General features: G+C 72.5%; 88 protein-coding genes, 3 tRNA genes, 2 pseudogenes and 1 riboswitch (2 of these 94 only partly in view). Of the genes and pseudogenes, 39 read left to right on the forward strand and 54 right to left on the reverse strand.

Annotated elements, in window-relative coordinates; genetic code table 11:
* Positions 1-346, reverse strand: partial view of a hypothetical protein gene (locus tag MXD61_RS02760; RefSeq protein WP_248811284.1) — the 5' portion only. 101 nt of this gene lie to the left of the window's left edge; the window shows 346 of its 447 coding nt (coding positions 1-346); its start codon is at positions 344-346; its stop codon lies off the left edge, out of view.
* 17 nt (positions 347-363) lie between these two features.
* Positions 364-1,917, reverse strand: a complete 1,554-nt coding sequence (locus MXD61_RS02765) for an MFS transporter (RefSeq protein ID WP_248811387.1) — start codon at positions 1,915-1,917, stop codon at positions 364-366.
* Positions 1,918-2,409: 492 nt separating this feature from the next.
* Between MXD61_RS02765 and MXD61_RS02770 the strand changes: the two genes are divergently transcribed.
* Together MXD61_RS02770 and MXD61_RS02775 are read left to right on the forward strand one after the other, a co-directional pair.
* Positions 2,410-2,847: a MarR family transcriptional regulator gene (locus MXD61_RS02770; protein ID WP_248811388.1), complete on the forward strand. Its 438-nt coding sequence runs from the start codon at positions 2,410-2,412 to the stop codon at positions 2,845-2,847.
* A gap of 59 nt (positions 2,848-2,906) precedes the next feature.
* Positions 2,907-2,995, forward strand: a tRNA-Ser gene (locus MXD61_RS02775).
* A 133-nt stretch (positions 2,996-3,128) separates the two neighbouring features.
* Here MXD61_RS02775 and MXD61_RS02780 read toward each other — a convergent pair.
* On the reverse strand, positions 3,129-4,076 hold the full coding sequence (locus tag MXD61_RS02780; RefSeq protein ID WP_248811285.1) for a helix-turn-helix transcriptional regulator: 948 nt from the start codon (positions 4,074-4,076) through the stop codon (positions 3,129-3,131).
* 814 nt (positions 4,077-4,890) lie between these two features.
* On the opposite strand from MXD61_RS02780, the gene MXD61_RS02785 reads away from it, so the two are divergent.
* Positions 4,891-5,493 (forward strand): hypothetical protein, encoded by a 603-nt coding sequence (locus MXD61_RS02785; protein WP_248811286.1) that lies wholly within the window; start codon positions 4,891-4,893, stop codon positions 5,491-5,493.
* 37 nt (positions 5,494-5,530) lie between these two features.
* Here MXD61_RS02785 and MXD61_RS02790 read toward each other — a convergent pair whose 3' ends face one another.
* The 4 genes from MXD61_RS02790 to MXD61_RS02805 all read right to left on the reverse strand — a co-directional run bounded on the left by MXD61_RS02790 (position 5,531) and on the right by MXD61_RS02805 (position 9,038).
* A complete protein-coding gene (locus tag MXD61_RS02790) occupies positions 5,531-5,902 on the reverse strand; it encodes a DUF3817 domain-containing protein (protein WP_248811287.1) in 372 nt (123 codons plus the stop codon).
* Entirely contained in the window at positions 5,899-6,423 is a 525-nt protein-coding gene (locus MXD61_RS02795) for a hypothetical protein (RefSeq protein ID WP_248811288.1), read from the reverse strand. The genes MXD61_RS02790 and MXD61_RS02795 overlap by 4 nt, the downstream gene beginning before the upstream one ends.
* Before the next feature lie 305 nt (positions 6,424-6,728).
* Complete coding sequence (locus tag MXD61_RS02800) at positions 6,729-8,051, reverse strand: hypothetical protein (protein ID WP_248811289.1); 1,323 nt, start codon at positions 8,049-8,051, stop codon at positions 6,729-6,731.
* Positions 8,052-9,038: a SigE family RNA polymerase sigma factor gene (locus MXD61_RS02805; RefSeq protein ID WP_248811290.1), complete on the reverse strand. Its 987-nt coding sequence runs from the start codon at positions 9,036-9,038 to the stop codon at positions 8,052-8,054.
* An 836-nt stretch (positions 9,039-9,874) separates the two neighbouring features.
* On the opposite strand from MXD61_RS02805, the gene MXD61_RS02810 reads away from it, so the two are divergent.
* The 3 genes from MXD61_RS02810 to MXD61_RS02820 all read left to right on the forward strand — a co-directional run bounded on the left by MXD61_RS02810 (position 9,875) and on the right by MXD61_RS02820 (position 12,321).
* Entirely contained in the window at positions 9,875-10,516 is a 642-nt protein-coding gene (locus MXD61_RS02810; protein WP_248811291.1) for a nitroreductase family protein, read from the forward strand.
* A gap of 85 nt (positions 10,517-10,601) precedes the next feature.
* On the forward strand, positions 10,602-11,597 hold the full coding sequence (locus MXD61_RS02815; RefSeq protein WP_248811292.1) for an NAD(P)H-quinone oxidoreductase: 996 nt from the start codon (positions 10,602-10,604) through the stop codon (positions 11,595-11,597).
* Positions 11,598-11,733: 136 nt separating this feature from the next.
* The gene (locus MXD61_RS02820) at positions 11,734-12,321 is read left to right on the forward strand and encodes a bacterial proteasome activator family protein (RefSeq protein ID WP_248811293.1); all 588 of its coding nucleotides are present in this window, start codon (positions 11,734-11,736) and stop codon (positions 12,319-12,321) included.
* 28 nt (positions 12,322-12,349) lie between these two features.
* Here the strand turns inward: MXD61_RS02820 and MXD61_RS02825 are convergent, their stop codons facing one another.
* The 3 genes from MXD61_RS02825 to MXD61_RS02835 form a co-directional block, all read right to left on the reverse strand.
* Complete coding sequence (locus tag MXD61_RS02825) at positions 12,350-13,762, reverse strand: metallopeptidase TldD-related protein (protein ID WP_248811294.1); 1,413 nt, start codon at positions 13,760-13,762, stop codon at positions 12,350-12,352.
* Complete coding sequence (locus tag MXD61_RS02830; RefSeq protein WP_248811295.1) at positions 13,759-15,333, reverse strand: TldD/PmbA family protein; 1,575 nt, start codon at positions 15,331-15,333, stop codon at positions 13,759-13,761. Before MXD61_RS02830 ends, MXD61_RS02825 begins: the two co-directional genes overlap by 4 nt.
* 355 nt (positions 15,334-15,688) lie before the next feature.
* On the reverse strand, positions 15,689-16,495 hold the full coding sequence (locus MXD61_RS02835; RefSeq protein ID WP_248811296.1) for a Cof-type HAD-IIB family hydrolase: 807 nt from the start codon (positions 16,493-16,495) through the stop codon (positions 15,689-15,691).
* A gap of 77 nt (positions 16,496-16,572) precedes the next feature.
* Between MXD61_RS02835 and MXD61_RS02840 the strand changes: the two genes are divergently transcribed.
* Positions 16,573-16,947, forward strand: coding sequence for a phosphoribosyl-ATP diphosphatase (locus MXD61_RS02840; RefSeq protein ID WP_248811297.1), 375 nt, complete (start codon positions 16,573-16,575; stop codon positions 16,945-16,947).
* A gap of 40 nt (positions 16,948-16,987) precedes the next feature.
* Positions 16,988-17,836 carry an ATP phosphoribosyltransferase gene (hisG, locus tag MXD61_RS02845; protein ID WP_248811298.1) on the forward strand — a complete coding sequence of 283 codons (849 nt, stop codon included), beginning with the start codon at positions 16,988-16,990 and terminating at the stop codon, positions 17,834-17,836.
* A gap of 89 nt (positions 17,837-17,925) precedes the next feature.
* Here the strand turns inward: hisG and folE are convergent, their stop codons facing one another.
* From folE to dacB, 5 genes are all read right to left on the reverse strand, one after another.
* Positions 17,926-18,657, reverse strand: coding sequence for a GTP cyclohydrolase I FolE (folE, locus tag MXD61_RS02850; RefSeq protein ID WP_248811299.1), 732 nt, complete (start codon positions 18,655-18,657; stop codon positions 17,926-17,928).
* A complete protein-coding gene (ftsH, locus tag MXD61_RS02855) occupies positions 18,657-20,843 on the reverse strand; it encodes an ATP-dependent zinc metalloprotease FtsH (protein WP_248811300.1) in 2,187 nt (728 codons plus the stop codon). The genes folE and ftsH overlap by 1 nt, the downstream gene beginning before the upstream one ends.
* Before the next feature lie 216 nt (positions 20,844-21,059).
* The gene (hpt, locus tag MXD61_RS02860) at positions 21,060-23,006 is read right to left on the reverse strand and encodes a hypoxanthine phosphoribosyltransferase (RefSeq protein ID WP_374628361.1); all 1,947 of its coding nucleotides are present in this window, start codon (positions 23,004-23,006) and stop codon (positions 21,060-21,062) included.
* A gap of 94 nt (positions 23,007-23,100) precedes the next feature.
* Complete coding sequence (locus MXD61_RS02865; RefSeq protein ID WP_248811301.1) at positions 23,101-24,219, reverse strand: zinc-dependent metalloprotease; 1,119 nt, start codon at positions 24,217-24,219, stop codon at positions 23,101-23,103.
* 104 nt (positions 24,220-24,323) lie between these two features.
* Complete coding sequence (gene dacB, locus MXD61_RS02870) at positions 24,324-25,745, reverse strand: D-alanyl-D-alanine carboxypeptidase/D-alanyl-D-alanine-endopeptidase (protein ID WP_248811302.1); 1,422 nt, start codon at positions 25,743-25,745, stop codon at positions 24,324-24,326.
* A 555-nt stretch (positions 25,746-26,300) separates the two neighbouring features.
* Between dacB and MXD61_RS02875 the strand changes: the two genes are divergently transcribed.
* The gene (locus MXD61_RS02875; RefSeq protein ID WP_248811303.1) at positions 26,301-26,855 is read left to right on the forward strand and encodes an inorganic diphosphatase; all 555 of its coding nucleotides are present in this window, start codon (positions 26,301-26,303) and stop codon (positions 26,853-26,855) included.
* Positions 26,856-27,096: 241 nt separating this feature from the next.
* Here MXD61_RS02875 and MXD61_RS02880 read toward each other — a convergent pair.
* A tRNA-Thr gene (locus tag MXD61_RS02880) sits at positions 27,097-27,168 on the reverse strand.
* 300 nt (positions 27,169-27,468) lie between these two features.
* On the opposite strand from MXD61_RS02880, the gene MXD61_RS02885 reads away from it, so the two are divergent.
* The gene (locus MXD61_RS02885) at positions 27,469-28,203 is read left to right on the forward strand and encodes a response regulator transcription factor (protein ID WP_163548077.1); all 735 of its coding nucleotides are present in this window, start codon (positions 27,469-27,471) and stop codon (positions 28,201-28,203) included.
* Between the two features lie 33 nt (positions 28,204-28,236).
* On the opposite strand, the gene MXD61_RS02890 is transcribed toward MXD61_RS02885, so the two are convergent.
* The 7 genes from MXD61_RS02890 to MXD61_RS02920 form a co-directional block, all read right to left on the reverse strand.
* A complete protein-coding gene (locus MXD61_RS02890) occupies positions 28,237-29,094 on the reverse strand; it encodes a stage 0 sporulation family protein (RefSeq protein ID WP_374628363.1) in 858 nt (285 codons plus the stop codon).
* Between the two features lie 142 nt (positions 29,095-29,236).
* On the reverse strand, positions 29,237-30,574 hold the full coding sequence (locus MXD61_RS02895) for a DNA polymerase III subunit delta' (RefSeq protein WP_248811305.1): 1,338 nt from the start codon (positions 30,572-30,574) through the stop codon (positions 29,237-29,239).
* Between the two features lie 67 nt (positions 30,575-30,641).
* Complete coding sequence (tmk, locus tag MXD61_RS02900; protein WP_248811306.1) at positions 30,642-32,996, reverse strand: dTMP kinase; 2,355 nt, start codon at positions 32,994-32,996, stop codon at positions 30,642-30,644.
* Positions 32,996-36,178, reverse strand: coding sequence for a type I DNA topoisomerase (gene topA, locus MXD61_RS02905; protein WP_248811307.1), 3,183 nt, complete (start codon positions 36,176-36,178; stop codon positions 32,996-32,998). Before topA ends, tmk begins: the two co-directional genes overlap by 1 nt.
* Before the next feature lie 544 nt (positions 36,179-36,722).
* Positions 36,723-38,999 carry a sodium-translocating pyrophosphatase gene (locus tag MXD61_RS02910; RefSeq protein WP_248811390.1) on the reverse strand — a complete coding sequence of 759 codons (2,277 nt, stop codon included), beginning with the start codon at positions 38,997-38,999 and terminating at the stop codon, positions 36,723-36,725.
* Positions 39,000-40,262: 1,263 nt separating this feature from the next.
* Positions 40,263-40,790: an ATP-binding protein gene (locus MXD61_RS02915; protein WP_248811308.1), complete on the reverse strand. Its 528-nt coding sequence runs from the start codon at positions 40,788-40,790 to the stop codon at positions 40,263-40,265.
* 42 nt (positions 40,791-40,832) lie between these two features.
* On the reverse strand, positions 40,833-41,174 hold the full coding sequence (locus MXD61_RS02920) for an STAS domain-containing protein (RefSeq protein ID WP_163548083.1): 342 nt from the start codon (positions 41,172-41,174) through the stop codon (positions 40,833-40,835).
* Between the two features lie 436 nt (positions 41,175-41,610).
* Here MXD61_RS02920 and MXD61_RS02925 point away from each other — a divergent pair, with 436 nt between their 5' ends.
* A complete protein-coding gene (locus MXD61_RS02925) occupies positions 41,611-44,055 on the forward strand; it encodes a DEAD/DEAH box helicase (protein ID WP_374628330.1) in 2,445 nt (814 codons plus the stop codon).
* Between the two features lie 148 nt (positions 44,056-44,203).
* Positions 44,204-44,983, forward strand: a complete 780-nt coding sequence (locus MXD61_RS02930) for a hypothetical protein (protein WP_248811309.1) — start codon at positions 44,204-44,206, stop codon at positions 44,981-44,983.
* A 71-nt stretch (positions 44,984-45,054) separates the two neighbouring features.
* On the opposite strand, the pseudogene MXD61_RS27860 reads toward MXD61_RS02930, so the two are convergent.
* The 7 genes and pseudogenes from MXD61_RS27860 to MXD61_RS02965 all read right to left on the reverse strand — a co-directional run.
* Positions 45,055-45,450 (reverse strand): annotated as a pseudogene (locus MXD61_RS27860) (Rv3654c family TadE-like protein); the annotation flags it as partial.
* Entirely contained in the window at positions 45,447-45,908 is a 462-nt protein-coding gene (locus tag MXD61_RS02940; protein WP_248811310.1) for a TadE family protein, read from the reverse strand. The pseudogene MXD61_RS27860 and the gene MXD61_RS02940, both read right to left, overlap by 4 nt.
* A gap of 17 nt (positions 45,909-45,925) precedes the next feature.
* On the reverse strand, positions 45,926-46,285 hold the full coding sequence (locus tag MXD61_RS28630; protein ID WP_374628333.1) for a DUF4244 domain-containing protein: 360 nt from the start codon (positions 46,283-46,285) through the stop codon (positions 45,926-45,928).
* A 47-nt stretch (positions 46,286-46,332) separates the two neighbouring features.
* On the reverse strand, positions 46,333-47,694 hold the full coding sequence (locus MXD61_RS02950) for a type II secretion system F family protein (protein WP_248811311.1): 1,362 nt from the start codon (positions 47,692-47,694) through the stop codon (positions 46,333-46,335).
* The gene (locus MXD61_RS02955; protein ID WP_248811312.1) at positions 47,691-48,983 is read right to left on the reverse strand and encodes a TadA family conjugal transfer-associated ATPase; all 1,293 of its coding nucleotides are present in this window, start codon (positions 48,981-48,983) and stop codon (positions 47,691-47,693) included. Before MXD61_RS02955 ends, MXD61_RS02950 begins: the two co-directional genes overlap by 4 nt.
* Positions 48,980-50,113: a septum site-determining protein Ssd gene (gene ssd / locus MXD61_RS02960; RefSeq protein WP_248811313.1), complete on the reverse strand. Its 1,134-nt coding sequence runs from the start codon at positions 50,111-50,113 to the stop codon at positions 48,980-48,982. The genes MXD61_RS02955 and ssd overlap by 4 nt, the downstream gene beginning before the upstream one ends.
* Before the next feature lie 236 nt (positions 50,114-50,349).
* On the reverse strand, positions 50,350-51,312 hold the full coding sequence (locus tag MXD61_RS02965) for a hypothetical protein (RefSeq protein WP_248811314.1): 963 nt from the start codon (positions 51,310-51,312) through the stop codon (positions 50,350-50,352).
* Positions 51,313-51,595: 283 nt separating this feature from the next.
* Here MXD61_RS02965 and MXD61_RS02970 point away from each other — a divergent pair, with 283 nt between their 5' ends.
* Positions 51,596-52,135: a phage holin family protein gene (locus tag MXD61_RS02970; RefSeq protein ID WP_248811315.1), complete on the forward strand. Its 540-nt coding sequence runs from the start codon at positions 51,596-51,598 to the stop codon at positions 52,133-52,135.
* 39 nt (positions 52,136-52,174) lie between these two features.
* Positions 52,175-53,089, forward strand: a complete 915-nt coding sequence (locus MXD61_RS02975) for an alpha/beta fold hydrolase (RefSeq protein WP_248811316.1) — start codon at positions 52,175-52,177, stop codon at positions 53,087-53,089.
* A gap of 18 nt (positions 53,090-53,107) precedes the next feature.
* Here the strand turns inward: MXD61_RS02975 and MXD61_RS02980 are convergent, their stop codons facing one another.
* A complete protein-coding gene (locus MXD61_RS02980; protein ID WP_248811317.1) occupies positions 53,108-54,292 on the reverse strand; it encodes a MarP family serine protease in 1,185 nt (394 codons plus the stop codon).
* Positions 54,293-54,311: 19 nt separating this feature from the next.
* Positions 54,312-54,566: a cupredoxin domain-containing protein gene (locus tag MXD61_RS02985; protein ID WP_308222668.1), complete on the reverse strand. Its 255-nt coding sequence runs from the start codon at positions 54,564-54,566 to the stop codon at positions 54,312-54,314.
* Between the two features lie 89 nt (positions 54,567-54,655).
* Between MXD61_RS02985 and MXD61_RS02990 the strand changes: the two are divergent.
* The 7 genes and pseudogenes from MXD61_RS02990 to MXD61_RS03020 form a co-directional block, all read left to right on the forward strand.
* Positions 54,656-55,600 (forward strand): annotated as a pseudogene (locus tag MXD61_RS02990) (nicotinate phosphoribosyltransferase); the annotation flags it as partial.
* A 27-nt stretch (positions 55,601-55,627) separates the two neighbouring features.
* Positions 55,628-56,317, forward strand: coding sequence for an NUDIX domain-containing protein (locus MXD61_RS02995; RefSeq protein WP_248811319.1), 690 nt, complete (start codon positions 55,628-55,630; stop codon positions 56,315-56,317).
* A 96-nt stretch (positions 56,318-56,413) separates the two neighbouring features.
* Entirely contained in the window at positions 56,414-56,704 is a 291-nt protein-coding gene (gene clpS / locus MXD61_RS27465) for an ATP-dependent Clp protease adapter ClpS (protein ID WP_163547318.1), read from the forward strand.
* A 511-nt stretch (positions 56,705-57,215) separates the two neighbouring features.
* On the forward strand, positions 57,216-57,755 hold the full coding sequence (locus tag MXD61_RS03005; RefSeq protein ID WP_248811320.1) for a DUF2017 domain-containing protein: 540 nt from the start codon (positions 57,216-57,218) through the stop codon (positions 57,753-57,755).
* 77 nt (positions 57,756-57,832) lie between these two features.
* Positions 57,833-58,237, forward strand: coding sequence for a Mov34/MPN/PAD-1 family protein (locus tag MXD61_RS03010; protein WP_163547291.1), 405 nt, complete (start codon positions 57,833-57,835; stop codon positions 58,235-58,237).
* Between the two features lie 263 nt (positions 58,238-58,500).
* A complete protein-coding gene (locus MXD61_RS03015; RefSeq protein ID WP_163547292.1) occupies positions 58,501-58,815 on the forward strand; it encodes a MoaD family protein in 315 nt (104 codons plus the stop codon).
* Between the two features lie 31 nt (positions 58,816-58,846).
* Positions 58,847-59,794, forward strand: a complete 948-nt coding sequence (locus MXD61_RS03020) for a PLP-dependent cysteine synthase family protein (RefSeq protein WP_163547293.1) — start codon at positions 58,847-58,849, stop codon at positions 59,792-59,794.
* Between the two features lie 99 nt (positions 59,795-59,893).
* On the opposite strand, the gene rdgB is transcribed toward MXD61_RS03020, so the two are convergent.
* The 4 genes from rdgB to murI are packed head-to-tail and all read right to left on the reverse strand — an operon-like array spanning position 59,894 to position 63,012.
* Positions 59,894-60,520, reverse strand: coding sequence for an RdgB/HAM1 family non-canonical purine NTP pyrophosphatase (gene rdgB, locus MXD61_RS03025; RefSeq protein ID WP_248811321.1), 627 nt, complete (start codon positions 60,518-60,520; stop codon positions 59,894-59,896).
* On the reverse strand, positions 60,517-61,299 hold the full coding sequence (gene rph / locus MXD61_RS03030; RefSeq protein ID WP_248811322.1) for a ribonuclease PH: 783 nt from the start codon (positions 61,297-61,299) through the stop codon (positions 60,517-60,519). The genes rdgB and rph overlap by 4 nt, the downstream gene beginning before the upstream one ends.
* A gap of 34 nt (positions 61,300-61,333) precedes the next feature.
* Positions 61,334-62,080, reverse strand: coding sequence for an MBL fold metallo-hydrolase (locus tag MXD61_RS03035; protein ID WP_248811323.1), 747 nt, complete (start codon positions 62,078-62,080; stop codon positions 61,334-61,336).
* Entirely contained in the window at positions 62,077-63,012 is a 936-nt protein-coding gene (gene murI / locus MXD61_RS03040; protein WP_248811324.1) for a glutamate racemase, read from the reverse strand. Before murI ends, MXD61_RS03035 begins: the two co-directional genes overlap by 4 nt.
* Positions 63,013-63,655: 643 nt before the next feature.
* Between murI and MXD61_RS03045 the strand changes: the two genes are divergently transcribed.
* Positions 63,656-64,018 (forward strand): hypothetical protein, encoded by a 363-nt coding sequence (locus MXD61_RS03045; RefSeq protein WP_248811325.1) that lies wholly within the window; start codon positions 63,656-63,658, stop codon positions 64,016-64,018.
* Here the strand turns inward: MXD61_RS03045 and MXD61_RS03050 are convergent.
* From MXD61_RS03050 to MXD61_RS03060, 3 genes are all read right to left on the reverse strand, one after another.
* Entirely contained in the window at positions 63,981-64,853 is an 873-nt protein-coding gene (locus tag MXD61_RS03050) for an NAD(P)-dependent oxidoreductase (protein WP_248811326.1), read from the reverse strand. The genes MXD61_RS03045 and MXD61_RS03050 overlap by 38 nt on opposite strands.
* A gap of 32 nt (positions 64,854-64,885) precedes the next feature.
* A complete protein-coding gene (locus MXD61_RS03055; RefSeq protein ID WP_248811327.1) occupies positions 64,886-65,458 on the reverse strand; it encodes an NUDIX hydrolase in 573 nt (190 codons plus the stop codon).
* A gap of 179 nt (positions 65,459-65,637) precedes the next feature.
* Positions 65,638-66,750 carry an epoxyqueuosine reductase gene (locus tag MXD61_RS03060; protein WP_248811328.1) on the reverse strand — a complete coding sequence of 371 codons (1,113 nt, stop codon included), beginning with the start codon at positions 66,748-66,750 and terminating at the stop codon, positions 65,638-65,640.
* A gap of 154 nt (positions 66,751-66,904) precedes the next feature.
* Between MXD61_RS03060 and MXD61_RS03065 the strand changes: the two genes are divergently transcribed.
* Positions 66,905-67,339, forward strand: a complete 435-nt coding sequence (locus MXD61_RS03065; protein WP_248811329.1) for a helix-turn-helix domain-containing protein — start codon at positions 66,905-66,907, stop codon at positions 67,337-67,339.
* A 128-nt stretch (positions 67,340-67,467) separates the two neighbouring features.
* Complete coding sequence (locus MXD61_RS03070) at positions 67,468-68,856, forward strand: esterase-like activity of phytase family protein (protein WP_248811330.1); 1,389 nt, start codon at positions 67,468-67,470, stop codon at positions 68,854-68,856.
* Positions 68,857-68,896: 40 nt separating this feature from the next.
* Here the strand turns inward: MXD61_RS03070 and MXD61_RS03075 are convergent, their stop codons facing one another.
* Together MXD61_RS03075 and MXD61_RS03080 are read right to left on the reverse strand one after the other, a co-directional pair.
* Complete coding sequence (locus MXD61_RS03075) at positions 68,897-69,499, reverse strand: histidine phosphatase family protein (RefSeq protein ID WP_163547299.1); 603 nt, start codon at positions 69,497-69,499, stop codon at positions 68,897-68,899.
* Positions 69,496-69,864: a DUF3618 domain-containing protein gene (locus tag MXD61_RS03080; protein ID WP_248811331.1), complete on the reverse strand. Its 369-nt coding sequence runs from the start codon at positions 69,862-69,864 to the stop codon at positions 69,496-69,498. Before MXD61_RS03080 ends, MXD61_RS03075 begins: the two co-directional genes overlap by 4 nt.
* Positions 69,865-70,348: 484 nt before the next feature.
* Between MXD61_RS03080 and MXD61_RS03085 the strand changes: the two genes are divergently transcribed.
* The 3 genes from MXD61_RS03085 (at position 70,349) to bcp (ending at position 72,360) form a co-directional block, all read left to right on the forward strand.
* Entirely contained in the window at positions 70,349-71,023 is a 675-nt protein-coding gene (locus tag MXD61_RS03085; protein ID WP_248811332.1) for a MauE/DoxX family redox-associated membrane protein, read from the forward strand.
* A complete protein-coding gene (locus tag MXD61_RS03090) occupies positions 70,998-71,741 on the forward strand; it encodes a thioredoxin domain-containing protein (protein ID WP_248811333.1) in 744 nt (247 codons plus the stop codon). Before MXD61_RS03085 ends, MXD61_RS03090 begins: the two co-directional genes overlap by 26 nt.
* A 124-nt stretch (positions 71,742-71,865) precedes the next feature.
* Positions 71,866-72,360, forward strand: coding sequence for a thioredoxin-dependent thiol peroxidase (bcp, locus tag MXD61_RS03095; protein WP_248811334.1), 495 nt, complete (start codon positions 71,866-71,868; stop codon positions 72,358-72,360).
* A 7-nt stretch (positions 72,361-72,367) separates the two neighbouring features.
* Here bcp and MXD61_RS03100 read toward each other — a convergent pair whose 3' ends face one another.
* The gene (locus MXD61_RS03100) at positions 72,368-72,832 is read right to left on the reverse strand and encodes a hypothetical protein (protein WP_248811335.1); all 465 of its coding nucleotides are present in this window, start codon (positions 72,830-72,832) and stop codon (positions 72,368-72,370) included.
* A 313-nt stretch (positions 72,833-73,145) separates the two neighbouring features.
* Between MXD61_RS03100 and MXD61_RS03105 the strand changes: the two genes are divergently transcribed.
* Positions 73,146-73,227: transfer RNA gene (locus MXD61_RS03105), tRNA-Leu, on the forward strand.
* 70 nt (positions 73,228-73,297) lie between these two features.
* Here the strand turns inward: MXD61_RS03105 and MXD61_RS03110 are convergent.
* From MXD61_RS03110 to MXD61_RS03125, 4 genes are all read right to left on the reverse strand, one after another.
* Positions 73,298-74,371, reverse strand: a complete 1,074-nt coding sequence (locus MXD61_RS03110) for a lysylphosphatidylglycerol synthase transmembrane domain-containing protein (RefSeq protein WP_248811336.1) — start codon at positions 74,369-74,371, stop codon at positions 73,298-73,300.
* 401 nt (positions 74,372-74,772) lie between these two features.
* Complete coding sequence (locus MXD61_RS03115) at positions 74,773-75,219, reverse strand: ATP-binding protein (RefSeq protein WP_248811337.1); 447 nt, start codon at positions 75,217-75,219, stop codon at positions 74,773-74,775.
* 229 nt (positions 75,220-75,448) lie between these two features.
* Entirely contained in the window at positions 75,449-77,239 is a 1,791-nt protein-coding gene (locus MXD61_RS03120; protein ID WP_248811338.1) for a hypothetical protein, read from the reverse strand.
* A gap of 232 nt (positions 77,240-77,471) precedes the next feature.
* Positions 77,472-78,140: a hypothetical protein gene (locus MXD61_RS03125; RefSeq protein ID WP_248811339.1), complete on the reverse strand. Its 669-nt coding sequence runs from the start codon at positions 78,138-78,140 to the stop codon at positions 77,472-77,474.
* A gap of 255 nt (positions 78,141-78,395) precedes the next feature.
* Here MXD61_RS03125 and MXD61_RS03130 point away from each other — a divergent pair, with 255 nt between their 5' ends.
* The 3 genes from MXD61_RS03130 (at position 78,396) to MXD61_RS28300 (ending at position 83,039) form a co-directional block, all read left to right on the forward strand.
* Entirely contained in the window at positions 78,396-78,788 is a 393-nt protein-coding gene (locus MXD61_RS03130; protein WP_248811340.1) for a co-chaperone GroES, read from the forward strand.
* 476 nt (positions 78,789-79,264) lie between these two features.
* Entirely contained in the window at positions 79,265-79,564 is a 300-nt protein-coding gene (locus MXD61_RS03135; protein WP_248811341.1) for a DUF4193 family protein, read from the forward strand.
* Positions 79,565-79,724: 160 nt separating this feature from the next.
* Positions 79,725-83,039, forward strand: coding sequence for a LuxR C-terminal-related transcriptional regulator (locus MXD61_RS28300; RefSeq protein WP_248811342.1), 3,315 nt, complete (start codon positions 79,725-79,727; stop codon positions 83,037-83,039).
* Positions 83,040-83,138: 99 nt separating this feature from the next.
* Here MXD61_RS28300 and MXD61_RS03145 read toward each other — a convergent pair whose 3' ends face one another.
* A complete protein-coding gene (locus MXD61_RS03145) occupies positions 83,139-83,705 on the reverse strand; it encodes a hypothetical protein (protein ID WP_248811343.1) in 567 nt (188 codons plus the stop codon).
* 1,078 nt (positions 83,706-84,783) lie between these two features.
* Here MXD61_RS03145 and MXD61_RS03150 point away from each other — a divergent pair.
* From MXD61_RS03150 to MXD61_RS03185, 8 genes are all read left to right on the forward strand, one after another.
* Positions 84,784-85,569, forward strand: a complete 786-nt coding sequence (locus MXD61_RS03150) for a LuxR C-terminal-related transcriptional regulator (protein ID WP_248811344.1) — start codon at positions 84,784-84,786, stop codon at positions 85,567-85,569.
* A 146-nt stretch (positions 85,570-85,715) separates the two neighbouring features.
* Positions 85,716-85,937 carry a hypothetical protein gene (locus MXD61_RS03155; protein WP_248811345.1) on the forward strand — a complete coding sequence of 74 codons (222 nt, stop codon included), beginning with the start codon at positions 85,716-85,718 and terminating at the stop codon, positions 85,935-85,937.
* A 1,271-nt stretch (positions 85,938-87,208) separates the two neighbouring features.
* Positions 87,209-95,185 carry a type I polyketide synthase gene (locus MXD61_RS03160; protein ID WP_248811346.1) on the forward strand — a complete coding sequence of 2,659 codons (7,977 nt, stop codon included), beginning with the start codon at positions 87,209-87,211 and terminating at the stop codon, positions 95,183-95,185.
* On the forward strand, positions 95,178-100,520 hold the full coding sequence (locus tag MXD61_RS03165; protein ID WP_248811347.1) for a type I polyketide synthase: 5,343 nt from the start codon (positions 95,178-95,180) through the stop codon (positions 100,518-100,520). Before MXD61_RS03160 ends, MXD61_RS03165 begins: the two co-directional genes overlap by 8 nt.
* 59 nt (positions 100,521-100,579) lie before the next feature.
* Positions 100,580-100,891 (forward strand): acyl carrier protein, encoded by a 312-nt coding sequence (locus MXD61_RS03170; protein WP_163547691.1) that lies wholly within the window; start codon positions 100,580-100,582, stop codon positions 100,889-100,891.
* 97 nt (positions 100,892-100,988) lie between these two features.
* On the forward strand, positions 100,989-101,909 hold the full coding sequence (locus tag MXD61_RS03175; protein ID WP_248811348.1) for an alpha/beta fold hydrolase: 921 nt from the start codon (positions 100,989-100,991) through the stop codon (positions 101,907-101,909).
* On the forward strand, positions 101,906-103,111 hold the full coding sequence (locus MXD61_RS03180; protein ID WP_248811349.1) for a glycosyltransferase: 1,206 nt from the start codon (positions 101,906-101,908) through the stop codon (positions 103,109-103,111). Before MXD61_RS03175 ends, MXD61_RS03180 begins: the two co-directional genes overlap by 4 nt.
* A 10-nt stretch (positions 103,112-103,121) precedes the next feature.
* The gene (locus tag MXD61_RS03185) at positions 103,122-104,984 is read left to right on the forward strand and encodes a class I SAM-dependent methyltransferase (RefSeq protein WP_251079363.1); all 1,863 of its coding nucleotides are present in this window, start codon (positions 103,122-103,124) and stop codon (positions 104,982-104,984) included.
* A 54-nt stretch (positions 104,985-105,038) separates the two neighbouring features.
* Here MXD61_RS03185 and tenA read toward each other — a convergent pair whose 3' ends face one another.
* The 7 genes from tenA to MXD61_RS03220 all read right to left on the reverse strand — a co-directional run.
* Positions 105,039-105,713, reverse strand: a complete 675-nt coding sequence (tenA, locus tag MXD61_RS03190; RefSeq protein ID WP_251079364.1) for a thiaminase II — start codon at positions 105,711-105,713, stop codon at positions 105,039-105,041.
* Positions 105,714-105,817: 104 nt separating this feature from the next.
* Positions 105,818-106,834 (reverse strand): ABC transporter substrate-binding protein, encoded by a 1,017-nt coding sequence (locus tag MXD61_RS03195; RefSeq protein ID WP_248811352.1) that lies wholly within the window; start codon positions 106,832-106,834, stop codon positions 105,818-105,820.
* Positions 106,831-107,799, reverse strand: coding sequence for an ABC transporter permease (locus MXD61_RS03200; protein ID WP_248811353.1), 969 nt, complete (start codon positions 107,797-107,799; stop codon positions 106,831-106,833). The genes MXD61_RS03195 and MXD61_RS03200 overlap by 4 nt, the downstream gene beginning before the upstream one ends.
* The gene (locus MXD61_RS03205; RefSeq protein ID WP_248811354.1) at positions 107,796-108,776 is read right to left on the reverse strand and encodes an ABC transporter ATP-binding protein; all 981 of its coding nucleotides are present in this window, start codon (positions 108,774-108,776) and stop codon (positions 107,796-107,798) included. The genes MXD61_RS03200 and MXD61_RS03205 overlap by 4 nt, the downstream gene beginning before the upstream one ends.
* A riboswitch (TPP riboswitch) is annotated at positions 108,766-108,888 on the reverse strand. Its footprint overlaps the gene before it by 11 nt.
* A 169-nt stretch (positions 108,889-109,057) precedes the next feature.
* On the reverse strand, positions 109,058-109,981 hold the full coding sequence (locus MXD61_RS03210) for a type IV toxin-antitoxin system AbiEi family antitoxin domain-containing protein (RefSeq protein ID WP_248811355.1): 924 nt from the start codon (positions 109,979-109,981) through the stop codon (positions 109,058-109,060).
* A 130-nt stretch (positions 109,982-110,111) separates the two neighbouring features.
* Positions 110,112-112,547: a hypothetical protein gene (locus MXD61_RS03215; RefSeq protein ID WP_248811356.1), complete on the reverse strand. Its 2,436-nt coding sequence runs from the start codon at positions 112,545-112,547 to the stop codon at positions 110,112-110,114.
* A 311-nt stretch (positions 112,548-112,858) separates the two neighbouring features.
* Positions 112,859-115,343, reverse strand: the 3' portion of a protein-coding gene (locus tag MXD61_RS03220; RefSeq protein ID WP_248811357.1) for an ATP-binding protein. 782 nt of this gene lie beyond the right edge of the window; the window shows 2,485 of its 3,267 coding nt (coding positions 783-3,267); the start codon falls outside the window, past its right edge; the stop codon is at positions 112,859-112,861.

The following is a 115,343-nucleotide window of genomic DNA, read 5'->3' on the forward strand; positions in this document are numbered from 1 at the left end:
GCACGTCCGCGTCCGCCTCGACGAAGGGCCGGTAGTAGAGGTCGTCGTACTCCTCGACGATCTGGAAGGTCCAGCGTCCGTCCAGGACGTTGCGGCCGAGGAGCTCCTCGCGCAGCTGGGCCGCGATCCGGCGGTGCCCCGCCTCGGCCAGCTGTTCGAGAGCCTCGCCGAGCAGGAGATCTGCGTGCCCGGACAGCTGGTGGAACTCGTACAGCGCGCCCCGGGCCCGCTCGACGCATTCCAGTGCCTCACTGAGCCGTCCGACCGCCGCCACGGTGGCGTCGTCGAGGTCCTCCCGGGTGTGGTGGGCCTGGCCACCAGTGCTGGCCTGCGCGGATCTGCTCACCCAGGCGGGATTCCCGGTCACCGCCCGTCCGACACCGCCTGTACGTGCGGACCACTGACGTGCACCGCGTCGTCCGGCAGGGGCCGTGGGAGGGGGAGGTCGACCGCGGGGCGGCGGCCGGGGATGAGCGCGGCGACCCCGAGCGCCAGCACCGCCGCGACGGTCGCGATGACGAAGGTGATCCGGAACCCGGACAGGGTCGGTACCTGGGCACCCTGGTAGGACGTGGTCATGTGGGACAGCACGACCCCGATCAGCGCCGCGGCGGTCGAGGTACCGAGCGCGCGCATCAGGGTGTTCAGACCGTTGGCCGCGGCCGTCTCGGTCGGCGGCACCGCTGCCATGATCAGCGTCGGCATGGCCGCGTAGGCGAAGGCGACCCCGAGGCCGACGATCGCGCAGACGATGAGGATCTGCCAGATCGCGTTGAGGAACGCCACACCGATCGCATAGCCGATCGCGATGATCAGCACGCCGAGCATCAGGCTGGCCTTCGCGCCGAACGCGGCGATGATCCGGGCCGTGACGGGCGAGGCCAGCACCATCACCACGCCGAACGGGGCGAAGCACAGCCCGGCGACCACCATCGACTTCCCGAACCCGAAGCCGGTTCCGCTCGGAATCTGCATCAGCTGCGGGACGACCAGCGACAACGCGTACATCGCGACGCCGACGATGATCGAGGTGATGTTGGTCATCAGGACCTGACGACCGGCGGTGATCCGCAGATCGACCACCGGGTTCGGTACCCGCAGTTCCCAGAAACCCCAGACCAGCAGGGTCAGCACCCCGCCGATGGCCAGACCGACGGTGGCGGGAGCGCCCCAGCCCCAGTCGCTGCCCTTGGAGATCACCAGCAGCACGGCGAGCAGACCGACGAACAGCCCACCCGCCCCGACGACGTCGAAGCGGCTGCGCCCCGCCCTGACCCCGACGCCGGCCCTGGCGTTGTCTCCAGCCCCGTCTCCGTCCGCGTCGCTGGCGAGCGGCGGCGCCGGTATCACCCGCCACAACACCACGAGCATGATCGTGCCCAGGCCGGCCGCTCCCCAGAACAGCACATGCCAGTCGGCGTGCTGCGCGACCAGCGCGGACAGCGGGATGCCCAGCGCGCCACCGATGCCGAGCGAGGAGCTCATCAGGCCAAGGGCGGCGCCGAGCCGCGCCGGCGGCAGGACGTCGCGCATCATGCTGATCCCCAGCGGCACCACACCGGACGCCATGCCCTGCATCGCCCGTCCCGAGACGACCGGCAGCAGGCTGCTCGTCATCGCGCACAGCAGCGAACCGGCGATCAGCAGCACCTGGCTCGCGATCAGCAGACGCTTCTTGCCGTACATGTCGCCGAGCCGCCCGGCGATCGGTGGTGCGACCGCCGAACCAAGCAGGGTGGCGGTCACCGTCCACGCCGTGTTCGACGCGGACGAGTGCAACAGCCTCGGCAGATCCGGGATCAGCGGGATCATGAGCGTGTACATCAGGGAAGCCACCGTGCCGGTGCAGGCCAGCGTGGCGATGATCGGACCGACGGCCGGCTCGCCCGAGCGAGGACCGCTGTGGTGGATCGACACCTGTGTCAAGGAAGCCTCCCTGTCATGGCGAGGCGCGAGGCGCCGCGTACCACGAATGTCGGAGTCGAAAGTGATCGAAAGTGATCGAGAAGTGGCGAAAGCGGCGCGAACCGTGCGGACAGGTCGACCTGGCCTGTGTCCAGGCGAGCGCGCGCGGCATCCACGACGACACCGGACGACTCCCCGCCTGGTAGGCCGGGCCATGGCGGGCTGGCGCCGAGACGACGCCCGCCCGCCGGATGTGCATGCTACACGTAATATGCATCATGCACAGCCATGGATCTGGTCGATAATGAGACCGGACCGGAATCATCCGGACGACCGGGCGTACCGCCCACCGACCTGGCGGAGGCGATCATGAAGGACGACCTGTCGACCGACCTCCGCCGCGTCGACGCGCGCGATCAGCCCGACACCTCGCCGCGCGAGCGCGCCCAGCGCTGGGAGGGCCAGGTCCGCGACACGCAGCTGCGTGAGATCGAGCGGGAACTGATGCTGCTCACGCGCCACCACATCCTGCCGGCCTCCAACCACCGCCCCGGCCAGCGCACCCTGGAACGCTCCGCCTACCTGCTCCTGAGCCGCATCGAGGTCGAGGGCCCGATGACCCTCGCCCAGCTCGCCGAGGCCTTCTCCCTGGACGTCTCCACCGTCAACCGCCAGACGGCGGCCATGGTGCAGGCCGGCCTCGTCGACCGCATCCCCGACCCGGACGGCGGCATAGCCCGCAAGCTGGCCATCACTCCCGAGGGTGGGCAGCGCCTGCACGCCGATCGCGACTTCGTCCTCGGCGCCCTCGCGAAGATCCTCACCGAATGGCCCGGCGGCGACCTGCGTCTGCTCGCGGACGTCCTCAGCCGCTTCAACCTGACCTGCGAGCGCGAGTACGACTACGTCTGGCCCCGCCCCACCCCCGTCCCCGAGCGCTGATCGGGGACCTGCCCCGGGAATGATCGCTGACATCGCGGCGACATAAGATGGGACGGCCAGGAGGGCTCGCCTAGTGGCCGATGGCGGCGGTCTTGAAAACCGCTAAGGGGAGTGATCCTCTTCGTGGGTTCGAATCCCACGCCCTCCGCTCCACCGGTCCTCACCGGCTGTCCGCGGACAGGGCGCGGACACGATCGCGCGTGATGCCGAGGGTTATGCGGCCCCATGCCGAGGGTTGGTAGGCGTGCGGAGGTCGATATCTCCGAACAACCCTCGGCATCTCATGATCTTGGCTGTGATCCGTGGGTGCTGGCGTCGGCGCGGGCGACGAGCTCGGTGATCGTCCGGGTGGTGGTCGCGTCCGCGGGCAGGAAGAGTTCGATCGCCAGTTCCGAGACGGTGACGTCGGTCGGGGCGTTGAAGGTCGTCATCGTCGACAGGAACGTGAGGACCTGGTCGCCGACGCGGAGACACAGCGGCAGCGCCAGCGCCGGCGCGGAGTGGCTGCCCGGCGGAGCCGGCGGGCCTGTTCCGTTCGCTCTGGTCCCGGCCTCGCGCCATGAGTCGGGGTCAGGACCGGGAGAGGCGACGGCGACGGGGACGGGGACCGGATAGCCGGACACCTCCTCGTACAGCGCGTGCAGGGCGGACGGGCCACCCGCGATCATGCTGCGGCGGAGCGTGTCCAGCAGATGCTCGCGCCACCGCGGGAGGTTGACGATCCGCGGAGCGAGGCCCCGGGGGTGCAGGGCCAGGCGCATCAGGTTGACGGGCGGGCGGAGCAGGTCGGGCGCCACGCCGGTGAGCAGGGCCTGGGTGGGGCGGTTGGTCATCACGATGTCGAAGGGGCCGTGCAGGACGAGGGCGGGGTTCGGTTCGCAGGCGGCGAGGAACTCGACCAGGCCGGCGCGCACGGCGGCCATGGCCGGGTCGGTCAGGGGGGTTTCGGTGAACGCCGGGGCGTAGCCGGCCGCGAGCAACAGGGCGTTGCGGTCGCGCACCGGCACCTCGAGGTGGTCGGCCAGGCGCAGGATCATCGCCCGGCTCGGCAGGGCCTTGCCGGTTTCGACGAAACTGATGTGTCGGGCCGAGCTGTCCGCCCGAAGTGCTAGCTCGAGCTGACTAAGCCGACGCTGCTGGCGCCACCGCCGCAGCAGTGCGCCCACCCCCGCCGCGGTACCCCCGCGCGGTGCCGCCCGCGGCCGGTCGTCGCCGACGGTGCTCGTCATGTGGACAACGGTAGCCAGTTCTGCCGCTTATGGTCGTTCGCTCGTTCGGCATCGGGTGTCATCGTGTTCGCTGGTTGTGGGAATGGTGTTCTGCGTGGTCTGTGGTGGGCGGAGCAAGGGTTGCACCACAAAGGTTGCGCACAATGCCCGGAGTGGGGGGATTGGCCCCGGCATGGCGGCCCCCGAGCCCGATGCGCTGGCCAAACACCCCGAAGACTCGACACCCGGTTGCGTGACGCTTGTGCTGGTCTGCGACAGGATGACCGGGTGCCTCCCCGTCGGTCGTCGTCCCCTCGCGCGATCCCGGCCGCCGTCGCCTCGCCCCGGCGCCCTCGCGCGGTTTCCGTGACCCTTCACTCTGATCTGGATCCGGCCAGCCGGCCGCCGGCGCTGCCGATCCAGATACCCCGTCGTCGCCAGCCCGAGGCCGGTCTGCGCGCACCCGTCACGGCCAGTTGTGCGGGATGCGATGCGCGGTGGACCGACTCGGCCACGACGCACTGTGGTTCGTGCCATCAGTCCTGGCCGACGGTGGAGGGCTTCGACGACCATCTCGTCGACTGTCCGGCCCATCCGGTCATCGCGGCGCGGCGGACCCGGCGCGTCGACGAGCCCGACCGGGTGGCCATCGGCTGACGGTCGCACCGCCCGGACCTGGCCAGGTCAGTGCAATGCGCGCTTGTGCCGGGCCGTCTGGTCGCAGACCTGTTACGTTCCGGCGCGGAAGCAACCGGTGACCGTCGATGCTCGGTGCGTCCGGCCGCGCTGCCGGATGACGCCGGCACCGCGGCCGGGCACAGCGACGGAGGGCTCGATGACGGTCTGCGGGTTGGTCCGGCTGGACGGGGTGAACGTGCGGCGGGCGGCCCTGACGGCGATGCTCGCCAGCTCGGCTCGGGGCTTGCCAGCCGCCCGCGGAGTGCATCTGGACGGGGTCTTCGGTGCGGTCACGGCCGCCGAGCCGGATGCCGACCCGACGCCGCCGTTGGCCGTCGACGACGCGGGCCTGCTCCTGATCGCCGACCGCGCGCCGCGGTCCCCCGCCCTGCGCGTCCTGCGCCGGAGCGGACCGCGTGACACAGGCGGTCAGCGGACGGCGTTGCGGGGCACGGCGAACCCCCCGGTCACGGTCGCATGGGAAACGTCCAGGTCACGGCTGGTCCTGGCGCGCCCGGCCGGCGCGAGGTCCCAGATGATCATTTGGACGGACGGCCGGGTCTACGCCTTCGGGACAGAGCTGGAGCAGGTGCGGGCGGCGGTGCGACCCCGCGATGGTCTTCGGCGGCCGCGGTGGCTCGGTCAGGGCGAGGTGCTCACGATCGCGGTGCCGGTGTTGCGCCGACCGGTGCCCCCGACAGCCCGCGGGCAGGCGTCCGGACCGGCCCGACCGGTGCGCGACTCCGTGCCCTGCCGCTGAGATCCCTGCCGCTGAGCGGGGATGGTCGCGGCTGTGGTCAGGTTCGGTCGGTCGCCAGGTGCTGCCGGCGGACGAACGTGGTGACCTTGCGTTCGGCGACGAAGGACAGGAACGGAATCGTCCCGGCGAGCATGACGAGGACCGCGCGCCCCAGCGGGAGCCGGCAGCGGGTGGCCAGGTCGTAGGTGCAGGCGAGGTAGACGACGTACAGGATGCCGTGCACCGGCCCGACGATCGCCACGACCGTGCTGATGTCGGCACCGTACTTCAGGGGCATACCGACGCAGACCAGCAGGATCAGGCCCACACCGACCACATAGGCGATCACCCGATAGCGCAGCAGGGCGCCACGGATGGCGGCCGGCGTCGAACTCGCGGCGGGTCGGGAGGGGGAGAGGCTGGTCGTCATCCGCGGGCTCCGTTGATCTGCGGGGGGGTGGTGGTTCGCGCCGCGGGGTCGAGCTGCTTCGTGGGCTGGCTCGCGGTGATCGCCCGCAGCGCGTCCTGCTGCGCATCCCGGTTGTACAGGGCAGCGAGGTAGCGATTGTAGGCGGCGACCTCCTCGTCCTCGTCATCCGCGACGAGCGACCCGCCCGCGGTCAGCATCCGGGGGCCGCCCGCGCCGAGCTGGTGTGGTGTCTCCGGGGCGATCCGGCCGCCGACGCCCCACTGCGGACCCTCGAGGTCCGGCGGCGACAACGCCTCTTTGATCATCCGAAACCACCAGTAGACGACGAAGACGGCGAAGACCGGCCACTCGACGCCGTAGAAGAGGTTCTGCATCGTTCCCTGGGCGGACTCGCCCTTGGTGAACTGCCAGATTCCCATCCGGATGAACAAGGCGACCAGAGCCAGCGCGAGCAGATGCCGCGCGATCCATGAGGGTGCAAAAAACAGCCGACGCACGGACTCGACGCTACCCCTCGACATCGCCACACCGTCGCGATCGTGGTGGTGCCCACCCGCGGGTGCCTGTGCACTGGGACGTTCGGGCGGGGCCGCGCGGTGGCGCGGTGAGCGGGCTGGCCGATCCTGGCCAGACCGGCCAGCCCAGGTGTCGTGCTACGGCCTGCCGCCCGGCTGGGGGGGGTTAGTCGGACGAGGCGGCCGGAACGCCGGCCGGGCCTCCTGGCGCGGGGACCGGATGGACGTTCACCTACTCTGTCGTCCGAACGGGGTCGGAAGGTTGTCGCTCCGGGCCGGATATTTTTAGATTTTTCAAGCTTCGGGTGGCCTCAGCGCAGGACGGCGGCGGCGAGGGTCCAGGCCGCGCCGTCCACGCCGGTGATGGTGATCGTGGTCGTGCCGATGGCGCCCGGCAGCGTCAATGTGATCATCGCGTCGGATGAGCCGTCCACCTGTCGTGAGGGCAGGTCCACGGTGAAGGTGTGGGTTCCCGCCAGCGAGGTGATCGTGATCTGCACCGCGCCGGTGGACGCGCCCAGGTAGATCTGCAGCTGGCGGGGCTGCAGGACGACGGTGCTCAGCGTCGCCCTGCCCTGGACGGCGAGGCGCTCGTTGTCGTCGCTGCCGATCAGGTTCGGGAAGCCACCGAACCAGGTGAACCCGGAGGTCGACTCCTGGGTCGCGCTTCCCGAGGCGAACGCGAGCAGTCGGGGGACGGGCAGCGCCGCACGGGTGCGAACACCGTTCCAGCCGTCGCCGAAAAGCACCCAGTCCGTGGCGTCGGTGGGCAGCCGCACCTGGCTGCCGGCCGGGAAGGGCACGGTCTGGCTCGTGTAACGCCCCTGCGTGACGGGAGTCGTGTCCGCCGCGGGGAGATCGGACGAGCCACTCGCTGCGCTGCCCGCCGGGCCGTTCTGGCCGGTCCGCGGTGCGGTCTGGGCTGGTGGCGGGGCACTGGCCGGGGGCGGTGTCCGGCCGCCCTGGCCCTGCGGGGTCGTCGCGCTGGTCGGCTCGGTGGTGGCGGTCGTCGCCCACGGCGATCCGATGGGATGCGGTGCGCCGGTCACCGTCGTCACCGGCGGATTCGGCGAGCCGGTACCCGGAACACCGCTGACGACGGCGAGCAGCGCGACCAGACCCATGCTGATGCCGGCGACGGCGGCGCCGACCAGAATCCGGCCGTGACGTCGGCCCGGCCGGCGTGGCCCGCCGCGGCCGGTCCGGATGCGGGACCCGTGCGTCCCACGGATCGGACGTCCCCCCGGACCCGGCACCGCGCTCGTGCCCGGCGCCGCCTCCATACCTGACCCCGTGCCCGTGCCTGACCCCGTGCCCGCGGCGGCGGTCGCCGGCAGCGCGCTCGTGGTCGCCGCCGTGCCCGCCACTGGTGCGGTGGTCTCGACGGGTGGGTCGTGCTCCAGCTCGCCGTAGGGCGTGAAGGGCGAGGTGGGGCCGTCCACGAGGGCCAGGGGCGCGGCGGTGGGGGCCGGACCGGGCGGGAAGGCGGCTCCGAGTGAGGCCGCGATCCGCGCCCGGATGCGCTCGGAGTCCGGCTGATGCCTCTCCATCTCGGCGTTCAGCAGGGTGCCGAGATCAGTCCGCCAGGGGCTGTCTGGCTCGCCGCGCGTGCCGCGCTCACCATCCATGGCCATTTACGCCTCGCCCACCCGCCAGCCGGGCCAGTTACGGGCCTCGGGGCGCAGCCGTCGACGAATGCGTTCGGTGGGGTGGTCGTCCTTGTCCGGCAGGTCGACCCGAAGGAGTTGTCCGTTCGGTGGTGGATCATTGGTCCGCGTGGCCGCTCCGGACCGGGCGGGCGGGTGTGGCGCGGCGTGCGACACCGGCTCGAGGCGAACCGGGCGCGCGGGGCCGGCATGCCGGTCCGGCATCGGATCCCCTCGATCATCGGCGCAGGCTGACGGGCCGGAGCCGGATCCGGGGCCGGAGTGGGAACCGGACGATCCCGGGCGACGGCGACCGGGACGCAGCGACCCGCCGCGCCCGCCGCCCGCCCGCGGCGGGACGTGATCACCGGATCCGCGCGGCGCCGAGCCGCGCCCGGAGGCCCGGCTGGGCGCGTCCGCCGACCTGATCTCCAGGCCGGGCGACGGGGCCGGTCCGACGGGGCTGCCCCGAAGCAGCCGCTCCAGGTCGGCGACTCCGCGGGCGGTCTGGCTCTTCACCGTCCCGACAGAGACGCCCAGCGTCCGGGCGGTCTCGGCCTCGGACAGGTCGAAGGCATAGCGCAGCACCACGCACGCCCGCTTACCGGGCGGCAACGACATCAGAGCGCTGCGCAGGTCCACGACTGCGGGTACGTCCGGCTCGGGGGTGTAACCCTCGGTCTGTTCACCAAGAGCGAGCAGGCCTCGGCGTTCGCGCACGACCCTACGGACCCGGTCCGCCGCCAGGTTCGCGACGATCCGCCGGACGTAGGCCAGTGGAAGCTCGGCCGCGCGGACCCGGTCCCAACGGGTCCAGGCGGCGGTGAGGGCGTCGGCGGTGATGTCGTCGGCCGCGTCGTGGTCGCCGCTGAGCAGATACGCGAACCGGCTCAGTTCACGGTGGTGGCGCTCGAAGAAGGCCCGGAACTCCGCCTGGTCTCCAGGGTCGTCGTCGTCGGCCGCGACCGCTTCCACTGGCACGCTCCCCGGGCTGGGCCTGGCCGGCGCATCCCAAGCCGGTCAGTCAGCCGATGCTGTGGTCGTCCGTTGCAGGTTGCAGAGGGACCTTCGTCGACGGTGATGCGGGTCTGACGCTAGCGGTCCGACCCACTCGTAGGTGTGGTGCTCCGGGATGCTTCGGGACTTCTTTCGTTAATACGGCGATACGAGCAGAACACCTCACGCGGGATGCAACCTGGATGCCGTCCGTCCCGTTGCGGGCGGTGGACGGAAAAGCGCAGGTCGGAAGGCATGTGAGCGCGGCGAAGCTGCGGTCGGCGGGGGAGGGGGGTCGGTATCGGGCCGACTTCTCGCCGAAACACCGCGAATTGTTGTGAATGCATGGTTGTCATTGTTCTGGGGTAGCCCGTTGGGTGTGTCGTACCGGTTTGTCGCTACCCGGACGGGTGGGCGCCGTGGCGCCATCCGTGACGGGACCGTTCGGTAAGGGTGATGAACCGGCGACGCCATGCGATGCTGGGTCGATGTTTCCGCTGCCAGGCACCCCGGGTACAGCGGGTGCTATGTCCAGCCTGCTTCTGCCGACCTGTCCGCCGGCCACGCGCCGAACGGTGGTGGCCGGTGTCCACCCCCACCGGCCGGACTCCCCGCCGCCGCCACTCGATCCGGATCTGCCGATTCCCGATGATCCGGGCCCGCTGTTGCCGGATACTCCTGACCTGCCGCCAGCGCCCCATGAGCCCTCGCCGTTCACCGAACCGGCACCGGACGCGCCCGCGGAGCCCGAGCCCGAACCCGTCTAGGAGCCGCCCGGATCCGCCGGGGGCTCCGCATCCCATCGAGGACCGGTAGTGACCTCTGCACTGACCCCGGACGAGCTGCTGACGACCACGCGCAGTGTGCGCAAACGGCTGGACTTCGACCGTCCGGTGGACCCGGAGATCATCCGCGACTGCCTGCGGATCGCCCTCCAGGCGCCGTCCGGCTCGAACGCCCAGGGCTGGCACTGGATCGTCGTGACCGACCCGGAGCTTCGCGCGGGGATCGGGGAGCTGTATCGGCGATCGGCCCTCCCGTATCTCGATGGGGGCGGCGCGTACGACGATGCCCACAGCCCGCAGCGCCGGGCGGTGCAGGACCGGGTCGACGACTCCGCGCGTTACCTCGCCGAGAACATGCACCGGGTGCCTGTCCTCGTACTGGGCTGCCTGGCCGGTGACGCGGCCCAGGTACCGGCGGCGTCGCAGTCGGCGTTCTGGGGGTCGCTGCTGCCGGCCGCGTGGAGCTTCGCGCTGGCTCTGCGCGCACGTGGCCTTGGCAGTGCCTGGACGACCCTGCACCTCGCCTACGCCGACGAGGTGGCACGGCTGCTGGGCATCCCGGCGGGCATCAGCCAGGGTGTGCTGCTGCCCGTCGCCCACACCCTCGGCACCGACTTCCGGCCCGCCGCCCGCGAACCGCTCGAGTCCGTCCTGCACTGGGACCGCTGGTAGGACGGACGGGCGCCGCTGGTGGGCGAGCTGGCGCCGCGAGGTCGGGATGGGCGCGTGCGGCCGGGTGGCGTCGTAGCGTGGGCGCATGCGTGCGGTGACGATGTCCACCTTCGGCGGCCCCGAGGTCATGTCCGTCCAGACGGTGGCCGATCCGCCACCGCCGGGGCCGGGCGAGGTCACCCTCGACGTCGTCGCCACCGCCGTCAACCGGGCTGATCTGCTGCAGCGGCAGGGGTTCTACGCGCCGCCGCCCGGAGCGTCGGAGATCCTCGGGCTGGAGTGCTCGGGGCGTGTCGCGGCCGTGGGACCGGAGGTGGTCGGTCTCGAGGTCGGCGACGAGGTCTGCGCGCTGCTCAGCGGTGGCGGGTACGCCACCCGGGTCACCGTGTCGGCCGGCCAGGTGCTGCCGGTGCCCGCCGGGGTGAGCCTGGTGGAGGCGGCCGGCCTGCCCGAGGTCGCCGCCACCGTGCACTCGACGGTGTTCGGCGTCGCCGGGCTGCGCGACGGTGAGGTGTTCTGCGTGCACGGTGGGGCGTCCGGCATCGGCACGTTCGCCATTCAGGCCGTGCGCGCGCTGCGTCCCGCCTGCGTGGTCGCCACGACCGCCGGAAGTCCCGCGAAGCTCGAGCGGGTCCGTGCCCTCGGGGCGCACCTCGCGGTGTCCTACCGGGACGAGGACTTCGTCGAGGTCATCCGCGCGGCCACCGACGGGCATGGCGCGGACGTGATCCTCGACAACATGGGCGCCGCCTACCTGCCCCGCAACGTGGCGCTGCTGGCGACCGGCGGGCGTCTGGTCGTCATCGGCCTCCAGGGCGGGGTGAAGGGGGAGCTCAACCTGTCGGTGCTGCTCGGCAAGCGGGCCGCGGTGCACGCCGCCTCCCTGCGGGCCCGGCCGGCAGGGGAGAAGGCGGCCATCGTCGCCGCGGTGCGCGCCGAGGTCTGGCCGGCGGTGGAGAGCGGCGGGATCCGGCCGGTGATCGACCGGGTGCTGCCGCTGGCCGAGGTGGTCGAGGCCCATCAGCTCCTTGCCGACCTTGGCCACGTCGGCAAGGTCGTCCTGACGATGCCGTCGTCCTGACGATGCCGTCGTCCTGAGGATGCCGTCGTTCTGACGAGGTTGTCGTTCTGACGGTGCCGCCGTCGCGTGGCGGGGCTGTCACCTCCGGCGTGGGACCGCTGCTCGATGGTGCGCCGCAGCGGGCAGGATAGGTGCCATGACGGATCAACCGGAACCCCGCGTCGTGGTGGTCGGGCCCGACGGAGCGTTGCACGAGGCCGTGCCGTCGGCGGCAGGCCACCGCGGCGAACCCGCGACCACCGCGCAGGAACTGGCCGAGGCGGGTGCGGCGGCGGACACCAACGTCGCGTCCGAGCTGGTCTCGCAGCCCGACAAGGTGATGCGCATCGGGACGATGATCAAGCAGTTGTTGGAGGAGGTGCGGGTCGCTCCGCTCGACGACGCCAGCCGGGTGCGGCTGCGCGAGATCCACCGCAGCTCGATCCGTGAGCTGTCCGAGGCACTGGCCCCGGCGCCGCGGGCCGAACTCGAACGGCTGCTGTCGCCGTTCGAGGATGACGTCGTCCCGTCCGACGCGGAACTGCGGATCGCGCAGGCACAGCTGGTCGGCTGGTTGGAGGGCCTGTTCCACGGGATGCTTGTGGTCCAGCAGGTGGCCGACCGGGCCCAGCTGGCGGAACTGCGGCGCCGGGCGCTGCCCAGCGGGGCCGGACTCCCGGACGGAGCCCAGCCCCAGCAGGAGCAGGGCGGCGGCGAGTCGTTCGGCCGCGGCGCCTACCTCTGAGCGGCCCGCGGCGCCGTGCGGAGTCAGGTCAGCTGGCCGGGCTGACCGAGCTCATGTTGAAGTCCGACACCCGCACCGGCGGCATCCGGGTCAGGGTGAACCAGTCCGCCCATTCCCGGGGCAGGGTGCGGGTGGTCGCACCGATCTCGGCGGTGCGACCCAGCAGGTCCACCGGTGACTCGTTGAACCGGAAGTTGTTCACCGCCCCGGTGACCTCGCCGTTCTCCACCAGGTAGACGCCGTCGCGGGTGAGACCGGTCTGCAGCAGCAGCTCGGGGTCGACCTCGCGGATGTACCACAGGCTGGTCAGCAACAGGCCGCGGCGGGTCGAGGCGATCATCTCCTCGAGTGACGCGGTGCCCCCGCCGTCCAGGGTCAGGTTCTCGATCAGTGGCGTGGCCGGGCCGTCGGCGAGCCGGGCGGAGGCCCGGGTCTGGACGAGCGCGGCGAGCGCGCCATCGCGAATCCAGTCGGTGGCGCCGAGGGCGAGCCCGTTGTCGAACACACTCGACATCGCCGACGACGAGGTGGCGGTCACGAACGGGGTGGTGGCAAGCTCCGGGTCCGCCGGATCGCTGGACAGCCGCAGCCCGGCCGGCCCGATCGACTCGCCGAGCCTCGTCCCGCCGCCGGCCCGGCTGAACACGGTGCGACCCTCGGCCGCGTCCCGTCCAGCCGCCGCCCAGTACAGCCCGACCATCAGGTCGCCCACCGCCGACGGCGGCAGCAACGTCTCGTAGCGTCCGGCGGGCAGCTCCACCGGACGTTCGCACCAGGCCAGTCGGGACGTGAGCTGGGCGTGGGTGGCGGCGACGTCCACGTCGGTGAAGTCGCGGGTCGACTGGCCGTGCCAGACCGATCCACCGGCCACCGCGCTCTTGGCGTTCCACTCGACGCTGCCGGTCGGCTCGCTGTGACGCAGCCGCAGACCGGTGGACGTGCCGAGCCAGGTGGTCGTGATCCGGTGCTCGGCGAAACCGAACAGGCGCTGGCCGGCCGCGCGGGTGCGGCCGAACGCCTCGGCCAGGTCGCGGGCGAAGGTGGCGAACACGGCGGTGTCGGTGCGGGTGGCGGGCTCGGTGAACATGTCCGCGGCCGGGGCCGCGGCGGTGCTCGCGGGGGAGAGCAGGTCGGCGTAGTCCTCGGCGTCGGCGGCCGCGTGGGCGGCCTGCTCGGCGGCCCGGACCAGGTCGGCGAGCCCGTCCGGATCACTGGGGGTCGAGGCGGAACGGACACCGAAGGAACGCCCGACGACGCTGATCACCGTGATCGACCGGTCGCGGCTCGCCCCGTTGGTGGTCAGCGTGTTGTTCGCCCAGCGCAGGTTCACCGCGCTCGACTCGGTGGCGATCACCACGCAGGCATCGGCCCGGGACAGCGCCAGCGCCTGTTCGACGACCTCATGGGCCGCCCGCGCCGCCAGGATGGGTGGGTGACTCATCGGCCGGCCTCCCGCCGGGTGTTGAGGACGTTGACCCCGCGAAACAGCGCGGACGGGCAGCCGTGGCTGACCGCCGCGACCTGACCCGGCTGGCCCTTGCCGCAGTTGAACGCCCCACCGAGCAGGTAGGTCTGCGGGCCACCGACAGCCTCGAGCGACCCCCAGAAGTCGGTCGTCGTCGCCTGGTAGGCCACATCGCGCAGCTGGCCGACGATCCGCCCGTCCCGGATCTCGTAGAAGCGCTGGCCGGTGAACTGGAAGTTGTACCGCTGCATGTCGATCGACCAGCTCTTGTCGCCGACGACGTAGATGCCGCGCTGGACCTGACCGATCAGTTCCTCGGTGCTCGGCCCGCCGGGCGCCGGCAGCAGCGACACGTTCGCCATCCGCTGCAGCGGCACATGCCCGGCGGAGTCGGCGAAGGAGCAGCCGTTGGACGCCGCGGTGCCCAGCGCCGCGGCGTTACGGGCGGCCATCGCCCGGTCGAGCTGGTAGCCGACCAGCGTGCCGGCGCGGACGATGTCGAAACGCCGGGTCGCCACCCCCTCGTCGTCGTAGCCGATGGTGGCCAGACCATGCGGGGTGGTGCGGTCACCGGTGACGGTCATCGCCGGCGAACCGTAGCGCAGCGTCCCGAGCTGGTCGAGGGTGGCGAAGGAGGTGCCGGCGTAGGCCGCCTCGTAGCCCAGCGCCCGGTCGAGTTCGGTGGCATGGCCGACCGACTCGTGGATCGTCAGCCACAGGTTCGACGGATCGATCACCAGGTCGTAGCGCCCCGGCTCCACCGAGGACGCCTTCGCCTTCTCGGCGAGCAGCCCCGGGATGATCTCGACCTCGCCGTCCCAGTCCCAGCAGCCGGCCGCGGGCCCCGAGACCATCCACTCCCAGCCTCGACCGACCGGCGGGGCGATGGTGCGCATCGACTCGAATCCGCCCCCCGGATCGACCCGGATGGCCTCGATCTGGCACAGCACCCGCACCCGCTGCTGGGTCGTGTCGGTACCGGCGAGATCGGCGTAGTACTTGTTCTCCAGCACCGCCTCGAACTGGCCCTCGACATGGTCCACGTCGGACGCGCCGTACAGCGTGCGGCACAGCCCGCCGACCCGCTCCACCCGCTCGCCCGGGTCGATGGCGAACGGGTCCGCCACGTAGGCCGACACCCAGCTCGCCCGCTGGTGCACCGGCTCCTCGGCGAGTTCCACCGGCTCGGAGTTCAACGGCGCCGCGACCTTCGCCATGGCGACGGCCTCGCGGGCCAGCCGCACCGCCTCGTCGGTGGTGAGGTCGACCCCGGCGGCGAAGCCCCAGGCGCCCTCGTGCACGACCCGTACGGCGAGCCCGACGGTGGCGCCCTCGTGTCGGCTTTCCAGGGAGGCGTCGCGGAAGGACAACGCCGACTCCCGCAGCCGTTCGATGCGGATGTCCGCGTGCGTGACGCCCAGATCCCGCGCGGTCTGCAGGGCCGCATCGGTGAGCGCGGCCCGCGGGAGCGCGAGGAACTCGGCGTCGATCTCGTGCGCCGGTGCTCCACCGGGCGGGTGCGGATCGGGGTGGACGGGTGTCGCCATACGCCTATCCTGGCCCCCGCCGGACGCCGCCGTGCCGCCACCCGCCGCCGCGGCTCCGCCGCCGTGTCGCCGCGGCTCCGCCGCCGTGTCGCGGTAGCTCCGCCGCCGTGACGCCGCTGTGTCGTCGCGACACCACCGTGATGTCGCGACGGTGCCGGCCGCAGGGTCGTCCGGGGTCCGCCGGCTGGTGATGGCGACATTTCCTCGTGCTTTCCGGCGGGCGTCCGGTGGGTCGGTCGTGAATTCTTTTGAAAAGCAGGATATTCCAGCTGTTCTGGCGACCTGGTTGATGCAGTGGAAACAGGCCTCGACTTCTCGTTCCCGGACTTCCGGCGGCCGGTGAGAAGGCGCGGGTTCACCCGTCGGCCGGATACAGCCGTTCCAGGACGAGCGCCACGCCGTCCTCGTCGTTGGACGCGGTGATCTCGTCGGCGGCGGCCAGGACGTCCGGATGGGCGTTGGCGACCGCCACCGCGTGCCCGGCCCAGGCGAACATCGGCAGATCGTTGGGCATGTCACCGAAAGCGATCACGTCCGCGGCGGACAGTCCATGTCGGGCCGCCAGCTCCGCCAGCGCCACCGCTTTGGACACCCCGGCTCCGGCGATCTCCAGCAGGTCCGTGCAGGACGTGGTGACCACCGCCTCCGTGCCGGCCAGAGCGAGAATCGCCTCGTAGACCTCGGTGAAGGGCAGCCCGCCGGCCCTGCGGACCAGCAGCTTCGTCGCCGGCAGCGCGGTCAGCAGCTCGGGGTAGGCGCTGACCAGCTCCTCGGGATCGGGCCACATCGTCTCGAAGGCCGCCTCCCGGCCGAACCTCCCGCCGCTTTCCACCGCGAAGGACGCGTCGGGCACCGCGGCCCGGATGCCGTGCGCGAGCCGCAGCGCGGTGGCGACGGCCAGCTGGCGCTGACTGACGGTGACACCCGCATCAAGATCGAAAACCAGGGCGCCGTTGGCGCAGATCGCCAGGCCGCCGACCGCGGCCTGGGTGGCGATGTTCGCCATCACGCGGCTCGGACGCCCGGTCACGAACACGACGGTGGCGCCGTGGTGACGCACCCGCCGCAGCGCCGCGCGGGTGCGCGCCGAGACGGACCCGTCGCTGTGAATCAGGGTTCCGTCGAGGTCGGTGGCGACAAGGGCGGGCGGGGACACAGTCATCCAGTCAACAGCATTCGCGCCGGCCGCGGGCCCGACGAGACGGATTGACGCGGGCGGGCGCAGGTAGCATGCCGGTCATGGTTCCTGCCGATCGGCCCGGCTCGTCGCCGTCCGCGTCCGTCGACCGGTCCGCGGTGGGCGACAGCGCCCCCGCCGCGGCGACCGCCGGAACATCGCACGCATCACGCGGAAAAACATTTGACGAACTCTTTGTCGAGGTCACCGGTAAATGGCAGCGACGGGAGTCCGGTTCGAGCACGGTCGCGGCGCTCGACCGGGGCGTTCACCATCTGGGTAAGAAACTGGTCGAGGAGGCCGCGGAAGCCTGGATGGCGGCCGAGCACGAAGGCCGGGAGCGAGCCGCCGAGGAGATCTCCCAGCTGCTCTACTGGAGTCAGCTGATGATGATTTCCCTGGGTCTTTCCCTCGACGACGTATACTCCCACCTGTGAACATCTCCCGGTGCATTCCTACAGACACTGAGTAGTGGCCATGCTTCGTATCGCGGTGCCCAACAAGGGGTCGCTGTCCGCGGCCTCCAGCCAGCTCCTGGCTGACGCCGGCTATGAGGCCCGGCGCGAGGCCGCGGAGCTCGTGGTCCTCGACGCCGAGAACGACATCGAGTTCTTCTTTCTGCGCCCGCGTGACATCGCTGTGTACGTCGGGTCCGGGCGGCTCGATCTCGGCATCACCGGCCGCGACCTCCTGCTGGACAGCAACGCCGCCGCGGAGGAGCTGCTCCCGCTCGGCTACGCGCACGCGACCTTCCACTACGCCGCCCCCGAGGGCGAGTATCCGGACGCGGACCATCTGCAGGGCAAGCGGATCGCCACGTCTTTCCCGGCGCTCGTACGGGCCGATCTCGCCGGTCGGGGCATCACCCCGGCGGCCATCGTCACGTTGGACGGCGCGGTGGAGACCGCCGTGCGCCTCGGGGTGGCCGACGCGGTGGCCGATGTGGTGGAGACCGGGCGCACGCTGCGGGCCGCCGGGCTGGAGCTGCTGGGCGAGCCGGTGCTGCGCTCAGAGGCGATCGTCATCGTCAAGCGCGGGTCGACGCTCTCGGCGGCCCATGAGCGGCTGCTGCGTCGGGTGCAGGGTGTGCTCGTCGCCCGCCGGTACGTGATGATGGACTACGACGTGCCGACCGCGGTGCTGGAGAAGGCCTGTGAGATCACTCCGGGCTACGAGTCGCCGACGATCTCCCCGTTGCAGCGGGAGGAGTGGGTCGCCGTCCGGGCGATGGTGCTGCGCGCCGATGTGAACCGCACGATGGACAACCTGTGGGACCTGGGCGCCCGCGGCATCCTGGTCTCCGGCATCCAGGCCTGCCGCCTGTGACACACGGCTGCCAGCCCGCGCTCCGCGGGCGGTGAGCCGGCGGCGGGGAAGGTGTCTTCTCGCCCGCGCCGCCGGCTCGCCTGGTGTGCCTAGTGCCGGCCGCCGCGCAGGATGAGGGACATGCCCTCGCTGCGGGTGGCGGTGCTGAGGAACTGACCGCGCACGGCCGAGGTGACCGTGGTCGCGCCGGGCTTGCGTACACCGCGCATCGACATGCACAGATGCTCCGCCTCGACGACGACCATCACCCCGCGGGGTTCGAGGACGTCGACCAGGGCGTCGGCGATCTGCGAGGTCAGCCGCTCCTGTACCTGCGGGCGCCGGGCGTAGAGATCGACCAGGCGGGCCAGCTTCGACAGGCCGGTGATCTGGCCCCGGTTGTTCGGGATGTAGGCGACGTGCGCCTTCCCGGAGAAGACGACCAGGTGGTGCTCGCACAGCGACGAGAAGTCGATGTCACGCACGAGCACCATCTCGTCATGGCCCTCGTCGAAGACGGTCGTGAGCACCTCGGCCGGTTCGCGACCGAGGCCCTCCACCGCCTCCCGGTAGGCCCTGGCCACGCGGTCCGGCGTCTTGCGCAGGCCCTCACGGTCCGGGTCCTCACCGATGCCGATGAGCAGCTCGCGCACCGCTCGGGCCACCCGGTCATGGTCGAAGGGGCGGACCTGGCGGGGCCGGCCCCGATCCCGCACCTGCGCGGCGGTGAGCTCGCCCGCCACGATGCTCCCGGGCGTCACCGCGCTCCCGGCGGCCGTCGGGAGCGGGTCGAGCACTTCGGCGTCGACCGAGGCCAGCCCGTTGGTGGAGTCGGACGTCATCAGCGACGTCTCCTCTCATCGTCGCTCGGCCAACTCGGCGGAGCCCAGGGGTTCGCGATCCGCGGCTGCCCCTCCGGAGCGGAACCGTCACCGGCGGGGGGCGGACCGAGGGGACCCTGGGGATAACCGTGACCCCCGGCCCCGCCATTCCCACCATTGCCACCGTAACCCGGACCGCCGTTACCGCCACCGTTGCCGCCGTAACCCGGACCACCGTGCTCGGCACCACCGGGACCGGGGCCACCGGTAGCAGGACTCGGGTCCTTGACCAGATCCGCCACGCTGCTGGGAACGAGACCCAGCTCGGCCGGGGTCTGCACCGGCGGCCGGTCGGACGGAATTCGCCGACCGACACCGGTGTAGATGCCGCGCACAGGGCGCTTCTGCACCGTGGCGAAGATCTCTTCGACCTGGTCCTTGCTCAGGGTCTCGATGTCCATCAGGCGCAGCACCAGGTTGTCCAGAACATCCCGGTAGGTGACCAGGACCTCCCAGGCCTCGTCGTGGGCGGCCTCGATGAGCCGGCGCACCTCGACGTCGATCTCGCTGGCGACATCCTCGGAGTAGTCGCGCTGATGCCCGACCTCCTTGCCGAGGAACACCTCGCTGTTCTCGGTGCCGAACTTGATCGCCCCGAGCCGGTCGCTCATCCCGTACTGGGTGATCATCGCCCGGGAGATCTGGGTGGCCTTCTCGATGTCGTCGCTGGCCCCGGTGGTCGGGTCGTGGAAGACGAGTTCCTCGGCCGTGCGCCCGCCGAGCAGGACGGCGAGCCGGTCGAGCATCTCCGACCGGGTCGAGAGGTACTTGTCCTCCAGCGGCAGCTGCATGGTGTAACCCAGCGCCCGACCGCGCGGCAGGATCGTGACCTTGTGAACCGGGTCGGAGTTCGGCAGCGCGTGCGCGACGAGGGCATGCCCGCCCTCGTGGTAGGCGATGCGCTTCTTCTCCTTGTCGCTCATCGCGCGGGTCTTGCGCTCCGGCCCGGCCATCACCCGGTCGATCGACTCCTCGAGCAGCGCCGAGGAGATGAACTTCAGGTTGGACCGGGCGGCGAGCAGCGCCGCCTCGTTCAGCACGTTGGCGAGATCCGCACCGGTGAAGCCGGGCGTGCGCCGGGCGATGACGGTCATGTCGGCGTCCGGCCCGATCGGCTTGCCCTTGGCGTGCACCCGCAGGATCGCGGTGCGCCCGAGCAGGTCCGGCCGGTCAACGACGATCTGGCGGTCGAACCGGCCAGGCCGCAGCAACGCGGGGTCGAGGATGTCCGGGCGGTTCGTCGCCGCGATGAGGATGACCCCACCCTTGACGTCGAACCCGTCCATCTCGACGAGCAGCTGGTTGAGGGTCTGCTCGCGCTCGTCGTGCCCACCGCCAAGACCCGCCCCGCGGTGGCGGCCGACGGCGTCGATCTCGTCGACGAAGATGATCGCCGGGGCGTTGGCCTTGGCCTGTTCGAAAAGGTCACGGACCCGGCTCGCGCCGACACCGACGAACATCTCGACGAAGTCGGACCCGGAGATCGAGTAGAACGGCACCCCGGCCTCACCGGCGACCGCTCGGGCGAGCAGCGTCTTACCGGTGCCGGGCGGGCCGTAGAGCAGAACACCCTTGGGGATCTTCGCGCCGATGGCCTGGAACTTGCCCGGGTTCTCCAGGAACTCCTTGATCTCCTGCAGCTCCTCGATGGCCTCGTCCGCGCCGGCGACGTCGGAGAAGGTCGTCTTCGGCGTGTCCTTGCTGACCAGCTTGGCCTTGGACTTGCCGAAGTTCATGACCCGGTTGCCGCCGCCCTGCATCTGGTTCATGAAGAAGAACAGCAGCAGGACCACGAGCAGGACAGGCAGGAGGTTGAGCAGCAGCGAGACCAAGATGTTCCCGCGGTCGACCGACACGTCGTAGTTGACCCGCTTGTTGCGCAGTTCGTTGGCGAGGTTGACGCCCTGCTCACTGACGTAGGACGACTCGTACTTCTTGCCGTCCTTCGTGGTGATCTGGATGAGCTGTTTGGAGTCCTGGAGCTTGGCCTTCGTGACCTGGCCGTCGTCGATCTGCTGCTGGACGAAGTTCAGGTCGCGCTTGCCGTACTCACTGGGGCCCGACAGGACACCGGTCGTGAGGATGATCACGAACAGCACCAGGAGCAGCAGTGGTACCCAGCCGCGGAAGATTCTTCTTGGAGTCATCTGTCTGGAGCACCGGACACGAGCGCTCCGCCCTCCTGACGTGTGTACTGCCCTCGATCGGGATTCCCTTGTGCCGAGGGTACCGCCGGTGCGCGTGTCTCACCGCGCGCACATCCGACCAACGGATCGGCGGCCGGCGCTGTTCCGAGTGACGGGATGGTCGTTGTGAGTGACGCCACGGTGGTTTCGGGGTGGCGTCGCGGTCGGGTGGTCCGCTCAGCCCGGCGCGCCGCGTTCGATGGCGGCGGGAGTCAGGGTGCCCACAAACGGCAGGGTCCGATAGTACTCGGAGTAATCGAGTCCATACCCGACGACAAAGGCGCTGGGAATGTCGAAACCGACGTAGCGCACGTCCACGTCGACGGTGATCGCCTCGGGCTTGCGGAACAGCGCCAGCACCTCCAACGAGGCCGGCCCCCGCGACCGCAGGTTCTTCAGCAGCCAGGACAGGGTCAGCCCGGAGTCGATGATGTCCTCGACGACGAGAACGTCCCGGCCCTCGATCGAGCGGTCCAGATCCTTGAGGATGCGCACCACGCCGGAGGACGACGTCGAGGACCCGTAGGACGAGACCGCCATGAACTCCATCGTCAACGGGACGTGCAGCGCCCGGGACAGGTCGGCCATGACCATCACGGCGCCCTTGAGCACCCCGACGAGCAGGATCTCCCGTCCGGCGTAGTCGGCGTCGACCCGCGCCGCCAGTTCCGCGATCTTCACCGCTATCTCGGACGAGGACACCAGCACCTCGTCGATATCGGGATGTCCGCTCCCGGGATGTCCGCTCCCGGGATGTCCGTTCTCGGGATGTCCGTTCTCGGGATGTTCGCCCTCGGCGGTTGTTGTCGCGACCTGACTCACAGGATCGTCCTCCTCCGGGTACGCCGGCTCCTGGTCTGCTGACAGGTCCGGGTCTCCTGACAGGTCCGGGGTGCCCGGCAGGTGCTGGTTCCCCGGCGGGTGCGGGTCCGCCGCCGGGAGCCATCCCGCCGCCGAGGGCCATCCCGCCGCCGCCGAGTTCCACCCCGTCGGCGCGGTGGTGGGAACCCGCGGGCCGGTCAGGGTGATCCGGTCGTCCCAGCGGCGGGCGAGCACACCGGTGGGCAGCGGCACCGGCTTCTGGCCACGCCAGCGGGTGACGAGATCCTCCACCGCCCAGACGTGTTCGGCGCGCAGCGCCGACGCCGACGTCCCGACCTCGAGCGCGGCCCGGCGCAGCAATCGACCACGGATCGCCGTGGGCAGCGCGGCCAGCGCCGCGACCGTGAAGGTGACCTGACCACGCCCGGTCCCGCCGACCTGACCGGCCTGGTCCGGATGGGGCCGGTCATGACGGGCCTGGTTCTCGTCGGCGCCGTGGCTGGCGAGCGTGGCGTAGACCGCCGCGGCGGCGGAGTCCAACGCGTCCGCGTCGGCCCGGAGCAGCTCGGCGCCGCGGGCCAGGGATTCGGTGATGCCAGGGCCGAGTTCGGCCTCCAGCAGCGGCAGCACACTGTGGCGGACCCGGGCCCGGGCGAAAGCGCGCTCGGCGTTGCTCGGATCATCCCAGAAGGCCAGGTCGAGTGCCTGACAGGCGGCGCGGGTGTCGGCCCGGCGCAGCTCGAGCAGCGGGCGCCGCAGAAGCCCCAGCCGCGGCCGCATCCCCCCGAGCGAGCGGGCACCGGCGCCCCGGGCCAGCCGCAGCAGGACCGTCTCGGCCTGGTCGTCGAGGGTGTGCCCGAGCAGGACGGCACCGGCGCCGAGCCGGGCCGCCGCGTCGAGCAGTGCCACGCGGCGGGCGTCCCGGGCCAGCCCCTCGGAGCGCGCGGTGTGCGCGACCAGCACCTCGGCCGGACGAAGGCCCAGGTCACGCCCGCGGGCGGCGACCTGTTCGGCCCGGGTCGCGGACCCGGCGTCCCAACCATGGTCGACGATCAGCAGACCGGCCCGCAGCGCCCGGCGTGGTGCGACGAACGCGAGTGCGGCCGCCAGCGCCCAGGAGTCGGGCCCGCCGGAGCAGGCGGCGAGCACCAGCGCGCCAGGTTCAAGATCATCGATGGCTGTCCGTACCGCGAGGCGCACCGCGGCGACCGCCGGATCGGGCCCTCGCGTGGTGCGACCGCCCGGACCCGGGTGTCGCGGGTCGGTCGTCCACTCACCGGGTACCGGTGCCGAGAAGGGCACCGGCTCTGGCGGGTCGCCGTCGGCGAGGGCAGCGGTCACCGACACCGCCGGTTGGCACTGCCACCGGCACCCAGGTGCACGCGGACCGACCGGCTCACGCCGAGATGGACGGGCGACTGCCCAGGACGCGTTGCATCCACGCGGTCGGAGCGGTGAGCTCCGCCCGGGTCGGCAGGGTCGTCGGGGACTCCCAGACGACGTTGAAGCCACCCACCCCGGCCTCCGAGACGACGGCCCGCACGAAGGCGCCACCCTGGCGGTACTGCTGCATCTTGAGGTCCAGGCCGAGCAGGCGGCGGACGAAGCGGTCGATCGGTGAACCGCCGTCACGACGGCCCTCGAACCGCGAGCGGATGTCGGCCACGGTCGGCACGACCCGCGGCCCCACCGCGTCCATCACCTGGTCGGCGTGCCCCTCGAGCAGGGTCATCAGGGCCTGGAGCCGATCGAGCACGGCGCGCTGCGCGGGGGTCTGCAACGCCTCGACGACGCTGGGGCTGTCGGGCCCACGGTCGAACACGGCGCCGCGCACGGCCGTCACGGCCGAGCGCACCCGGTCGGCCAGGACATCCGGGTCCAGGTCGGTGGCCTGGATGAACGCCGAGATCTCGGACTCCAGGTGGCCGCGCAGCCAGGGGACCGCGGTGAACTGGGTGCGATGGGTCTGTTCGTGCAGGCAGACCCACATCCGGAAGTCCCGCGGGACGACGCCCATCGTCGCCTCGGCGTGCGCGATGTTCGGCGCGACCAGGCTGAGTCGACCGGTGGCCATGGACACCCCGTCGGCACCGACGAGCCCGTCGGCCAGGTACTCCTGCGGGGGGAGGAACACCTCGAACTGCCCGAGCACCTTGCCGGCCAGGTAGGCCAGGGCCGTGCCCAGCTGGACGCCGGTGACCCGGCGCCCGACGGCGGCGGAGAACCGGCCCCGCTCCTGCTCGGAGAGCTTCGCCAGCAGCGGGGTGGTGAGCACCCGCAGGCCGGCGACGTTGGACCGCACCCATTCGGGCCGGTCGACGACGTTGATCGGGGTGACCGCGCCCACCGGCGACAGATGGGTGTAGTCCTCCACATGGCGCTCGGCCTCGACGGCGAGGCGCCGCAGTTCGGCGACCACGTCGGCGGCCTGCTCCCGGGTGATCTGCGGGCCGGGGCGGACCAGCTTCTTCGCCGTCGTCACGGCGAGTTCCCAGTCGACCAGCTCGGCGTCCACGAAAACGAGCGTACCGGGCCCGCCCATGGTCTGCCGCCGCGTCGGGTCAGCCCGTCCCAGGAAGCCCGCCTCATGGGCGGTTCCGGCCGCCCCGTGGGGCGCGGCTAGCGCACCGGTGGGTTGCTGACGGTGGCCGGAGCCGGGCGGCAGCCGCAGCCGGCCAGGGCCGAGGTGACCCGGTCGAGCGCGGCCTTGGTCGTACTGGCCTCCTCGGCCGGCGACAGGAACGCGAACAGCAGCAGGCGACCATCGGCGTCGACGACGTCACCGGCGATACCGGTGACATTGCGCAGAGTGCCGGTCTTGGCCCGGATCTGGCCCGCCCCGGCGGCGCTGTCAGGGGTGGCGTACCGGTCGGCCAGGGTGCCGGAGAAACCGGCGACGGGCAGCCCGGTCAGCAACGAGCGCAACGCCGGACGATCGGTGCTGCGCGCGCCCAGGCGCAGCAGGGTCACCAGGGTGGCCGGTGGAACCCGGTCGTTGGTCGACAGACCACTCACGTCCGAGATGGCCGTGCCGGTGCCGGGGATGCCCAGGTCTGCGAGGGTGGTCGTGACGGCCCGCGTCGCGCCGTCGAACGACGCCGGCAGACCCCGGTGGCGGGCGAGCAGCCGGCCGAGGCTTTCGGCCAGGTCGTTGTCCGATTCGGCGAGCATCTTCTCGACGAGCAGCCGCACCGGGGGACTGTCCACCGTGGCGATCCGACGGGCCGTCGGATCGGCGGTACCCAGACCCATCGAGGCGACCTGGATGCCCGCGGCGGCCAGCGCCCCCGCGAACACCGTCGTCGCCGTGGCGGCGGGCTGCGGGGAACGCGGCCCGGTCGCGCCGGGCGCGGCCCGGCCGGCGTCGACGGTGAGGGCGGACACCGGCTCGACGTCGCCGTCGGTCACGTAGTTGTCGCGCCAGCCGGGCGCCCGGTCCGGGCCGGTGAACAGCGACGCGTCCCCGAGGAGCCGGGCGACGGACGTGATGCCCGCCGCCCGGACCTGGGTGACCAGATCGGCGAGCCGGGCGGGCGCCGGATAGACGCCGGGATCGATCGTCGGTGCCGCCGTCAGCGTCGGATCGCCGCCGCCGACGAGCCACAACGTGCCGCCCGGGGCCGTCGGCGCGCCGCCGGCCGGCGGGCTGTAGAGCACCGTGGTGCGCAGCCGGGTGTCGGGGAAGGTCGCGAGCGCGGCGGTGGCCACCGCCGTCTTGAGGGTGGACGCCGGCATGGCCGGTTCCTGGCCGCGCACGTCGAGCAGCACCCGGCCGGTCAGCGCGTCGACGACGTAGGCGGCCGGCCCGGCCAGCAGTGGATCGCTCAGGCTCGGACCGAGCCGGGCGGCGACGGCCGCGGGATCGGCACCGGGCGCGGCCGGGTCGAGCCCGGTGAGCGCGGCGACACCGGGGCGCCCCGGCCCGGCTCCCGGTGGCGCGGCGGAGCCTGCGGTGGGGGCGGCGCTCAGCGAGCCCGCGAGCAGGGCTCCAGCGATCGCGGTGAGCCCCCCGACCCGAGCGGCGGACGCGGCTGACGTCACAGCTGAACACTACGCAATCGGCCCGGGCCCGACCCGCCGACTGCCCGGGAGGGTGAGCGATGGGTCGCCTGCCCGGACACGTCCGGGTGCACGCGGGTGCACGCGGACGCGGGCCGGTGGGCGGGGGCGCGTCCGGCTCGGTCGGGGGCGTGCGGAGTGCGCCGTGACGTCCGCAGTGGCGGATGCCCGGTCGCTGTGTCACCGTATGGCGCGAGGTCACCGTATGGGGTGAGGTGGTAGTCCGCCCCCCGGGAGCGGGCCGTCGGCGGGTGCCCGATGCACCGGCCTGTGGTCCGGGTCCAACCGCCGTCCTCACCGTCGTTGGTGTCGGCGTGTCGCCGCATCATGACAGTGGACCGAGGAACGACCGGTGCAGCTGTGGTGATGCTGACCGTGTGGTTCGGGTGGGCGGTGGCTTCCGGGACACTGGGTGGGCTGCGGTCATCGCCCGCGATGCCCGACCGGTGTCGACCGGCTGCCCGGCAAGCCGCCGTGGGCCGGCGCAAGGCAGTGCACACGCGTGCGCCGTCCGGAAGGGTCCGGACGTGCCCGATCATGAAGGAGACAGGGAGCGGAGTGGACCTCGAGTTCGATGTGACCATCGAGATCCCCAAGGGGCAGCGCAACAAGTACGAGATGGATCACCACACCGGGCGCATCCGGCTGGACCGGATGTTGTTCACCTCCACCCACTACCCCTCGGACTACGGCTTCATCGAGGGGACACTCGGGCGGGACGGCGACCCGTTGGACGCGCTCGTCCTGCTGGAGGAGCCGACCTTCCCGGGGTGCCTGGTGCGGTGCCGGACCATCGGCATGTTCGAGATGACCGACGAGAAGGGCCCGGACGACAAGGTCCTGTGCGTGCCGGTCGGTGATGTCCGGCAGGAGCACCTGCGCGATCTGCGCGACCTGCCGGAGTTCGACCGGCTGGAGATCCAGCACTTCTTCGAGGTCTACAAGGACCTGGAGCCCGGCAAGTCGGTCGAAGGCGCGTCCTGGGTGGACCGCGGCGACGCCGAGAAGGAGATCCTGCTCTCGATCACGCGGTTGCGTGAGTCCGAGGAGGCCGGATCGCACGACCAGGGAGCCGAACCGAAGTCCGCCTGAGCGGTCCCGGCGCGGCGGCGCCTCCTCACACGCTGGTCCTTGTCCGGTCAGCCGTCTGGGGAGGCGTCCCATCGTCGTCGGACGGGTGGCCCCGATCCGGCTCTGGCCTGGACTGTGCGCGGTGGGTCGCCTTCGTGCGCGGTCGCATCGAAGCGGCGGATCGAGGGTTGTCGGCCGTGCCAGCGGCGCGAGCGCACCATCTCGCGAATGCCCGGCGAAACCGCTGGTACTACGGGGTGTGAGCCGGAGGCGGGGATTGAACCCGCGACCTATCGCTTACGAGGCGATTGCTCTGCCACTGAGCTACTCCGGCGAACGGTCAGGAACTGCTGACCGTGCTCGAGTATGCCAGACGCCGCGGCCGACCGGCGCCGACGGTGCTCGACGGCCCGCGGTCGGGATGAGGGCGGTGGCATGGTCGGTGCGGTGCGCGGGTGGTGCGAAGTTGTCGTTCACGTAACGTCATGACCATGGCCGATGGTGGCCGGCATGTTGCGAAGCGTCTCGGTCGCATTAGCTTAATGTTACAAATTCGCACTCTTCGCCTGTCGAACGGTGCAAATCTCCACCCCGGTCGAAGTGGTTCCGGTGAGGATGCGTAGGGTTTCGCTCCATGACCGGGGCTGGGGACGCTGCGCCTGCAGCGACGACGCGAGGAGCTTCTCTCCTCGTCGCCGAGGATGATGAGGCATCGCGGGTGGCGCTCGCGCGCAGCCTGGAGAGATTCGGCTATCGCGTGCTGGAGGCCGCGGACGGGGAGGCCGCCCTCCGACTGTTCCAGACCACGGAGATCGATCTTGTGGTGCTGGACGTCGCAATGCCACGTATGGATGGCTTCGCGGTGCTCAGCCGCCTGCGCCAGACCAGCGAGGTTCCGGTGATCATGCTCACCGGGCGGGCCGAGGAGGTCGACCGGGTGGTCGGCCTCGAGCTTGGCGCCGACGACTACGTGGTGAAGCCGTACTCGCTGCGGGAGCTGGTCGCCCGGGTGCGGGCGCGGCTGCGCCGCCGGCCGGCCGAGCCACCGCCGCAGCGGGCCGGCGATGGCAACGATCCGCTGGTCTACGGCGACGTGTCGATCGATCTGCGGGCCCGTGAGGTCGCCGTCGCCGGCGAGCGCATCGATCTCACCGCCCGCGAGTACGAACTGCTGGCCTTCCTCGCCCGCCATCCGCGGCGGGTGTTCAGCCGGGAGGAACTGCTCGAACAGGTGTGGGGAACCCGGTTCCAGGATCCGGCGACCGTCACCGAGCATGTCCGCCGGGTGCGCACCAAGGTGGAGGGACGGCCACCGCAGCGTCGACTGGTCACCACCCTGCGTGGAATGGGCTACCGCTTCGACCCGTGATCCGGGAGCTGCCGGGGCCGCGGGGATGAGCCGTCACGGGTGCCGCGGCCCGGTGGGTGGACGGGCGTCCGCCCGTCCCGTGGGTGGGTGGGCGGCGTCGTGTGCCTGCCGGGAGGGGCAGACCGCGGCCCGATCGCAGGCGACCCGACCGCCCTCGTCCAGGGCGACCACCACCTGCTGACGGGGCACGTCGTGCCGCACGACCTGGCCCTCACCCGTCGGGGTGCAGGCCCGCTCGCCGACGGCGGGCACCGCCCGGGTGAACTCCTCGTACAGCGGATGCTCGTAGCGCAGACAGCACATCAGCCGGCCGCACGCACCGGTGATCCGCATCGGGTTGAGCGCGAGGTTCTGCGTGCGGGCCATGCGCAGGCTGACCGGTTCGAAATCGGTCAGGAACGTCGCGCAGCACAGGTCGCGCCCGCACGAGCCGATACCACCCTGGACGCGGGCGCTGTCGCGGGCGGAGAGCTGTTCCAGCCGCACCCGGGCGGCGAGCGTCCGGTTGAGGTCACGGACCAGTGCGCGGAAGTCCACGCGGCCCTCCGCGGTGAAGTAGATCGTGTAACCGTCGGTCGCCGACACGTGATCGACACCGACGATCTTCATGTGCAGGTCGTGGTCGCGGGCGAGACGCCGGGCGGCCACCCGGGCCCGCGCCCGCCGACGCCGGGACGTGTCCGCCTGGTGCAGGTCGTCCGGACCGGCGAGCCCGCGCAGCACCGGCAGTTCGCCGATGTCCTGCGACACCCACTGGGCGGCCCACACGCAGGTGGCGACCTCGTCGCCGGCCTCGGTGGGTACCAGGACCCGGTCGCCGACGCGAGGCGAGAGGCTGCCCGGGTCGGCGTAGTACAGCCTGCCCCGGGGTGAGAACGCCACCGCGCACATCATCGGCATCCGCCGTCACCTGACCTGCGATAAGGATGTTGGGCCGGCCATCCGATCACAATAGGCCGGATTCGCCGGCCCGGCGCTGGTTCGCCCCGCTCGCCCGAGGCCCGATGGCCAGCGGGTCAGGCGTGCCAGTGGGTCAGGCGTCGCGCAGGGCGAGGGTGAGGGACTCGACGGCCAGCAGCGGGACGAGCCCGGGGTTGTCGGCCAGCGCCGTGCGGGTGGCCAGGACCGCCTCGAGGCGGCGCAGGGTCTGCTCGGCTGTGGCGGCGGCGGCCAGACCCGCCGTCTCGGCGGCGTGATCGGGATGGATCGCCTCGACGGACGCGCCGAGCTGCTCGGCGAGGACGTCGCGGTAGAGCCCGGCGAGGTCGACCAGGGCCCGGTCCAGGGTGTCGAGCACGGTGCGGCGCCCGCGGCTCTTCTGGTTGCGCTCGAGCTCCTTGAGCGCCCCCGCGGCGCCGCGCACGACCATCGTGCGGCTCTTCGCCCCGGCCTTCGACGCCTTCGCCGAGCGGGATTTCCCGCCGACCGCCGTCGCGCCGACCCCCAGCGCCGTCTTCAGTGACTCCGTCTCCGCCTCGTCCCGCACCGAGTTGGCGGCCTCGGCGTCCGCGTTCGCGACGTCGACCAGGTCCGCGGCCGCCGCCAGACACGCCCCGACCCGGCCGAGCCGGGTGGGAATGCGCAGCACCGCCGCGCGGTGCGTCCGGGTGGCCTCGTCGCCGGCCAGCCGCCGGGCGAGGTCCAGATGCCCCTGGGACGCCTGGGCCGCGACCTGCGCGGATCGTTCGTCGGCACCCTCGCGGATCAGCATCGCCCGGACGTCGGCGGCGGCGGGCAGCCGCAGCGAGACCGTCCGGCAGCGGGACCGGATCGTGGGCAGCACATCCTCCACCGAGGGCGCGCACAGCAGGAACACCGCCCGCTCCGCCGGCTCCTCCAACGCCTTGAGCAGCGCGTTCGCCGCCGCCTCGGTGAGCCGATCAGCGTCGGTGAGCAGCAGGATGCGCCACCGCCCGGCGCTCGGCGCGCTCGCGGCGTCGCGGACCAGCGCCCGGATGTCCTTCACCCCGAGGGAAAGCCCCTCCGGGGTGACGGTTCGCAGGTCGGTGGCGGTGTCGGTGAGAACGGTGTGGCAACCGGCGCACTCGCCGCACCCCGGTGGCTCGCGCTCGCAGGTCAGGCTTGCCGCGAACGCCCGCGCGGCCTGCTCCCGCCCGACCCCGGGCGGCCCGGTGAACAACCACGAGTGCGTCATCCCCGACCGGGACGACCTACCCGCACCCGGTGGTGCGGTGTCGGTGGAGGACTCGGTGCCAGGCCCCGGACCGGTGGGGTCCGGCACCGCGTCCGCCTCGGCGGCGCTGTCGTACGGAGAGGACGCCGGACGTAGCGCGATGGTTGCGGCGCCCGCGGCCGCGCGCAGGGTGGCGACGACGGAATCCTGGCCCACCAGGGCATCCCAGACGCTCACCAGACCATCATCCCCCGTCAGCCGCCGTCGGGTGAACGCGCCATCGCCGCCGGCTGTTCCCGCCCGCTCAGGCCGGGACGGACGCCGTCTCGCGGACGAACCGTCGGGAGACCGCTGCCCGGATCTCGGCCTGGATCTCCTCGGCCGGTCGATTCGCGTTCACGACCAGGTACCGCGAGGACGCCTGCTGGGCCCGTTGGCGCAGAACCGCCCGAATCCGCTGATGCTGCGCCAGGTCGACACGGTCGGCGTCGGCGCGGCCGGCCTCGGCCTCGGCGGGGGTGCCCTGGCGGGGAACGCTGGGATGGGCGGCGGTGTGGGTGGCCGGGGTGGCGTCGCGGGCGACGGCGACGTCGGCGGGCAGGTCGAGCAGGACGGTCAGGTCGGGGATGAGGGCCCGGGTCGCCCACTGGGCGAGCAGGGCCAGTTCCGCGGCCTCGACACCGCGGTCCGGGTCGGCGAAGGCGATCGAGGCGTCGACGTACTGGTCGGTGAGGACCACCGCGCCCCGGGCCAGTGCCGGCTCGATGACCCGGGCGACCTGCTCGGCGCGGTCAGCGGCGGCCAGCAGCGCCTCGGTGCGGGCGTGCAGGCGATGGGCCGGGTCGAACAGCAGGGCGCGCAGGCCCGCGCCGGTCTCGGTCGCGCCGGTGCCGGTGGTCGCGACGACCTCGCGGCCGTGCTCGCCCAGCCATGAGCGCAGCAGCGCGATCTGGGTGGTCCGCCCGGCGCCCTCGATGCCCTCGACGGAGATGAACAGCCCACTGTGCCGGGGCCGGACGGGCACGGGTCGCCGTCCCCGTAGCGCGTCCCACAGTTCGGGCCAGACGGCGACGCCGGCTCGGTCGTCCATCTGCCGGTAGGCGAACAGGCCGACAGTCACGGCGAGCAGACCCCCGCCGAGCAGAACGACGGTGACACCATCCGCACGCACGGTGACCTTGCCGAACAGGTGGATGCCGTGCGAGCCGATCAGCCCGACCAGCCCGGGGGCGGCGGCGAGCACCAGCAGCAGGTCGATCCGTACCAGGGACTGGACCAGGGCGAACGTCCGTCCACGCAGTTCGTCGGAGACCTCGGCCTGCAACAGCGTGTAGCCGGTGACCCAGGCGACCCCGGCGAACGCGCCGACCGCGACCACCAGGATGCAGGCGATCACCAGGTTGGGAATGACCGCGACGACGATCAGGGTGATCCCGGCGCCGGTCACGCAGACGCCGAACAGCCTGGTCCGGCTGTAGTCACCGAGAAGTTTCGGACCGGCCGCCATCCCACCGGCGAGGCCGATGAACACCGCGCCGAACAGCACGCCGTACGCCGAGTCGCCGCCACCGAGGATCTCGACGTACAGGCGGCCCAGCGCGATCACACAGCCGGCGCCGGCGAAGCCGCCGAGGATGCCGACGACCAGGCCGCGGACCAGCCGGTCATGGCCGACGAAGCGCCAGCCCTCGGTGATCGAGGCGAGGAAGCCGACCTCGGTGCCGGGGGTCTCGGGGCGCTCGGCCCGGCCGATCCCGGGCAGCCCCCAGATCACGATGGCCGAACCGAGGAAGGTCGCGGCGTTGAAGTACAGCGCGAGATCGACGGACGAGTCGCGGAAGAACGACACGCTCGGGCCGAGGGTGCGTGAGATCGTCGCCAGCAGTGTGAAGATCGCGGCCGCCAGCGGTGCCGTGCCATACGTCATGATCAGACTGAGCGTGTTCGCGGCGGCGAGCCGTTCACGTGGCACCAGGTGCGGCACGCTCGCGTCCTTGGCCGGCGCCCAGACCAGCGTCACCGCCTCGACCAGGAACGAGGCGATGAGCAGCCATTGGAGGGTGCCGATGATCGGGATGGACGCGAACAGGCCGAAGCGGATCACATCGGTGACGACCATGGTCAGTCGCCGGTCCAGCCGGTCGGCGAGCGCGCCGGCGAGCGGACCGAGAACCATCGCCGGCATCAGCCGGACGATCAGCAGCGAGCCGACCGCGTAGGCCTGCCCGGAGAAGCTCTGCTGGAGCTGGGTGACCAGCGCCGTGGTGGCGAGCAGACCCATCCAGTCGCCGAGACTGGACAGGCTGAGCTGAATCCACATCCGACGAAACGCCGGGATGCGCAGCACCGCGCGAATGTCACTGTCGTCGCCACCCTGCAGCGGCGGTGGACTCGGCACCGTGGTGACCGGATGCCGGTTGGGTGTGCGCCCCGTCCACAGCCGCCACCGTCCCCACCGAGGGCCCCGGCCCCGGCCGCTGTCGTCGCTGTCGCCACCGTCGTCGCTGTCGCTGTCGTCGCTGTCGTCGCTGTCGTCGTCACGGCTGCTGTCGCTGGCGTTGCTGGCGACGGCCGGGCCGGGGTCGGCTGGTTCGGGGTCAGACGGCTCGGCGTCCGCCGTGTCGGCCGGTTCCCGGAACCGGCCGAGCGGCGGGACCATCAGCGGTCCTGGCCGGTGTCACCGGCGGCCGCCGCCGGTGCGCCACCCCCATCATCACCGCTGGCGGGGGGCTGGGCGGCAGGTGTCGCGTCGCTGCTGGCCCTGCGGGAGCGCGACGCCGCCGTCTTCGCCGTGGTGGACTTCGCGGCGGTCGACTTCGTCGCCCGGGGCCTGGTGACCTTGGCCGCCGACGCCGACGCCGACGATGTGGCCTCGGTTTCGGCCTCGGCGCTGGCGGCCGGGTCGCTCTTCGCCGTGCTGGCCTTCGTGGTTCTGGTGGTCTTGGCCGTCGTCGACTTCGTGGTCTTCGCCTTGGCGGTCGTGCTCTTCGCCGTGGCCGTGGCCGTGGACTTGGTGGTGCGGGTGGTGCGGGTGGTGCGCTTGGGGGTGGCCGGACCGCGGGCCCGCCGGTCCGCGAGCAGTTCGGCGGCCCGGGCATCGGTGATCGTCTCGACCGCGTCGCCCTTGCGCAGGCTCGCGTTGGTCTCACCGTCGGTGACGTACGGGCCGAACCGCCCCTCGCGGACGACCATCGGCTTGCCGCTGGCCGGGTCGGCGCCCAGCTCCCGCAACGGCGGTGTGGTCGCGGCCTGACGCCGTCCACGGGCCTTGGGCTGCGCGATCAGCGCCAGCGCCTCCGCCAGGGTGACGGTGAACATCTGCTCCTCGGACTCGAGCGAGCGGCTCTCCGCGCCCTTCTTGACGTACGGCCCGTACCGGCCGTTCTGCGCGGTGACCTCCTCGCCGTCCTCGGCGTTGCCGAGACTGCGGGGCAGGGAGAGCAGCCGGATCGCGTCCTCGAGGGTCAGCGTCTCCAACGACATGGAGCGCAGCAGACTGGACGTGCGCGGCGGGTCGGTGTCAGTGGTGACGTAGGGGCCGAACCGGCCGGCCTTGGCGGTGATGGTCGCGCCGGTGGCCGCGTCGACACCGAGTACCCGGTCGCCGCTGGGCGCGGCCAGCAGTTCGAGTGCGTGCTCGACGGTGAGCTCGTCGGGAGCGAGATCCTCCGGGACGCTGGCGCGGCCCTCCCCGTGCTGCACGTAGGGGCCGTAGCGCCCGACCCGGACGACGACGGTCGCACCGTCCTCGGCCTGCCCGAGCGGGATCGAGTTCACCTCACGGGCGTCGATCTCGCCGAGTCGCTCGCTGACCAGCGTCTTGAGGCCCGCGTCCGAGACGGGGGTGGCACCCTTGGCGCTGTTGGCGCTGGGGGCGGCGCCGTTGGTGCTGGTGCCGGTGCCGAAGTAGAACCGGGTGAGCCAGTCGGTGGACGCGGCGGTGCCGGCGGCGATCTCGTCGAGGTCGTCCTCCATCGTCGCGGTGAAGCGGTAGTCGACCAGCCCGCCGAAGTGATCCTCCAGCAGGCCGACGACGGCGAACGCGACGAAGCTCGGGACGAGCGCCGAGCCCTTCTTCCACACGTAGCCGCGGTCCTGGATGGTGCCGATGATCGAGGCGTAGGTGGAGGGCCGGCCGATGCCGAGTTCCTCGAGCGTCTTGACCAGGCTCGCCTCGGTGAACCGGGCCGGCGGGCTGGTGGCGTGCCCGCGCGGGGTCAGCGACCGGACGGTGAGCGCGTCCCCCTGCCGGACGTCGGGCAGTCGCCGCTCGCGGTCCTCGAGTTCGGCGTCCGGGTCGTCCGCGCCCTCGACGTAGGCACGCAGGAAACCGGGGAAGGTGATGACCTTGCCGGACGCGGAGAACTCGGCGTTCTCCCCGGTCGACGAGGTCGCGCCGAGGCGGATGGTGGCGGAGGTGCCGCGGGCGTCGGCCATCTGGCTGGCGACCGTGCGCTGCCAGATCAGCTCGTACAACCGGTAGGAGTCGGTGTCCAGTTCACCCCGCACCTCCCCGGGTGTCCGGAAGTGATCTCCGGCGGGGCGGATCGCCTCGTGCGCCTCCTGGGCGTTCTTGACCTTCTTGGTGTAGGTCCTGGGCTGGGCCGGGACGTACTCGGCGCCGTAGAGCGACTCGGCCTGCGCGCGGGCGGCGGTCAGCGCCGTCTCCGACAGGTTCGTCGAGTCGGTACGCATGTAGGTGATGTAGCCGTTCTCGTACAGCCGCTGCGCGATCTGCATCGTGCGCTGGCTGGAGTAGCGCAGCTTGCGCCCTGCCTCCTGCTGCAGCGTCGAGGTCATGAACGGCGGGTACGGCGAGCGGCGGTACGGCTTGGTCTCCACCGAGCGGACGGCGAACGCGGCGTCCGCCAGACGCTCGGCGAGCGCCTGCGCGCCCTGCTCGTCCAGCCGGGTGACGTTGGACGTGGTCAGCTCGCCGGTGGGGGCGAAGTCGCGGCCGGTCGCGACCCGGGCGCCGTCCAGGGCGACCAGGGTCGCCGGCAGCGGCGTGCGTTCCGGTTCCGCGCCGGGGGCGCGGGCCACGCTCGCGGCGAAGACGCCCTCGATGTTCCAGTACTCGGCCGAACGGAACCGCATCCGGGCCCGCTCCCGCTCCACCAGCACCCGGGTGGCCACGCTCTGCACCCGGCCGGCCGAGAGCTTCGGCATGACCTTCTTCCACAGCACGGGGGAGACCTCGTAGCCGTAGAGCCGGTCCAGGATGCGCCGGGTCTCCTGCGCGTTGACCAGGTTCTCGTTGATCTCCCGCGGGTTGTCGACCGCGCGGCGGATCGCCTGCGGGGTGATCTCGTGGAAGACCATCCGCTTCACCGGCACCGTCGGCTTCAAGGTCTGCAGCAGGTGCCAGGCGATGGCCTCGCCCTCGCGGTCCTCGTCTGTCGCGAGGTAGAGCTCGCTCGCCTCCTTCACCAGCGCCTTGAGCTTGCTGACCTGGAGCTTCTTATCCGGGGAGACGACGTACAGCGGTTCGAAGTCGTTGTCGACGTCGACGCCGAGGCGGGCCCAGGGCTTGCCCCGGTGCGCGGCCGGGACATCGGCGGCGCTACGTGGAAGGTCCCGGATGTGCCCGATGCTCGACTCGACCTGCCAACCCGGCCCGAGGTAACCGGCGATCGTCTTCGCCTTCGCCGGCGACTCCACGATCACCAGCCGGGTGCCGGTGCCGGGCGTGGGCGCGCCAGCACCCGCGCTGCCGGCCGCGCCGCTCGTCCCGGTGTCGGAACGGTCGTTCGCTGCGGGCTCGCTGGGCTCGGGGACAGAGGCGGAGGACCGGGTGGTCGTCCGGGGCGTCCGTGTCGTCGTGTTCGTGCGCGGTGGCACTTCTCTCCTCGGTGCGGCGTACGCATGCTCATGCGGCGTGCTCGTCTGACGTGCTCGTCCGGCGAGCTGGTCGGCTGGCAACGGGCTCGGCTGGCAAACGGAGCGTAGGTCGCCCCAGTGGACTGTAGGTCCCGGATATGGCGGATGTTGCTCGTGCGGCGCGCGGTGCTGGGTCGGGCCTGGGTTGCGGGCGGGCGTCCGGCGGCTGCTGATCGAGCGCGACCCCGCCGGAGTGAAAGCGGTGCCACGCTGCACCGTACGCCGCTGCAAGGGTCCACGGAGCTTCCTGTCCGGGTATGGGCCTCGTGGTTCGACGCCCTACCCATCGCAGTCACGCTCACGCCTCGACAGCCCGTCAGGGCCCGCACGACGGTGTAACACGTCGGCGTCGGAGGGCCGGCACTCGGGGCAGCTTGATTACTCCATGTAGCCACATCTGGCCAATGGTTGGTGGTCTCGGTGCGGCGTGTCGGGGCGAACATCCATCAGCGCAGCGCCCCGTCCCCAGGTCGGTAACCGACCCGGTGGACGGGGCGCGCGCCGCTCAGGCGTTGACCGCGGCGGGATCGCGCGGCGTCGGGTGCTCGACCGGCGGGTCGTCGTCGTCCACCATCCGGCCGCGTCGCCGGGACAGGACGATCGCGGCCGCGATCACGGCCACCGCGGCCAGGGCCAGGCTGACCCGTAGCGCGGTGTTGCGGTCGTCGCCCACGGAGTACTTCACCACCGCGGGTGCGATCAGCAGGCTGACCAGGTTCATGACCTTGAGCAACGGGTTGATCGACGGGCCCGCGGTGTCCTTGAAGGGATCACCGACTGTGTCTCCGATCACAGTCGCGGCGTGGACCTGGGAACCCTTGCCGCCGTAGTTTCCGTCCTCGACCAGCTTCTTCGCGTTGTCCCAGGCACCACCGGAGTTCGCCAGGAACACGGCCATCAGCACACCGCCGGCGATCGCACCACCAAGGAACGCCCCCAACGGGGGGTATCCGAGGCCGAAACCGACCGCGATCGGGGCCAGTACCGCCAGGGTGCCGGGAGTGATCAGCTCCCGTAGCGAGTCGCGGGTGCAGATGTCGACGACCGCGCCGTAGTCCGGTCGCTCGGTGCCGTTCATGATCCCGGGCCTGGTCCGGAACTGGTTGCGTACCTCCAGGACGACCCGCCCCGCCGCCCGCCCGACCGCGTTGATCGCAAGACCGGAGAACAGGAAGACCACACTCGCACCGATGATCATCCCGACCAGGGCGTCGGGATAGGCGATGTTCAACCCGCCGACCAGGCCACGGCCGTCCTCGGCCCGCGCCCCCGCATCGACCAGGGCGGACGAGACGGTGTCGGTGAACGAGCCGAACAGGGCCGTCGCGGCCAGCACCGCCGTCGCGATCGCGATGCCCTTGGTGATGGCCTTGGTGGTGTTACCGACCGCGTCCAGCGAGGTCAGGATCGCCGCACCGGCGGCGTCCAGGTCTCCGGACATCTCCGCGATGCCCTGGGCGTTGTCGCTGACCGGGCCGAACGTGTCCATCGAGATGATCACCCCGACCGTGGTGAGCAGCCCCGTACCGGCCAGCGCCACGGCGAACAGCGCCATCGTCACGCTGCCCGAACCCAGCAGATAGGCCCCGAACACGGCCGCGCTGATGAGCAGGGCCGAGTACACCGCGGACTCCAGGCCCACCCCGATGCCCGCCAGGATGTTCGTCGCCGGGCCCGTGGTGGACGCCCTGGCGATGTCGCGCACCGGCCGCCGGTTCGTCGCGGTGAAGTAACCCGTCAGTATCTGGATGGCGGCCGCGAGCGCGATACCGATCAGAACCGCGCTGGCGGCGATGACCCGGGGATCACCCGACTGGGTGCTGCCCGCCATCCCCGGCAGTTCGGCGACACTGCCCGGCAGATAGGTCACCGCCACGACGACCGAACCGACCGCCGACACCACGGCCGACACGAAGAACCCCCGGTTGATCGCGGCCATGCCGTCGCGGTCCCGTGGCCGTGGCGACACCGCGAAGATCCCGATGACCGCGGTCACCACACCGACGGCGGGAATCAGCAGCGGGAACACCAGCCCGCGCTCCCCGAAGGCGCTCACCCCGAGGATCAACGCGGCCACCAGGGTCACCGCATAGGACTCGAACAGGTCCGCCGCCATACCCGCGCAGTCGCCGACGTTGTCACCGACATTGTCCGCGATCGTCGCGGCGTTACGCGGATCGTCCTCGGGGATACCCTGCTCCACCTTGCCGACCAGGTCGGCACCGACATCGGCGGCCTTCGTGAAGATTCCCCCGCCCACCCGCATGAACATCGCCAGCAGAGCCGCACCGAACCCGAAACCCTCGAGGACCTGCGGCGCGGCGTCCCGGAACACCAGTACCACCACGGCCGCGCCGAGCAGCCCCAGCCCGACCGTGAACATACCGACGACACCACCCGTGCGAAACGCGATCCGCACCGCCGCCCGTTCACCATGGGTCATCGCCGCCGCCGCCGTCCGGGTGTTGGCCCGGGTCGCCAGCGACATACCGACGAATCCCACCAGCGCCGAGAAAACCGCGCCGATCACGAAGAAGACCGAACGCCCGACACGGGCTCCGGTATCTTCGGCCGGAAGCAGAAGAAGGACGAAGGGGATGACGACGACAAAGCCGGCGAGGGTGCGAAACTGCCGGCGCAGGTAGGCCGCCGCACCCTCCTGCACCGCGCGGCCGACCTCCCTCATCCGCGGCGTGCCGGCATCGGCCTTCAGCACCTCGCGGACCAGATAGCCAGCCACGACCAGAGCCAGCACCCCGACGATCGCCACACCACTGACCAGGCCGACCGATTCACCACCGAAATCTGTGCCCGTACTCTCGGCCGCAATCACCTTCGCCGCACTCCTGACGGCCTGACCAGGCACGAAATCGCCAGTCGTCAGCCCGTTCACGCCGCTCAGCCCGTTCACTGTCGCCTCGGTGGCCTGGCCGTGTGCCGAGACCTCGGCCGCCAGGCTGTGGATCGGGGACATGGCTCCTCCCGGTCTGCTCTGTGCGCCCTCCGCCGGTTTGAAAAGCCCGCCAATGGCCGCTGTCAACGGCCTCGGTGGGACGGGATGCCGGCGGCCGGGCATCGCATCCGGCGACGTCCGGGTAAAGCCGTCAGAACTACCCTGCTTCGGGAAGTTTCGGCGGGTTGATCGGGGAGCACAACGGCATCTCGCGGCGGTTCGGATCAACCGCCGTCGGATGCGGGAAGTCTAGCCACCCAGTGTGATGTGCGCTGCATTTTCGCCGATCGCACTGCGCGTCGACCTTCGATTTCGCACCGTCCGGTATCCGGCTTTGCACCATCCGGTATCCATGGCCGGCGCCTTGGGCGTCGTATCGCGGGCAGCCGGCCGCGCGACCCGGACAATTCACTCTTTTCGCACAAATGATGCCCGATGTCTGCTTCCGTTCGCCACCTTGAGGGGCAGGGCGGCGAGATGCCGAGGGTTGTTCGGGGATTGCTGCCCCGATTTTCCAAACAACCCTCGGCGTGCCATCGAATATCCCTCGGCATCGTGCCGATTCGCTCCTGTGTTCCACCGCACCGCACTGCTGCGCCAGCGCATTGTTACCATTTGCGTGTGGACAGGCACGAACATCGTGGCGATGGGGTCGGACGGCCATGGCGCCGAGGTGATCCGCTGATCCGGCATCCTGTCGAGGTCCGAGGACGGACTCGGATCTCGTTTTCTGGCCAGGTCTCGACATGATTCGACCAGGGCCTTCGTTCACCCGATATATACAGAAATAGGCGACTGCCGACTGCCGGAGTGCGGTGGCCGGCGGGTGGGGCGCCAAGCGCTCCGGCCCGCCGGATTCACAGCCACGCTCATGGCATGCCGAGACAGGCTCGGCCTCGGCACACCGAACCCCCTCCGCATGTGGCCTCAGCCGGGTGCCGGGTGCCGGGTGCCGGGTGCCACCGGGGCGCCAGGCGCACCGGGGCACCGGTACGCCGAGGTGCTGAGCGAGGCCCGGAGGGCCAGGCGAGGCATCGGTATGCCGGGCGCGGCGTCTGGCCGTGCGGCCGTCGCGCGGTGCGGCGTGGGGGGTTAGAGGATGGGGTCGGACGGGGCGACGGCGGGGCCGGTGTGCCAGGTCATGGCGACGATGGTGCCGACCCCGTCGGCTCCGCGGCTGATCTGTACCTCGTCGACCAGACCCTCGATCAGGGCGAGTCCGAGGCCGGGGGGGAATCCGCCGTCGGCCGCGGATTCCTCTTCGGCTGGTTCGGACCACCAGGGCGGTGCGGCCGAATCCGGCTCGAGGTCGAGCAGGGTGGAGGCGGTGACAAGGCCGCCGTCCGGGCCGGGGGCCACCTCGTCCCCGCTCTGACCGCGATCGGCGACGGTGATGGTGAAGGCGTCCGGTGTCTCGGTCAGTGCGACGTGCACTGGGGACTGCGGCGCGTGCCGGCGGTTGACCCGCACCGCCCGGGCGCATGCCTCCGTGACTGCCAGCTTGATCTCGTCGGCAGCGCCAGCAGGTACTCCGGCGCGCCGACTGACCGCCGTGGCGATCATTCGAGCGGTGCGGACGTGCCCGTTCAGGGCGGCGAACCGCAGCTCAACGGTGGGCATACGGTATGCCTGCCTTTCCGAAGGCGTGATGTCCGAGTGGAGTCACTCGTGCGCGGCGAGAGCGTCCTCGACGGACGAGTGGATCGGGAACACCTTCGTCAGGCCGGTGATCCGGAAGATCTTGAGGATGCGCTCCTGGGTGCAGACCAGGTGCAGCGAACCGTCGTGCGCGCGGACTCGCTTGAGCCCGCCGACGAGAACTCCGAGACCCGTCGAGTCGAGGAACTCCACGCCCTCCATGTCCACGACGAGGTGGTATGACCCGCCGGAAACCAGGTCGATCAGCTGCTCACGCAGCTTCGGGGCGGTGTAGACGTCGATCTCGCCGCCCACCACCACGACCGTGTGGTTGCCTTCCTGGCGAGTCGTGAGGGACAGGTCCACGGATCCTCCTCGGTGCCTCAGTGGTTCTACTGTGATCAGTGGTTCTACTGTGATCGGTGGTTCTACTGTGATCAGTGTCTCAACGGTGGTCACCGTTTTGGTGGTGCCTCGGTGTTGCGGTGGTGTCGCGATGCTGCGGTAGCTCGGTGTGACGGTGTCTCCCGGGCATCGGGAGACCGACATCACGGCGCCATTACCCTCCCATGAGGAGGATCAATCCGGTGGCCCACGACTCGGGTCGCAGATCTCCGCGCCGCCGTGGTCTCACCGGTGCCGTCTGCTCGAAATCTATCCCCGATCTTGGCTGTCAGGGGGGCGGTCCGCTGTCCTGACTCCTCGCGGGGGTCGGATTGTCCCGCGGATGATGTTCTGTCGTCCATTACCGCCGTGCCGGTGGTGGCGACGGCGCATATTCTTGGCCATCGTGGATTCTCCGGTGGCCGTGGAGGGCGGAAACGGTCGCCCGGCGGGTGGTGCGTCCGGCGGTGCGGTGGCGCTCGGTGCCGCAGTGGCGATCGGCGAGTCGGCGGTGCTCGCCGATCTGCGGGCGGATGTGCGCCGGGCCCGGTGCGTGACCCATGTGGAGCCGGTCGCCGCCCGCGTGGGGCAGCGTTCACCCTGGCCGGACTGGGTTGACCCGGTGTTGCGTGGGCGGTGGGTGGCCGCGGGTATCGACGAGCCGTGGACGCATCAGGCGGCCGCGGCCGAGGCCGCGCACGCGGGGCACAGCGTCGTGTTGGCGACGGGCACCGCGTCGGGTAAGTCGTTGGGGTACCTGATGCCGGTGCTGTCGCGGTTGCTCGCGGAGCCGTCCGCCCGGGCGATCTATCTGGCGCCGACGAAGGCACTCGCGCATGACCAGCTGCGCGCGGTGCGGGCCCTGCGGCTGTCCGTGCGGGCGGCGACCTTCGACGGGGACACGCCGCCCGCCGAACGCGACTGGGTGCGCGCGCACGCCGGTCTCGTCCTGACGAACCCCGACATGCTGCACCGCGGGATTCTGCCGAGGCACCGGCAGTGGGCCCAGTTCCTGCGCGGCCTACGGTTCGTGGTCATCGATGAGTGCCACGGGTACCGAGGGGTCTTCGGCGCGCATGTGGCGGCCGTGATCCGGCGGTTGCGGCGGATCTGTGCTCGTTACGGTGCGAAGCCGGTGTTCCTGCTCGCGTCGGCGACCGTGTCGGACCCGGGTACCTCGGCCGGTCGGCTCACCGGGCTTGACGTCCAGGTCGTGGATGTCGACGGTGCCCCACGTGGCCCGATGGACTTCGTGCTCTACGAACCTCCGCTGCTGTGGACGGGACCACCTCGAACGAACACCCCCACCTCGGACGACGACACCCACCGCGGTGACGGCGGTACCCAGGGTGACGGCGGTACCCAGGGGGAGGGGGAGAACGGTGCGCCGGTGCGGCGATCGGCCACCGCGGAGGCAGCCGATCTGCTGGCGGATCTTGTCGCCCAGGGCGTGCGCACGCTGGTGTTCGTGCGCTCGCGCCGGTCGGCCGAGGTGGTGGCGGTGGGGGCTCGCCGGGCGCTCGGCCTGGTCGAGGCCGATCTCGCCGATCGGATCGCCGCCTACCGGGCCGGCTACCTGCCGGAGGAGCGCCGCGAGCTGGAGCGGGCGCTGCGCGCGGGGGAGCTGCTGGGGGTCGCGGCCACCTCGGCGCTCGAGCTCGGGGTGGACATCAGCGGCCTGGACGCGACGGTCACCGCGGGGTTCCCCGGGACACTCGCCTCGCTGTGGCAGCAGGCGGGCCGCGCGGGCCGCGATGGACGGCGATCGCTGGCGGTGCTCGTCGCCCGGGACGATCCGCTGGACACCTACCTCGTCCACCATCCGGAGGCCGTGTTCGGTCGGCCGGTGGAGGCCAGCGTGTTCGACCCGGACAATCCCTACGTCCTGGGTCCGCACCTGGAGTGTGCGGCTGCTGAGCTGCCGTTGGCCGATGACGATCTTGAACTGTTCGGTCCGGCGGCGCCGCGGGTCGTGGACGACCTGGTCCGCCGCGGCCGGCTGCGACGGCGTCCCACCGGCTGGTACTGGACGCAGCGCACCCGCCCGGACGTCGACATCCGCGGCACCGGCGGCCCACCGGTACGGATCGTGGAGGCGTCCACGGGCCGGCTGCTTGGCACCGTGGACGCCGCCGCCTCGCACAGCTCCGTGCATCACGGCGCGGTCTACCTGCATCAGGGGTCGAGCTACGTGGTGGACGAGCTCGACCTCGACGAGTCGGTCGCGTTCGTGCACGAGGAGTCGCCGGCCTGGACGACGGTTGCCCGCGAGCACACCGACATCCGCATCGTGGCGTCCACCCGGGAGCGGATTCTGCCGGCGGTGGCCGTGCACCTGGGTGTGGTCGAGGTGACCAGCCAGGTCGTCGGCTTCCAGCGGCGGATCGTCGCGACCGGCGAGGTCCTCGGCCAGGAGCCGTTGGACCTGCCGCCGCGCCAGCTGCGGACCCGCGGTGTCTGGTACACCGTCACGGACGAACTGCTCGCCGACGCCGCGGTGACCCCCACCGAGGTGCCGGGGGCGGTGCACGCCGCCGAACACGCGGCGATCGGGCTGCTGCCGTTGTTCGCGACCTGCGACCGCTGGGACATCGGCGGTGTCTCGACCGACCTGCATCCCGACACCGGACGCACCAGCGTGTTCGTGTACGACGGCCATGCCGGCGGCGCGGGATTCGCCGAACGGGGATTCCTGCGTTTCGGGGAGTGGCTGGCCGCGACCCGGGACGCGGTGCGTGCGTGTGAATGCCCGGCGGGCTGCCCGTCCTGCGTGCAGTCGCCCAAATGCGGTAACGGAAACGAGCCATTGGACAAGGCAGCGGCGGGCCGGCTGCTCACGGCGATCACCGGCCTGATCAGCTGAAACGCGGATCACCCTGAGCCTTCGGCGGTTGCCGTGGCTCTTCGTGGTTGCGCGGTGGGGTGACCGGGGTACGCCGAGATCGTCGGCTTGGCGCAGCGGGACCCCTCCCGCGGACGGTCTGGAGGTCTCGGTGGTAACCATCGGTGTTGTGGTGTTGCTGGTGGCAGGCGTCTTCACCGCGGATCTCGTGTTGGAGAACAGTGGCCACACCGAAGTCATGATCATGGGTCAGGCGTTGTCGTTCGATATCTGGGGGCTGTTCGTGCTCGGCCTCTGCGCCGGCGTACTCGTGATCGCCGGCGTGCAGCTGCTGCTGCACGGCATGGCCCGCGACCGCGACCGTCGGCGGGTCCAGCGCCAGCGGGAGCGCGACCTCGCCGCGCTGACCCGCGCGGTACCTCCCCCCGCCACCACCCCGAGCCCGGCTCCCACCACCCCGCGCTCGACGACCCCCGCCGAGCCGCGTCCGGCTGCCACCGCGCCGCGTCCGGCCCCTGCCGAGCCGCGTCCGGCCACCGCTGTCGTGTCGCGGCCCGCGACGGCCGCCGCGTCCCGACCCGACCCGGTGGCCGCGTCCACCAGCGGTCCCGTCTCCTCCTCCCCGCGTCCCGCTGGACGTACCGAACAGGCTGTCGCCGGGGGTGCGGCGTCGGCCGCCGGTGGTCGTCGCGACGGCGCGTCGGTGGACGGCCAGCCAGCCGCCAGCCGGGCCGCGGAGCGGATGCCCACCCCGTCGCGGTCCACGGCTTCGCCGGTGCCCAGGGACTCGGGCGAGGCGGCCCCGGCGGCTCAGCCGCAGCCGGTCACGCCTGCGCGTCGTGGTGACCGCATCGTCGCCCGGGTCGCCGACCTGGCTCGTGGCAATCGCACGTCGTCCGCTGAGTCCACCGCACGCGACACGGCCACCCCTGCCAACGTCCGGTCCTGAGCGGGCCGTCCGTCGCCGGGGTGGCTCACCGGCTGGTACACCCCGGGGGCACGGGCCCATGGTCCGGCGCGGGCTGTGCTGGTGACGCTGGTCCGAAGGCCGAAGATCAGGGGCAGCGGCACGCGGACGGTGACCTCCACCGCGTCGGCGACGATGCGACATCCAACCAGGTGGGCCCCGTCCAGCTCGCTGACCCGCGCGGCCTGGGCACAGGCGGTCTCGGCGTCGGCCGGTGGCAGACCGGCCGCGGCCAGCGCCGCGAGATCGGCCGCGGTGGCCGCCCGGGTGCGCACCGTACCGATCGTGGTCAGTGTGAAGGCGACCCCAGCCAGCCACATCAGAAGGAAGAGCACCGCGAGCAGCCAGACCGTCGCCGAGCCGTCATCGGAACGGCCGGAGGTGCCGCGGCCCGCGCCTGGACCGTGCGCGGGAAACCCGGCCCGGGTGGGCGACGGAAATCCGCTCATGTGCCGCCGCCGTCACCGCGGTGGATCTCCTCGCCGCCAGGGCTGTCCCCATCGGGGTCGGCCACCGGGGGCGGGTTCGACTCGGCCGGGATGACGGCGTGGGCGGACACGACCTGCCGCAGCCCGTTCTGCCCCAGGGCCGCCATCCCGATGCTCGCCGACACCTCGACGTCGATGAGACCGTCGTGGCGGGACAGCCGCACGGTGGCGTGCGGGGGCGCCGCCGCGGCGGCCGCGGCGGTGACGATCGCGTCCGATTCGCCGCGGGCTGCGAGTCGGGCACCGATACCGGCCGCGTTGCCGCAGCGTCCCTGGCCGAACAGGACGGCGAGCATCCATACGGCGAGCAGGAACACCGCTACCAGGGATGGGAGCCCGACCGCGAGCTCCGCGGTGGCCTGACCACGATCGTCGTCATCGCGGTCGGCGGGCCGTGGCTGTCGGCCGAGTTCGCCCACGCCACGGTCACCGCCGCTCAGAACGTCCCCGCCAGGGCGCGCTGCACCAGACCGGCGACCGCGGCCTTGGCCGCCGAGCTGGTCACGGCCGCGTAGAGCACGCCGGCGAACGCGACGGCGGCGAGGGTTCCCACCGCGTATTCGGCCGTGGACATGCCCCGGTCGCGCCAGTCGCGAGGACGGCGGCACCAGGCGACCAGCGCGCGCCCGAGCACCCGGCCAGCGGAGCTGGAACGGCCAACCGGAACAGGACGACCAGCTTGCATGCGGCGACCAGCTTGCATGCGGCGACCACCTGGGGTGCGGCGGCGGGCCGGGGCCGAGCGCCGCCCCAAGAAGGTGATGCGGCGGGACGTTCTGGGCGAAGGCGACGACATGGGAGTCCTCCGGGCAGGGGCAGGGCGGGACGACGAGTGGGTGCAGGTCAGGTGCCAGCCAGGGCCTGGGCCGGTAGCAGCGCCGGCAGGGTGCCGAGCACCAGGGGAACGACGCTGATCAGAAGAAAGGCGGGGAGGAAGCACAGCCCGAGAGGCGCCACGGCGAGCACCCCGGCTCGCCGGGCCGCGGCGATGGTCTCCGCGTGGCTCTCGGCGCGGGCTCGTTCGGCCAGGCGGGTCAGGGCCGCCGCCGGCCGAGCCCCGGAACGGTGCGCCCGGTCGAAGGCGGTGACCGCCGTCTGGGCCAGCGCCGGCCATCGGGAGCTCGGCGAGCCCCGCGGGCCACGCCACTTCCACCGGCCGAACAGGTCGAGCCTGTGCCGCGGCTGGGTGGCGGCGACCAGGTCGGCGCAGGCCGAGGGCACGTCCGCGCCCGCGGCCAACGCACGCGCCGCGGCCCGCAGTTGTTCCCCCAGCTCCCCGCCGGTGGCGGAACCGACCGCCACGAAGGCCGCGCCGAGTGTCGCGCCGCTGCGCAGCGCCGCCGCGATCAGGTCGAGGGCAAGCGGAAGATCAGCGAGCAGGCGCGCGCGCCGAGCCCCGGCGTCGGGCCGTGCTCTGGCCCGACGCTGATCGTCACCGCCTGTGACATCCAGGCGGTGGGCATCGACGGCCACCGGGCCGGCGCGCCGTTGCACCCCGTCCGCGAAGGCCCGTAACCAGCGCAGGCCGACGAGATCGGCGAGCCCGCCGATCAGCAGACAGGCGACACCGGCCGGGGTGGCCAGCAGGGTGTGCAGCACCGCGGTGCCGGTGAGCGAGCCCAAGGCGATCCCGGCGATCGGCAGGGCGGCGACCAGCCGGCCGGAGGCCCGCGGCCCGGCCAGCGCCGCGGACAGTTCCGCGGCGCGCACGGCATCGGAGCGGGCGAGCGCGGCGAGCATCTCGGCGACGGGTGCCAGCCGGGCGCCGGCCCGGGTGCAGACCCGGTAGGCGATGCCGAGCTGACGGACCGACCCTGCCTCGGACACGCACAGCACATCGCCTGGGTCGTCCGCCGCCGCGAGCGCGGCCGCCAGCCGGTCGAGCGGAATCCACCCTGATCCGGTTCGGCCGCCGCCCGGGATGGCCGCGGCGCGCCGCGCGGTCGCCAGCACACCGCTCGCCGCGGCGTGGAGTGCGACCGCGGGTGGTCCGCCGGCGTCGAGCTCGGCGGCGACGGCGGCGAGGAGATCCTCGGCCCGCGCCCGCACCCGCGCCTGATGGTGGCGGCGCCGGGCGTGGCCGCCGGCGCGATACAGACAGCCGGCGGTGACGGCCATCACCACCGCCGCCACCGGGCCGGCGAACAGCCAGGCCAGGACGCCGCTGGCCGCCAGCGCGACGGCGGCCGGCGCCCGGCCGGTCACGCTGGCCCCCGGATCAGACCGGGGAGCTCGGCCAGCGCCGGCAGAGCGACCCCTCGGGCACTCAGCAGGCCACGCAGCAGCGGAAGGCCGGGCGCGGCCACCGGACCGGCGCCCCGCCGCTCGCCCGCCGCGGGCGGGGTGGCCAGCGCCGGCACGACCCGGACCAGGCCGTCCGCGGTGCGGTGGAACACCCCGATCGCGTGGACCCGCCGGTGCCCCTGGGCATCACGGCGCAGGTGCACGGCCGCGTGCAGGGCCGCCGCGACGTGACTGTGCACGGCCGCTCGCGACAGCCCGGCGAGGGCGGCGAGCGCCTCCAGTCGGGTGGGCAGCGAGGCGGTGTCGTTCGCGTGCACCGTGCTCAACCCGCCCTCGTGCCCGGTGTTCAGGGCGACCAGCAGGTCAAGGACCTCCGGCCCGCGAACCTCACCGACGACAAGCCGGTCCGGGCGCATCCGCAGCGCCTGCCGGACCAGATCACGCTGGGTGATCTCACCCGCGCCCTCGATGTTGGGTGGTCGCGCCTCCAACCGCACCAGGCCGGGTCTTTGCACGACGAGTTCGGCCGTGTCCTCCACCAGGACGATGCGTTCGCCCGGGCGCACCGCGCCCAGCAGCGTGGCGAGCAGAGTGCTCTTGCCGGTACCGGTGCCGCCGGTCACGACGATCGCGAGCCGGGCGGTCAGGACCGCGTGCAGGACGGCGGCCACCGCCGGGCTGATCGTCCCGGCGAGCAGCAGCTCGTCAAAGGTGAACGGATGCCGCCGTGGCCGCCGCAGCGACAGGCAGGTGCCGCGCAGGGCGGTCGGCGCGAGCACGGCGTGCATGCGGGTGCCGTCCCGAAGCAGGACATCGGCGAAGGGCATGGCCAGGTCCAGCCGCCGGCCCGCCGCGGCCGCCAGTCGGATGGCCAGGCGCCGCACGGCTTCCTCATCGGTGAATCTGACCGACGTTCGGGTCAGCCGGCCGCGCCGCTCCACCCAGACCTCATCGGGGCTGTTGACCAGGACATCGGTGACGTGCGGGTCGGTGAGGAACTCCTCGAGCGGACCGGCCCCGACCCCACCCACGCCCCCGTCCCCGCCGCGGAGCCCGTCCCCATCCCGCGGGCCGTCCCCGAGCCTTCGCCGGTTTCCAGGCCCCGCCCCGCCGCCGAACCCGGCGCTGGCGGTGCGCGCCTCCTCGGTGCCGCGGGCCGTCGTCCTGCGGGCCGCGGGGGTGGGCGCCGGCCGGGCGGCCGGCCCGGATGGCCGGCGAGGCTGCGATGTTCGGGCCGACTGGAGCGTCATGGCCGGGCTCCCGAGCCGCTGCCACCGGCGGACCGGACGTCGAGCAGCCCCAGAGCGGTCAGCAACTGGTCGTCGAACGCGGACGGCACGCCGGCCAGCACCCCGGCGACGGGCACGCCCAGGGCGCGGCCGACCTGCTCCGGGATCTGCGGCTGCGCGGGTGGACGGCCCGACGCCGAAGCGTGCGACCCGGCCTCCGACGGCGCGGCCTCCGACGGCCCGGCGGCGGGTGGCGGGGTGCCGTTAAGACGGATCACCGCGCGCACGTCGGCGCAGTGCCGGGAGATGGCCGTGGCGACCCGTCGCGCCGTCATCACCGACTGCGGGTTCGCCCGCACCAGAAGCAGGACAGTGCGGCAGGCGGCGACGGCGACGGCGGCCGCGTCATCCGGCTGCCACGGCAGGTCCACCACGGCCAGATCGGACGTGGCGTGGGCGGTGGCCAGCAGATCGGTCATGGCCAGGGACGAGAGTTCGGGCCCGGCCTGCTCGTCCCAGGTGATCACCGAGAGTTCGCCCCGGCGCTCCCCGCCCGCGGGGAGCCCGACCCCGGGACCAACGCCGAGCTTCCCACCGCCATCCCTGACCGCGGGAATCAGACAGGTGAAACCGGGCTCGAGCCCACCGCCCCGCGGATCGGCGTCGATGAGCATGGTGCGCAGGTCGTTGCGCAGCGCGGCGAGGGCAAGCGCCACGGACAGCGTCGAGGAGCCGCTGCCCCGCCGGCCGGCGACCACCCCGATCGTGGCGCAGGGGGTTCGGTCGGCATCGCAGAACTCGGCGAAGGCCGCCGTGAGCCAGCCCGCCGCCGCCGGCAGGAAAAGCACATGGTCGGCGCCAAGGTCGGCGCCGTACTCCCACACCCGCTTGTTGACGGTTCTGTCACCGATGAGCACGAGTCGCGGTCGCGGTGGCAGGCCGGCGGCAAGGCACGCCGCGGCCCGGTCCATGCCCACGACCACGAGGGGCGCGGACACCCAGCCCTGGCGCACGGTGGACGGATCGAGCGCGACGGTCGGCTCCACCGCGGCGGCGTCGGTCAGCCGGAGCAGCCTTTCCAGCAGCTCTGGCTGGCCGGTCACCAGCAGCGGCCGGTGCGGCTGCCCGCCTGCGCCGTGATCGGAGGGCACGGGGCCCGTCGGCGGGGGAGTTCTGGCCGGCGGCGGCGTGGCGGTCGGCGGGGGCAGCGCGGGGGACATGGCGCCTCGATTCCCGGTCGGATACGAGCGGACCGGACCACCATGCGCCATCGAAGGCCCTGTGGATGACGGTCATCCACAGGGCGCCAAATCGGTAAACTGGTTGTTTGCCCGTAAGGCGGCAAGCCTGCGTGACCAGGGACTCCGCCAGTCCGCCGGCCAGCCGCTCAGGCGCGGGAGAGGGCCTCGCAGATGGCCAGGGAGTCCCGGGCGGCCAGCTCCAGCGCCCGGGCGCTGTGACGCAGCCAGGCGATCACACCGGCGGTGCCACCATGCACATAGGCGTCGGCCGCGGCGCGGTAGTCGAGCACGGGCGCGGCTGGTGATTCGTCCGTCGGCTGGTCCGATTCGGGGCCGCCGGCCTCGAGATGCCCGACGTCCGTCGCGGTGAGGGCCTTCGGGTCGAGCCCACGGCTGACCAGTACCAGCCGGGCGGCCGCGCGGGCGATCACACCGTCCAGGACGCCGAAGGGGCGTAGCGCCAGCAGCTCGCCGTGCACGACCCCGGCGACGACGATCGCCGGCGCGGTGGTCGGGGCGACGAGGAGCCTGGTCAGGCCGTCGAGACGGACCGAGGCCTCCATGGTGCTCGGCGGCGGTCCCAACCGCAGCGGATCCATCAGGTCCGGTCCGCCGGCGTCCGGCCGGGGGCGGCCGAGGAGTTCGTCGGGCAGGACTCCGCGTCCGAGCAGGACGTGCATGCGGGCCAGCGCCTGCCGGGGCGCGCGCTCCCAGGCCGGGGCGAGGATGCCGAGTTCGCCGTAGAGGCGGACCGTCCCCAGCACGACCGGCAGCGCCGGGTCGATGCCGCTGGTGGGCACCGGGCCGCTGGTGGGCACCGGGCCGCCGGTGGACGCCGGGTCGCCGGGGATGTCGCTGTTGGCGTCCTGGAGATGCTGGCGGAGCAGGTCCAGGCTGACGTCGTGGCCCTCAAGGCTGGCCGAGGCGCGCGCGGCACGCAGCGACGCCTCGGTGGTGACCTCGGCGCTCTGGCGACGCAGGACACGGTGCCGCAGCAGCGTGTCCACCGCCGCGCGGGCGGAGTCCGCCGCTTCGCGGACGCCGGGCAGGGCGGCGACGCGGGCCAGCGGATCGTCGGTGAGCACTGGTCCGGACGGGCGGGAGTTCACAGTGAGCACGCTACCGGTATGGGCCACCCGCGGGAGGCGAGCACCGTTCGGTGCGACCGGGCCGGCGGGCCTGTCACAGCCACCGCCGACCCTCGGTTCGACCTGCCCGTGGATGCGCCGCGGGGCGGTCGGGTCGGCGGGGTCACAGGACCACAGCCGCGTCGTTTGGCCCCGACCACCGGTCAGGCGGGGCAGACTGCGCTAGAGGGGCCGGTCGGCCGTGGCATCCGGGCCGTTCGGGTGGTGCGGTGGCAGGTCGCACCGAGGTGAGGGAGGACCAGGGGTGTCGTCGACTAGTGCCGGCAGGACCAGGGAGGGCCGGGAGCCCTCGTTGGGTGAGCTGGTGGCCCTGGCCACCCGGGACGTCTCACTGCTCGTCCGCCAGGAGATCGACCTGGCCAAGGCCGAACTGACCCGGCAGGCCACCTCGGCCGCGCTGGGGATCGGCGCCCTGGCGGTGGCCGGCGGGCTCGGGCTGTGCGCGCTGATCGCTGTCACGATCTTCCTCGGTGAGCTGTTCACCTGGGCCGGTCTGGAACGGTACTGGTCCTACCTGATCACCGCCCTGCTGTACCTGGTCGTGGCGGGCATCCTCGCGTTGTTCGCGGTGACCAGATTCCGCCGGCTGTCCCCGCCCGAACGGACCATCCAGACCGTCAGGGACGACATCGCGTTTCTGCGTCGGCCCACCGGCGCACCGAAGCCCGCGGGCCCCGCGCCCGCCACGGCCTCGTGGTCGCACGACCCGGCGACCCCTCAGGCGTCCCCGACACACGGCCAGCGTCCCGTCCCCGGCCAGCCCGCGGTACCGGACGGCCGGTAGCCGTCCGGCTCGGCCACCGATCTGCCATCCTGGCAGGCGATGGAGGACAGCGTTCCAGAGCCAGCCAGTGTCCTGCTCGACGGGCCGTGGCAGCACCGTGACGTGTCCGCCAACGGGACCCGCCTGCACGTCGCCGAGCAGGGCCGTGGCCCGCTGGTCCTGCTCCTGCACGGATATCCGCAGTTCTGGTGGTCGTGGCGGCATCAGCTGGTGGCACTGGCCGACGCGGGGTACCGGGTCGTCGCCCCCGATCTGCGCGGTTATGGCGCAAGCGACAAACCGCCCCGCGGCTATGACGCGTTCACCCTGGCCGACGACGTGGCCGGGCTGATCCGCGCCCTCGGGGAGCGCGACGCGGCCGTTGTCGGTCACGACTGGGGCGGTCTGCTCGGCTGGACGCTGGCGGCCCGCCATCCCGCCGCGGTGCGTCGCCTGGCGGTGCTGGCGATGGCCCATCCGTTGCGGCTGAGGCACGAGATCGCCGCCGATCCACGTGGGCAGGGCGCGGCCAGCCGGCACCTGTTCGGCTACCAGCTGCCCTGGCGCCCGGAGCGGATGCTCGTCGCCGCCGACGCCGCCCACGTGGCGACGCTGCTGCGGACCTGGGGCGGCCCGGGCTACCCGGACGCCGAGGCCGAACGGCGCTACCGCTCGGCGATGCGCATCCCCGGGGTCGCCCACAGCGCGCTGGAGTACCACCGCTGGGTGTTCCGCTCCCTGTTCCGCCCGGACGGCATCCGGTTCACGGCCGCGCTGCGCCACTCGTCGCGGATCGACACCCTGCAGATCCACGGCGCGCTGGACCGCGCCCAGCTACCGACGACCGCCCAGGGCTCCGGGCGCTACGTCAGCGGCACCTACACCTGGCGGCTGTACGACGACGTGGGGCACTTTCCGCACGAGGAGGCGCCGGCGGCGGTCAACGCCGAGCTGCTGCGCTGGCTGGACGCCTGAGCGCCGCTGAGGTGCCGCTCAGGCACAGCCCTGGGTGCTGACGGGGGTGGTGGCCACACCGCCCGCGGTCGCGGCGGAGGCGACCTCGGTGGCGCTGAGCACGTAGCCGGTGTCGGAGTCGCCGATGGCGGCGGCGAACACCACGCCGAGCACCGAGCCGTCCAACGCCAGCAGCGGACCGCCGGAGTTACCGGGCAGGACCTGCCCGCGCACCGAGTAGATGTCGCGCACCACCGAGCCGTGCTCGTAGATGTTCGCCGCCCGGGCCCGCTGGTGTACCCGGACCCGCGCGGCGACCGTGGTGTACGGGCCGTCCTCGGGGTAGCCGGCGATCACCGCCGGCTCCTGCGCGCCGGCCGCCGGTGCGGTGCGCAACCGCAACGGCGGACGGGTCAGGTCGGGCACGCTCAGGACGGCGATGTCACGGTCGGGATCGAACAGGACGACCTGGGCGGGAAGCACACCGCCGGCGAGCACGATCGTCGGTTGGCGCACACCGGCGACCACATGGGCGTTGGTCATCACCCGTTGCGGGGCGAACACGAAACCGGACCCCTCGACCCGCTCGTTGCAGGACCGGGCCACCCCGCGGATCTTCACGATGCTGGCCGCCGCGTCGCGCACACCGGTCGCGGCGGTCGTCGCCGGGTCCGGCGGGGAGGCGGAGATGATCCGTTCGCCGCTCAGGCCGGAGAAGACCTCCGGGAAGCCCTTGCTGTCGGCGATCTGGCGCAGGTCCGCGAACGTCTGACGGACCCCTCCGGGCATCTCGCCGTCCACGGCGGCAAGGACACGGGAGTCCTGCACCGAGCGGGCGAGCGAGGTGAACGGCGAGCGCTGGACGGCGGTGGCGAGCAGCCAGGCGACCAGCAGCACCGACAGGCCGGACAGGACCGCCCCGGCGGCCGCGTCCACGGTTCGACCGGGACGCCAGGTCAGCCTGTCCCGCGCGGCGGCGCCCAGGGCGGTGCCGGCGACCTGCCCGACCATGGCGAGCCCGAGCACCACGAGCAGGCCGATGAGCGCGCCGTGCTCGCGCTGGCCGATCGCCTCGGTGAACGGCTTCGCGATCTTCGCGCCCAGTACGCCGCCGCCGAGAAAGCCGACGAACGACAGCAGACCGACCAGAAAGCCCTGCCGGTAGCCGGAGATCGCGAACAGGACGATGAGCAGCAGCAGGGCAAGGTCGAGCAGGTTGGGCACGCGGCTCCCCCGACCCGGCTCAGGTGATCTTCAGTGTTGCCGTCATGTTGGCATGGATGGTACAGACGATCTGATAGCTGCCCGGCTCCGTCACCGTGAAGGTGACGCTCTGTGAGTTTCCGGCCGACACGATCCGGGTGAACGCGCCGTTGACGCGCGGGATGACGAAGTTGTGCGGCGCCGATCCCGCGGGTACCGAGAAGTCCACCCTGATCTTCCCGGGCTTCGCCACCAGTTCGCTGGCCGAGAAGGTCATCGACGGCAGGCCGGACACCGCGAACACCTGGACGCCGCCCGGCCCCGGCTGGGCGGCGAGGGTCGGCCCCTGCGCCGCCGGCCGGCCCCCCCCCCCCCCCCCCCCCGCGGCCCTGCCTGGAGATGGGTTCGCGGCGCACCCACGAGGCGGCGGCCGTCGCGGCCGCACGAGCCGCCTACGTCGCCGGGTTCACCGCCACCTCGAACCTGGAGGCCGGTCGCACCTACGGCGTGCCCGGTGTCGGCACCAGCGCGCACGCGTTCACCCTGGCGCATCCAAGCGAAGCCGAGGCGTTCGCCGCCCAGGTCCGTGCGCTGGGCGCCGACACGACCCTGCTGGTGGACACCTACGACGTCGCCGACGGAGTGGCCGCGGCGGTCGCGGCGGCCGGCCCACGGCTGGGCGCGGTGCGCATCGACAGCGGTGACCTTGCCGCACTCGCCCGCGCCACCCGCGCCCAGCTCGATCGCCTCGGCGCCCCGAACACCCGCATCGTCGCCACCGGTGACCTCGACGAACACGCCCTCGCCCGGCTCGCCTCGAGTCCGCTCGACGGCTACGGGATCGGGACGAGCCTGGTCACCGGCTCCGGCGCGCCCACGGCGGGCTTCGTCTACAAACTGGTCGAGGTGGACGGCGCTCCCGTGGCGAAACGCTCGGTGGGCAAGGGCACCCGGGGCGGGCGCAAGCGGGTCCTGCGCCGTCACGATCCGGCCGGTCGGGCGGTGGCCGACATCGTGCTGACCGCCGCCGCGCCCGGACCCGAGCCCACGACCTCGCCCGACGCCGCCCTCTCGCCCGACGCCGCGACCTCGGTCCGTTGGGCGGGCGCCGCCGCGTCGTCCGGGGTGACCGAGAACAGCCGCGACCGGGAGCTGCTGCGCCAGCTCGTGGTGGGCGGCGAACTCGCCGAGGAGGGGCTGGTCGGGCCGGCCGGCACCGCGCGAGCCCGCGCGCACCACGCCCAGGCCTTCGCCGCCCTGCCACGAGGGGCCCGCGACGTCGGGTTCGGTCAACCCTGCCTGCCCGTCGTCCACACCGCCGGGCCCTGACCGGCGGGGACCGGCCACACTGGAGGTGTGTCACCGCCCGCCGTCGCCGTCAGCGTGGACCTTGTCCTGCTGACCCTGCGTTCGGGTCAGCTGTGTGTGCTGCTGACCCGGCGGGCGGGCACCGACGTCTGGACGCTGCCCGGCGGGTTCGTCGACGGCGACGAGGATCTCGACACCGCCGCCGCCCGGCAGCTGGCGGCCCGGGCCGGGGTGACCGCGACCGGTCATCTCGAACAGCTGCGCACCTACGGTGGTCCGCACCACGGGCCGTGGATCTCCGGTGTCAGCGTCGCCTACCTCGCCCTGCTCCCTGACCTGCCCGACCTGCTCGCGACCGAGCCCGAGCCGGCAGGCCGGGCCTGCTGGTGCCCGGTGGACGCCCTGACCAGCCCCCCGGAGCGGGTGCTCGCGCCCGACCATCTGCGGATCGTGGCCGACGGTGTCGAGCGGGCCCGGGCGAAGCTGGAGTACACCCCGCTGGCCGCGGCCTTCTGCGAGGACGAGTTCACCCTCGCCGATCTGCGTCGGGTCTACGAGGCGGCCTGGGGCGTCGCCCTGGACCCGCCGAACTTCCGGCGCAAGGCGCTGTCCACCCCCGGCTTCGTCGTGCCGCTGGGACGACGCACCTCGCCGCCCGGGGGGGGCCGGCCGGCCGAGCTCTACAGCCGGGGCCCGGCGACCGCGCTGCATCCACCGCTGCTGCGCCGCTCGGTCTGACCGGCCGCTCGGTCTGACCGGCCGCTCGGTCGGACGGGTCGCTCGGTCGGACGGGTCGCTCGGTCCGTGGGCGCCGAAGGCGTCACAATAGGCCTCGTGTCTGTCACCGCCGTGTCGCCCCTCGACGTCGAGGAGGTCGACGAGTCCGTCGACGAAGATCGGCCGTGGGTCACGATCGTCTGGAACGATCCGATCAACCTGATGTCGTACGTGACGTACGTGTTTCAGAAACTGTTCGGCTACAGCCGGGCGAAGGCCCATGAGCTCATGCTCGATGTCCACCACAAGGGCCGGGCCTCGGTCGCCACCGGTACCAGGGAGGAGATGGAAACCGACGCTGCGCGCCTGCACGCCTACGGGCTGTGGGCAACTATCGCGCAGGACTGACCGCGCCGTCCGCCCGATATCCCGGGTCCGCGCGCCGGGCCCGGGATATCCCGATCCCCTCCGCATACATTCGATCGGCCAAGCCGAAACCGGCGCCGGGGAAGCAGTCCCTGGTGGCGACACCGGCTGCTATCGCCGGACGTGAAGGTAATACGTCTACGGCCTTGTTCTGGAGCGATGTCTCCGGTCCTCGCGAATCCGACCCGCTTCGTGCCGGGTTTCTTGTATTCCTGTCAGGGTGGCCAGATTTTCGCCCCCGCGTGGGCGTTCAGCATCCGTCCTGATGATCTCGTCCTCGGTCAAGCGGGGTGTGCGCGACCGGATCGTCCGGGCTACCCCCATCCGGGGTTCCCAGGCGCCGGGCGCTCGCCCCGGTCCCCACAGGTGCCTGGCACCGGCTGGCCGGATGGCCCGATCCGGCCAGGTCGCCGTACGGGTCGCCCGCCGGGTCGCGGCGGCGGCTGGACTAGGCTGGCGTCGGACGCGCGCTGGACGAACAGGACGTGAGGACGTGCCCGCAGATGGCTTCCGGCGCACCAGGGCCGGCATCGAGCTGAGCCTGCCCGAGTTGGAGGCGGCGCTGCTCACCGAGCTCGTCGGTCAGATCGACGGCATGCTCGAACCACCGCCGGTGGAGGATCCGCTGGAGGCGCTGGTCGGGCTGCGCGACACCGCCCCACCGCCACCGGATGACCCGGCGCTGTCCCGCCTGCTGCCCGACCCGTACCCGGACGACCCGATGGCCTCGGGGGACTTCCGGCGCCGTCGTACCGACGACCTGCTCGCCCGCAAGCGTGAGGCGGCCCGCCGGGTACTGGCCGCGGTGCCGGCTCCCGGCCGGGTGCTGGTGCTCGACGAGACCGCGGCGCAGGACTGGCTGACCACGCTCAACGACCTGCGTCTGGTGCTGGGTACCCGGCTGGGTCTCACCGACGACGACTCGACGGGCGAGCTCGAACACCTGGCCGCCGACGACCCGCGCCGGCCGCTGGCGGCCGTGTACGGGTTTCTCACCGAACTGCTCGACGACCTCACCCGGGCGCTGGGCTGAGCGACCCGAGTCCGATCACCTGGGTCAATCGTCGCAGCCGCGAGCCCATCGCCCCGTCCGCGTCGTACGGTGGGCCAGTGCTGCGAATCGACCGTGCCTGTTATGAGGCGATTGTCGCTCATGCCCGGCGTGACCACCCGGACGAGGCGTGTGGCGTGGTCGCCGGGCCCGCGGGCTCGGACCGGCCGGAGCGGTTCATCCCGATGGAGAACGCCGAGCGCTCACCGACGTTCTACGCGTTCGACTCCATGGAGCAGCTGCGGGTCTGGCGGGAGATGGACGATCGCGACGAGGAGCCTGTCGTGATCTACCACTCGCACACCGCGACCGAGGCCTACCCGTCACGGACGGACATCTCGCTGGCGGGCGAGCCCGGTGCCCACTACGTGCTGGCGTCGACCCGGGAGCCCGACAGCATCGAGTTCCGCTCGTTCCGGATCCTCGACGGTCAGGTCACCGAGGAGCCGGTGGAAATCGTCTGACCTGTCCGGGCGTTATCCTCCCCGACGTCGCCCGCCGGACACCGTCGTCCGGGGCCCGCACGTCCCAGCTGTCGCCGCCCGGGTCCAGGGGTGCAGGGGTGCAGGGGTGCAGGGTCACGGGGCGTCGGCGGGCCCAGGCGCCGGGTCCGCGGTGCCGTCCGGGCGTCCAGCAGCGATACGAGCCCGAGCAGCCAGCGGTCAGTAGCCAGTAGCCAGCAGCCAGCACAGTTCGAGCAGTCAGACACAGCCGCGAAGGGAACATCATGGCAGTCCAGGTCCGTGTGCCGACGATCCTGCGTACCTACACGGGAGGTGCGAAGCTGGTCGAGGGCGCGGGCGACACGGTCGCCGATCTCTTCCGTGACCTCGACACCCGCCACGACGGTCTGCGTGGCCGGCTGGTCACCGGGGATGACGGCGCCGAGCTGCACCGGTTCGTCAACATCTACATCAACGACGAGGACGTGCGTTTCCTCGGCGGGCTGGACGCGAAGCTCAAGGACGGCGACGAGGTGACCATCCTGCCGGCGGTCGCGGGCGGGGCGGGTGGGTTCGTGCGTCCGCTCGCCGCCGGCTGAGCCGGCCAGATCGAAGCGGCAGGTCCGACTGATGCGATACGACTCCCTGGCCGACTCGGTCGGCCGGACCCCGCTGGTCGGGCTTCCGCGACTGTCGCCGTCGCCGGAGGTCCGGCTGTGGGCGAAGCTGGAACAGGACAACCCAACCGGCTCGATCAAGGATCGAGCCGCGCTGTGGATGATCGCGGACGGGGAGAAGCGTGGGCTGCTCTCCCCGGGCGCGACCGTGCTGGAGCCGACCTCCGGGAACACCGGGATCTCGCTGGCGATGGTCTGTCGCCAGCGCGGCTACCGGCTGATCTGCGTGATGCCGGAGAACACCTCGGTGGAGCGACGTCAGCTGCTGGCGATGTGGGGCGCCGAGATCAGGTACTCACCGGCGGCCGGTGGCTCCAACGAGGCGGTCGCCGTCGCCAAGCGGCTGGCCGCGGAGAACCCCGACTGGGTCATGCTCTACCAGTACGGCAACCCGGCCAACGCCCAGGCCCACTACGAGACGACCGGGCCGGAGATCCTCGAGGATCTGCCGGAGATCACTCACTTCGTCGCCGGTCTGGGTACCACCGGCACCCTGATGGGCACCGGCCGGTACCTCAAGGAGCACGTGCCCGGCATCGCGATCGTCGCCGCCGAGCCGCGTTACGGTGAGCTCGTCTACGGCCTGCGCAACATCGACGAGGGTTTCGTGCCCGAGCTCTACGACCCGTCGGTGCTCACCACGCGGTACTCGGTCGGCCCGCGGGAGGCCCTGCGCCGCACCCGGGAGCTGGTGCAGGAGGAGGGCATCTTCGCCGGCATCTCCACCGGTGCCATCCTGCACGCGGCGATGGCCCTGGCGGACCGGGCCGTCCGGGACGGGCAGTCCGCCGAGATCGCGCTCATCGTCTGTGATGGTGGCTGGAAGTACCTGTCCACCGGTGCCTACGCGGGCACCCTCGAGGAGGCCGAGGCCGCCCTGGAAGGCCAGCTCTGGGCCTAGGGGCAGCCACGCTGGCCCGGGGTTCAGCCGCTGGCCCCGGCGGGGCGGTGCTGAACTCGGGCTGGCCCGCCCCGGGGGGCGGGCCAGCCCGAGCGGGTGTCAGCCGGCCGCTGTCAGGATCGGGCCGAGCTGGCGGGCCAGCTCGCGAAAGGCCCGGCCGCGATGGCTGATCGCGTCCTTCTCCGGGGCGGTCAGCTCGGCGTTCGTACGGGTCTGGCCCTCGGCGAGGAACAGCGGGTCGTAGCCGAAACCGGCCGTACCCCGGGGCGCGGCGAGCAGCTCACCGCGCAGCTCGCCGTGGGTGACCAGTTCGACACCGGCGGGCGTGACCAGTGCGGCGGCGCAGACGAACGCGGCCCCGCGGCGCGGCGCGGGCACGTCGTCGAGCTGCGCCAGCACCAGGGCGTTGTTCGCCTCGTCCCGTCGCTCACGGGTGCCGCCACGTAGCCCGGCCCAGCGCGCGGAGCGCACCCCGGGCATGCCGCCGAGCTCGTCGACGGCCAGGCCCGAGTCGTCGGCGACCGCGGGCAGGCCGGTCAGCTCGGCGGCCGCGTGTGCCTTGATCAGCGCGTTCTCGGCGAAGGTGGTGCCGGTCTCGGCCACCTCCTCGCCGTCGGGCAGACCCACCAGCTCCACGTCCAGGCCGCTGGCAGCGAGGATGCGGCGCAGCTCCACCAGCTTCGCCGCGTTGCGACTGGCGAGCACCAGCCGGGTCGGCCCGCTCACCGCGCACCCGCCGCGGCCCGGTTACCGGACGAACCGGCACCGCCGCGGCCCAGGGGCGCCGGCCCGGCCGGGGCTGGGCCGGCCAGCGCCTCGCTCTGGAGAGCGGACAGCTGCGCGCAGCCGCGCACGGCGAGGTCGAGCAGACTGTCGAGCATCGCCCGGTCGAACGGCGCGCCCTCCGCGGTGCCCTGCACCTCGACGAAGCCCTCCGCGCCGGTGCACACCACGTTCATGTCGGTGCCGGCGGTGGAGTCCTCGGTGTAGGCCAGGTCGAGCATCGCCTCGCCGCCGACCACACCGACGCTGACCGCCGCCACACTGGTGGTGATGGCCTGCGGCCGGCCCAGCCAGCGGGCCGCGTCGACGAGGGCGACGTAGGCACCGGTGATCGCGGCGGTGCGGGTACCACCGTCGGCGAGCAGGACGTCACAGTCAATGGCGATGGTGTTCTCGCCGAGGGCCGACAGGTCGATGCAGGCCCGCAGGCTGCGGCCGATCAGACGGGAGATCTCGTGGGTGCGCCCGCCGACGCGCCCGCGCACCGACTCCCGGTCGTTGCGGGTGTTGGTGGAGCGGGGGAGCATCGCGTACTCCGCGGTGACCCAGCCCAGCCCGCTGCCCTTGCGCCAGCGGGGGACGCCGGTGGTCACCGACGCGGCGCACAGCACCCGGGTACGGCCCGCGGTGATGAGCGCCGATCCCTCGGCGTGCTCCTGCCAGCCGCGCGCAATGGTCACCGGACGCAGCTCGTCCGGCTTTCTGCCATCAACTCGAGTCACGTCGTGACCCTACCGGCCAGGCCGAAGGCGGCGATCAGACCTCGAAGGTGGCGCCGGAACTGGCGACGGTGAGCTGGCCGTCGAACGCCGCGGCCGCCTCCTGCTGCGACCGGGCCGCGTTTCCCCAGGGCACCAGATGGGTGAGCACCAGATGCCCGACGTCGGCGCGCTGGGCGTGCTCGCCGGCCTCCCGGCCGGTCAGATGCAGGTCGGGCGGGTTGTCCTCGTCGTCCAGGAAGGACGCCTCGCACAGGAACAGGTCGCTGTCGCGGGCCAGCCGCACGAGCCGGTCACACGCGCCGGTGTCACCCGAGTAGGTGAGCACCTTGTCGCCGTCGGTGATACGCACGCCGTAGGCCTCGATCGGATGGGCGACCCGGGTCAGATCGATGCGGTACGGCCCGATGCGCAGGCAGCCGGCGCCTATGGTCCGGAAGTCGTAGATGTCGGCGAGACTGTCCTCGGGCCGCTTCTCGAACGCGCCGCACAGTCGTTCCTGGGTGTTGATCGGCCCGTAGACGGGCAGCTTCGGCGGCATGCCCTCCGGGTGGTAGCGCCGGGCGTAGGAGTTCGCGACCAGGTCCAGACAGTGGTCACCGTGCAGGTGGCTGAGCAGGACGGCATCGATGTCGCGCAGGTCGCAGTGCCGCTGCAGCTCGCCCATCGAACCGTTACCCGCGTCGACGACCAGTCGGAACCCGTCCGCCTCGATCAGGTACGACGAACAGGCCGAGGCCGGGCCCGGGTACGTGCCGGAACATCCAAGAATGGTCAGTTTCACCGTGGCACCACCGGACTCTGCGGGCTGGAATGACTCTGCGGGCTGGAATGACTCTGCGGGCTGGAATGACTCTGTGGGCTGACGAGGTTTTTCGGGCCGAGATGGCCGGACTGGCCGGGAGTAACCGGCTCGCCGGGCTGCGGCACGCCGCGGACGGCGAGCAGCTCCGGGCCGAGGAAGCGGCGGCCCACCCGGGTGAAGGACGTCGGATCACCGGTGGTCAGGAACCGGTGTGTGGGCGGGGGCAGATCGGGGTCGCGGAACAGGCCCTCGCGGGCCAGCACGCGGTAGGTGTCCTTCGCCGTCTCCTCGGCGCTGCTTACCAGTGTCACGCCATCCCCCATCACAAGGCCAATCACACCGGTCAGCAGCGGATAATGGGTGCAGCCCAGGATCACGGTGTCAACGTCGGCTTCCTGCAGGGGCGAAAGGTACGCCTCGGCGAGGCCGAGCAGCTGGCGTCCCGCGGTGGTGCCCCGCTCGACGAAGTCCACGAACGCGGGGCAGGCGGCGCTGGTCAGTTCGATGCCGGCGGCCGCGGTGAACGCGTCGTCATAGGCCCGGCTGGTGATCGTCGCGACGGTGCCGATGACGCCGACGCGACCGCTGCGCGTGGCCGCCACCGCCCGCCGGGTGGCCGGCATGATCACTTCGATGACCGGGACGTCGTAGCGTTCGCGGGCGTCGCGCAGGCAGGCGGCACTGGCGGTGTTGCAGGCCAGCACGAGCATCTTCACCCCCTCGGCCACGAGACGGTCGAGGCATTCCAGTGCGAACCCACGGACCTCGGCGATCGGACGTGGTCCATACGGGGCCCGTGCGGTGTCACCCAGATACACCAGCGGTTCGTGCGGCAGCTGGTCCAGAATCGCGCGGGCCACGGTGAGACCGCCGACCCCGCTGTCGAACACTCCGACCGGCGCGCCACTCATGAGCGATCAGACTAAGCCGGAAACCCGGCGCTCACCCTGTGGCTGTCATCACGAAACCTTTGTCGAACGCCGGACACATCGCTGATGTCAGGGATCGTGGCGATCTGTCCGGTGTGGCGCGCTCCAGTCATCTCCTGGTGCTACCCACTGGCGTCGCTGTCCGTGCGGTGTCCGGACGATGTGTGGCTCGGTCGACACTCGTGTGTCCGACATCTGCTGGGAAACGCGGACAGGCACGACGGGGACGCCGGCTGGCCGCCGGTGTTGGCATACGGGTTGAAGGATCGCAAAGAGGGTGTACTCTGAAACTGCCTGTGATCGGTCAGTGACTACAAGCTATCGAGCAGGTAGGTTGAGGTCGCGGCTGTGGTGTCCGGGTCGTTCCCATCCGTCCCCGGCTCGCGATACCCAGTCGCTTCTCGGTCCGGGCGGCGCCGGTCGGGCACCCCCAGGGAGGTCCGACCGGCGCCGTCAGGCCGAGAGCGTCGCAGGTCGAGCTGGCGGCGCCGGCCGATCCAGGGCTCGTCGGTGACGGTCCGGGCCTGTCGGATTGGCGTCGATCGATACCGCGGCCGTGCGGGCAGGGAGTAGGAAGTGGCAGGTGGCCGGCTCACTGAACCGACCCTGATCGGGTCCAAGCGTCGTGGGGGTTGACATCACAGCCTGGCTCGTAAGCCCGTGTCTCGCGGTCGAACCGCATGCGGACGAGTGGTCCCGGAGCTGGGACTACGCGAAGTCCGACGGTCTGGTCGACGCGGACGGCATGACCGCCGACCCCACGGGTCTGGCGGATACCGCGGGTCTGGCCGGGGGTCTGGCCGTCGCCGCCGGGCCCGCCCGCGCCGCGGGCCTGATCGACACCGCGGGGCTCGCCGGCACCACGGATCTGGCCGGCCTCGCCAGCGTGGCCAGGCCAGGCGCGGACCGACGGGACCCGGCCGGTCGGGACCCGGCCCGACGAGAGCAGGTCAGGCCAGCCCCGCGCGGCGGCGCGCCGTCTCGGTGACGGCGGCCCAGTCCTGCTCGGCCTGGCCGTGCGCGAGCGCCTCGACGAAGGCGTCCCGCAGAACCCCGCCGAACGGCAACGGCACGTTGTGTTCCAGCCCGGAGGTCAGCGCCAGCTGGACGTCCTTGAAGCCCAGTGGCAGGCGGAAGTTCACCGGCTCGTAGCTGCGGCTGCCGATCATCGCCCCGTATCCCGCGAAGATCGGACCGGTGAACAGACCATCGGTGAGCAGTTCGAGGAACTGGACCGGGTCGAGGCCACCGGCCTCGATGACGGTGGTCGCCTCCGCCATCGCCTCGATCGAGCAGGCGATGAGATAGTTCCCGAAGATCTTCGTCAGGTTCGCCGCGGACGGCTGGTCGCCGACGATCCAGGTGCGCCGGCCGAGCACGTCGAACAGCGGACGCACACCGTCGATGTCGGCGGCCGCGCCCGCGGCCACGACGACGAGGTTGCCCGCGGCGGCCGCCTCGGTACGCCCGAACACCGGGGCGGCGACGTAACGCAGACCCCGGTCGGTGTGCGCGCGCAGCGCCCGGTCGGCCAGCGCCGTGCTGACGGTGGCCATGTTGACATGCAGCGCGCCGCGCGGGGCCGCGTCCAGCACGGCCGGGTCCAGCAGACGTTCGGTGACCGCCCGGTCGTCGGCGAGCATGCTCAGCACGACGCCGGTCGCGAACGCCTCGTCGATGGTGGCCGCGGTGGCGCCGGCCGCCACGAGCCGCTCGACCGGCTCGGGGGAGCGGTTCCAGACCAGCACCGTGTGACCGGCCTCGAGCAGGTTACGGGCCATCGCGCCACCCATGCCGCCGAGGCCGATGAATCCGATCCGCATGTGACCACGCTCCACCGGGTGACGAGCCAGTGTCAAGCCGTCGGCGCGGCATCCCGTAGGACGGCCAGCGCGGTCGTCACCAGATGGCGCATGAGCGCCGGGTCGTCGCCGCGGTAACGGGCGAGGAAATCCTCCGGCGCGAGGATCCGCCGTCCCGCCGACTCGTGGGTGCTCTCCCAGGTAGCGAGGTCACGGACCCGGGCGGTGCGGATCACCATGTACGTGAGGTCGTCCGGGCCGAAGTGGTCCGACTCGATGACCTCGACGGGACGCAGCGGGCCGAGCCGGGCCCGGATCTCCTCCCAGGCCTCCCGGCGGAGGGTCTGCTCCAGCGACGACTCGCCGCGCTGCACATGCCCACCGGGGATGTCCAGCCCGCGGGCCAGCTCGGCGACGACCAGCTGCCCGTCGTCGGTCACAGCCACCACGGACGCGCTCGTGACCTGCTCGAAGGGCGGATCCGGGGAGGGGCCGAGGCAGGTGAGGGTCGAGGGCCGCTCACCCGCGCCGCGCACCTGGCGCCGATCGGCGCGCGCCGGATCGGTACCCGGGTGGCCCGCGTGCGCGGCGGCCGGGTGGTCGGTGTGCGGGTTCTCGGCGTCCATGCGGGGACATCTCCTTCGCCTTCGGACCACAGGTCGGGCTCGAGGTCGGAATGTGCCCACCCATCAGCGCCAGCGGACTGCCGTAGACCACGACCGCGGCGACCTGGGGTGCCAGGTTCGCGGGAACGGTCTCGCCCCGACCCGGGAACGTGGGGAGGCGGCCACCGACCGCATGTGCCTCACCGCTCGTCGGGCCTGGGCGGTTCGTCCGGCTCGGGCGGCCCGTCGGGGTCGATCCGGCGCCGGGAGCGGCCGGCGTCGCCCACCTGGCGGACCTCCTTGTGCGGGAATCGGCGGCGGGCGTACTCGGCGGCCGGCGAACCGGAGGTGACGTACAGCGGTTCGACCTTGTCCTGGAGTGGGCGCAGCACCTGTGCCATGAACCCCTGACGGTCCGCCAGGTAGGGGTCGACAACGTCCTCGCCGGCCGGGCACACCGCCATGCAGTACGCCGCCTTGTAGTTCGCCCGAAACGAGAGGCTCTGCCACATGGAGGCGTTCTCGGCGTCGCTCACCCGGTGTCGGAAGTCCGCTCCGTCGGTGCTGTCGGCGACTGTTTCCGCCCAGTCGGTGAAACCTCCCATGAACTCACGGTAGTTATGTGTGAAGCAGGTGAGGAAGTCGAAACCGCCGTCCTTGTCGATGGCGCCGACGGGGCAGGCCGCGACGCACAGCTTGCATTCCAGGCAGGGATTGTAGTCGATCGGCGAGCCGTACTCGCTCACGGGTGCGCCGACCAGCAGCGTGGCCAGCAGGACGAAGTTCCCGAACCGGGGGTGGATGACGTTTCGGTGTATGCCGATCGCGCCGAGGCCCGCGGCGACCGCGACGGTCTTGTGGGCGACCACCCAGATGCGTCCCGGGTATCGGTCCATCTCCATCGGAAAGGTCGCCGACGGGTTGACTGCCCGGAATCCGGCGTCCTGCAGGGCGCGGACAATCCGGCGGGCGGCGGTGTTGACGAGTTCGCCGCTGTGATGGAACTCCTGGTTGGCGACGCTGCGCTCGGGTGAGCGGACATTGTCGCGGTTCATGCGCACCACGAGGCTGACCAGGCTGCGGGTGCCGGGCAGGGCCCGCTCCACGTGCTCGCGTTCGGCGGCGAGTTCGGGTCGGTCGATCGGCACGGCGGCCACGTCGTCGGCGCCGGCTCGCAGCGCGATCTCCCGTAGCCAGCCGGCGTCCACGACCGCGGGTGCGCCAGGTGTGCCGCGGAGCGCGGCCCGGCGGGCGTGGGCCGCGCGCACCGTCGGATGGTTGGCGAGCCGCGCCGGCAGGCGAGTCTCGGTCACGTGCTCGTCCGGAGACTCCATGGGCCCTCCAAAAGGTCTTTGGGCTGCTAGGTTGGAAATTCCAACTCACTATCGGACGGGTCGCGCGGTGGGGTCAACCGGTAGGTTCGGACCAGCGGCCCGGTGGATCGACGGGTCCGAGGAGGCTGTGATCATGGCCGCTGGTGGGCGGGACTGTTCGATCGCGAACGCGCTGGGCGTCATCGGGGAGCGCTGGAGCCTGCTCGCGTTGCGCGAGGTGCTGCTCGGAGAACGCCGGTTCGACCAGATCGCCCGCAACACCGGGGCGAGCCGGGACATCCTCGCGGCCCGCCTGCGGACGTTGGTGGAGCGTGGTGTGCTCACTCGGCAGCTCTACGAGCGGCATCCGCCGCGTTACGAGTACCTGCCCACGGAGGCCGGTCAGGCCCTGGCGCCGATCCTGCTGGCGCTCACCGACTGGGGTGATCGTTACGTCACCACCGGCCCGCCGCCGACCCGGTGGGAACATGACTGCGGAGCCGAGCTGGAGCCGGAACTGGTGTGCCGGCAGTGCCACGCCCCGGTGGTCGCCGGTTCCACCCGTCTGCTACGCCTCGGCCAGGTCTGATGTCGCACGTGCGATTGGCGTAGTACTGCTGGTCAGCGCCGGTTCATCCGCTGTCCACCAGCGACTCCTAACGTCCCATCTCGGCCGGATCACCGGTCGGTCGGCGGGGACGGGACAGGGGTGTGTCGATGAGCGCAGCGGGGGGTGCCCGGCGACGGGCGTCGGGACGGCGCGCAGTGTCGCGACGGCGGGGGATGGTGGCGGTCGCCGGGTTGGCGTTGGCGCTGCCCATGGGGCTGCTGACCGGGCCGGGGGTGGCCCTGGCTGGTCCGCCGGCGTCGGGCGCGGGTTCGGTCGTTCCCACGGTGGTGCGCACGGGGACCCTGCCCGACACCAGCCTGGCCAGTTTCGCCAACGCACTGCTGCCCGGGTCCGTCCCCGACGACCACGGGGTCAAGCTCGGTGGGATCGGCAGCGACCTCTACCCGGCCGGCGCGCCGAACGAGTTCTGGACGATCACCGACCGCGGCCCGAACGGCCAGATCAAGGTGGACGGCAAGAACCGCCGCACCTTCCCGGTGCCCGGCTTCGACCCGGCCATCCTGCGGGTGCGGGTCGAGGGTTCGACGATCCGGGTGCTCACCGCCGTGGCGATCACCACCACGCACGGCAAGCCCGTCACCGGCCTGTCCAACATCGACGGCGTCGACGAGACCCCGTACACCTGGGACGCCACCACCAAGCTCGCGTTCGACCCGAACGGCCTGGACACCGAGGGCCTGGTCCGCACCCGTAACGGCGAGTTCTGGGTGGTCGACGAGTACAGCCCGTCGCTGCTGCGGATCAGTCCGACCGGTCGCGTGCTCGCCCGCTACGTCCCCGCCGGGGTGAGACTGACCGGGGCGGACTACCCGGTGATCGCCACGCTGCCCGCCATCCTCGGCAGCCGCAAGATCAACCGTGGCTTCGAGGGCATCACCCTCGCCCCCGACGGCCGCACCCTCTACCTGGCCGTGCAGAGCCCCCTGCAACTGCCCGACGCCGACACCGGTGACGCCTCCCGCAACACCCGCATCCTGCGCTTCGACACGTCCGCCACGAAGGTCACCGGCGAGTACGTCTACCGGTTCGAGGATGTGACGACCTTCGACCCGAGCGCCGAGGGCGACCCGTCCGAGCTGAAGATCTCGTCGCTGGCCGCGGTGAACGACCACACGCTGCTCGTCGACGAGCGCACCGATCCGGTGGCCCGTCTCTACACCGTCGACCTGCGCGGGGCGACGAACATCCTCGGCACGACGTGGGACACGGCGACGACCAGCCCGTCGCTGGAGTCGCTGGCCGACCCGTCGAGCGCCGACGTCCGCGCGCTGCGCAAGACGCTGGCCGTCGACCTCGAGGCCGTCCCCGGGATGCCCGACAAGATCGAGGGTGTGGCCGTGCTCGGGCCGCGCGGCATCGCGGTGGCCAACGACAACGACTTCGGCCTCGGCACCTTCGACGCCGCCGGTCGACTCGTGGACTCCGGGGTGCGCAGCCGCATCCTCCTGCTGCACCTCAACCGCCCCCTGGCCTGATCGATCCGGCCGAAGGCCGTCGGCGCTCGGGCGGCTGGGCTCAGCCGGGCAGGTTGAGCAGTTCGATCGCGGGGGACTCGTGCTCGTGACCGAGCACCGAGAGGGTGCCCGCGCCCAGCACGAACCGTGCGCCGGCGCGCGGCGGCAGGCCCAGCCACCGGGCGATGAGCACGCGCAGCATGTGCCCGTGGCCGACGAGGGCCACGTCGCCGCGCTCCAGCCAGGGACGCAGCCGGGAGAGCACCGCGTCGGCGCGGGCACCGACCTGCTCGGGGGTCTCACCGCCCGGTACGGGCGCGTCCCACACCGTCCACCCGGGGACGCTCTGACGGATCGTCACGGTGGTGACGCCCTCGTAGTCGCCGTAGTCCCACTCGGCGAGGTCCTCCCAGACCAGACGTTCGGGCACCGGAGGGGAGACCAGACCCGCGAGATCCGCGGTGTGCCGGGCGCGGCGTCGGGGACTCGTCGCCGCGAGCACGAACGTCAGCTCGTCCAGATGGGCGGCCTGCGCGGCGGCCTGACGCTCGCCCTCCTCGGTCAGCGGGACGTCGGTCCGGCCGGTGTGTCGGCCGTCGCGGCTCCAGGCCGTCTGGCCGTGCCGCAGCAGCACCACCCGGCCCGGTGCCGGGGCGCCGCTCATCGGCTGGCATGCCGCCGACGGCGTCGGCGCACCCCGCCGACGAACAACACCAGCGTGCTCGTGGCCAGGACCACCCGGTCCCAGCGGACCGCCCGCACGACCCTCGGTGCGCCCGTGTCGACACCGGGTGGCGCGTCGGAGGGCATCCCGGGGGTGAGCGCCGTCTCCGGGCTCGGCGCCGGAGCCAGGCCGAGTACGGGGCCGTAGCGCTGGCGCAGCTCCGTGGTGCGCACGCGCAGCTGCTCCTGGGCGCGCTCGGCCACCCGACGGGGGCTGACGATCTCCGCGATGGCGTCGATCGTCTCGGCGAGCTCGGCGCGGGTCTCCTCGATCTGCTGCTGGATGGCGGCCGGGTCCTGCGGCACGAATGTTGCCCTCTCGTCCGGTGCGGGTGGCGGCGCGACGTCCCGCGTCGGGTGTGGCCGGCCTGTTCCGATCGTGCCAGACCTGCCACCCCCCGGCGAGGCAAAACGTCGCGGCGCGTGCCAGGACATACCTCTCATCCGGCGCCCAGCCCGCCCGGTGGTGGCGCTGAGCAGGGCGGACCCGGTCGCCACGGCTGGCCGCCGCGGGTGCACGGCGGCGCCGGTCGGGGCCGGAACGGGCCGGCCGGCCCGTCGAGAGCGGGCCGTTCGGCGCCTGGGGGATGACGCGGCGCGGACTAGGCTGAGACCGGGTGTGACGGCCTCGGACCAGGTCAGACCGGATATGGGGGGACAACCCCCGGCCGGGTTCGCGACGGCTGACCCCGATCGGGATATCGGGCCGCTTCTCACTCGTTGGCACAGGCAGTTCGACCCGGGTCTGTCCCGGGCGTCCGCCGCACGTTCGACCAGGAACGGAACGGACATGTTCACGATCGCCCATCGCCTGCGCGCCCCGTCGCAGCCGGCGAGCCGCGTGGTCTCCACCGCGCTGCGGCTCGTCCTCGGTGCTGTGTGGCTGGCCGCCGGGCTGCTCAAGATCAACGATCCCGACGGGATGCTGCGCTCGGTGCGGGCGTTTCGGATCCTGCCGGAGTCGCTGGTCCAACCGGTCGCCTACGGCGTGCCGTTCCTGGAGATCGCGCTCGGCGTGCTGTTGGTGCTCGGTCTGGCCGTGCGGGTCAGCGCGGTCGTGTCGGCGCTGATGTTCGCGACGTACATCGCGGCCATCGCCTCGGCGGCGGCCCGCGGCCTGCGGATCGACTGCGGCTGCTTCTCCTCCGGCGGCGATCTGGGCGCCGACGCGCCCACCCACTACACCTCCGAGCTCGTCCGCGACAGCCTGCTGCTGCTCGTCGCGCTCGTGCTCGTGTGGCGGCCCACCGGCTACCTCGCGGTGGACCGTCTTCTCGACAGACCGGTCGACCTCGACACCTCGCACGACCCGAACCAGGACGAATCCGCTCTGGGCGATCCCAGCCAGGGCGATCCCAGCCTGGGCGACGCCAGTCCGGACGAAGCCGGCTCGGGTGAGGGCGCCACGTCGACCGCCGACCACCGCAGGAGTGACGTAGATGGCTTCGAAAGTCTCAAAAAGTAAGCAGACGGCGAGCGCCGAGGATCGCCGGACGAAGGCCGCCGCCGCCCGAGCCGCGGCGGCCGCGGCGGAGCGGCGGCGGCGCAACCTGATCGTCGGCGGGGCCGTCGTCCTCGTGCTCGCGCTGATCGCCGTGCTCGGTTTCCTCGTGCAGAACTCGCGGGAGGAGTCGAAGCCGGTGGTGTTGCCGGCCCCGGCCACCGGCACCGATCACGGCATCATCGTCGGTAAGGCCAGCGCGCCCGTCACGGTCGACATGTACGAGGACTTCCAGTGCCCGGCCTGCGAGGCGCTGGAGACCCAGACCGGCCCGACCATCGGCACCCTGCTCGACCAGGGCAAAATCAAGATCGACTATCACATGATGTCGTTCCTGGGCCCCGAGTCGGTCCGGGCGGCGAACGCGGCGGCCGCGGCGGCGAACGAGGGCCGGTTCCGCGAACTGCACGAGGTCCTCTACGCCAACCAGCCCGAGGAGAAAACCGGTGGTTTCACCAACGCCACCCTCATCGAGCTCGGCGCCAAGGCCGGCCTGACCTCGCAGGCCTACAAGGACGCGGTGAACAACGGCACCTACGACGGCTACGTCCACAAGGTCGACCAGGACGCGTCCAAGGCCGATGTCACCGGCACCCCGACAGTGATCATCAACGGTAAGCGGCTCACCGGCGCCGAGCTCACGCCGGACGGCTTCACCGCCGCCGTCAACGCGGCGGCCTGAGCACCGCGGGTCGCCGGCCGACCAGGTGGTCCGGGGCTGAGACGGGAGCGGGGCGAAGTGGAGACCACGCCCGGTCGGCGGTCGGTTTGCCGATCTGCCCGGGCCCCGACTACCTTGTCGGGCCATGACCGAGACCGCCGCCACCGCCGCCCGCCTGTCCGCCGGCGACCCCGCACCGCTGTTCACCCTGTCCGACGCCGAGGAACGCGAGGTGTCCCTCGAGTCGTACCGAGGCCGCCGGGTGGTGGTCTACTTCTACCCGGCCGCCTCCACCCCGGGCTGCACGAAGCAGGCCTGCGACTTTCGGGACAACCTCGCCCTGCTGGGCGAGGCCGGCATCGACGTGCTCGGCATCTCGCCGGACAAGCCGGCGAAACTCGCGAAGTTCCGCGACGCCCAGTCGCTGACCTTTCCCCTGCTGTCCGACCCGGACCGGTCCGTGCTGGCGGCCTACGGCGCGTTCGGGGAGAAGACGATGTACGGGAAGAAGACCGTCGGGGTGATCCGCTCGACCTTCGTCATCGGCGCGGACGGCGCGATCGAGGTCGCGCAGTACAACGTGCGCGCCACCGGCCACGTCGCCAAGCTGCTCCGCGACCTGAGCCTCGCCGCCGACTGAGCGCGGCTCAGCTGGCGGGGCGCAGGTCCCAGCGCAGCAGCACGTTGTCCGGCCGGCCGGGGTCGACGAGCACCGGGATGCGCCGTGGGCGCCCGGACGAGGCGACGGCGAGGGCGGCGAGGTCGACGTCCGTGCCCGGGGCGACGGCGGCGCGCACCACCGGATAGGGCTGGCCGCCCGGCTGGTCCACCAGCAGGTGGACCTCCGTGACGGGCCGGCCGTTCACCCGGGCGCCGGTGTCGCGCAGCGCGTCGACGGTCGCGGTGGTCGCCCGTCCGCTGTCGATCAGCCGTAGGGCCTCGTTGCGTTCGGTCAGCGCCTGCGCGGCGGTGGACGTCGCCGGGGGCTGGGCCGGCGCGGCGGGCTCGGCTGGCGTGGGCGGCGCGGGCGGTTTGGGCGGCTCGGGCGGGGTGGACGTGCGGGGCTCGGGGGTGGCCGCCGCGGCGGAATCCGGGATGTTCGGGTCGGTCATGGGTCGGTCTCCCCGTCCTCGCGTGCCGGTCTCACCTGCCGGTTCGCGAGCGGGTCCAGCGCGCTACCGGGGCTGGGCCTGGCGGGCCGCAGCAGGCTCAGCGTGCCGTAGCGGGGCCCACCGTGCGGGTCGGCCAGCCGACAGCTGTCACCTCATCGACGCGGGGGTATGTGTCCCGTCCCCGGCGCGACAAACCCCGCGTGCGGAATCGGGACGTATCCGGACTGATGTGACGGCGCAGCGTGGCGGGCCTGCGGTGCTTCGCCGAACCAGCCGGTAAACCGCTTGCCCGGCCTCGCTACCCTGGTGGCACGCGGGAGTGGCGGAATGGCAGACGCAGCAGGTTTAGGTCCTGCCGCCCACTGGGCGTGGGGGTTCAAGTCCCCCCTCCCGCACCCTTGCGCTGTCGCACTCGGGGCGAGCCGGGCGGTGCGCAGGTCGGCGGGCCGTCCGGTCGGCGTGCGTCTAGAGGTCGCCGCTGCGGCGCAGGCCGGCCAGGGCGAGGGCGCCGGGGACGACCGGCAGCCAGAAGCTGATCACGCGGTAGACCAGGACGGCGGCGAGCATGGTCGCCGCACTGCCGCCGGCCGCGGTCAGGCCGAAGGCCAGCGCCGGCTCCAGCGCGCCGACCCCGCCGGCCGTCGGTGCCGCCCCGGCGACCATCGAGCCGACCAGGTAGACGGTGGCGACCGACATCAGCGTGACGCTGGCACCGAACGCCCACACCGTGCAGGCGAGCGCGAGGATCTGGAACAGCCGGGTAGCGGCCTGCGAGGCGACCAGCAGCGCGGCCCGACCGGGGGAGTGCGCCAGGGTCGACAGGTGGCCGCGGAACACCCGGGCGGCCGGGCGCACGACCACCCGGACCCGTGGATGCGCGACGGTACCGGTGACCAGCGCCATCACGATCACGACGGCGATCGTGGTCGGCCCCGCGCCCAGATCGTGGACGGTGGTGCGGACCGGGCTGACCACCGCTGTGCCGATGCCGGAGTCGCTGAGGGTGCCCGCGACGATCGCGAGACCCAGCAGATGGGTCACCGCGCCCGCGCCCTTCACCGAGGCGACGGCGGCGAGTGCGGCCGGCCGGGTCATCCCACGCCGTTGCAGGAACCGCAGGTGGACCGCGATCGCGCCGAGGCCGGCGGGGACGATGCGGTTCGTCGCGGCGGCGGCGAGCTGTACGGCGGTCACCGTCCGTAGTGACATGCGCAGGCCGCTGGCGGACCGCAGGGAGACGCCGTTGGCCACGTAGAACAGGGCGGTCGCGCCGGCGCAGGCGGCCAACCAGTGCCAACGCGGAGCCGGCACGCCGGACAGCCGGGACGCGGCATCCCCGCGGAACTGAATGCCCAGGACGACCAGCAGGATGCCGGCGGCGATCAGACACGCCAGGGTGCGCCGACGTGAACGCGCCCGAGCGGTGGACGCATCCGGCATCACCAGCGCCAGCGGCTCGGCGAAAACATGACGGTACGGATCCACGGGGCCGCAGATACGCGCGGCCGGGGAGGCGGCGGGTGAGGAGGAGATTGTCATGCCCGCGTCACCAGGGACCGCGGCGATCCCGCCGACACGCGAGCCGAGAACGACCGGAATCTCGATGGCAACCCCCGTCGGGCTGGTGCCGTGGCCACGATCGTGGCGCGGCGAGCTGTGATCACCGTACGCGAGTTGCCTGAACAGCGACCGAAGTGCCCACACTGTTGTGCTGACGGCTGCGCATCCAGAACGTACGTATCGCAGACCCGACTATCACCGACAGATGCTGTCGGCGGTGCGCCACTCGCTCTGCGCCACGTCATGCGACCTCCCGCCCGGTCAGTTCGAGCTGGATTGCATTACTTCATAATAATAAAAGCGGATATTTTGGACTACCTGTGAAGGGTCGGTCCCGAGCTGGGTGCGGCGCCTGCGCTCCCGCTCCGACACCCGGGCGCTCAGGTGCCGCAGGCGACCTCCACGGAGCCCTCCTGTCGCGGGGGGTCCGGCTGGCGCGGTAGGTCGAACCACACCTGTTTGCCGGGTCCCTGCTCCTGTGGGCGGTCCACGATCCCCCACTGCAGTGCCAGCGCCGCCACCAGACGCATACCTCGCCCCGACTCGTCGTCGTCGTCGGCCAGCCGCAACGTGGGATGCAACGAGCTCCCGTCATCGACCGCGATGCGGATGCGGTCGATGCTGAGGGTGACGGTCAGCCGTAGTGCGCCGCGGTCACCGACAAATCGGACCGCGTTCGTCACCACCTCGCTGATGAGCAGCTGGGCGACCTCGATCGCCTCGGTCCGGTTCCAGGCGGCGAGCAGCTCGGTGACAAGCCGGCGCGCCCGCCCGGCGGCGCGGGGTTCGGCGGGCAGGTCGAAGCGTGCGGTCAGTACTCCGGCCACGCCTCACCTTCCGTGGGATCGAGCGGAACGGCTCCGGCACGCGGTGTCGTCCTCGCGTCGGGCACGCTGCCCGGCGACGCGTACCTGCCTCCTTGTCCGGCACCTCAAACCTGCGTCGATCGTGGCCGCGGGTCGTCTCTCCTCCACCGGTCGCACCTGGATACCGCGTGCGGCCCCCCGGCAGGGGGCGACGCGCCGCGGTGGACAGCGAGATCCGCGGCCGACCGACTCAGATCACGTCGATGCCATCAAGGACCGATTCCTGCCGCGCCAGCCACGCCCTGGTGACCTCGTCGACCTGAGCCTGGTCGACGAGGGCGGCCGCAGGGGAGAGCCCGTTCGTGCCGCTGTGGGTGCCCGTCACGGGCTGTGGGGACCGCGGTGACAGTCCCGGCAGCGCCGGGGACGCGTGCCGCTGAGCGGGCTGCTGAGCCGGGCGGACCGTCCGGTGCTCGGCGGCGCGGGCGTCGGCGGCCCGGCGCGCGTTCGACCCCGCGGCCCCGGCACCACCCATCGCCCCTCGCGGGGCGTGGGTGGGCTCGGGTGGGGTCCGTCGGGGCACGCCGAGCCGATCGACGGGCATCGCGGCGGGCGGGTGTCCCTGTGGCCCGAGTCCCGCCAGCCCGGATTCTCCCGGTCCGAACCCGTTGCCCGGTCCGAAGCCGTTGCCCGGTCCGAAGCCGGTGACGGGCGCGCCACGGTCCGCCGCACCGTTGCCGCCGTCGCCCGTTCGGGCCGCGGTCAACCCGGAGCGGCCGGTGATCTCGACCGGTCCGGAGATCGGTGGCGCCGGACGGGAGGTGGGTACCGCGATGCCGTCCGGGTAGCGGGGCACTGCCGCGCGATCGGCCGGACGTGCCGGTGGCGCGGATGCTGGTTCGGGGGCGGCCACACCCGGCAACCGGGGCACCGCGCCGGTGGGCCGAGGCTGACCGGGTGCCTGCCGAGCGGGCGCGGGTGGGAAGGGAACGCCGGACCCGGAGGGCATCGGGCCTGGTCGTGGGCCGGCCGGCGCGCCACGGCCAGGATCGTCGAAGCGGCGCGCCGTGGTGGGCTGGCGCACGGGCGGGGCCGCCGGGCCGGCGGGCTGATCGCCGGGTCTGGCGCCACCCCGACGTCGGACGTCGTCGGGGTGGCGCTCGCTGTCGCGCCGCGTGCCCTCGGTGTACGGGGCGTCCTCGCCGTAGGGGACGGCGCCGTAGGGGACCTCGTTCACGGGCCGACGCTCGACGCCGCGCGGATCGCCGGCGTATCGGCGTTCGTCGCCGTAACGCTGCTCGTCGCGAGGGCGGCGTTGCGTGTCGTACCGGTTCGCGTCTCGGCGCCGAGCCTCGTCGCCGAGACGGGCGTCCTCGCGGTGGCGGGCATCCTCGCCGTACTGGCCGTCCGGCTCGGGTCGACCGTTGCCGTACTGGGCTTCCTGCCCGTACTGGCTGTATCTGGCGTCGTCGCCGGGGCGGGCGGCGGTGGGATAGCGGCGGTCCGTCTCGCGGCGGGGATCCTGGGACCACGGGCGCTCGGACCGGTCGGCCAGTGCCATCGGCATGGGCACGGCGGGGGGAGGTGCGGACGGCGGCGGTATGGACGGCATGGGTGTAGACGGCGGTGGTGTGGACGGCGGTGGTGCGGACGCCGGCGGCGGGGCGATGGGAACAGGCGCGGTCGGCGGGGGTGGCAGGATGCGGCCGACCGGTGGCCGCGGTGCCGGCAGCTCCTCGCAGTGATCGCCCGCCGCACCGGCGTGCAGGCCGAGCGGCGCGAGATCGGCGTCGCCGTCCTGGCTGGGATCGTCGGGCGCGATGCCGGTGATCGCCACGATCGAGGCGCAGGGCCAGAGCCGGTCACAGCTGAGGCAGAGCTCGAACTCGTTCGGCTGGTGCAGGTCGATCAGTGTGATCAGGGAGTTGATGTGCTCGATGATCTTTGGACCGACCAGTACCGGCCCACGCGCGATGACGTCGAGCTCGGAGCGCAGTCGCCCGTGATACTGCTCGACGTCGGCAAGCCGCGGATCGTCCATCACAGGCAGCATGCACCATAGCGGCCGAGAAGGCGCGAACGGTGTAGAACGAAAGAGGGTGTTGTTACGGACGCCTTACCTTCCGCGCCCGTGAACAGGCCCAAAGCGGCGCCGAGCGTCCAAATTTCGTTACGCGACGTAACGGCGGTGGGCCCCTGGGGGCCCCCGCCTCGCCCCGCCCGCTGCGGCCGCACGTGCGCTCTGGTCCGTCGACGTTTCGGCTCCCAGCTGATCAGGAGCGTTCCGGCCGCACCTCGTCGGTGCGACGCACCTGGCGCATCAGGCCTTCCTGCAGCCGGGCGAACTCCTCGATGTAGGGACTTTCGACCTGGCCGGGAGTGCCGCCGGGCTTCTCACCCGGTGCGGAGCGGTCGAACGACTCGAAGCCGGCGAACTGGCCGGCTCCGTTCGCCAGTGGCATCCGGTCGGCCTGGCCGTCGAAGGCCGGGTAGTGGCCGGCGGCCTGCTGTGCGCCCCGGTCGCCGGGGGTGTCGTAGCTCGGCCCGTACGGCGGCATGGGCGGGGTGCCCGGCGCCGCGGAGCGATCCTGGGCGTTGTCGAACGCCGGGTAGTGCGCGCCGTTCGCCGCGGCCGCCCGTTCGGCGGCGCCCCCGTCGTAGCCGTAACCGCCGGAGCCGTTCGCGCTGGCCGCACCCGGCGCGATCGACAGCGGGGCGCCGTGTCGGCCATCGCCGTTCGGGTCCGCCTGCTCGGTGGACAGGAAACCCTCGGCCGCCGGGTAGATGCGGGCGGAGAGGCTCACCGACATGGGATCGCTGCCGTAGGTGATGACGTCGACCTGGTCCTCCGCGCTGATCCCGCCGTTACGGGCGAGATCGACGAAACGGAACAGATCGGCCCAGCGCAGTCCATCGAGATCGACACTGATGCGCAATGCCATGGTGGTGCCCCATCCCTGAGGTTCGTGACGTGCCGACGGTTCGCAGGCGCCAACAGACAAGCGATGAGGTGCCACGGCACGTCGCCCGTCAGCGCCAGCCCGGGCGGCGATGGGCGGCAGCTTATACCCCGTTGGGAGAGCATTCCCGCTCCGGTATGGTTCAGCACTCTCTGCGCCGCAAGAAGTCGCCAGCGGAATCGGACTTGAGTGGCATCCCTGTGGCATCCCGGTGGCGGACGGGTAGTGTCCCCAGCTGTGACTGTTGTGTCCGGCGGTGTCAACGGAGTCGACCCGATGACGGGGATGGACGTCCCGGCAGGTGTCACCCAGGCCGGCGCCCTGCCGATTCGGCTGCTGCACGACCGCGTGCTGGTGCAGCCGCGCGAGGACGCCGCCGACCGGCGCTCCAAGGCGGGCATCGTGATCCCGGCGACCGCGCAGATGGGCAAGCGGCTGTCCTGGGCGGACGTGGTCGCCGTGGGCACCGCGGTACGCACCATCCAGGTCGGCGACCGGGTGCTGTACGACCCCGAGGAGCGGGCCGAGGTCGAGCTCCACTCGACCACCTACATCCTGTTGCGGGAGCGGGACGTGCACGCGGTGGCCGCCCAGCGCGTCGATGACGGGCTGACCGGCCTGTACCTCTGAGCGGCGCGAACCTCGCCTGATCCGCGCCGCGGGTGGTCCGCCGCGGGTGCCGTTGGAGCGGTGCGGGGACCACCTGTCGTCATACCCGGGCCGCAATGGTGTACGGTGCCGCATCGGTCGGCATACGAGTGCGCCGCCCGGGCCGTGGTGGCCGGTCGTGAATGTGGTGGGACAGACACCGCGCCGGCTGGTCCCCTGTCTGGCCTGGCGCGGTTGTGACCCGTATCCTTCGCTCGGCTTTGGAGATCCGCGTTCCGGCCGGGACCCTTGGATGTGGTGAGGCACCGGGAATGCGGACACTGGCCCGGTAGTCACCGCGTCCCCGGGTTTGCTGCGTACGGTAGCCGTCCGATGTCTTCGGGTGCCGGGTTGTGGAGTTTCGTGTGTCCGGTGGACCCGGTCCCATCGGTGTGGTCATCGGCCTTGGCATGGCCAGTGGGCGAGCGACGGTAGAGAAAGGGAAGGGAACAGGACGCATGGCGCGTGACTTCGACGCTCGGCGAAGCGCGGACGTGGAGGACGACGAGCTTCAGGAGCAGAGCCTGGAGACGCTGAAGGCGCAGCGGGCTGGTGCGGCCGCGGATCTCGGCGACGACATGGACGCTCTCGAGACCGAACTCGACCTACCGGACGCGGAGGTACGCGACGAGGAGCTCTCCCTGCGGGTCCTGCCGCGTCAGGCTGACGAGTTCACCTGCACCCGGTGCTTCCTGGTGCAGCACCGCAGCCAGCTGGCCGACCCTCGGCGGGTGGTCTGCTCGGACTGCGCGGCCTAGTCGGCCGCCGCCCTGGCGGCGAGGTGACTCGTCCCATCCCGTCCCGCCTGCTCCGGGCGCCGGCCGATGTGCTTGGCGTCCGGAGGCCGACACGAGTTGCCCCTCCGTCTAAGTAGCTGTACCACTACCCAGGGCGAGATTGCCGTGGGGGTGGTGTGGAGTGCGGGACGAACAGGCACCGATAGCCGGTGATGTGCTGCCCGGTGGCGTGCCGTCAGGCCATGCCCTGGCGCGGCTGCCGCTGGTGCACGGCAACTTCGTCGTTCCGTCGGCGCCGGCCGGATTCGTCGACCGGTCCCGACTGCGGGCCGATCTTGACGCGGCGATGGCCCGGCCGCTCACCGTTCTGTGCGCGTCCGCCGGCTGGGGCAAGACCACGCTGCTGGCCTCCTGGTCGGTGGGACGTTCCGGCCGACCGCCCCTGGTGTGGATTCGGCTCGACCCGGCGACCCGATCAGCCGCCGAAAGCGAACCGGGCCTGGCCCTGTGGCCGCAGCTGCGTCACGGGCTGCGGCTCGCGGGCATCGTCGGGCCGGACGCACTACGCGACGGCGACGAGTCGGCCCCGGCGACCGCGACCGACTACCGGCCACTGGCGAACCTGCTCGCCACCCGGACGGAGCCGGTCGTCATCGTGCTCGACGATGTCCATCGGGTGCGCCACGCCGCCGATCTGGGCGGGCTCGATCTGCTGCTGGAACACGCGGGGGACAGGGTGCGCCTCGTGGTGGCCGGCCGTTCGGTGGCGATGGCCCTGCACCGCCCGCGTGCCGACGGCCGGGTCACCGAGTTCGGGCCGCGCGACCTCGCCTTCTCCGAACGCGAAGCCGTCGACCTGCTACGGCTGCACCAGCCGGACCCGCGGACCGCCCCACCCGACACCGTCGCGGATCTGGTGGGCGCGACCGAGGGCTGGGCGACCGGTCTGCGCCTGGCCCTCGCCGCCGGCGCTCCCCCCGAACCCCGGGACGCCGCCGGGCTGTCATCCGGGGCGGCGCCGGCACCGGTACTCGGTCGGGCGCAGGACGTCCTGGCCAGAGCACCCGACATCGCCGACTTCCTGCGAGCGGAAGTGCTCGATCGGCATTCCCCCGAGGCGCGGCGCTTCCTGTTGCGCACCAGCCTGCTGGACGAGGTCACCGGGCCGCTCGCCGAGGTCGTGGTCGCTGACGGATCGACGTTGCCGGGTGCGGGCCGACTGGCCGACCTCGCCGAACACGACGGCTTCGTGGTGGAGCTCGCCGGTGACCGCGGCTACCGCTACCACCGACTGCTCGCGGCGATGCTGCGCGCCGACCTCGCCCGCGACCGCGGCGAGGACGTGGACGAGCTGAACCTGCGGGCGGCGCTGTGGTTCACCGCGCACCGCCGTCCCCTGGACGCCATCCGCCACGCCGCCCAGGCCGGCGACTGGTGGTACGCCGCCTGCCTGCTGCTCGACGGGTCCGGGCGACCGGAGCAGGCCGGGCTGGTCGGCGCGTTGCTGGGCCCGACCCACGTGCTGGACTCGACCCTGGCCGGGCTGCCGGCCGCCCCCGCGCACTGTGCGGAATGGGCACTGGTCGTCGCCGTCCGTGCGCTGCGGGCCGGTCAACCGGACCGGGCCGGTGGGGCGCTGCGGACCGCCCGGGAGGCGATCGCGGTCGCCCCGGCGTCGCGGCGGCGCTGGCTGGGCGTGCAGGCGGATCTGATCGACCTGGGCCTGGCCGAGCTGGCCGGCGCGCCCGAGCAGATGCAGAGCCTGGCCCGCCGGCTTCTGCGTCCACCGGCGACAACCCCGCCAACTTCGGCAACTTCGGCAACTTCGACCGCTCCGGCAGCGCTGACGCCATCGACGGACGCGCCGGCCTCCGAGCCGCCCGAGGCCTCCGAGCCGCCCGAGGCCTCCGAGGCATCGGTGGGGCTGGCGGCGTCGGCGGGGAGGACGGCGCTGCCGGTGGACGTCGACGAGATCGTGTACGCGCTGGCCCGGTGCGGCCGGGGGCGCGCGCACCTGTGGCTCGGTCGGCCCGACGCCGCGGCGGACGATCTTCTGGCGGCGCTCGACGCGGCGCGGTCGGCGGCTTCACGGGCGGTCGCGACGTCCGCCGGCGGTGCCCTCGCTCTCGCCCTCGCCCTGCGTGGTCGGCTGCGGCTGGCCGAGTCCCACGCGCGCGACGTGCTGGCGCTCGTCGGGGGGACGGCGCGGCCCGCCGAACCTGACCAGGCGCTCGACCGGCCGGGTGCGGTCGCGCCGACCGGTGTACTCGAGGCCCATCTCGCCCTCGTGGTGGTGGCCCTCGGCCGGGTCGACCGGGAACTGGCCGCCCGGCACCTGCAGGCCGCTCGGGCCTGCCAGGGCAGTGGTCATCCGCCGGGGCTGCTCGACCTGGTCACGATCTGGCAGGCCAGGCTGCTGCAACGGCTTGGCCATCCCGACGATCTGCGGGCCGCCCGGCGGCTGCTCGGCGGTCAGAGCCGACCGACCGGTCCGCCGCTGAGCGTGTCACTGTGGCAGGCCGCCGAGATCGACCTGCTGCTGGCGAGCGGCAACGCCCAGGCGGCCCGGGCGGTGCTCGAACGCGGCGCTCCGTCGCGCCAGACCGACCATGTCCGGCTGCTCGCCCGGGCCCGGGTCGAACTTGGCTGCGCGGACCTGACGGCCGCCGATCAGGCGGTGTCGGCGCTGCTGCGGGCCGGCGGGGGAGGCGGGCCGACGGTGACGGCCTGCGTGTTCGCCGCGGTCATCGCGGCCCGTCGCGACGATCATGCCCGGGCGACCGATCTGCTCGCCCGGGGGCTGGCCCTGGCCGAGGACGAGGGCTTCGCCAGCCCCTTCCTCGACCTCGGGAGCGAGGTGACGGCACTGCTCGACGCACATCCCGGGCTGTCGAGCGCGCATCCGAGGTTCGTCACCGAACTACGCGGGATGCTGCCCCGGGAGAGCGCCACGGTCCCGACGCCCGGGAGGGCGCCGTCCGGGCGGCCCGTGACCGAGAGGGTGACGATCGGGGCGTCGGTGCGGGGGGAGGCGCTGCCCGCCGGATCGCCCTCCGGCGGCGTGTCGGCGCCAGGCCCCCGCCCTGGGCCGTCGTCCGTGCGGGCCGCGCAGCATGCGGGGACTGTCCGGGTCCCCGCACCGGCCGGTCCGCGCGCACCGATCCGACCTGGCGGCCCGGTGGGCGCGGGCGAGGCCCCGAGCCCGAGCGGTGCGGGCGCCCCCGGGCGGCCGTCCGGGCCGGGAACCTGGGAGCGCGGACCGGCGCCCGTCGCCGGTCGCCGGTCCGGGACGCCGACGGCCGGCGACCGGCTCAGCGACCGTGAGCTCGCGGTGCTCAGCTACCTGCCGACGATGCTCACCACCGCCGAGATCGCCGCCGAGCTCTACGTCTCGGTCAACACGGTGAAGACACATCTGAAGAGCATCTACCGCAAGCTCGACGTCCCCCGCCGACGAGACGCCGTCCATCGCGCCCGTGAGCTGCATCTGCTCTGAGTCATCCGCTTGGAGTCATCCGCCTGGAGCGGATGGTGGCGCGGGCCACCGGGCGGCTGACGGTCAGCCCGGTCGCCCGCGGGGTCCGTCGCCCACGGGTCAGCCGGGCTGACGGCTGCCCTGCCAACCGGGGTCGATGGCGCCGGGCTGGGTGGGGCGCTCGTCGTCGGTGAGTGACTCCGGGGTCGGGTCGATCTCGGCCGCCACCGACGCGGCGTGGGCCAGGGGTGCGCTGGCGGCATCCGCCACCCGGCCGGGCGCCGACATGTGGTCGGACGCTGACATGTGGTCGAGGGCCGGGGTGTGGTCGAGGGCCGGGGTGTGGTCGAACACCGAAGCGAACAGGTGGCGTTCGAGGTCGCGGTACGGCGGCGGGGTCGTCGGGACCGGCCCGAGGGCATCCCCGTCCGTCCCGGGGAAGTCGCTGGTCAGCTCGTCCGGGCGGGCTCGGGCCGCTCGATCGGGGAACGGGACGAGCGGCGCGTTCTCACGTGCCGCCGGCGTCCGAAGGACGGCCCGCAACACGCAGATGACGCCGGTGGCGATGCCCGCGACCATCAGAATGAGGCCGAGGACCTGAAGATCGATTCCCCCCGGCCGCCAGGTGAGGGCGTAGCGCAGCGCGGCGCCCACGGCGACCAGGAAGACCGACAGTCCCAATGTCATCGTCGTTCACCCCGTTTACCCCGTTCATCCCGTCGCGGTGGCGGGATCGCCGCCGTAGGGACGAGGGAATCGGTGGCGCGTGGCCGCATCACTCGATCCGCGTCCGGTGCGGGTCGCCGCATAGGCCAGGAACCCCGCCGCCGGCCGGCGGAGGTGATGCGTCTTCCGTTCTGGTGCAGCTGTCTTGTTCCCTGCGTGACGGCGTCCCATGCGCTCTGACGTTGCGCGCGAGACGTATCACCCGACGTGAGGGGTAGGGCCCGGGCGGACGGGGACCAGTCTGGGCTGTGGGCCCGGAGAAGGGCCGCGCCTGTTCGTGGGACGGCCGGAAGAGGCCGGGGCGGGCCACGAAGCGGCCGTAAGGCGGCCACGGAAAGCGCCTGAACCTCTGGCAAGGTAGCCCAATGGGGGGGTACGCGGGAGAGGCGAGCGTCACGCAAACGAGTGTTCTGCGGGGTCCACGACGTAACCCGGACAAGAGATGGCCGGTTGGGGGCGTGTTTCTCCCACCTGAGTGGTGGGTTTGTCCGGATAACAGACGAGGGGCGTGGGTCAGTGCTGGCGTAGCAAGGTAGGCGGGCCCTACGCTTGCCGAACATGTCCACCTTCACCGGAATTTCATCCGGTGACGTAGCCACCACCACCGGGCCCCGCCCGGTGCGCTGCCACCACCGGGCCCCGCCCGGTGCACATCTGCGTATGACCCCCGGAGGCACACGTGAACGACCGAGTCCCCCGCCCGGCTGATGATATCGGTGAGGACCTACCCCATCAGCCGCGAATCGGCGTGACCGTGGACACACCAACAGACCTCGGTGTGGTGGGACGTATGGCGCGGCACGCCCCGGTGAGCCCATCGGCTTCGCCAGTCGCACCGCACCGTGCCGCGGCCACCAGGCATCCCGCACCGGCCACGGGTGCGGGCGGCGCCGCCGCGCGACCACTGTCTCACACCCGGGCCGCGGGGCCACTGACAGGGGCCCCTTTGGGGCGCGGCGAGGTTCCGCTGGCCGGTGCCCGGAGCGCGGCCGGTGCCCCGGTGCGCCCCGGCGCGACGGCGGCGCGCGCGGGTGCGCCGATGCCCCGCGACCTGGCCCTCGGTGCCGCGGAGCTGCGCGGCATCCTGCGGGTGGTCGAGGACTGTGAGCGGGCCTCGTCGCTGGCCTCGTTCCGGGAACTCGCCCTCGACGGCATGGCCCGCCACCTCGGCTACCGACACTCGGCCTTCTTCCTCGGTTCCTCCATCGAGACCGCCTTCCAGGACGCCCGGCCCACCGGCCGCGGTCTGGCCCTGCGGCTGGCCGGTCCCTACATGGAGCGTTACCGCGAGCTCGAGGCGCTGAGCAACCCGGAGAGTCTGCGTTCGGTCCGCGAGCGTGGTCTGGCGACGCTGGATGACCTCGGCGTGCCGGAGCGGCCCGAGGTGCGGATGCGCCTGGAGCGCTTCCTGCGCGCCCACGGCATCCACGCGAAGCTGCTCGTGCGCCTGTTCGGCCCGTCGAACGTCGGCGCGCTGATCTCGTTGCTCGACTCCCGTCCCGGCGCGTTCGGCCCGCGGGACCGGGCCGTCGGCGCCGTCCTCGGGCGGCACCTGGGCAACCTGCTGCGCTTCTACATCCGCACCGACCCGGGGCCCTCGGTCGCCGGTCGGCTCTCGGCGCGGGAACGCGACGTCGTGCGCCTGGTGGCCGAGGGTCGGTCGAACCGGCAGGTCGCCGAGGCACTGTGCATCAGCATCGACACGGTCAAGCACCACCTGACCCACGCGTTGGTCGCGACGGGATGCACGAACCGCACCCAGCTCGCCATCGCCTGGCAGCGCGAGACCAGCGCCTTCGCACCGCCGAGCCCGCCCCGGCCGTGACGATCCGCGCCGCTACCCGTCCGCTTCGGCCGGTGCCCGCGGCCGATGGATCGTCTGGACGTCGTACGTCCGCGTCAGCTCGGCCTCCGGCCGGCCCGACGCGCTGACGTCACCGCGGACTGGCACGTGCACGTCGCGAAGGCACGATGTTGCTGGCTGGCGAGCTGCCCTGGCGCCGCACGGTGCCCACTCTCGTCATCGTCGGCCGGCTCCGCGCCGGTACCAAGCCGGTCGCGCACCTGGTAGGTGCCCGGGCCGGCAGCCACCCGATCACGGTCGCGGTGACCCCACCCGCGCCCGATGGTCACCTGCCCGCAGGTGCGTGCTGCGCAGCCCGCCCGATCGCGGGCGGTCGGCCCCTGGTCTGACCGCCCGCGATCGGGGTCCGAGGCGCGCCGGGAATCGTCCCACTCCGCCTGATCGCCGTCTCGCCTGGCGTTCCGTGGCCTTCTCCGACGGTATATCCACATCGGCCTTATGGCGTTTGGTCAATTTTCTGCCGATCTCGCATGGATCGCGCCGGGAAGATATCGATCGGGCCGCTGAAGGGTGCGTCCGAAAAAGCACACCCAAAGGGCGGTAACACCCCCCGAGTGGGTGTAATGTCCATTACATTATTTTATGTCCGGTTCGTGTGCGGCCCAACTCCTGTCGCCCGGATGGACGGTGTCCGATCGGCGACCATGATGGGCCTCCTGCCGGCTTGCGATCGATGGTGGGCTGTGGCTAGGTTGGCGGTGTACTGGCCGGTCGAGTACCACTCTCGCCGTCCGGGTCGCCTCGGTCACTGACCCCTGCCGCCGGCGGCGCGACCTCGCCTCGGGCCCGTCGTGATCGGTCGTCTCCCGCCGATCGGGCGCGATGTACCCGGGTGTTTTTCGCTCGTTTGTCATTTGTGGCAGAGAAAAGGAAAGCAGTGCTGCCGTGCCCGGTGCGGAATTGTCCTTCAGGTCCGAACGGAAATAGCTGGCGCGCGGTGAACCCGGTTTTCGGTGGGTGGGCCACGAATTCCTGAGCTTGCTGCAGGCTGCGGGCCGGCGTGTGCGTTCGCCGCCTTTTATGGGCTTGGCGCGGACTGTGACCGGTGACATCGCGGACGATGCCGGACCATGGTGATCTGTGTCATCGAGCAGGTGCAGACCAGGTCGGCCCATGCCTGCCAGCTACACCAGTGACTCCGTTCGGCGACCGGCGGCCGCCACCGCGCGGGTGCTCAGGTCGGGGCGGACTAGTATCCGCGCACGTTGGTGATGTCGCGACGGCTATGCGCTCGGGGCCACGTGTAGTTCGTCGTGTCAGTTCTACGAGAGTTGCTGGGGGTCGGTACGTTTTCCGCGTACTCAGTACAGATACCGCTTCCCCGGGACGTCTGTTGCCCAGTGGCTCCGGCCAGGAGGTCATCGACGCTCTGGGCGATCTCGTCCGTCGAAACGTGTCCCTCGCGTTGGCGAAGTGGGTGCTTTCCTTGTCCTGGGTCCGGTTGCGATGGATCCGGGTCATGTGCCAGTAGGGCGAGTCGGGATGCCCCGGTGTCGCGGTGGTCAACGTGCCACGCGGCCGCAGTGGGCTCCCTGAGCCGGATCAGTACGACATGCATGTCGCTGTACCCCAGGTCACGAGCCGCCAGGAGGACCTGCCGATGACCATCGCTGTCCCGCATTCCCTCGCGTCCTCGACTGGTCGCGACCGCTGTGATCCGCTGGCCGCGGCCGATCTGGTCGTGGTGATCACACCGTTTGCCGAACCCGCGCCGGCCCTGGTCGCCGCCGCGACGCGCGCAGGCGGGCGCGGCGTGCTTGACCTGGGACGATCCGAGGCCGTCGCACATCGTGCGCTGCGGGACGCGACCCGTTGGACGCCCGGCGCCTTCGGTGTCCGCGTGGGCACCGACTGTCCGCTGGCGCTGCGGGACCTCCCGGACGCGGTGGATCTGGTCGTGCTCGCCGCCGGCGCGCCGGAACGAGGCTGGTCGGTGGGTGAGGTGACGGCGACCGGCCGGCAGGTGTGGGTCGAGGTGACCTCGGTCGGCGCGGCCGTGGCCGCGATCGAGGCCGGCGCCACCGGTCTGCTCGCACGGGGTAACGAGTCCGGCGGCGCGGTCGGTGACCTGACCACGTTCACGCTGCTACAGCATCTGCTCGCCGAGGACGGCCCCAGCGCCACCGCCGGACGGGACGTGCCGGTCTTCGCCGCCGGTGGGATCGGCCTGGCCACGGCAGCCGCCGCGGTCGCCGGTGGCGCGGCGGGGGTCGTGCTCGACGCCCAGCTCGCGCTCGTCCGGGAACTGGAACTGCCCGAGCGGGTGGCGGCGGCGATCCGGGCGATGGACGGCAGTGAGACCGCCCTGTACGGCGGCCACCGGCTCTACACCCGGCCCGATCTGCCCATCGCGGGTCTGGTCGGCTCCGGCCGGCCGGTCGCCGACCTGCGGGCCACCGGAGGCGAGATCGCCTCGGACGGTGCGCTGTCCGTCACCGCTCCCCGCAGGGCGGAACACTCGCCCGACGCCGCCGCGCCGGACCAGGCCAGCCGGGACGAACAGGCCAGCTGGGACGAACAGGCCAGCCGGGACGGGCGGGATCAGGATCAGGAGCGGGCGGCGTGGGTCGCGGCCCGGCTGGGCGCCCGGGATCTGAGTGAGCAGTTTCTGCCGATCGGCCAGGACGGGGCGTTCGCCGCCGCCTTCGCCGACCGGTTCCGCCATGCCGGCGCGGTGGTGCGGGCGGTACGGGCGGCGATCCGCGAGGGTCTGGCCACCGCCGGGCGGGTGCGTCCGCTCGACGCCGGCTCGCCGTTCGCGGCCGACCGCGGCCTGCGCTACCCGATCGCGCAGGGTCCGATGACCCGGGTCAGCGACCGGGCCGAGTTCGCCCGGGCCGTGGCGGACGGCGGCGGCCTGCCGTTTCTGGCCCTGGCGCTGATGGGCGGGCCGGCCACCCGCGAGCTGCTGGCCCGCACCGCCGACCAGCTTGGCGACGCGCCGTGGGGCGTCGGCATCCTCGGATTCGCCCCGCCGCAGCTGCGCGCGGCCCAACTCGAGGCGGTCCGTGAGATCCGTCCGCCGTGCGCGATCATCGCCGGTGGACGTCCGTCCCAGGCCGCCCCGCTGGAGGCCGCGGGCATCGACACGTTCCTGCACGTGCCCTCGCCGGGCCTGCTCGGACGGTTCCTGGCCGAAGGCGCCCGCAAGTTCGTCTTCGAGGGACGCGAGTGCGGCGGGCACGTCGGTCCGCGGGCGAGCTTCCCGCTGTGGGAGGCCCAGATCGCGGGTCTGCTCGCCTATGGGGAGTCCACAGCTGCCGGACCCGACTTCTTCGCCGAACTGCACCTGCTGTTCGCCGGCGGGGTGCATGACGCCCGGTCGGCGGCGATGGTCGCGGCCGCCGCGGCCCCCCTGGCCGCCCGCGGTGCGCGCGTCGGCGTGCTGATGGGCACCGCCTACCTGTTCACCGCCGAGGCGGTCACGTCCGGTGCGATCATGACTGGCTTCCAGCAGGCCGCGCTTGACTGCGAACGCACCGTCCTGCTGGAGACCTCACCCGGGCATGCCACCCGGTGCGTCGAGTCCGACTTCGTGCGCACCTTCCTCGAGCGCCGCCGGGAGCTGCTGGCCGCCGGTACGCCCCGCCAGCAGATGTGGCAGGAGCTGGAGTCGCTGAACCTGGGCCGGCTGCGGGTGGCCAGCAAGGGCCTGCGCCGCGACGGTGACCGGCTCGTCCAGGTCGACCCGGCGCTGCAGGTCCGGGAGGGAATGTTCATGATCGGTCAGGTGGCGGCGCTGCGCTCGGCCCGCACGACGGTCGCCGACCTGCACGAGGAGGTCACCAGCGGTGCCGGCCAGGCGCTGGCGGCCCGCGCCGCCGATCTGGGCCTGACCACCGCGTCGTCCAGCCGTACCGGGCCGGCCACGGCGGTGCCGGTCGGGGACGGCGACGCACGACCGTTGGACATCGCCATCGTCGGCATGGCGGCGGTCTTCCCGGGCGCCGCCGATCTCGACGCCTACTGGGCGAACATCGTGGCCGGTGTCGATGCCATCCGCGAGGTGCCGGACGACCGGTGGGACCCGCGGATCTACTACCGTCCCGACGCGGTGACCAAGAACGCCGGCCGGCACACCCCGTCGAAGTGGGGTGGTTTCCTGCCGCGCATCCCGTTCGACGCGCTGGCCTACGGCATCCCGCCGCGGGCGCTGCGCAGTATCGAGACCAGCCAGCTGCTGGCGCTCGAGGTCGCCGCGCGGGCGTTGCGCGGCGCCGGATACGACACGGCCCAGAAGGGCCACGGTGCAGGCCGTCCGTTCGACCGGTCGCGCGCGTCGGTGGTGTTCGGGACCGAGGCCGGTACCGACCTGTCCGCCGCCTACAGCATGCGTTCCCTGTGGCCGGGACTGCTCGGTTCCCTGCCGGCGGAGCTCGAGGCGTTCCTGCCCGAGCTGGACGAGGACTCCTTCCCCGGCATGCTCGCGAACGTCATCGCCGGACGGGTCGCGAACCGGCTCGACCTCGGCGGGGTGAACTTCACCGTCGACGCGGCCTGCGCGTCGTCGCTGGCCGCCCTGGACGCCGGCTGCAAGGAACTGGTCGCCGGTACCTCCGACCTGGTGCTGTGCGGGGGTGTGGACACCCATGCCGGCGCCCATGACTTCCTGCTGTTCTCCTCGGTGCACGCGCTGTCGCCGAACGGCCGGTGCCGCAGTTTCGACTCCGGGGCCGACGGCACCAGCCTCGGTGAGGGCGCCGCGGTCGTGGTGCTCAAGCGGCTCGCCGACGCCGAGCGCGACGGCGACCGCATCCACGCCGTGATCCGCGCGGTGGCGGGCTCGTCCGACGGGCGGGCGCTCGGCCTGACCGCCCCGCGTAAGGAGGGCCAGGTCCGCGCGCTGGAACGGGCCTACTCCCGGGCCGGGATCTCCCCGCGTGACGTCGGTCTGCTCGAGGCGCACGCCACCGGCACCGTGGTCGGTGACCGCACCGAACTCGCCACCCTCACCGAGATGTTCGTCGACAACGGCGCCGAGCCCGGTTCGTGCGCGGTGGGCTCGGTGAAGTCGCAGATCGGGCACACCAAGTGCGCCGCCGGCCTGGCCGGGCTGATCAAGGTGGCGAAGTCGCTGGAGACCGGGGTGCGTCCGCCGACGCTGCACATCGACACCCCCAACGCCTACTGGCAGGCCGACACCAGCCCGTTCTACTTCGACCGGTCGGCCAAGCCCTGGGTGGCGCCGGCCGCGGACCGTCACGCCGGCATGTCCGCGTTCGGGTTCGGCGGCACGAACTTCCACGTCGTGCTCTCGGCCTACGACGGCGCTCCGGAACCCAGCCACGGCCTCGACCAGTGGCCCGCGGAACTGTTCGTGATCCGCGGTGGCGACCGGGCGGCCGCCGGCCGGGCCCTGGACCGACTCACGCAGCTCGTCACCGCCAGCGCCACGGCCGGCCATCCGCTGCGGCTGCGTGACCTCGCCCGCACGGCCAGCGCCGGCGGCGGGCCGGTCCAGGTCGCCTTCGTCGTCGACGACCTGGCTGCCCTGCCGGGCGCGATCGAGGCGGCCCGCACGTTCACCGCGGACCCGACGGCCGGTCGGTTCGTCCGCGCCGACGACGCTGACGCCGGCGATGGCGTTGGTCCGGGGGCGACCGCGATGCTGTTCCCCGGTCAGGGCAGCCAGCGGCCGGGGATGCTCGCCGACCTGTTCGTGGCGTTCCCGCGGCTGCGTGAGGTCCTCGACCTCGCCCCCCACTGGGTCGACACGATGTTCCCGCCGGCGGCCTTCACCCGCGCCGGACGAGACGCCCAGGCCGCGGCGATCACCGACACCCGGGCCGCGCAGCCCACCCTGGGCCTGGCCGGGCTGGCCATGCACGACCTGCTCGCGGGCCTGGGCATCCGACCCGATCATGTCGGTGGCCACTCCTACGGCGAACTCGTCGCCCTGGTCGCCGCCGGCGTGCTCGACCGGGCTGACCTGATCGGGCTCAGCGAGGCGCGGGCCGGCGCGATCCTGGCCGCCGCGGGCGACGACCCCGGCGCGATGGCCGCCGTGGCCGCTCCCATCGAGCAGGTCCGGGCGGTTCTCGCCGACCTGCGCGCCGACGGGGCCGAGGGCACCGTGGTGGTCGCCAACCACAACGCGCCTCGTCAGGTCGCCGTCTCCGGGCCGAGCGCGGCGCTGACCCGGGCGATCGAGGCGTTCGCGCGGGCCGGCCTGACGGCCCGGCGCATTCCGGTGGCCTGCGCCTTTCACAGTCCGGTGGTGGCCGCCGCCGCGCACACCCTGGCCACCCGGCTCGCCGACACCGCGGTCGAGTCCGCGCACCGGACCGTCTGGTCCAACACCACCGCGGCGCCGTATCCGAGCACACCGGCGGAGATCCGGGCGGCGCTCGCCGGTCAGGTCGCCGAGCCGGTGCGGTTCGTCGAGCAGATCGAGGCGATGTACGCCGCCGGTGTGCGGACGTTCATCGAGGCGGGCCCCGGCCGCGTGCTGTCCCAGCTGGTCTCGAAGATCCTCGGGACGCGGCCGCACCGGGTGGTCGCCACCGATGTCGCCGGTGAGTCCGGGGTGCGCCGGTTGCTGCTCGCCGTCGCCGAACTCGCCGCCGCCGGCGTCGCCGTCGATCCGTCCCCCCTGTTCGTCGGCCGCGACGCGCGGATCGTCGCCGCGAGCGACATCCCGCGCCGCCCTGGCTGGACGATCGACGGGGCCTACGTCCGCACCGTCGACGGCACCCATGTCGCCGGTGGTCTGCAGCCGCCACGCCAGCTCACCCCGGCCGACGGCGCTGTTCCCACCGCTACCGCGGCGCCGGCGGTCGCCACCGGCGTTCCGGTGGCTACGGCCGTACCGGTCGCCACTGCTGTGCCGGTGGCCGCCGCGAGTGTCACCGCTGGTGCGGCGCATGCCGTCGACAGCTCGTCCAACGGTCACGGACCGGCGCCCGCCCTACCGACGCCGCGATCCCTGACCAGCCCGGTGGTGTCGACCAACGCCACGCCACCGCCCACGTCCACGGTCGACGTTCCGACGGCCGAGACCACGCCCGAGTTTGGAGGTGATGGTCCGGTGGAGGCCGTCGTCCTGGATTTCCTGCGAACCAGCCGCGAGATGATCGCCGCGCAGCGTGATGTCGTACTTGGCTACCTGGGCTACGACCCGGCCGGGTACGCCGACCATCCCGCGGCACCACCGGCCGCCCTCCCGGCGGCTGTCGTGCCGGCGGTCGTGTCCGCTGCCCGGGCGGGCGTTCCGCCGCAGGTCCGTCCCGATGTGGCGGTGGGCGGCCCGGTGGGCCTGGCCGCGGGTCAGGGGTCACCGGCGGGTGGAAACGGCGCCGGGGTGCCGGTCGCCGCTGTGCCGGTCGCCGCTGTGCCGGTCGTCGCTGTGCCGGTAGTGGTGGAGCCGGCCGCCGCGGCGTCGTCGGTGGGGCTGGACCGGGTGGCGGTGTCCGAGGTGGTGGTCGGGGTGATCGCGGAGCAGACCGGTTATCCGGTGGAGATGCTCGAACCTGATCTGGATCTTGAGGCTGATCTGTCGATCGACTCGATCAAGCGGACGGAGGTGCTCGGGGAGCTGGCCGGTCGGTTGGGGTTGGCGGCGCCGGGTTCCGGTGAGCTGGACGAGTCGGTGGTCGAGGAGCTGGCCGCGATCAAGACGGTGCGCGGCATCGTCGACTGGATCGTCGCCCGCCCCGGTCCGGGGGAGCCGGCGGCCGTGGCGGACCCGGTCCGGGTACCGGTCCAGGGCCCCACTGATCCGGCGTCGGCGGGCCCGTCCGCACCGGGCGGCCCGGGCCCGTCGGCCCCGGGTGGGGCCTCGCCGGTCGGGACCGGGTCGTTCGCCGGCACACCGACGGGCGGCTCGAACTCCAACGGCACCGCGGCGACCTTCGCCGGTCCGGCGTTCGCCGATGTCGTTATGCCCGAACTGGCTTCGCTGACCTCGGCGGGTCACCGCTCCGATGATCGCGGCTCCCAGCCGGCGTTGGCCGGTGTCTCCCGGGCCGCGGCCACGGGGGCGGCGCGGCCCACGGGCGGTGCGCCTGAAGCCGAGCCGTCCGGTGTGTTCCCGCTGCGGCGGTACGTCGTCGAGGTACGGGAGGCCGGAGCACCCGCGCAGGTGGGCGCCACCGACCTGCGCGGAGCTCGGTTCCTGCTGGTCGAGGGTGGCCTCGGGGTCGGGCTGGCGCTGGCGACCCGGCTGGAACGGGCCGGCGCCGAGGTGCGTATCCTCGCCGCGCACGACCGGGGACTGGTCGACCAGATCCGGGCCGGGGCCGGCGCCGATGGTCTGGCCTGGATCGCCTCCGCCGATCCGGATGCCCAGGAGGACGCGGTGCTGCCGGCGGCCTTCCCGGCGCTGCGGGCCGCGGCGCTTGGTGGCTGCCGGCGGGTGCTGGTGGTCACCGGCGACGGCGGACGTTTCGGCTGCCCGACGCCGGCGGTGCCGGGCCGGGCCGGCGGTGCCAGGGTCGCCAACGGGGCGGAGCGTGAGATCGAGGTCGAGCGGCCCGCGGTGCGCCCGACCCGCGGAGCGGGGCTGGCCGGGCTGGTCCGCACGATAGCCCGGGAGGTGCCGGGACTGACGCTGCGGCTGGTCGACGTGGAACCCAAGGAGGAACCGCGGGGCATCGCCGACAGTCTGTTCACCGAACTGCTCACCGCCGACGGGCCGCTGGTCGTCGGCTACCGGGACGGCGCCCGGGCGGTGGTTCGGCTGCGCCCGGCCCCCGGACCGGACGGCGGTGCGCTGCCCGCGGCCCTCGACGCGTCCGCGGTGGTGCTGCTGACCGGCGGCGCACGGGGAATCACGGCCCGGGTCGCGGTGGAGCTGGCTCGCCGCAGTGGCTGCGCGATCGAACTGGTGGGTCGCACACCGCTACCGACCGGACCGGAGGACGCGGCGACGGCGTCCGCGTCGGACGCCCCGGCGTTGCGCCGGGCGTTCATCGCCGCGGGGGTGCGTCGCCCGGCGGAGATCGAGGCACGGATCGCCCGGCTGCTCGCCGAACGGGAGGTGCGCGCGACGCTGGCCACGCTGGGTCAGTTCGGCTCCTCGGTGCGCTATCACGCGGTGGACGTGCGTGACCCGGAGGCCGTGGCGGCGGTCGTCGCCGATGTCCACGCCCGCCATGGCCGGCTCGACGGGATCATCCACGGTGCCGGGGTGCTCGCCGACCGGCTCCTGCGGGACAAGACGTCCGACTCTTTCGAACGTGTGTACGATACGAAGGTCGGCGGCGCGCGGGCGCTGCTCGCGGCGGCGCGCGACGACATCGGTTTCGTCGCCCTGTTCGGCAGCGTCGCCGGTGTGTTCGGCAACCGCGGTCAGGTCGACTACGCCGCCGGTAACGACGCGCTCGACACGCTTGCCCGCGCGGCGTCGGGGCGGTTCGCCGGCCGGGTCGTCAGTGTGGACTGGGGCCCCTGGGGTTCGTCCCACGCCGGCGGCGGGATGGTCTCGCCGGAGCTCGCCCGCGAGTACGCCCGGCGTGGCATCGGGCTGATCGACCCGGTCGAGGGGGTCGAGGCGCTGCTCGCGGAGCTCGCCGGCCCGCTCGATGGTCCCGCGCAGGTGGTCTACATGTGCGCGGACGCGGAGGCGTTCGATGCCTGAACCCGTCGCGCCGGATCCCGGCGGCGCAGCGGGGGGCCGGGGTGGCGCGGTGCCGATCGCCATCGTCGGCATGTCGGCGCTGTTTCCCGGCGCGGGCGACCTCACTGCCTTCTGGCGCAACATCGTCGGCGGGGTGGACGCGGTGGGCGCCATCCCCCCCGGCCGGTTCGACGTCGAGGACTACTTCGCCGCACCGTCCGCGGCCGGTGGGCTGGGCGGCTCCGGTGTCTCGGGCCTGAGCGGCCAGGGCGGTCCGAACGGCTCGGGGAGCTCGGCCGCTGACGGGGGCGCGTTCTACTGTCGGCGTGGCGGGTTCGTGGACGATCTGGCGGCCTTCGATCCCACGGCGTTCGGCATCGTCCCGAACGCCGTGGACTGGGCCGAACCCGACCAGCTGCTCGCGTTGCGCCTGGCCGCCGAGGCGATCACGGACGCCGGGGGAGCGGACCGGCTCGGTGACGCCGACCGGGTCGGCGTGGTCCTCGGCCGCGGTGGCTACGTCGGCTCCGGCGTGGCCCGGCTCGAACAGCGGGTCCGCACCTCACGCCAGCTCGTCACGACCCTGCGGGAGGTGCTGCCGGACCTGCCGGCGGACGCCGTCGAACGGGTCCGCGCGGCCTTCTGCGACCAGCTTGGGCCGGTGCGCGCCGAGGCGTCGATCGGCCTGGTGCCCAACCTCGCCGCGTCCCGGATCGCGAATCGGCTCGACCTGCGCGGACCCGCCTACACGGTGGACGCGGCCTGCGCCTCGTCGCTGATCGCCGTCGAGTCGGCGCTGCGCGACCTCGGCTCCCACCGGACCGACGCGATGATCGTCGGTGGCGCCCATCTCGTCCATGAGGCGTCGTTCTGGAGTGTGTTCACGCTGCTGCGGGCGCTGTCACCGAGCGAGGTGATCCGGCCGTTCGACCGGCGCGCCGACGGCATCGTCATCGGCGAGGGCGTGGGCATGCTGGTGCTGCGCCGGCTGGACGACGCCCGCCGCGACGGCGACCGCGTCTACGCGGTGCTGCGCGGCGCCGGGGCGTCCAGCGACGGGCGCGGTGCCTCGCTGATGGCCCCCGACACCAGCGGTCAGGTCCTCGCCGTGCGACGGGCCTGGGCGGACGCCGGACTCGACCCGACCGCCCCCGGCGCGATCGGCCTGCTCGAGGCGCACGGCACCGCCACCCCCGCCGGTGACGCGGTGGAACTCGCCACCCTCGCCGAGGTCTTCGGTCAGGCCGCGGCCGTTGACGTGGGTGGTATCGGCCTCGGGTCCGTCAAGTCCATGATCGGCCATGCGATGCCGGCGGCGGGCGCGGCTGGTCTGATCAAGACGGCCCTCGCGCTGCACCACCGGACGCTGCCACCCACGCTGCACTGCGACGAACCGCATCCGGCCTTCGCCGCCAGCCGCTTCGCCCCCGTGCGCACCGCCACCCCCTGGGCCGAACCGGCGGGCGGGGGTCCGCGCCGGGCCGGCGTCAACGCCTTCGGCTTCGGCGGCATCAACGCGCACCTCGTCGTCGAGGAGGCCCCACCGGACATCCCGGTCACCGCCGCCCGCACCTTCCCCGCTCCCACGGCCTCGCAGTCCGCCGCCTCGCCGTCCGGCGTGGTGGTGTCGTCCGGTGAGCTGGGGGCGGACGCGGACGCCGAACGGGTGCTGCTGCTGGCCGGTTCCGGGCCGGACGATCTTCTCGCCCAGCTGGACCGGCCCGATGCCGAACTGCTGGACCGCGACGACGCCGCGGCCCCGCCCACCGGCGGGCCCTGGCGACTGGCACTGGTCGCGCCGAACGCGCGGCGTCTCGCCCTCGCCCGCACCGCGGTCGGACGAGGAACGCCCTGGCGGGGCCGCAACGACCTGTGGTTCAGCCCCACCGGTCTGCTCGACCCGGCGAACCCGGCCGGCGCCGGGCAGACAGCGTTCCTGTTCTGCGGGCTCGAGGACAACTTCACCCCGCGCGTCGACGACGTCTGCGACCATTTCGGCCTTGACAGACCCAACGCCACCGACACCGCCGTGCTGGGGCAGCACGGTGTGGCGAGCATCAAGGTCGGCCGGGTCCTCGACCTCGCGTTGCGCCGGCTCGGCATCGTCCCCGACCTCGTCTGCGGGCACAGCATCGGCGAGTGGAACGCGATGATCTCCTGCGGGCTGGTCACCGACGCCTTCGCCGACTCGTTCATCGCCGGGTTCGACCCCGCCTCCCTCGAGGTCCCCGGGGTCGCCTTCGGGGCGCTGGGCTGCGGCGCCGAGCAGGCGGGCGCGGTGATCGCGCACCTCGACGAGGTCGTCCTGTCGCACGACAACTGCCCGCATCAGTCGATCATCTGCGGGCGGGAGGACAGCGTGCGCGCCGCGCTGGACGAACTGCGCCGCGCCGGCGTGCTCGGCCGGCTGCTGCCGTTCCGCTCCGGCTTCCACTCCCCGTTCTTCGAGCCCTACCAGGACATCGCGCGCGCCGCGATCGATGCCACCACCTTCGCCGAGGCGACGGTGCCGATCTGGTCGGCGACGACCGCGGCGCCCTACCCCCGTGACCACGACGAGGTGCGCGATCTGACGCTGCGCCACCTCGTCGCACCGGTGCGGTTCCGGGAGCTGCTCGAGGAGCTGTACGCGTCCGGGGTGCGGGCGTTCGTGCAGGTCGGCGTCGGCAGCATCGCCGGGTTCGTCGATGACACGCTGCGCGGACGGGAACATCTCTCCCTGGCCACGAACACACCGAAGCGGTCAGGTCTGGAACAGCTGCGCCGGGTCGCCGCCGCGCTGTGGGCCGAGGGTGCCGCGCCGCGCCTGGACCTGCTGCCCTGCCGGACCCGCCCCACGCCGCCCGCGCCCCCGGTGGGAACCGGGGCGCCCGCGACACCGCCCGGCCGCCGCGTGCGGCTGCCACGCGGCGCAGGCCGGCCCGTCCCGTTGCGACTGGGAACGCCCCTGGTGCGCCTCGGGCCCGCCGCCGCAGACCTGCTGGGCCGCCCGTCCGCCCAGACCCCCCAGACCGCGCCGGTGGCCGCGCCTGCCACAGTGCCCGTCGCGTCACCCGCCACCGTCGGGTCACCCGCCACCGTCGGGTCACCCGGAGCGGTCGGGTCGCCTGTGCTGGCCGAGCTGCGGGGCGTACTGGCGGACGGGGACCAGGCCCTGACCGCTGTCGTCGGCCGCTGGAACGGGGCGGCACCGGGTTCGCCCGCCGCTCGCGACCGGAGCACCTCGCCCGGGCGGCGAGTGGCCGCGCCGGCCAGACCGTCCAGGCCGTCCAGACCCTCAAGGCCGTCCAGGCCCTCGGTGCCCGCGAGATCGGCTGGTTCGTCCAGGTCCGCCGCGTCCAACGGGCTGGTCGGGTCCTCGGCGCCGGGCGGGGCGGGCGTACCGCCTGGGCCGCCCGGTGCGCCTGGGCCGTCCGGGGCGGTGCCGTCGTCCGGGCTGGGGGCGGGGCCGCGCACCGTGGTGCGTCGACTGTCGCTGGCGTCGATGCCGCACGTCGTCGACCACTGCTTCTACCGGCAGCCGCCGGGCTGGACCGACCAGTCCGACCGCTTTCCGGTCGTGCCGATGACCGAGGTCCTGGAGCTGATGATCGCCGAGGCGGCGGCGCTGCTGCCCGGACGGGTGCCGATCGGGCTGCGGGACGTGCGGGCGCTGCGCTGGCTCGCGATCGAGCCCGCCGTCGAGGTGACGATCACCCTGAGCGCGGTCGAGCCCGCCGCGGTGGAGCGCGGGCCGCGCGACGGTGGCACGGCGGCCGGGGAGCTCGAGGCGGTCGAAGCGGTGCGGGTCAGTGTCGAGGGGTACGCCCGCGGCACGGTGCTGTTCGCCGCCGGCTATCCGAGCCCACCGGCGACGAGTCCGACCACCGCGGATCTGCCGGCTCCGGCGGGCACACCCGTCCTGCCGGACGAGCGTGCGCCGCGCCAGCAGGGGCCGGATCTCTACCGCGGCCGGTTTCTGTTCCACGGCCCCGGCTATCAGGGCGTCGAACACATCGACGGGATCGCCTCGGGTGGCGTTCGGGGGCGGCTGCGGGTGCCGTCCGCGTCCGGAGCGTTGTTGGACAACGCCGGGCAGCTGTTCGGGTACTGGGCGATGGAACATCTGGCGCAGGATTCGCTGCTGCTGCCCCAGTCCATCGCGGACGTGCGTTTCTTCGGCCCGCCGCCGGTCGTCGGCGAGGCGTTGGACTGCGTGGTGCGCATCCGCGCGGTGGCCGAGCGGACCGTCGTCGCCGATCTGGAACTGCGCCACACCGACGGGCGGTGCTGGGCGATCATCACCGCCTGGACCGATCGCCGGTTCGCCAACGACGCGGTGCTGTGGACGATGGTGCGTTCCCCGGAGCTGCACACCGTCGCGCAGCCCGCCGGTGAGGGCTGGCTGGTGGCCCTCGACCGGTGGAGCGAGTCGGCCTCCCGGGAACTGATCGTGCGTCACTACCTGGACGCGGAGGCCCGGGCCAGGCTCGCCGCACTGAACCCGCGGGCCGCCCGCGGCCGACTGCTGGGCCGCATCGCCGCTCAGGACGCCGTCCGTCGCTGGCTGTGGGACCGCGGTGCCGGGCCGGTCTGGGCGATCGAGGTCGGGATCGACAACGACCCGCTCGGTGCCCCCCGGGTCCGGCCGCTGCCGGTGCGGGCGGGTGTGCCGGTCCTTGACGCGCCCTGGGTGTCGCTGGCACACAAGCCGGAACTGGCCGTCGCGCTGGTGTCGGCCGCCGGTTCGGTCGGCATCGACGTGGAGCGGATCGTGGCGCGCGCCCCCGGCGTGGAGCGGGCCGCGCTCACCCCGTCCGAGGTGGATCTGCTCGACCGGCTCGCCGGCGACGACGACGCGGCGCGGGCGGTGTGGTTCACCCGGCTGTGGGCGGCGAAGGAGGCGGCGGCGAAGGCGCGGGGCACGGGTCTGGCGGGTCGTCCACGCCAGTTCGTCGTCGACGGACCGTATCCGGCGCCGCCGGTGTGGTCGTCGTTTCCCGCCAGTGGCACGGCCGGCCCGCCGTTGCTGCTGCGGGTCACCGTGGCCGGTGACCTGGCCGTGGGTGACCTGGCCGTGGGTGACCTGGCCGTGGGTGATCAGGCCGCGGGGGAACCGGGGGACGGTGGCGACCGGCGGTCGCATGGGCGGTGGGTGGCATTGCGTACCGTGGATGCCGCCGGCCGGATTCTGCCCGACGATGCGCGGATCGGCTCCGGCCGTCCGGATTCCGCGGCGTCCGCCGACCGTGCCGACATTCCCGCGCGCTATGTCGTCGCCTGGACCTCACCCGAGGTCGAGGCCGATGTCGTGGCCGGGCGTCCCGGCGGTGCGCACCAGCGTGACGGCGTCGGGGAACGGAGCTTTTCCAGATGACAGCGCAGCAGAAAATCGTGACCGGCGTCCCAGCGGCGACCGGGGAAAAGGTGGCGCAGATGGACCGGCCAGCGGTGGAGACCCGCGTGCTCGAGGAGATCGCCGAAGACGTCCGCGACGTCATCGGCGAGGAATACGCGTTCGACATGAAGATCACCATGGACACGTCGTTCAGCGAGGACCTCGAACTGGAAAGCATCGAGTTCGTCGCGCTCGCCGACCGGCTGCGTGAGCGGTACGGCGACGCCGTCGACTTCGTCGGTTTCCTGGCCACCCGGGACGTCGACCAGGTCATCAACATGCGGGTCGGTGAGGTGGTGGAGTTCGTCGTCGACAGCCAGCCCACCCCGGCGACGACCGGTTCGATCTGAGCCGACAGCCGTCCCGAGGGACAGGCATCCGGGTAACAGCCGCACTGGGGGACAGCGGTGCTGGGGGACTCAGCGACCGAGCAGGAGAGTGGTGCGAGTGAGTGAGATCGTCGCGAACGACGTCCGGCTGCACGTGCAGCGGATCGGCCCGCCGGGCGGTGCGGGCACCGACGTCCCGACCGTCGTGATGCTGCACGGCATGGTCATGGACAACATGTCCAGTTTCTACCTGTCGCTGGGCACCTATCTCGCCGATGCAGGCTGCGACGTCATCTGCTACGACCTGCGTGGTCACGGCCGCAGTGAACGCACCCCCGACGGCTACCGGCTCACCGACTCCCTGGCCGACCTGACGGGCCTGCTCGACGAGCTCGGCGTGGACCAGCCGGTGCACCTCGTCGGCAACAGCTACGGCGCGACGATGGCCCTCGCCTACGGGCTGGAACGCGGCGAACGGGTGGCGAGCCTGACCCTGATCGAACCGCCGTTCCTGCTCGAGGGGCTCGGCGAGGAGATGGCCCGGTCGCTGAGCCAGATCCTCGCGGCGATGTCCGACGACGAGGTCGAGCAGTGGTTGCAGCAGGCCGCCGGTCGGGTCGCGGGCCGGGCGACCCGCTCGGCCCGCCGGCTGCTGCAGGAGACGACGATCGCCGGCGACATGCTGGCGACCCAGCCGTTCTCCACCGAGGCGCTCGGTCGACTGGCGATGCCCGTCCTCGTCGTCTACGGGGAGAACTCGGACATCGTCAACCAGGCCGAGACCCTCACCTCGGTCATCCCGAACACGACCCTGGTGGTCCTCGCCCACCACACCCACATGGTGCTGCGGGAGGCCACCGGCTACCTGCGTGAGCTGATGCGCTGGTGGCTGTTCGAGGATCGCGGCACCGAACCGCCCGTCTACGTCCCGCGGACCGAACGGCGTTTCGAGACCCCGCGGTGGGTGACCGACATGGTGCCGCCGCCCGATCTCAACACCCCCCGGCCCGCGGCCGCGGCGGAGGGCGGCCGCGGATGAGCCGGGTGCTGTTCGTGGTTCCGCCGCTGACCGGGCATGTCAACCCGGCGATCGGGGTCGCCGGTGAACTCGCCGCCCGCGGCCATGAGGTCGCGATCGCCGGCCACCTGGACGTGATCGGCCATCTGATCCCCGCCGGGATGACCGTGTTCGGGTTGCCGGACCTGCCCGGCGACGCCGACCGGGAGGCCGTCGTCGCCCGTTCGCGTGGGCTGCGCGGCCCGGCGTCGCTGAAGTTCCTGTGGGAGGAGTTCCTGCTTCCGCTGAACACCGCGATGATCCCCGCGATCGAACAGATCGTCGCCCGGTTCCACCCGGACGCGATCGTCGCCGACCAGCAGGCGATCGGCGCGGCCCTGGTCGCCCGGCGCCACGGGCTGCACTGGGCGACCCTCGCCACCACCTCCGCCGAACTCGACGATCCCTACGGGGTGCTCGCCGGTCTCGGCCAGTGGGTCCGCGGGCTGCTCCGCGACTTCCAGCTCACCCACGGCCTGACCAGCGCGGACGCGGACGCCGTCGATCTGCGCTTCTCCGACGAACTGGTCATCGTCTTCTCCGTCGCAGACCTGCTGCGCCGCCCGGACACCCCGCAGCCGTCGGTCGCACCCCGCAACACGGTCTTCGTGGGCAGCGCCACCGGTGGACTGCGGGTCGCCAGCACCCCGTTTCCCTGGGAGTGGCTGGACCCGCGGCGCGCCGCGGTGCTCGTCTCGCTGGGCACCGTCACCCGGGAGGCCGGTGGCCGGTTCCTGCGGGCCGCGGCGGAAGGGCTGCTGACCCTCACCGACCGGGTGCAGGCGATCGTGGTGGCCCCACCAGGACTCGTCGACGACCTCAACGCCCCCGACGACCTGCTGGTCACCGAGTCGGTGCCGCAGATCGAGCTGATGAGCAGGCTGTCGGCGGTGGTCTGCCACGCCGGTAACAACACCGTGTGCGAGGCGCTCACCCACGGCCTGCCCCTGGTCGTCGCCCCCGTCCGTGATGATCAGCCGATCATCGCCGAACAGGTGGTGCGCACCGGCGCCGGGGTGCGGATCAAGTTCGGCCGCGCCGGCGCGTCCAACGTGCGGGCCGCGGTGAGCGCCGTTCTGGACGACCCGATCCACCGACTCGCGGCCGAGCGGCTGCGTGACGCCTTCCGGCTCGCCGGCGGGGTCGCCGCCGCGGCCGACCACGTCGAGAAGTTGGTCGCATGAGGTGAGCGGGCTGCTCGCGTGGTTGGCGCCCGCGGTGTGCGTCGGATTGATCATCAATGCGGTGCGGCTGCGTGGCCGGCTGCGCCGGTTGGAGACCGTTCCCGCCTCCGGTCGGCCGGTCGACCCGCGGCACGAGTTCCTCATCGCCGCCGGCGTCGAGATGACCGGCGGTGCCCGTCGAGCCGCCAGCTACCACGCCAGCCGGGACCACCTCGACGTCCTCGACCTGGTGCCGACCGACCTGACCGTCGAACGTGCCCTCGACGTCGCCCGGATGGTCGACACCCGGACCTACCGCACCGACCGCTGCGTGCCGGGCCGGGGGGCCTTCCAGGCGCTGCTGGTGCGTTCGGAGATCCTCGACCGCGCCGGGATCAGCCCCCGGGAGGACTTCGACCCGGTCGAACTCGTCGACATCACCGAGCGGGTGAAGCTGTTCGCCTCGGACTCGACCGACCTGGCCGTCCTGCCCGGTCTGCGGGCCGCCCGCGACGACGCCGCGATGCGGGCCCGGGTGCAGCAGCGGGTCTACCGGTTCACCCGGCGTTACCAGCTCTTCCCGTTCGTCCCCCAGGTCGCCACCGGTATCGGTCTGCACTACAACCAGGCGTGGGGCATCACCGCGCTGGCCCTGTTCTGGTTCCAGCCGTTCGTCGTCTGCGCCGGCAGGGTGCCGCTGGCCCCCCGCGACCTGATCCGCTCACCGCTGGTGCGGATTCTCGGCGGTGTGCTGTTCGTCATCGACTCGGTGCGGGCCGGACGGACCCAGTCGGCGCGGGCCGCCGCGGCCAAGGCCGCCGGGCTGCCCGCCGACCCGGTCAAACACGCCGCCCGGGTGCGCCGCGCCGCCAGCCGTGACGCCTACCACCGCGAGGTGCAGGAAGGTCTCGACCGGTTCCTGCGCCGGGCCCGTGACGACTGCCCGTGGTGCGGGTCGACGGAACTCGCCATCCGGCTGGTCGCCCCCGACATGCTGCTGCGCAAACCCGGCGAGTTCACCCTCGACCGTTGCGAGCACTGCGGGCACATGTTCCTCAACCCGGCGCTGAACGCCGAGGGGCAGGAGTTCTACGAGCGCGACCGGTACGACGGGCTGCGCGCCGACCTCGGTGAACGGGTGCTCGCGGTGATCGCCCGGGACCGGCGCGACCAGGTCGCCGCCGTGCGGCCGTTCGGGTTGCCCCGCACCTGGCTGGACGTCGGCTCCCGCTTCGGGCATCTGCCCAACGCCGCCCGCGAACGCTGGCCGGCCACCGTGTTCGACGGAGCGGACAACTCCGCCTGCCTCGACGAGGGTCTGCGCCGCGGCTGGGTCGACCACGCCTACCACGGGCGGCTTTCCGACATCGCGGACTCCGTCGCCGGCCAGTACGACGTGATCAGCATGTTCGGCTATCTCGAAGGCAGCGAGGACCCGTCCGCCGAACTCGACGCCGTCACCAAGGCCCTGCCCGCCGGCGGCCTGCTGCTGTGCGAACTGGCGAACGCCGAATCGATGCAGGCGCGGCTGCTCGGCCGGTTCTGGTCCGGCTGGGCCATCCCGGAACGCGCCCACTTCATCCCGGTGGACAACCTGCTCGCCGCCCTGACCGACCGGGGCCTGCGGCCCGTGCTGGTGCGCTTCGCCGCCCCCTGCGGCCCCGGCGATCTCACGCTGGCACTGCGGTTCGCCGTCAACGCCATCGCCCCCCAGCCGATGCCCTGGTTGCGCCGGGCCGCCGGCCCGGTCGCGACGGTCGCCTGGGCGCTGATGATGGCCATCGTGAGCCCGCTGCTGACCCTGGCCCGGGTGGCCGACCGCCTCTGCCGGCGTTTCGTCCACGCCCCCCGCTACTCCAGCACCTGCCTGATCATCGCCCGTCGCGAGCTCTGAGTCGACCGTCCCGTACCAGCCGTGTCGGTACGGGACGGTCGGGCGGCGGTGCGGTCAGACCGGCCAGGTCTCACCGCGCCAGGCGGCGTCCCAGAACATCCACTCGTAGCGCGCGGTGACGACGAAGTGGTCGGTGGCGCGTTCCCGCTCGGTCGGCGACGCCTGCGCGCCGACCCGATCGGTGAGCGCGATGACCCGGTCGGCCACCGTCTGGAAGGCCGGATCGCCGTAGGCGGCGATCCAACGGGCGTAGAGCGGATCCGGGGAGGACGCGGCGAGCAGTTCCGCGCCCACCCGGGCGTAGATCCAGTAGCAGGGCAGCACCGCGGCGAGACCTTCGAGGAACGACCCGCCGTACCCGGTGGCCAGCAGATAGCTGGTGTACGCCCGCGTCGTCGGCCCGACGACATCCCGCACCCCGGCCGCACCACCCCCGTTCCCGGGCCCGCCCCACGTCCCGTCGCCGGCCAGGGCCTGACGCAGGTCGGCGTGCATCGCCTGTTCGGCGGCGATGGCATCGGCGGCGTCGGTGGCCAGGGCGCGCACATCCGCTTCGGTCGGCGCCTTGGCCGCGCACACCGCCAACGCCCGTGCGTAGTCGCGCAGGTAGTGGGTGTCCTGCACGATGAAGCGGCCGAACGCCGACCGGGGCAGGCTGCCGTCGGTGAGCCCGGTGAGGAACGGATGGCGCAGGATCGCCTGGTAGATCTCCCGCGTCGACGTCCACAGCTGCGCGGTGAACGACCCGGGCGTGGCGACGCCGGGCACGGCGGCGAAGCCACCGAGGTCGGACGGCTGGCCCGTCGCGGGAGCCGGTAGGTGAACCGGCTCGCTCACCGGGCGGGCAGATACTGGTTGGTGACGACGTCCGCGGCCGCGACCGTGGACGTGATCAGCTTCTCCGTGCGCATCCAGGTGATGAACGACGTCCAGTCGGCGACGTCCATCCGGCCGAAGCCATCCGGGTTGCGCAGCAGCGGCGCCGTTTCCTTGATCATGGTGGGCAGGAGCTTGGGGTCGTAGCCGTCGGCGGCGTCGCGCAGCGTCTCGCTCGCCTGCTCCGGATCGGCGAGCGCCTTCTCGTTGCCGGCGGCGGTCGCCCGCAGGAAGTCGCGCACGAGGGTGGCGTAGGCCGGGTCGCTGGCGAGTCGACTCCGCTTGGCGACGATCACGAGCTCGTCGTACTGCGGCACGCCGGCGTCGGTCACCGGGATGACCTTCGGTGCCAGGTTGCGGGCGGTGAGCGTGACACCCTCGACGTTGCGGTAGGCGCCGAGTGTCGCGTCGACCTTCTTCGAGATCATCGCCGGAAGCAGGTCGGCGCCGACGTCCACCCGGTGCAGTGACGCCGGATCGATCCTGTTCGCGCGGGCGATGGCATCCAGGAACGCCTCGTCGGTGCTGAGCCCCGCGGTGCCGATCGTCTTGCCGGCGAGATCCGCGGCGCTGGTGATACCGGCCGACCCGATCGCCATGATCGAGTTGAGGGCGGTCGGGACGAGCGCGCCCACCGCCACCACGTCGAGCTTCTGCGCCGCCCCGATGATCACCTCGGGTTCGTAGGAGATGCCCAGGTCAACGGTGCCGGTGCTGACCAGCTTCAACGGATCGGACGGGTCGGACGGCGAGCGCAGCGTGACGTTGAGCCCGGCATCCCGGTAGTCACCGCCGTCCAGCGCCGCGTAGAGGGCCAGATGGTCCGGGTTGGGTTCCCAGTCGAGCAGCACCGTGGCCGCTCGCTGTGCGCCGCCCGTGTCATCGTCGGAACCACACGCCGTCGTGGCGGTGAGGACGACGGCGAGCAGTGCGGCCGCTGGGAGGGTCAGCCGGCGCAGGCGCGGCGAGATCATCGAACGTTCCCTTCTCGGGCCGAACAGACAGTGGTGCGGACCCCGTCGACCGGGGCGGCGGGAGGATTCCCAGCGCCGTCGGGACGGGCGGTGGCACGATCGCCGCCAGCGCGGCGCATGACACGCGCGCGGCCCCCGCCCGCCCGGATTCCGTTCCCGCCCGGGCGGGTGCCGGCGGTGGCAGGCGTGCTGGCGGGACGATGCCAGGGGACGAGCAGCCGCTGGGCCGCGCACACCAGGGCGAACAGCGCCACCGACATGGCGGTGAGCAGGACGATCGCCGCGAACACCAGGTCGGACTGCAACTGCGGCACACCCTGGCGCATCACATGACCAAGTCCGTCGGCGGCACCGGAGTACTCGCCGAACACCGCCCCGGTGGCCGCGTAGGCGGCGGCGAGCCGAAGCCCCGTGAACACCGAGGGCAGCGCCGCCGGGAACTCCACCCGGACGAAGATCGCCAGCCGGCCGCCGTGCAGCGTGCGCATCATCGCCACCAGCCGCGGATCGACCGAGGCGAGGCCGTCGAGCGTACCGACGACCACCGGGAAGAAACAGATCAACGCGACCAGGATCAGCTTCGGGGTGATCCCGTAGCCGAACACGATCGCGAGGATCGGCGCGATCACCACGATCGGGATCGTCTGCGAGCCGATCAGCAGCGGGTACAGCGCGCGCCGTGCCACAGCGGAGAAGTGCAGGGCGCAGCCGATGCCGAGCCCCGCGGCGAGCGACAGGGCGAATCCGGCGACAAGTTCCTTCGCCGTCACCCAGGTGGCGCTTGCCAGGGTGTCGTTCCAGCGGCGCACCAGCGTCGAGGCGACCTGGTCCGGTGCGGGCAGGATGTACTCCTCGACCCGCAGCACCCGGGTGACGAACTCCCAGCAGCCCAGCACCACCAGGCCGACCACGACACCGGGCCACAGCGCCCGCGTCGAGCGGCCGCTGTCCGACCGGCCGCTCATCGCACGGATTCCGGTGTCGCCACGCCGCCCCGGAAGCGCGGTGCGTCCCGGTCCGGCGCCTGCGGCTCGCGGGCCCGCTCCAGGCTGGCAAGAACGGCATCCCGCAGGGCGATGAACCGGGGGTCGGCCAGGCGTGCCCGCCGCACCGAACCCGCGGTACGGCCGTTCTCGGCACCGACGGCTGGGCCGCCGACGGCTGGGCCGCCGGCGGTGGGGCCGCTGTCGAAGGGGGGCACGTCGAAGGTCGAGACGATCCGGCCGGGGCGGGCGGACATCACCGCGACCCGGTCGCACAGCAGCAGCGCCTCCTCGACGTCATGGGTGACGAGCAGGACCGTGCGCGGCTCGCCGACGAGCGTCGAACGCAGCCAGTCCTGCAGGTCGGCACGGGTGATCGCGTCGAGCGCGCCGAACGGTTCGTCGAGCAGCAGCACCGGTTTGCCGGCGGCGAGCGTCCGCAGGAACGACACCCGCTGGCGCATCCCCCCGGACAGCGCGGCCGGTCGATGCCCGGCGAAGTCGGCGAGACCGAACCGCTCCAGCAGCGGCCAGACCTCCCGCGACGCCTCCTCGCGGCCACGGCCCTGGTTCTCCAACGGGATGCGGGCGTTGGCCAGGACGCTGCGCCACGGCAGCAGCAGATCCTGCTGCGGCATCCACGCGCAGTGGGCGAGGCGGGCCGGCGCCGCGGTGGCACCGAGCACACTGATCCGCCCGGCGTCCGGCTCGTCCAACCCGCAGACGATCGACAGCAACGTCGACTTGCCGCACCCGCTTGGCCCGACGATCCCGAGGCGGCTGCCGGGCTCGACGCGCAGATCGACGTCGGCGACGGCGAGGGTGTCACCGAAACCGCGGCGGATGCCGGCCAGCTCGATACCCGGATCGGACGGCGGTACCAGATCGGACGGCGATACCGGGTCGGGCGGTGCGCTGCTCGGGCGTGCTTCGGCTGTGCGGCGGCGGCGCCCGACCACGATGACTCCCTACGCCGGCATTACCCGGACAGGTTCAGGCGGTCGGCGGCGCCGGGCTGATGCCCAGCCGCCCTCTCAGCCTCCTCGGGTGGAAGCTCCCGCATTGTTCGCCCAAAAGTACGGCACGTTCAGTCCTTCGCCAACCCCACGGCCCCGATCGCCCACCGTGACCTGCATCGCCGTCGCCCATCGGGTCCTGGCGTCGGTGTCGCGAGCCGGAACCCGATGGGCGGGCGGGCACGGGTGAGGCGGCTACCAGGCCGGAGCCCGGCGCGGGCGGCTCACGAGGCCAGCGCGGCGGCCTGGGCGGGGACAGCCGACACCCATCCCCGCCTGCGCAAAGCCCCGGTGACGAACGTGACGGCCTGTTCCGGTGTCTCCCGCAGCATCCGCGTGGGCAGGCGGACGACGAGGTGACCCGCACTGTCATCGACGGTGCAGGGCGGACCGAGGATGGGCACGACCTCGGCCTGGACCGGCCACGGGTCGAAGCAGACGCGCAGCTGCGAGGTCGGCTCGTCGGGCGGGCCGTCGGTCAGGTAGCGGGCGACCGGCAGCCGGTGGTGCTGTTCGAGGCGGCGGAACATCGCCTCGGCCAGCCGGGGCGCGTCGACCTCAAGCGCGTCGAGCGTCTCGGCGATCAGGGTCCGGCGCGTGATGGGGCCACGCCGGGCCAGCGCGTCCCGTAGCCCGCGCAGCGTCACCACCTCCTGGGACACCGCGGCGCCGAGGATCGACACCGCCGCGGCCTGGGAGGGAGCCCACTCGACCATGTCGATGACGGATCGGCTGGGCCCGGTGCGACGGGGCAGCCGCCAGCCGTCGAGATCGGCCTGCTCGAGGCGGGCGCTGTGCCGCACGACGATGCCCGGGGGTGCCGTGATGCGGCGGGCGGTGGGCACCAGGATGGTCACCGGTTCGTCGGCGTGGCCGGCCAGCCCGGCGAGCGAAGCCGCCGCGGCGCCGGCCAGCACGCCGTCGCGGCCGACGGCTTCCGTCGCCGCCCACAGGCGCTGCATGTCGCCCACCGCGGTCAGCTCGGTGATCAGCACACCGCGGTAGGGCTGTCGCCAGCGCCCGTCGGCGACGTGCTGGCGGATCTCGGTTCGGGGGACACCGGCGGCGACCGCATCGCGGACTGTGATCACGCCGGCCTGGATGGTGGCGATCTCCTGCCAGGAGAGTCGGCCAGGGTTATGGGCCATGAGTCGACAATGATGGTTGTTCTGGCGTTGATCCAGGGTCTTCTTTTGACTGTGGATAATTTGGCGGCCGGCAAGCCGGGTGCAGCGGCGCTCTGGGTGCAGCTCGCCCTGGGTTCAGGTCGAGCTGGGTTCAGGTCGGTGTGCGTGGTGGGTTGATCCGTCGCCGGCCACGGCGCGGTGGTCGCTCGCCGCTGTCATCGGCGGGCCGGGTGACCGGTGCCGCCGAGGGGCCCGGTGGTTCTGGTGGTATCCCGCCGGTCGCTGCCCGCCCGCCAGGAGGGCGCGGCTGGGAGATCAGCGGCGAGGTTTCCGGCACCCAGCCGGACGCACCCGAGGTCGCACCCGACGTCACGTCGATGTCGCGTCGTGGAGTGGCTGGCTGGACGGCGAAGTCCGTCGCTCGCGGTGTGAGCAGCTCGGGAGGTACCGGTACGGAGCCGGCCGAGGACCATCCACCCGCTGTCGGCCAGGCCGTGGGCGCGACCGCTCGGGCAGGCTCCGCCGGTCGCGCTGCCGGCGCGCCCGGACGTTCGACGGCTGGCGGCCCGGCCGGAGCTGGTGCGGCGGCGAACGCGACGGCGCCACCCTGGGCGACCGTGACGGGCACCGCGGGGCCCGTCGCCGGGTCGGGAGAGACCCCGGGCAGCAACACCATGCCGGGGTTGCAGTCGCCCATGGCGACCCGTCCTGGTCCGTCCACCGCACTGACCAGCAGGAAGGCCGTGGTGGGCAGGGTCTGCACGGTGGTCGGTTCGACCAGGAACTCGTAGACCCGTGCGGAGGTCTCACCGTCGGTCGTCGAGTCGCTGACCGACGTGTTCACGGTGCGCTGCCAGGTGCGTGAACGCGAGGTCGTCACCGATTCCTGCCAGCCGGTGTTCGTCGAGGAGTTCTGCAACCAGGGCAGCAGCCGGGTGCGGTCGTAGGTTCTGGCGGAACCACCGCTGGTCCCGGTGGTGTCGGAGGTGCCGTCCTGGGTGCCGACGCTGTCGCTGTCGCCGGCGGTGAAGCTTCGGCCGACCTGCGCGGTCACCTGCGACAGGACGAACCGGTGGCCGCGGCCGATGAACTCCGCCGCGGTGGTCGCGTCCTTGCCGTTGCCGAGCCGCATGATGATCGTGGAGGCGCCCTGGCTGCCAAGCAGGCGCTCGGTGTCGTCAGCGAGCCGTTCGAACAACAGCACCAGACGCGTGCCGGCTGTCTCGGCCTGCCGGGCAAGCGCCGTCAGTACCGGGCGCCCGAGACCGTCCGCACCGGCGACCACCACGAGGTCGCGCCCCGCCACAGGAAGCTGGATCCGCCGCCGAAGCTGCCGGAGCAGGGCCTGCACGACGAGACGGTCGGCCAGCTCCTTGTGGGCGATCGCCGTGGTCCGGCTCGAGGTCGCGATCACCCGTAACCCACGCACCGGCCACCACGTCGACAGCGCACGTCCCCCGGCCAGGTGTGCTGGCCACGCACCGAGGGCGCCGGTTCCCGCCACGTCCCAGGCCCTGGGGTCCGTGGCGCCGGCTGGCGCGGGCGGGCACAGCGCCCGCAGCGAGGAACGCAGGTAGCGCAGCTCGTCGGGGATGCGCTCGCCGCGTCCGAAGGCGTTCATGCGCCCGACCAGCTCCATGGCCTGCGCGGGGGAGATCGCCGTCGTGCGCGTGCCGTCCTCGAGCCCCTCGAGCACCCGCAGGCCCTCGGCGAGACGGCTGAACGTCAGGTCCTGCCCGAGCACCTCGGTGACCGCGCTGATCAGATCGGCGTGCAGCGCCCGACGGTGCGGATCCGGTTCACGTGTTCCCGTCGGTTCGAAGGCGTCCGCCACGAGCTCGCCCGCCTCACGCGGCCCCAGACCGGCGAGCAGCCGCACCTCGTCGAGCTGGCCGGGAAGGTCCCACGACTCGACGGGACACCGGACCTCACCGGCGAGTCGGGCCAGACCACCGCCCACCGTCCGTTCGCTGAGGTCGACCAGCAGCACACCGGTCCCGCTGGCCAGCAGGGACGCGCCAGCCGTGGCCAACAGGCTGGCCCAGCCGTCGCCGTCGCCACCGAACACGTCCACACGCGGAGTCGAAGCCGGCGCGGTGATCGGATGGAAGGCGCTGCTGTCCGCCCGCCGCCGCCGCTCGGTCCGATCATGGGCCGAGACCTCGGCCTGCCATGCCGCGGTCGCCCTGTCGTGCGCGGCCCGCGCCCTGGTCGTGATCGTCGCGGTGCGCCTGCGTGCCCGGACGAGCCGTAGCTGATGCACCAGGACCGGTAGTCCGGTCAGGACGGCGAGGCCGAATCCGGCCGGTACGAAGAGGATCCCGCCGTCGTGGGCGAGCAGGACGCCGAACGCGACGAAGGCGACGGGCAGGAGCATCCTGACCCAGAGCAGCCGCAGCGCCCGGTCGCGCCGGACGGAGATCGCCCGCAGATCGGGCAGCCTCGGCGGTGTGAACACCGGTCGCTGTTCGGCGACCGGGCTCGGTGTGGGCGGGCCGCCATCGACGAACTCCCAGCCCCAGCGTTCAGCCGGCACGAACAGGCCCCGTGCCAGCGTCGCCTGCGCCGCCAGTGTCGCCCTCTCCATCCTCGTCCCCCGACCTGACTGACCGACCGGCTCTCTGTCACCCGGCTGTCACCCGGCTGTCGCCCGGCACTCGGGTTCCTGCCCCGCGCCGCCACGTCGAGCGAGCATCGCCCGGTGGTGTCCGCCGTGCGAGGGCGGCCGAGATCGGGTACCTGGCGTCGTGTGCTGGTCTCTCCCCGTCGACAGTATGGCGCATAGTGTCCGTTCTGTCGCGTTACGCCGACCGCGTGCGGGGTGGTGGTCGGCGCGCGTGGCGACGGCGTCGTCGGGTGTGCGTCGGTGTGGTCGTCCTGGCCTGGCCGCCTGGACAGTCACGGGCTGTCGGCGTGGAGAAGGTTGGCGATCTGGTCGACGAGGTCCGCCAGACGGGGGCCGTCGCACGCTCGGCGCACAGCGCGGAGAACGGCGGGTTGGTCCGTCCCGCCACCGATCTTCCGGACCGCCTCGAGCAGGCCGCTGCCGGTGGTGTCGCCGAGGCAGACCTGGTCCGCTCCGTGGGTGTAGACAGTGCTCGTCCGAAGCCAGGAGAGCTGCTCGCCGAGGGTGTCGCCGGTGATGTCCAGGCCGCGGTCGTACCAGGAGTCCGTGAGCGGGTGCGGGGGCGCGTTCTCGCCGTCTCGGCTCACCGCCTCACCGAGCGCCACGCGGATGTCCTGCCATCGGTACACCCCGGCGGTGAGCCGCCGCGAGTCGGTCCCGTCCCGGTCGCCGGTATCGGCCGGGCCGGCCAGCCGCCGGCGGAGGGTGGCGTGCAGCACGTCGGCGAACTCGTCGGGGTCGACGAAGGGCGCCAGCAGCGTGGCACGAGCCGCGACCGCCCGGTCGACGGCGTGCGCGAGCAGGCAGTCGAGGTGGCGTGGTGGCGCCGCCTCGAGCTGAGCCCGCAGCGCCGCGGACGGGCCGAACGGGTCCTCCCGAAGCAGATGGGCGAATCCCATCACCTGGTGCGCGGCGAGCGCCTCCACCCACAGCACGACGAGGGGGTCGTTCGCGGCGAGGGCCGCGGTCTCGGTCTCCCCGAGATCGCAGGGGCGCTCGGTGCGGCACACCGGTCCGCAGCGGGGGCTGCGTCGTGCCGCCAGCGGGACGCTGACATGGCGGGCCTGCCGGGTCGACTCCTGCGCGTCGCCCGCGGTCATCCGGGCGAGCACGGGGCGGTCCATACCGTCCACGCTGACGGCCGCGACGCCGGCTGGCAGCGCCACCACGACTTCGGACTGTTCCGGGCGCAGGTTCATCGTCGCCCCGACAGCCTCGCGGTCGTCGGCGGCCGGCAGGCGGTGCATCACCTTCAGCGCGGTGTTCTTGATGACATCCGGCAGGATCTTCGCCGGGATCTGCTCGACGACCACCAGACCTTCGCCGTAGGCGCGGATCTCCGCGAGCAGCGAGGCGAACAGTTCGACGGCGGCCGCCGCCGGACCGTCGGTGACGTTCTTCAGCAGCCGGTGCGCCTCCTCGACGACGAGGACGTGGCGCAGCCCGCCGGCACCGGTGGCCCCGTACCGCACCCGCAGGTGTTCGACAACGCGAATCAGCACGGCTCCGAGCAGAAAGGCCTTGTCCTGGTCGCTGGTGATGTCCTCGAGTTCGAAGACCACGTTGCGGGTGAGCAGGGCACCGATGTCGAGTGGATGGCCACCCTCGAAGAAACGGCCCGGGCTGCCCTGGCGCAGACTGCCGATGCGTACGTCGACGAAGCCGCGGACGTCCGCGGTGACCTCCGCGCCGTAGCCGATGTTCTCCACGGTCCGGGTGGCGGTTCGTTGCAGATCGCCGAGGGTGGGGTAACGCCGGCGCGCGTCGACGAGCGGGTCGGCACGCGGTCCGCGAACGTGCAGACGCGGGCGGTGCGCGGGTTCGGGCCGGTCCAGGACGAGATTCCAACCCAGATCGACGTAGCAGGCGGTCAACGCGCGGGCGAGGACCTGGGGAAACGGCTCGTGCGCCTCGAAAGCGGCCAGGAACAACGCTCGAACAAGGTCAAGGTGGCTCTGCAGCGGGAACCCGGCCTCGGGTTCCAGCGGATTGAGCGAGGCGGGTGGCGCGTCCAGCCGGCCCGGCCGGATGACCAGCACCTCGCCGCGTCCACCGCCGCCGGGATGCGCGGGGTCGGTCAGGTCGGCGAGGCGCCCGGCCATCCGCGCGTACTCCGCCTTCGCCGGTTCCAGCACCAGCCAGGGAATGGCGTCCGGCATGCGGGTCAGCGATTCGAGCAGGCCACGCACGGTCTGCGACTTCCCCGAGCCGGTGGCGCCGCAGACGAACGCATGCCGGTTCAGCGTCGCCCGGGTGACACTGAGCGTTCCCGCCGGCGACCAGCCGGCGTCCAGGACGTCCCCGAGACGCACCGCGCCCGGCGACCCGGCCGGATCGGCCGGACCGGTGCGGTTCGGGCCCTCCGGGGTGACGTCGAACGTGTGCGGGGTGACCAGGGTGATACCGGGTAGTTCGCGGGCGGGCGGGCGGGCGAGCGCGGCGAGCAGTTCGGCGCCGGCGCGGAAGGGGCTGCGCGCGGACGCCGGCGATCCGGGCGGGGTGCGCGCGGCCAGGGCACCCGCCAGTGAACTCACCGTGCCCAGCGGGCGCAACGTGTAGGGCAGATCGTCAAGGTCGCTGGCGCCGCACAGCAGGGCGGCCACCGAGAACGCGCTGGCCCGGCTGGCCGCGCCGACGAGGATCTCGACGTCCCACATGCCGCTGGCGGCCGCCCGGCCGAGTTCCCGATGCCGGTTCTCGGCCCGTTCGAGGTCGAGCCGCGCGCCCTGGTCGTGCTCACGCATGCGCAGCGCCGGG

Origin of the sequence: Frankia sp. AgPm24, assembly GCF_023243055.1 — a bacterium.
Taxonomy (GTDB): domain Bacteria; phylum Actinomycetota; class Actinomycetes; order Frankiales; family Frankiaceae; genus Frankia; species Frankia umida.

Coding starts and splice junctions, on each gene's coding strand:
- MXD61_RS02770 (WP_248811388.1), top strand. CDS start 2,410: ATGCTGCTCACGCGCCACCACATCCTGCCGGCCTCCAACCACCGCCCC.
- MXD61_RS02780 (WP_248811285.1), bottom strand. CDS start 4,076: ATGACGAGCACCGTCGGCGACGACCGGCCGCGGGCGGCACCGCGCGGG.
- MXD61_RS02785 (WP_248811286.1), top strand. CDS start 4,891: ATGACGGTCTGCGGGTTGGTCCGGCTGGACGGGGTGAACGTGCGGCGG.
- MXD61_RS02790 (WP_248811287.1), bottom strand. CDS start 5,902: ATGACGACCAGCCTCTCCCCCTCCCGACCCGCCGCGAGTTCGACGCCG.
- MXD61_RS02795 (WP_248811288.1), bottom strand. CDS start 6,423: ATGTCGAGGGGTAGCGTCGAGTCCGTGCGTCGGCTGTTTTTTGCACCC.
- MXD61_RS02800 (WP_248811289.1), bottom strand. CDS start 8,051: ATGGCCATGGATGGTGAGCGCGGCACGCGCGGCGAGCCAGACAGCCCC.
- MXD61_RS02815 (WP_248811292.1), top strand. CDS start 10,602: ATGCGTGCGGTGACGATGTCCACCTTCGGCGGCCCCGAGGTCATGTCC.
- MXD61_RS02820 (WP_248811293.1), top strand. CDS start 11,734: ATGACGGATCAACCGGAACCCCGCGTCGTGGTGGTCGGGCCCGACGGA.
- MXD61_RS02825 (WP_248811294.1), bottom strand. CDS start 13,762: ATGAGTCACCCACCCATCCTGGCGGCGCGGGCGGCCCATGAGGTCGTC.
- MXD61_RS02830 (WP_248811295.1), bottom strand. CDS start 15,333: ATGGCGACACCCGTCCACCCCGATCCGCACCCGCCCGGTGGAGCACCG.
- MXD61_RS02835 (WP_248811296.1), bottom strand. CDS start 16,495: ATGACTGTGTCCCCGCCCGCCCTTGTCGCCACCGACCTCGACGGAACC.
- MXD61_RS02840 (WP_248811297.1), top strand. CDS start 16,573: ATGGTTCCTGCCGATCGGCCCGGCTCGTCGCCGTCCGCGTCCGTCGAC.
- hisG (WP_248811298.1), top strand. CDS start 16,988: ATGCTTCGTATCGCGGTGCCCAACAAGGGGTCGCTGTCCGCGGCCTCC.
- folE (WP_248811299.1), bottom strand. CDS start 18,657: ATGACGTCCGACTCCACCAACGGGCTGGCCTCGGTCGACGCCGAAGTG.
- ftsH (WP_248811300.1), bottom strand. CDS start 20,843: ATGACTCCAAGAAGAATCTTCCGCGGCTGGGTACCACTGCTGCTCCTG.
- MXD61_RS02875 (WP_248811303.1), top strand. CDS start 26,301: ATGAAGGAGACAGGGAGCGGAGTGGACCTCGAGTTCGATGTGACCATC.
- MXD61_RS02885 (WP_163548077.1), top strand. CDS start 27,469: ATGACCGGGGCTGGGGACGCTGCGCCTGCAGCGACGACGCGAGGAGCT.
- MXD61_RS02890 (WP_374628363.1), bottom strand. CDS start 29,094: ATGTGCGCGGTGGCGTTCTCACCCCGGGGCAGGCTGTACTACGCCGAC.
- tmk (WP_248811306.1), bottom strand. CDS start 32,996: ATGGTCCCGCCGCTCGGCCGGTTCCGGGAACCGGCCGACACGGCGGAC.
- MXD61_RS02915 (WP_248811308.1), bottom strand. CDS start 40,790: ATGCCCACCGTTGAGCTGCGGTTCGCCGCCCTGAACGGGCACGTCCGC.
- MXD61_RS28630 (WP_374628333.1), bottom strand. CDS start 46,285: ATGTCGTCGCCTTCGCCCAGAACGTCCCGCCGCATCACCTTCTTGGGG.
- MXD61_RS02955 (WP_248811312.1), bottom strand. CDS start 48,983: ATGACGCTCCAGTCGGCCCGAACATCGCAGCCTCGCCGGCCATCCGGG.
- MXD61_RS02975 (WP_248811316.1), top strand. CDS start 52,175: ATGGAGGACAGCGTTCCAGAGCCAGCCAGTGTCCTGCTCGACGGGCCG.
- MXD61_RS03015 (WP_163547292.1), top strand. CDS start 58,501: ATGGCAGTCCAGGTCCGTGTGCCGACGATCCTGCGTACCTACACGGGA.
- MXD61_RS03020 (WP_163547293.1), top strand. CDS start 58,847: ATGCGATACGACTCCCTGGCCGACTCGGTCGGCCGGACCCCGCTGGTC.
- murI (WP_248811324.1), bottom strand. CDS start 63,012: ATGAGTGGCGCGCCGGTCGGAGTGTTCGACAGCGGGGTCGGCGGTCTC.
- MXD61_RS03050 (WP_248811326.1), bottom strand. CDS start 64,853: ATGCGGATCGGATTCATCGGCCTCGGCGGCATGGGTGGCGCGATGGCC.
- MXD61_RS03055 (WP_248811327.1), bottom strand. CDS start 65,458: ATGGACGCCGAGAACCCGCACACCGACCACCCGGCCGCCGCGCACGCG.
- MXD61_RS03065 (WP_248811329.1), top strand. CDS start 66,905: ATGGCCGCTGGTGGGCGGGACTGTTCGATCGCGAACGCGCTGGGCGTC.
- MXD61_RS03070 (WP_248811330.1), top strand. CDS start 67,468: ATGAGCGCAGCGGGGGGTGCCCGGCGACGGGCGTCGGGACGGCGCGCA.
- MXD61_RS03075 (WP_163547299.1), bottom strand. CDS start 69,499: ATGAGCGGCGCCCCGGCACCGGGCCGGGTGGTGCTGCTGCGGCACGGC.
- MXD61_RS03085 (WP_248811332.1), top strand. CDS start 70,349: ATGTTCACGATCGCCCATCGCCTGCGCGCCCCGTCGCAGCCGGCGAGC.
- MXD61_RS03090 (WP_248811333.1), top strand. CDS start 70,998: ATGGCTTCGAAAGTCTCAAAAAGTAAGCAGACGGCGAGCGCCGAGGAT.
- bcp (WP_248811334.1), top strand. CDS start 71,866: ATGACCGAGACCGCCGCCACCGCCGCCCGCCTGTCCGCCGGCGACCCC.
- MXD61_RS03100 (WP_248811335.1), bottom strand. CDS start 72,832: ATGACCGACCCGAACATCCCGGATTCCGCCGCGGCGGCCACCCCCGAG.
- MXD61_RS03110 (WP_248811336.1), bottom strand. CDS start 74,371: ATGACAATCTCCTCCTCACCCGCCGCCTCCCCGGCCGCGCGTATCTGC.
- MXD61_RS03120 (WP_248811338.1), bottom strand. CDS start 77,239: ATGGACGATCCGCGGCTTGCCGACGTCGAGCAGTATCACGGGCGACTG.
- MXD61_RS03125 (WP_248811339.1), bottom strand. CDS start 78,140: ATGGCATTGCGCATCAGTGTCGATCTCGATGGACTGCGCTGGGCCGAT.
- MXD61_RS03135 (WP_248811341.1), top strand. CDS start 79,265: ATGGCGCGTGACTTCGACGCTCGGCGAAGCGCGGACGTGGAGGACGAC.
- MXD61_RS03145 (WP_248811343.1), bottom strand. CDS start 83,705: ATGACATTGGGACTGTCGGTCTTCCTGGTCGCCGTGGGCGCCGCGCTG.
- MXD61_RS03150 (WP_248811344.1), top strand. CDS start 84,784: ATGCCCCGCGACCTGGCCCTCGGTGCCGCGGAGCTGCGCGGCATCCTG.
- MXD61_RS03155 (WP_248811345.1), top strand. CDS start 85,716: ATGTTGCTGGCTGGCGAGCTGCCCTGGCGCCGCACGGTGCCCACTCTC.
- MXD61_RS03160 (WP_248811346.1), top strand. CDS start 87,209: ATGACCATCGCTGTCCCGCATTCCCTCGCGTCCTCGACTGGTCGCGAC.
- MXD61_RS03165 (WP_248811347.1), top strand. CDS start 95,178: ATGCCTGAACCCGTCGCGCCGGATCCCGGCGGCGCAGCGGGGGGCCGG.
- MXD61_RS03170 (WP_163547691.1), top strand. CDS start 100,580: ATGGACCGGCCAGCGGTGGAGACCCGCGTGCTCGAGGAGATCGCCGAA.
- MXD61_RS03180 (WP_248811349.1), top strand. CDS start 101,906: ATGAGCCGGGTGCTGTTCGTGGTTCCGCCGCTGACCGGGCATGTCAAC.
- MXD61_RS03195 (WP_248811352.1), bottom strand. CDS start 106,834: ATGATCTCGCCGCGCCTGCGCCGGCTGACCCTCCCAGCGGCCGCACTG.
- MXD61_RS03200 (WP_248811353.1), bottom strand. CDS start 107,799: ATGAGCGGCCGGTCGGACAGCGGCCGCTCGACGCGGGCGCTGTGGCCC.
- MXD61_RS03210 (WP_248811355.1), bottom strand. CDS start 109,981: ATGGCCCATAACCCTGGCCGACTCTCCTGGCAGGAGATCGCCACCATC.
- MXD61_RS03215 (WP_248811356.1), bottom strand. CDS start 112,547: ATGGAGAGGGCGACACTGGCGGCGCAGGCGACGCTGGCACGGGGCCTG.